The sequence below is a fragment of the Kordiimonas aquimaris genome, from assembly GCF_025574485.1.
In the GTDB taxonomy this organism is placed as follows: domain Bacteria; phylum Pseudomonadota; class Alphaproteobacteria; order Sphingomonadales; family Kordiimonadaceae; genus Kordiimonas; species Kordiimonas aquimaris.
The window spans coordinates 328,224-443,566 of record NZ_JAOBPO010000003.1 but is presented as its reverse complement, the minus strand read 5'-3'; the positions used below and the strand labels follow the sequence as shown (position 1 = coordinate 443,566).

At 46.0% G+C, this 115,343-nt stretch carries 105 protein-coding genes and 1 pseudogene (2 of these 106 cut by a window edge); 58 read left to right on the top strand and 48 right to left on the bottom strand.

What is annotated here, in order from left to right; all coding sequences use genetic code 11:
- Window positions 1-664, bottom strand: partial view of an amidohydrolase gene (locus OEU88_RS11845; protein WP_262695383.1) — the 5' end (the start) only. The gene continues 1,148 nt to the left of window position 1, outside the view; only the first 664 of its 1,812 coding nucleotides appear in the window; the start codon lies at window positions 662-664; its stop codon lies beyond the left edge, outside the window.
- Between the two features lie 313 nt (window positions 665-977).
- Here OEU88_RS11845 and OEU88_RS11840 point away from each other — a divergent pair, with 313 nt between their 5' ends.
- The 4 genes from OEU88_RS11840 (at window position 978) to OEU88_RS11825 (ending at window position 4,568) form a co-directional block, all read left to right on the top strand.
- Window positions 978-2,561, top strand: a complete 1,584-nt coding sequence (locus tag OEU88_RS11840) for a peptide chain release factor 3 (RefSeq protein ID WP_262695382.1) — start codon at window positions 978-980, stop codon at window positions 2,559-2,561.
- Between the two features lie 118 nt (window positions 2,562-2,679).
- Window positions 2,680-3,099: a VOC family protein gene (locus OEU88_RS11835; protein WP_262695381.1), complete on the top strand. Its 420-nt coding sequence runs from the start codon at window positions 2,680-2,682 to the stop codon at window positions 3,097-3,099.
- A gap of 49 nt (window positions 3,100-3,148) precedes the next feature.
- Window positions 3,149-4,225, top strand: coding sequence for an SMP-30/gluconolactonase/LRE family protein (locus tag OEU88_RS11830; RefSeq protein ID WP_262695380.1), 1,077 nt, complete (start codon window positions 3,149-3,151; stop codon window positions 4,223-4,225).
- Window positions 4,218-4,568, top strand: a complete 351-nt coding sequence (locus OEU88_RS11825; RefSeq protein ID WP_262695379.1) for a hypothetical protein — start codon at window positions 4,218-4,220, stop codon at window positions 4,566-4,568. The genes OEU88_RS11830 and OEU88_RS11825 overlap by 8 nt, the downstream gene beginning before the upstream one ends.
- A 5-nt stretch (window positions 4,569-4,573) precedes the next feature.
- Here OEU88_RS11825 and fliP read toward each other — a convergent pair whose 3' ends face one another.
- Genes fliP through OEU88_RS11810 form a run of 3 tightly spaced genes read right to left on the bottom strand, consistent with a single transcriptional unit; the run spans window position 4,574 to window position 6,130 of the window.
- Window positions 4,574-5,353, bottom strand: a complete 780-nt coding sequence (gene fliP / locus OEU88_RS11820; RefSeq protein WP_394805263.1) for a flagellar type III secretion system pore protein FliP — start codon at window positions 5,351-5,353, stop codon at window positions 4,574-4,576.
- 49 nt (window positions 5,354-5,402) lie between these two features.
- Window positions 5,403-5,714: a flagellar biosynthetic protein FliO gene (locus tag OEU88_RS11815; RefSeq protein WP_262695377.1), complete on the bottom strand. Its 312-nt coding sequence runs from the start codon at window positions 5,712-5,714 to the stop codon at window positions 5,403-5,405.
- Window positions 5,711-6,130, bottom strand: a complete 420-nt coding sequence (locus OEU88_RS11810; RefSeq protein ID WP_262695376.1) for an EscU/YscU/HrcU family type III secretion system export apparatus switch protein — start codon at window positions 6,128-6,130, stop codon at window positions 5,711-5,713. Before OEU88_RS11810 ends, OEU88_RS11815 begins: the two co-directional genes overlap by 4 nt.
- A gap of 141 nt (window positions 6,131-6,271) precedes the next feature.
- Between OEU88_RS11810 and flgB the strand changes: the two genes are divergently transcribed.
- The 10 genes from flgB (at window position 6,272) to OEU88_RS11760 (ending at window position 17,577) form a co-directional block, all read left to right on the top strand.
- Window positions 6,272-6,703, top strand: a complete 432-nt coding sequence (flgB, locus tag OEU88_RS11805) for a flagellar basal body rod protein FlgB (protein WP_262695375.1) — start codon at window positions 6,272-6,274, stop codon at window positions 6,701-6,703.
- Window positions 6,704-6,753: 50 nt separating this feature from the next.
- Entirely contained in the window at window positions 6,754-7,161 is a 408-nt protein-coding gene (gene flgC / locus OEU88_RS11800) for a flagellar basal body rod protein FlgC (RefSeq protein WP_262695374.1), read from the top strand.
- 11 nt (window positions 7,162-7,172) lie between these two features.
- A complete protein-coding gene (locus OEU88_RS11795; RefSeq protein WP_262695373.1) occupies window positions 7,173-7,496 on the top strand; it encodes a flagellar hook-basal body complex protein FliE in 324 nt (107 codons plus the stop codon).
- 53 nt (window positions 7,497-7,549) lie between these two features.
- Window positions 7,550-7,816: a flagellar biosynthesis protein FliQ gene (fliQ, locus tag OEU88_RS11790; RefSeq protein ID WP_262695372.1), complete on the top strand. Its 267-nt coding sequence runs from the start codon at window positions 7,550-7,552 to the stop codon at window positions 7,814-7,816.
- 4 nt (window positions 7,817-7,820) lie between these two features.
- Window positions 7,821-8,579, top strand: a complete 759-nt coding sequence (gene fliR / locus OEU88_RS11785) for a flagellar biosynthetic protein FliR (protein WP_262695371.1) — start codon at window positions 7,821-7,823, stop codon at window positions 8,577-8,579.
- A gap of 3 nt (window positions 8,580-8,582) precedes the next feature.
- Complete coding sequence (gene flhB / locus OEU88_RS11780) at window positions 8,583-9,680, top strand: flagellar biosynthesis protein FlhB (RefSeq protein ID WP_262695370.1); 1,098 nt, start codon at window positions 8,583-8,585, stop codon at window positions 9,678-9,680.
- A gap of 105 nt (window positions 9,681-9,785) precedes the next feature.
- Window positions 9,786-12,176, top strand: coding sequence for a response regulator (locus tag OEU88_RS11775; protein WP_262695369.1), 2,391 nt, complete (start codon window positions 9,786-9,788; stop codon window positions 12,174-12,176).
- Window positions 12,177-12,364: 188 nt separating this feature from the next.
- Window positions 12,365-13,438 (top strand): recombinase RecA, encoded by a 1,074-nt coding sequence (gene recA, locus OEU88_RS11770; RefSeq protein ID WP_262695368.1) that lies wholly within the window; start codon window positions 12,365-12,367, stop codon window positions 13,436-13,438.
- Window positions 13,439-13,658: 220 nt separating this feature from the next.
- Complete coding sequence (gene alaS, locus OEU88_RS11765; RefSeq protein WP_394805262.1) at window positions 13,659-16,304, top strand: alanine--tRNA ligase; 2,646 nt, start codon at window positions 13,659-13,661, stop codon at window positions 16,302-16,304.
- Window positions 16,305-16,359: 55 nt separating this feature from the next.
- Complete coding sequence (locus OEU88_RS11760) at window positions 16,360-17,577, top strand: ion transporter (RefSeq protein ID WP_262695366.1); 1,218 nt, start codon at window positions 16,360-16,362, stop codon at window positions 17,575-17,577.
- A 113-nt stretch (window positions 17,578-17,690) separates the two neighbouring features.
- Here OEU88_RS11760 and OEU88_RS11755 read toward each other — a convergent pair whose 3' ends face one another.
- Together OEU88_RS11755 and OEU88_RS11750 are read right to left on the bottom strand one after the other, a co-directional pair.
- Window positions 17,691-18,905 (bottom strand): NADP-dependent isocitrate dehydrogenase, encoded by a 1,215-nt coding sequence (locus OEU88_RS11755; RefSeq protein WP_262695365.1) that lies wholly within the window; start codon window positions 18,903-18,905, stop codon window positions 17,691-17,693.
- 156 nt (window positions 18,906-19,061) lie between these two features.
- A complete protein-coding gene (locus OEU88_RS11750) occupies window positions 19,062-19,637 on the bottom strand; it encodes an LOG family protein (protein WP_262695364.1) in 576 nt (191 codons plus the stop codon).
- Between the two features lie 204 nt (window positions 19,638-19,841).
- Here OEU88_RS11750 and OEU88_RS11745 point away from each other — a divergent pair, with 204 nt between their 5' ends.
- A complete protein-coding gene (locus OEU88_RS11745) occupies window positions 19,842-20,819 on the top strand; it encodes a LysM peptidoglycan-binding domain-containing protein (protein WP_262695363.1) in 978 nt (325 codons plus the stop codon).
- Between the two features lie 43 nt (window positions 20,820-20,862).
- Here the strand turns inward: OEU88_RS11745 and OEU88_RS11740 are convergent, their stop codons facing one another.
- A complete protein-coding gene (locus tag OEU88_RS11740; protein ID WP_262695362.1) occupies window positions 20,863-21,267 on the bottom strand; it encodes a hypothetical protein in 405 nt (134 codons plus the stop codon).
- 227 nt (window positions 21,268-21,494) lie between these two features.
- On the opposite strand from OEU88_RS11740, the gene OEU88_RS11735 reads away from it, so the two are divergent.
- From OEU88_RS11735 to OEU88_RS11725, 3 genes are all read left to right on the top strand, one after another.
- Window positions 21,495-22,157, top strand: a complete 663-nt coding sequence (locus tag OEU88_RS11735) for a phosphatidylserine decarboxylase (RefSeq protein ID WP_262695361.1) — start codon at window positions 21,495-21,497, stop codon at window positions 22,155-22,157.
- 9 nt (window positions 22,158-22,166) lie between these two features.
- A complete protein-coding gene (locus OEU88_RS11730; RefSeq protein WP_262695360.1) occupies window positions 22,167-22,940 on the top strand; it encodes a CDP-alcohol phosphatidyltransferase family protein in 774 nt (257 codons plus the stop codon).
- 193 nt (window positions 22,941-23,133) lie between these two features.
- Window positions 23,134-23,955 (top strand): SPOR domain-containing protein, encoded by an 822-nt coding sequence (locus OEU88_RS11725; RefSeq protein WP_262695359.1) that lies wholly within the window; start codon window positions 23,134-23,136, stop codon window positions 23,953-23,955.
- Window positions 23,956-24,352: 397 nt separating this feature from the next.
- Here the strand turns inward: OEU88_RS11725 and OEU88_RS11720 are convergent, their stop codons facing one another.
- Complete coding sequence (locus tag OEU88_RS11720; protein ID WP_262695358.1) at window positions 24,353-24,529, bottom strand: hypothetical protein; 177 nt, start codon at window positions 24,527-24,529, stop codon at window positions 24,353-24,355.
- Window positions 24,530-24,742: 213 nt separating this feature from the next.
- On the opposite strand from OEU88_RS11720, the gene OEU88_RS11715 reads away from it, so the two are divergent.
- From OEU88_RS11715 to OEU88_RS11690, 6 genes are all read left to right on the top strand, one after another.
- Window positions 24,743-26,170 carry a Ppx/GppA phosphatase family protein gene (locus tag OEU88_RS11715; RefSeq protein WP_262695357.1) on the top strand — a complete coding sequence of 476 codons (1,428 nt, stop codon included), beginning with the start codon at window positions 24,743-24,745 and terminating at the stop codon, window positions 26,168-26,170.
- Window positions 26,163-26,858, top strand: a complete 696-nt coding sequence (locus OEU88_RS11710; protein WP_262695356.1) for an RlmE family RNA methyltransferase — start codon at window positions 26,163-26,165, stop codon at window positions 26,856-26,858. The genes OEU88_RS11715 and OEU88_RS11710 overlap by 8 nt, the downstream gene beginning before the upstream one ends.
- A 216-nt stretch (window positions 26,859-27,074) precedes the next feature.
- Window positions 27,075-28,544 (top strand): IMP dehydrogenase, encoded by a 1,470-nt coding sequence (gene guaB, locus OEU88_RS11705; protein WP_262695355.1) that lies wholly within the window; start codon window positions 27,075-27,077, stop codon window positions 28,542-28,544.
- An 11-nt stretch (window positions 28,545-28,555) separates the two neighbouring features.
- Window positions 28,556-29,878: an RsmB/NOP family class I SAM-dependent RNA methyltransferase gene (locus OEU88_RS11700; RefSeq protein ID WP_262695354.1), complete on the top strand. Its 1,323-nt coding sequence runs from the start codon at window positions 28,556-28,558 to the stop codon at window positions 29,876-29,878.
- Between the two features lie 40 nt (window positions 29,879-29,918).
- Entirely contained in the window at window positions 29,919-30,356 is a 438-nt protein-coding gene (locus OEU88_RS11695) for a DoxX family protein (protein ID WP_262695353.1), read from the top strand.
- Between the two features lie 49 nt (window positions 30,357-30,405).
- The gene (locus OEU88_RS11690; RefSeq protein WP_262695352.1) at window positions 30,406-30,900 is read left to right on the top strand and encodes a tetratricopeptide repeat protein; all 495 of its coding nucleotides are present in this window, start codon (window positions 30,406-30,408) and stop codon (window positions 30,898-30,900) included.
- Between the two features lie 75 nt (window positions 30,901-30,975).
- Here the strand turns inward: OEU88_RS11690 and OEU88_RS11685 are convergent, their stop codons facing one another.
- The gene (locus OEU88_RS11685) at window positions 30,976-32,376 is read right to left on the bottom strand and encodes a M20/M25/M40 family metallo-hydrolase (protein ID WP_262695351.1); all 1,401 of its coding nucleotides are present in this window, start codon (window positions 32,374-32,376) and stop codon (window positions 30,976-30,978) included.
- A 47-nt stretch (window positions 32,377-32,423) separates the two neighbouring features.
- Window positions 32,424-33,755, bottom strand: coding sequence for a methylenetetrahydrofolate--tRNA-(uracil(54)-C(5))-methyltransferase (FADH(2)-oxidizing) TrmFO (gene trmFO, locus OEU88_RS11680; RefSeq protein ID WP_262695350.1), 1,332 nt, complete (start codon window positions 33,753-33,755; stop codon window positions 32,424-32,426).
- A 200-nt stretch (window positions 33,756-33,955) separates the two neighbouring features.
- Between trmFO and OEU88_RS11675 the strand changes: the two genes are divergently transcribed.
- Both OEU88_RS11675 and OEU88_RS11670 read left to right on the top strand, forming a co-directional pair.
- Window positions 33,956-35,104 (top strand): M28 family metallopeptidase, encoded by a 1,149-nt coding sequence (locus OEU88_RS11675; protein ID WP_262695349.1) that lies wholly within the window; start codon window positions 33,956-33,958, stop codon window positions 35,102-35,104.
- A gap of 15 nt (window positions 35,105-35,119) precedes the next feature.
- Window positions 35,120-35,659 carry a DUF924 family protein gene (locus OEU88_RS11670; protein ID WP_262695348.1) on the top strand — a complete coding sequence of 180 codons (540 nt, stop codon included), beginning with the start codon at window positions 35,120-35,122 and terminating at the stop codon, window positions 35,657-35,659.
- Window positions 35,660-35,664: 5 nt separating this feature from the next.
- On the opposite strand, the gene OEU88_RS11665 is transcribed toward OEU88_RS11670, so the two are convergent.
- Both OEU88_RS11665 and uvrA read right to left on the bottom strand, forming a co-directional pair.
- On the bottom strand, window positions 35,665-37,323 hold the full coding sequence (locus tag OEU88_RS11665) for a DUF4139 domain-containing protein (RefSeq protein WP_262695347.1): 1,659 nt from the start codon (window positions 37,321-37,323) through the stop codon (window positions 35,665-35,667).
- Window positions 37,324-37,505: 182 nt separating this feature from the next.
- Window positions 37,506-40,364 carry an excinuclease ABC subunit UvrA gene (gene uvrA / locus OEU88_RS11660; protein WP_262695346.1) on the bottom strand — a complete coding sequence of 953 codons (2,859 nt, stop codon included), beginning with the start codon at window positions 40,362-40,364 and terminating at the stop codon, window positions 37,506-37,508.
- A 139-nt stretch (window positions 40,365-40,503) separates the two neighbouring features.
- Between uvrA and OEU88_RS11655 the strand changes: the two genes are divergently transcribed.
- Entirely contained in the window at window positions 40,504-40,914 is a 411-nt protein-coding gene (locus tag OEU88_RS11655; RefSeq protein WP_262695345.1) for a GFA family protein, read from the top strand.
- Between the two features lie 11 nt (window positions 40,915-40,925).
- Here the strand turns inward: OEU88_RS11655 and OEU88_RS11650 are convergent, their stop codons facing one another.
- Window positions 40,926-41,474: a hypothetical protein gene (locus OEU88_RS11650; RefSeq protein WP_262695344.1), complete on the bottom strand. Its 549-nt coding sequence runs from the start codon at window positions 41,472-41,474 to the stop codon at window positions 40,926-40,928.
- 257 nt (window positions 41,475-41,731) lie between these two features.
- On the opposite strand from OEU88_RS11650, the gene ssb reads away from it, so the two are divergent.
- The 3 genes from ssb (at window position 41,732) to OEU88_RS11635 (ending at window position 44,295) form a co-directional block, all read left to right on the top strand.
- Window positions 41,732-42,247: a single-stranded DNA-binding protein gene (gene ssb / locus OEU88_RS11645; protein ID WP_262695343.1), complete on the top strand. Its 516-nt coding sequence runs from the start codon at window positions 41,732-41,734 to the stop codon at window positions 42,245-42,247.
- Between the two features lie 192 nt (window positions 42,248-42,439).
- Complete coding sequence (locus OEU88_RS11640; RefSeq protein ID WP_317279136.1) at window positions 42,440-43,171, top strand: substrate-binding periplasmic protein; 732 nt, start codon at window positions 42,440-42,442, stop codon at window positions 43,169-43,171.
- Between the two features lie 149 nt (window positions 43,172-43,320).
- Window positions 43,321-44,295, top strand: a complete 975-nt coding sequence (locus tag OEU88_RS11635) for a TolB family protein (RefSeq protein WP_262695342.1) — start codon at window positions 43,321-43,323, stop codon at window positions 44,293-44,295.
- 23 nt (window positions 44,296-44,318) lie between these two features.
- Here the strand turns inward: OEU88_RS11635 and OEU88_RS11630 are convergent, their stop codons facing one another.
- Together OEU88_RS11630 and OEU88_RS11625 are read right to left on the bottom strand one after the other, a co-directional pair.
- A complete protein-coding gene (locus tag OEU88_RS11630; protein WP_262695341.1) occupies window positions 44,319-44,876 on the bottom strand; it encodes a DUF1579 family protein in 558 nt (185 codons plus the stop codon).
- 90 nt (window positions 44,877-44,966) lie between these two features.
- Complete coding sequence (locus tag OEU88_RS11625; protein WP_262695340.1) at window positions 44,967-47,171, bottom strand: FdhF/YdeP family oxidoreductase; 2,205 nt, start codon at window positions 47,169-47,171, stop codon at window positions 44,967-44,969.
- An 88-nt stretch (window positions 47,172-47,259) separates the two neighbouring features.
- On the opposite strand from OEU88_RS11625, the gene mobA reads away from it, so the two are divergent.
- Both mobA and OEU88_RS11615 read left to right on the top strand, forming a co-directional pair.
- Window positions 47,260-47,862, top strand: a complete 603-nt coding sequence (mobA, locus tag OEU88_RS11620) for a molybdenum cofactor guanylyltransferase (protein WP_262695339.1) — start codon at window positions 47,260-47,262, stop codon at window positions 47,860-47,862.
- Window positions 47,863-47,919: 57 nt separating this feature from the next.
- The gene (locus OEU88_RS11615) at window positions 47,920-48,714 is read left to right on the top strand and encodes a patatin-like phospholipase family protein (protein ID WP_262695338.1); all 795 of its coding nucleotides are present in this window, start codon (window positions 47,920-47,922) and stop codon (window positions 48,712-48,714) included.
- A 20-nt stretch (window positions 48,715-48,734) separates the two neighbouring features.
- Here the strand turns inward: OEU88_RS11615 and OEU88_RS11610 are convergent, their stop codons facing one another.
- Entirely contained in the window at window positions 48,735-49,868 is a 1,134-nt protein-coding gene (locus OEU88_RS11610; RefSeq protein ID WP_262695337.1) for an acyl-CoA dehydrogenase family protein, read from the bottom strand.
- A gap of 50 nt (window positions 49,869-49,918) precedes the next feature.
- The gene (locus tag OEU88_RS11605; RefSeq protein ID WP_262695336.1) at window positions 49,919-51,100 is read right to left on the bottom strand and encodes a thiolase family protein; all 1,182 of its coding nucleotides are present in this window, start codon (window positions 51,098-51,100) and stop codon (window positions 49,919-49,921) included.
- Between the two features lie 160 nt (window positions 51,101-51,260).
- Between OEU88_RS11605 and OEU88_RS11600 the strand changes: the two genes are divergently transcribed.
- Complete coding sequence (locus OEU88_RS11600; protein ID WP_262695335.1) at window positions 51,261-51,461, top strand: SoxR reducing system RseC family protein; 201 nt, start codon at window positions 51,261-51,263, stop codon at window positions 51,459-51,461.
- Window positions 51,462-51,477: 16 nt separating this feature from the next.
- On the opposite strand, the gene OEU88_RS11595 is transcribed toward OEU88_RS11600, so the two are convergent.
- Both OEU88_RS11595 and OEU88_RS11590 read right to left on the bottom strand, forming a co-directional pair.
- Window positions 51,478-52,389: a sterol desaturase family protein gene (locus OEU88_RS11595; protein ID WP_262695334.1), complete on the bottom strand. Its 912-nt coding sequence runs from the start codon at window positions 52,387-52,389 to the stop codon at window positions 51,478-51,480.
- Entirely contained in the window at window positions 52,382-52,810 is a 429-nt protein-coding gene (locus OEU88_RS11590) for a hypothetical protein (RefSeq protein ID WP_262695333.1), read from the bottom strand. The genes OEU88_RS11595 and OEU88_RS11590 overlap by 8 nt, the downstream gene beginning before the upstream one ends.
- A gap of 132 nt (window positions 52,811-52,942) precedes the next feature.
- Between OEU88_RS11590 and OEU88_RS11585 the strand changes: the two genes are divergently transcribed.
- On the top strand, window positions 52,943-53,965 hold the full coding sequence (locus tag OEU88_RS11585; RefSeq protein ID WP_262695332.1) for a glycerophosphodiester phosphodiesterase family protein: 1,023 nt from the start codon (window positions 52,943-52,945) through the stop codon (window positions 53,963-53,965).
- Window positions 53,966-54,082: 117 nt separating this feature from the next.
- On the opposite strand, the gene OEU88_RS11580 is transcribed toward OEU88_RS11585, so the two are convergent.
- The 3 genes from OEU88_RS11580 to OEU88_RS11570 all read right to left on the bottom strand — a co-directional run bounded on the left by OEU88_RS11580 (window position 54,083) and on the right by OEU88_RS11570 (window position 60,522).
- Window positions 54,083-54,727, bottom strand: a complete 645-nt coding sequence (locus tag OEU88_RS11580; RefSeq protein ID WP_262695331.1) for a DUF4389 domain-containing protein — start codon at window positions 54,725-54,727, stop codon at window positions 54,083-54,085.
- A gap of 112 nt (window positions 54,728-54,839) precedes the next feature.
- Entirely contained in the window at window positions 54,840-56,618 is a 1,779-nt protein-coding gene (locus tag OEU88_RS11575) for an EAL domain-containing protein (protein WP_262695330.1), read from the bottom strand.
- 220 nt (window positions 56,619-56,838) lie between these two features.
- A complete protein-coding gene (locus OEU88_RS11570; protein ID WP_262695329.1) occupies window positions 56,839-60,522 on the bottom strand; it encodes a vitamin B12-dependent ribonucleotide reductase in 3,684 nt (1,227 codons plus the stop codon).
- 503 nt (window positions 60,523-61,025) lie between these two features.
- Between OEU88_RS11570 and OEU88_RS11565 the strand changes: the two genes are divergently transcribed.
- The 3 genes from OEU88_RS11565 (at window position 61,026) to OEU88_RS11555 (ending at window position 62,398) form a co-directional block, all read left to right on the top strand.
- Window positions 61,026-61,418 carry an NADH:ubiquinone oxidoreductase subunit NDUFA12 gene (locus tag OEU88_RS11565; protein ID WP_262695328.1) on the top strand — a complete coding sequence of 131 codons (393 nt, stop codon included), beginning with the start codon at window positions 61,026-61,028 and terminating at the stop codon, window positions 61,416-61,418.
- A 94-nt stretch (window positions 61,419-61,512) separates the two neighbouring features.
- Window positions 61,513-61,968 (top strand): outer membrane lipid asymmetry maintenance protein MlaD, encoded by a 456-nt coding sequence (mlaD, locus tag OEU88_RS11560; RefSeq protein WP_262695327.1) that lies wholly within the window; start codon window positions 61,513-61,515, stop codon window positions 61,966-61,968.
- Window positions 61,952-62,398, top strand: coding sequence for a DUF2155 domain-containing protein (locus OEU88_RS11555; protein WP_262695326.1), 447 nt, complete (start codon window positions 61,952-61,954; stop codon window positions 62,396-62,398). The genes mlaD and OEU88_RS11555 overlap by 17 nt, the downstream gene beginning before the upstream one ends.
- Here the strand turns inward: OEU88_RS11555 and aat are convergent.
- From aat to aroQ, 4 genes are read right to left on the bottom strand one after another with little or no spacing between them, the layout of a single operon-like run.
- Window positions 62,344-63,003 carry a leucyl/phenylalanyl-tRNA--protein transferase gene (gene aat, locus OEU88_RS11550; RefSeq protein WP_262695325.1) on the bottom strand — a complete coding sequence of 220 codons (660 nt, stop codon included), beginning with the start codon at window positions 63,001-63,003 and terminating at the stop codon, window positions 62,344-62,346. The genes OEU88_RS11555 and aat overlap by 55 nt on opposite strands.
- A gap of 27 nt (window positions 63,004-63,030) precedes the next feature.
- Complete coding sequence (gene accC / locus OEU88_RS11545) at window positions 63,031-64,377, bottom strand: acetyl-CoA carboxylase biotin carboxylase subunit (RefSeq protein ID WP_262695324.1); 1,347 nt, start codon at window positions 64,375-64,377, stop codon at window positions 63,031-63,033.
- A gap of 11 nt (window positions 64,378-64,388) precedes the next feature.
- A complete protein-coding gene (gene accB, locus OEU88_RS11540) occupies window positions 64,389-64,868 on the bottom strand; it encodes an acetyl-CoA carboxylase biotin carboxyl carrier protein (protein ID WP_262695323.1) in 480 nt (159 codons plus the stop codon).
- 27 nt (window positions 64,869-64,895) lie between these two features.
- Entirely contained in the window at window positions 64,896-65,396 is a 501-nt protein-coding gene (gene aroQ, locus OEU88_RS11535; RefSeq protein ID WP_394805256.1) for a type II 3-dehydroquinate dehydratase, read from the bottom strand.
- An 80-nt stretch (window positions 65,397-65,476) separates the two neighbouring features.
- On the opposite strand from aroQ, the pseudogene thiS reads away from it, so the two are divergent.
- Window positions 65,477-66,484, top strand: a pseudogene (thiS, locus tag OEU88_RS11525) (sulfur carrier protein ThiS).
- A 50-nt stretch (window positions 66,485-66,534) separates the two neighbouring features.
- On the opposite strand, the gene OEU88_RS11520 reads toward thiS, so the two are convergent.
- From OEU88_RS11520 to OEU88_RS11510, 3 genes are all read right to left on the bottom strand, one after another.
- Complete coding sequence (locus tag OEU88_RS11520) at window positions 66,535-67,302, bottom strand: DsbA family protein (protein WP_262695320.1); 768 nt, start codon at window positions 67,300-67,302, stop codon at window positions 66,535-66,537.
- A gap of 5 nt (window positions 67,303-67,307) precedes the next feature.
- Window positions 67,308-68,723, bottom strand: coding sequence for a M48 family metalloprotease (locus tag OEU88_RS11515; protein ID WP_262695319.1), 1,416 nt, complete (start codon window positions 68,721-68,723; stop codon window positions 67,308-67,310).
- 175 nt (window positions 68,724-68,898) lie between these two features.
- Window positions 68,899-71,703 carry an Rne/Rng family ribonuclease gene (locus tag OEU88_RS11510; protein WP_262695318.1) on the bottom strand — a complete coding sequence of 935 codons (2,805 nt, stop codon included), beginning with the start codon at window positions 71,701-71,703 and terminating at the stop codon, window positions 68,899-68,901.
- 565 nt (window positions 71,704-72,268) lie between these two features.
- Here OEU88_RS11510 and OEU88_RS17625 point away from each other — a divergent pair.
- The 4 genes from OEU88_RS17625 to OEU88_RS11485 all read left to right on the top strand — a co-directional run bounded on the left by OEU88_RS17625 (window position 72,269) and on the right by OEU88_RS11485 (window position 77,870).
- Window positions 72,269-73,486: an N-acetylmuramoyl-L-alanine amidase gene (locus OEU88_RS17625; RefSeq protein ID WP_317279134.1), complete on the top strand. Its 1,218-nt coding sequence runs from the start codon at window positions 72,269-72,271 to the stop codon at window positions 73,484-73,486.
- Window positions 73,487-73,620: 134 nt separating this feature from the next.
- Complete coding sequence (locus OEU88_RS11495) at window positions 73,621-76,095, top strand: penicillin-binding protein 1A (RefSeq protein ID WP_262695317.1); 2,475 nt, start codon at window positions 73,621-73,623, stop codon at window positions 76,093-76,095.
- Between the two features lie 28 nt (window positions 76,096-76,123).
- Window positions 76,124-77,252, top strand: a protein-coding gene (gene prfB, locus OEU88_RS11490; RefSeq protein WP_262695316.1) for a peptide chain release factor 2 whose coding sequence is annotated in 2 segments (ribosomal slippage) — window positions 76,124-76,192 and window positions 76,194-77,252 — 1,128 coding nt in all. Because the reading frame shifts where the segments join, the coding sequence is not laid out codon by codon here.
- 45 nt (window positions 77,253-77,297) lie between these two features.
- A complete protein-coding gene (locus tag OEU88_RS11485) occupies window positions 77,298-77,870 on the top strand; it encodes an ATP-dependent Clp protease proteolytic subunit (RefSeq protein WP_262695315.1) in 573 nt (190 codons plus the stop codon).
- A gap of 50 nt (window positions 77,871-77,920) precedes the next feature.
- Here the strand turns inward: OEU88_RS11485 and OEU88_RS11480 are convergent, their stop codons facing one another.
- The 6 genes from OEU88_RS11480 to OEU88_RS11455 form a co-directional block, all read right to left on the bottom strand.
- Window positions 77,921-79,270, bottom strand: a complete 1,350-nt coding sequence (locus tag OEU88_RS11480; RefSeq protein WP_262695314.1) for an aminopeptidase P family protein — start codon at window positions 79,268-79,270, stop codon at window positions 77,921-77,923.
- Between the two features lie 151 nt (window positions 79,271-79,421).
- Entirely contained in the window at window positions 79,422-79,871 is a 450-nt protein-coding gene (locus OEU88_RS11475; protein WP_262695313.1) for a bactofilin family protein, read from the bottom strand.
- The gene (locus OEU88_RS11470) at window positions 79,843-81,141 is read right to left on the bottom strand and encodes a M23 family metallopeptidase (protein ID WP_262695312.1); all 1,299 of its coding nucleotides are present in this window, start codon (window positions 81,139-81,141) and stop codon (window positions 79,843-79,845) included. Before OEU88_RS11470 ends, OEU88_RS11475 begins: the two co-directional genes overlap by 29 nt.
- Window positions 81,142-81,312: 171 nt before the next feature.
- Window positions 81,313-82,104, bottom strand: coding sequence for a ferritin-like domain-containing protein (locus OEU88_RS11465; RefSeq protein WP_262695311.1), 792 nt, complete (start codon window positions 82,102-82,104; stop codon window positions 81,313-81,315).
- Window positions 82,105-82,122: 18 nt separating this feature from the next.
- Window positions 82,123-82,587, bottom strand: a complete 465-nt coding sequence (gene bcp / locus OEU88_RS11460) for a thioredoxin-dependent thiol peroxidase (RefSeq protein WP_262695310.1) — start codon at window positions 82,585-82,587, stop codon at window positions 82,123-82,125.
- Window positions 82,588-82,699: 112 nt separating this feature from the next.
- A complete protein-coding gene (locus OEU88_RS11455; RefSeq protein WP_262695309.1) occupies window positions 82,700-85,597 on the bottom strand; it encodes a bifunctional [glutamine synthetase] adenylyltransferase/[glutamine synthetase]-adenylyl-L-tyrosine phosphorylase in 2,898 nt (965 codons plus the stop codon).
- Between the two features lie 242 nt (window positions 85,598-85,839).
- On the opposite strand from OEU88_RS11455, the gene OEU88_RS11450 reads away from it, so the two are divergent.
- On the top strand, window positions 85,840-89,085 hold the full coding sequence (locus tag OEU88_RS11450) for a DUF3971 domain-containing protein (RefSeq protein WP_262695308.1): 3,246 nt from the start codon (window positions 85,840-85,842) through the stop codon (window positions 89,083-89,085).
- 5 nt (window positions 89,086-89,090) lie between these two features.
- Here OEU88_RS11450 and OEU88_RS11445 read toward each other — a convergent pair whose 3' ends face one another.
- A complete protein-coding gene (locus tag OEU88_RS11445; protein WP_262695307.1) occupies window positions 89,091-89,876 on the bottom strand; it encodes a cyclase family protein in 786 nt (261 codons plus the stop codon).
- Between the two features lie 135 nt (window positions 89,877-90,011).
- Window positions 90,012-91,274: a tyrosine--tRNA ligase gene (gene tyrS, locus OEU88_RS11440; RefSeq protein WP_262695306.1), complete on the bottom strand. Its 1,263-nt coding sequence runs from the start codon at window positions 91,272-91,274 to the stop codon at window positions 90,012-90,014.
- Between the two features lie 82 nt (window positions 91,275-91,356).
- Between tyrS and OEU88_RS11435 the strand changes: the two genes are divergently transcribed.
- The gene (locus OEU88_RS11435) at window positions 91,357-92,571 is read left to right on the top strand and encodes an anhydro-N-acetylmuramic acid kinase (protein ID WP_262695305.1); all 1,215 of its coding nucleotides are present in this window, start codon (window positions 91,357-91,359) and stop codon (window positions 92,569-92,571) included.
- On the opposite strand, the gene OEU88_RS11430 is transcribed toward OEU88_RS11435, so the two are convergent.
- Window positions 92,568-93,215, bottom strand: a complete 648-nt coding sequence (locus OEU88_RS11430; protein WP_262695304.1) for an alpha/beta hydrolase — start codon at window positions 93,213-93,215, stop codon at window positions 92,568-92,570. The two genes, OEU88_RS11435 and OEU88_RS11430, sit on opposite strands and share 4 nt — an antisense overlap.
- Window positions 93,216-93,376: 161 nt before the next feature.
- Here OEU88_RS11430 and OEU88_RS11425 point away from each other — a divergent pair, with 161 nt between their 5' ends.
- From OEU88_RS11425 to OEU88_RS11410, 4 genes are all read left to right on the top strand, one after another.
- A complete protein-coding gene (locus OEU88_RS11425) occupies window positions 93,377-94,513 on the top strand; it encodes a cysteine desulfurase family protein (protein WP_262695303.1) in 1,137 nt (378 codons plus the stop codon).
- On the top strand, window positions 94,513-95,697 hold the full coding sequence (locus OEU88_RS11420; RefSeq protein ID WP_262695302.1) for a cysteine desulfurase family protein: 1,185 nt from the start codon (window positions 94,513-94,515) through the stop codon (window positions 95,695-95,697). Before OEU88_RS11425 ends, OEU88_RS11420 begins: the two co-directional genes overlap by 1 nt.
- On the top strand, window positions 95,694-96,032 hold the full coding sequence (locus tag OEU88_RS11415; RefSeq protein WP_262695301.1) for a ferredoxin family 2Fe-2S iron-sulfur cluster binding protein: 339 nt from the start codon (window positions 95,694-95,696) through the stop codon (window positions 96,030-96,032). Before OEU88_RS11420 ends, OEU88_RS11415 begins: the two co-directional genes overlap by 4 nt.
- A gap of 79 nt (window positions 96,033-96,111) precedes the next feature.
- Window positions 96,112-96,387 carry a hypothetical protein gene (locus OEU88_RS11410; protein WP_262695300.1) on the top strand — a complete coding sequence of 92 codons (276 nt, stop codon included), beginning with the start codon at window positions 96,112-96,114 and terminating at the stop codon, window positions 96,385-96,387.
- A 50-nt stretch (window positions 96,388-96,437) separates the two neighbouring features.
- Here the strand turns inward: OEU88_RS11410 and OEU88_RS11405 are convergent, their stop codons facing one another.
- From OEU88_RS11405 to OEU88_RS11385, 5 genes are all read right to left on the bottom strand, one after another.
- Complete coding sequence (locus tag OEU88_RS11405; protein WP_262695299.1) at window positions 96,438-97,964, bottom strand: replicative DNA helicase; 1,527 nt, start codon at window positions 97,962-97,964, stop codon at window positions 96,438-96,440.
- Between the two features lie 178 nt (window positions 97,965-98,142).
- The gene (rplI, locus tag OEU88_RS11400; protein ID WP_262695298.1) at window positions 98,143-98,760 is read right to left on the bottom strand and encodes a 50S ribosomal protein L9; all 618 of its coding nucleotides are present in this window, start codon (window positions 98,758-98,760) and stop codon (window positions 98,143-98,145) included.
- Between the two features lie 24 nt (window positions 98,761-98,784).
- Window positions 98,785-99,015, bottom strand: coding sequence for a 30S ribosomal protein S18 (rpsR, locus tag OEU88_RS11395; RefSeq protein ID WP_262695297.1), 231 nt, complete (start codon window positions 99,013-99,015; stop codon window positions 98,785-98,787).
- Window positions 99,016-99,020: 5 nt separating this feature from the next.
- On the bottom strand, window positions 99,021-99,440 hold the full coding sequence (gene rpsF / locus OEU88_RS11390; protein ID WP_262695296.1) for a 30S ribosomal protein S6: 420 nt from the start codon (window positions 99,438-99,440) through the stop codon (window positions 99,021-99,023).
- Window positions 99,441-99,673: 233 nt separating this feature from the next.
- Window positions 99,674-101,608 (bottom strand): beta-propeller fold lactonase family protein, encoded by a 1,935-nt coding sequence (locus OEU88_RS11385; protein ID WP_262695295.1) that lies wholly within the window; start codon window positions 101,606-101,608, stop codon window positions 99,674-99,676.
- Between the two features lie 173 nt (window positions 101,609-101,781).
- On the opposite strand from OEU88_RS11385, the gene OEU88_RS11380 reads away from it, so the two are divergent.
- Genes OEU88_RS11380 through leuD form a run of 3 tightly spaced genes read left to right on the top strand, consistent with a single transcriptional unit; the run spans window position 101,782 to window position 104,687 of the window.
- Window positions 101,782-102,684 carry an alpha/beta fold hydrolase gene (locus OEU88_RS11380; RefSeq protein WP_262695294.1) on the top strand — a complete coding sequence of 301 codons (903 nt, stop codon included), beginning with the start codon at window positions 101,782-101,784 and terminating at the stop codon, window positions 102,682-102,684.
- The gene (gene leuC, locus OEU88_RS11375) at window positions 102,684-104,078 is read left to right on the top strand and encodes a 3-isopropylmalate dehydratase large subunit (protein ID WP_262695293.1); all 1,395 of its coding nucleotides are present in this window, start codon (window positions 102,684-102,686) and stop codon (window positions 104,076-104,078) included. The genes OEU88_RS11380 and leuC overlap by 1 nt, the downstream gene beginning before the upstream one ends.
- A 3-nt stretch (window positions 104,079-104,081) precedes the next feature.
- Entirely contained in the window at window positions 104,082-104,687 is a 606-nt protein-coding gene (gene leuD, locus OEU88_RS11370; RefSeq protein ID WP_262695292.1) for a 3-isopropylmalate dehydratase small subunit, read from the top strand.
- Between the two features lie 28 nt (window positions 104,688-104,715).
- Here the strand turns inward: leuD and OEU88_RS11365 are convergent, their stop codons facing one another.
- On the bottom strand, window positions 104,716-105,147 hold the full coding sequence (locus OEU88_RS11365) for a DUF1489 domain-containing protein (RefSeq protein WP_262695291.1): 432 nt from the start codon (window positions 105,145-105,147) through the stop codon (window positions 104,716-104,718).
- Between the two features lie 190 nt (window positions 105,148-105,337).
- Between OEU88_RS11365 and fabD the strand changes: the two genes are divergently transcribed.
- The 7 genes from fabD to gmk all read left to right on the top strand — a co-directional run bounded on the left by fabD (window position 105,338) and on the right by gmk (window position 111,645).
- Window positions 105,338-106,276 (top strand): ACP S-malonyltransferase, encoded by a 939-nt coding sequence (gene fabD / locus OEU88_RS11360; protein WP_262695290.1) that lies wholly within the window; start codon window positions 105,338-105,340, stop codon window positions 106,274-106,276.
- A 14-nt stretch (window positions 106,277-106,290) separates the two neighbouring features.
- Window positions 106,291-107,028: a 3-oxoacyl-[acyl-carrier-protein] reductase gene (gene fabG / locus OEU88_RS11355; protein WP_262695289.1), complete on the top strand. Its 738-nt coding sequence runs from the start codon at window positions 106,291-106,293 to the stop codon at window positions 107,026-107,028.
- Window positions 107,029-107,241: 213 nt separating this feature from the next.
- Window positions 107,242-107,475, top strand: a complete 234-nt coding sequence (locus OEU88_RS11350) for an acyl carrier protein (RefSeq protein WP_262695643.1) — start codon at window positions 107,242-107,244, stop codon at window positions 107,473-107,475.
- 206 nt (window positions 107,476-107,681) lie between these two features.
- Window positions 107,682-108,950, top strand: coding sequence for a beta-ketoacyl-ACP synthase II (fabF, locus tag OEU88_RS11345; RefSeq protein WP_262695288.1), 1,269 nt, complete (start codon window positions 107,682-107,684; stop codon window positions 108,948-108,950).
- Window positions 108,951-109,021: 71 nt separating this feature from the next.
- Entirely contained in the window at window positions 109,022-110,005 is a 984-nt protein-coding gene (gene mltG, locus OEU88_RS11340; RefSeq protein ID WP_262695287.1) for an endolytic transglycosylase MltG, read from the top strand.
- 88 nt (window positions 110,006-110,093) lie between these two features.
- Window positions 110,094-110,981 (top strand): YicC/YloC family endoribonuclease, encoded by an 888-nt coding sequence (locus OEU88_RS11335; RefSeq protein WP_262695286.1) that lies wholly within the window; start codon window positions 110,094-110,096, stop codon window positions 110,979-110,981.
- A gap of 13 nt (window positions 110,982-110,994) precedes the next feature.
- A complete protein-coding gene (gene gmk / locus OEU88_RS11330; protein WP_262695285.1) occupies window positions 110,995-111,645 on the top strand; it encodes a guanylate kinase in 651 nt (216 codons plus the stop codon).
- 3 nt (window positions 111,646-111,648) lie between these two features.
- On the opposite strand, the gene rsmA is transcribed toward gmk, so the two are convergent.
- The 4 genes from rsmA to OEU88_RS11310 form a co-directional block, all read right to left on the bottom strand.
- On the bottom strand, window positions 111,649-112,503 hold the full coding sequence (rsmA, locus tag OEU88_RS11325; protein WP_262695284.1) for a 16S rRNA (adenine(1518)-N(6)/adenine(1519)-N(6))-dimethyltransferase RsmA: 855 nt from the start codon (window positions 112,501-112,503) through the stop codon (window positions 111,649-111,651).
- Window positions 112,500-113,525, bottom strand: a complete 1,026-nt coding sequence (gene pdxA, locus OEU88_RS11320; RefSeq protein WP_262695283.1) for a 4-hydroxythreonine-4-phosphate dehydrogenase PdxA — start codon at window positions 113,523-113,525, stop codon at window positions 112,500-112,502. The genes rsmA and pdxA overlap by 4 nt, the downstream gene beginning before the upstream one ends.
- A gap of 8 nt (window positions 113,526-113,533) precedes the next feature.
- Complete coding sequence (locus OEU88_RS11315; RefSeq protein ID WP_262695282.1) at window positions 113,534-114,841, bottom strand: peptidylprolyl isomerase; 1,308 nt, start codon at window positions 114,839-114,841, stop codon at window positions 113,534-113,536.
- Window positions 114,842-114,913: 72 nt separating this feature from the next.
- Window positions 114,914-115,343: the 3' end of an LPS-assembly protein LptD gene (locus tag OEU88_RS11310; RefSeq protein WP_262695281.1), read on the bottom strand. Its footprint extends 1,862 nt past the window's final position; 430 of the gene's 2,292 nt are visible here — the last part of the coding sequence; the start codon falls outside the window, past its right edge — the gene reads right to left on this strand; the stop codon is at window positions 114,914-114,916.

Below are 115,343 nucleotides of genomic sequence, written 5' to 3'. Positions count from 1 at the left end.
TACCGTTATAAAACCCTGCAAAGCCATGCAACGATTCCAGATGAACTGGATTGTTTGGGAATGCTTCATCCAGTAATTGTCTGTCAGGATAGCCAGCGCTGCCAAACCACCCTTCGTCCCAACCTTGGCCAATAAGCCACATATCTTTTGCAGGGTTAGGGTAATGCGCAACAAGCCTTTCTACGATGTCTTCAGTACTTCTCACACCAACCAAGTTGGCTTTGCTTGCATCCATGCCAAGCTCACGTACGTGGACATGGCTATCAATAAAGCCGGGCAAAATTGTTTTACCTTCAAGGTTTACCTGCTCGGCACCCGGGGATTGTTGCATCAGAGTTGCTGCATTACCAAAAGCGACAATTCTGCCATCCGTTACCAACATCGCTTCAGCGGTTGGTAACGTGTCGTCGACTGTGCGAATAGTGCCGCCGTATACAATCAGGCTTTTGCTTTGATTATCGACCGTAGAATTGCTTTGCGGGTTTGAACAACCTATCTGCAGTACAGAAACGAGTGCAAAAGCAGCTATATGTATGTATTTTTTAGTTTTCATTTTCTGCCCCCAGCGGGCCAACCACTCTGTGCCCTTAAGTTCAACATGGTCAAACCATAAGTCTATTTCACTGCGGTAAACAAGTTTCTTGTCAGTTGAAATAATATTCACTAATCAGCCTTGAAGTTGCCATACGGCGAACATATATGCCCTCTAGACAATGAATTATCGAATCTGCTTGTTGGTTTGGTGCTGGCTCTCCCCACCTCCCCAAATGCTGGCACACTAAAGCAAGCATGATGACCTAAGGCCGAAGCCGTTTTATCCGTGCTTCGGCCTTTTTTATTAATGACATTTCAGATTTACCAATAAGTTTCTTATACTGCAGATCAGATTCCCCTTTAAAACGGCTTAAAAATCGCTAGTGTTCCGGCAAATTGAGTAGTGCGAACCTAAGCGCATTGCATAAGGGAATAATGTGTCCATGACATTTGATCATGAAATAGAGCGCCGCCGTACGTTTGCGATTATCTCGCACCCGGATGCCGGTAAGACAACACTGACAGAAAAACTGTTGTTATTTGGTGGTGCTATTCAGGCTGCTGGTGAAGTGAAGGCCCGCGGTGAAAGGCGGCGTGCCCGGTCTGACTGGATGAAGGTGGAACAGGAGCGCGGTATCTCGGTTGCATCGTCTGTCATGACCTTTGACTATGAAGGCCATACGTTTAATTTGCTCGATACGCCTGGTCACGAAGATTTCTCTGAGGATACGTACCGTACGCTCTCGGCGGTGGACAGCGCCGTTATGGTGCTTGACGCTGCAAAAGGTATTGAGAACCAGACACGTAAACTTTTTGAGGTGTGTCGCTTGCGCGATATGCCGATCACCACGTTCATCAATAAAATGGACCGTGAAGCGCGTGATCCATTTGAACTTCTGGATGAGGTGGAGCAAAAGCTGGCGCTTGATGTTACGCCGGCCAGTTGGCCCATCGGTATGGGGCGTGACTTTTTAGGCTGTTATGACCTGTTGCTTGATCAGCTTGTGCTTTTTGATCGTGGTAAAGGTGATGCCCTGAGTGAAGGCATTAAGTGTGCTGGTCTTGATGATCCGAAACTCGACGAACTGTTGCCTGACTATGCGCTTGCCAAGCTGCGTGAAGACGTGGAAATGGTGCGCGAACTGTGCCCTGAGTTTGATCTGGAGTTATACTTGGAGGGAACACTCACACCTGTATTTTTCGGCTCCGCTATCAATAACTTTGGTGTGCAGGAACTACTTGAAGGTGTTGGTAAGTTTGCGCCGGCACCGCGCCCCGGCAAAGCGCTTGAGCGTGAGGTTAAACCAGATGAGAACAAGGTTTCGGGCTTTGTGTTCAAAATTCAAGCGAACATGGACCCAAAACACCGGGACCGTATTGCGTTCCTGCGTCTCATTTCTGGCAAGTTTAAAAAAGGTATGAAGCTGAAACATGTGCGCAGCGGCAAAACTATTGCCGTACACAATGCGCAGCTTTTCCTTGCTCAAGACCGGGCTATTGCTGAGGAAGCATTCGCGGGCGATATTATGGGTATCCCTAACCACGGAAACCTACGCATTGGTGACACGCTAACTGAAGGTGAAATTGTTCGCTTCACTGGTGTGCCGTCTTTTGCACCAGAAATCCTGCAAAAAGTGCGGGCCGATGACCCGATGAAAGCCAAACATTTGGGTCGTGCACTGGAACAGCTTGCTGAAGAAGGCGCTGCACGTGTGTTTAAGCCATACCTAGGTAGTGACTGGGTAGTGGGTGTTGTTGGCCCACTGCAGTTTGATGTGCTCGCGGACCGCATTCGCACGGAGTATCAAATTCCATGTAAGTTTGAGCCAACAACCTTGATGACAGCAGAGTGGATTGAAGGTGAAGCGCGCGAGGTTAAGGCCTTTATGGACCAGAACCGGGCGTCTATGGCAACGGACCATGCAGGCGCACCGGTTTATCTAGCGCGCAACAATTGGCATCTGGACAAAGCGAAGGAAGATTACCCCACGCTTAAGTTCCTAAAAACCAAAGAAGAAGTCTACTAAGCCATAGTGCGTCTCATTGCTGTAGCCATTGCTTTTCAAAATTAGCCCTTAAATTAGGCAATGACTTCCCTGTCTCATTCGTTTTATTCTAAACGTGGGCAGATAGGGGAGAGCAATTATGACATCTGAAAAAGGTAAGGTCACAAGCCTTGGCGGCATCTTTATGAAATGTAAGGACCGTGACAGCTTAGTGAAGTGGTATAGGGAGCAGCTTGGCTTTCCCTATGATGGATACGGTGCCAGTTTTCCGTTCCGTGAAGACAAAGAGCCGGACAGCAGAGGCTATAATGTTTGGGGTCCATTCAAGGAAGATACGGAGTATTTTAACCCATCCACAAAAGACTTTATGGTGAACCTGCGCGTGGATGACCTTGATGCATTGCTCGTGAAACTTGAGGCCGCTGGCATCAAGCAAGTGGGCGAAAAAGAAGAGCATGACTACGGCAAATTCGCATGGATCATTGACCCTGAAGGCACCAAGATTGAGCTGTGGGAGCAGCTTGGCCCTGTGCCAGAGCCGGATAGTGACAGCGCATAAATCATGCGAGGCGCGTTTTGATTGCTCGTGAATAAGATCGGGAAAATATATGTTTAAGTGGATTGTTGGGCTGTTGTTTGTTGGTGCAGCATGGTTTTGGTTTGGCACAGTTACAATTGACCCTGTGTCATATGAACCACCAGTTAGTGAAGGCTTCATCGGTCTGTTTGCTGAAAATGACGTACTGCTAAGCGCTGAAACTTTGCCGATAACCGACGGTGCAGGCCCTGAAGATGTGGCTGTTGATGCGCAGGGGCGCATATACGGCGGCCTGCATGATGGCCGGATTGTCCGCATGGATAACGATGGTAGCGGGCAAGAAACGTTTGCTAATATTGAAGGCGGACGCCCACTTGGGTTGCATTTTGATGCTGAGGGAAACCTGATTGTCGCTGACGCATGGAAAGGCTTATTGTCCATAGATTCAAGCGGTGCCGTCACAGTGTTGGCGACAGAGCATGGTGGCAGACCATTTGTGTTTGCTGATGATTTGGACATTGCCTCTGATGGCAAAATTTACTTCTCTGACGCCAGTGACACATACAACCAACCACAGTACCGCCTTGATCTTATCGAAGGCAGACCACATGGTCGCTTACTGGTGCATGACCCTGCAACTGGCGTAACTGACATGTTGTTGGATAATCTGTATTTCGCGAACGGCATTGCGTTGTCGCAGAAGGAAGATTTTGTGCTGGTGAATGAGACCGCGCGGTACCGTGTGACACGCTATTGGCTAAAAGGTGAGAAGGCTGGTGCTAGCGATATATTCATTGATAATCTGCCGGGGTTTCCGGACGGTATTTCGTCCAACCGAAAAGGCACGTTCTGGCTGGCGCTGCCATCACCGCGCAACCCGGATATTGATAACCTGCATACCAAGCCATTCGTGAAGAAACTGATCGCTAAACTGCCAGTGTGGATGCAGCCATCGGCTATTCATCGCGGTATGATCGTGGGCCTGAATGAACAAGGCGACGTGACCCATGCATATCACGACCCGAACGGCGAGAATGTTTATATGATCACGTCAGTGGAGCAGGTGGGTGATACGCTGTATCTTGGCAGCTTAGAGGCACCGCAAATCGGGCGACTGAAAACTTTAGTGTTGAAGGTGTATGAATAAAGAAATTGAGGTTCTAGTTGGTTTAATCGAATTCTCTAAACCTCGTGTTCAAATAGAGGCTAACTTAAGAGTAATAAGTTGGGACTCTGATGATGAATTGCTCATGCTGACAGTCAGTGTGACTAACAATGTTTTGCAAAGGTACCAAAACGGCAAGATCAAGGCCAAGGACATTGAATGGTGGAGTAATGCAATTGAATGTCGCGATCAGATTGGTTTTGAAGATGAACATAAAGATACAATTTCTGAGATCATAACTATGTTAGCTAATCCAACACTTTATCATTATAAGTCATATTCAGATTTAGCTGATGAGGCTTGCCGCATACTATTGAATATTTAATTAACTTAGCCCGCTCCCGGCGGTGGGGTGCCGAAGCTTTGCACAAGTGAGCCAACAACCAAATTCCAGCCATCAACCAGCACGAAGAATATCAGCTTAAACGGCATGGCGATCATTACCGGTGGTAGCATCATCATACCCATCGACATCAGGATGGATGCCACAACCATATCAATCACAATAAACGGTACGTAAAGCAGGAAGCCAATCTCGAACGCGCGCCTGATCTCGCTTATCATGAAGGCTGGTACTACGGTTAGCAGCGGAATGTCATCTACGACTGTATTCTGCGAATCTCCGCCGCCCATATCAACAAACAAAGCAAGGTCTTCCGAGCGCACATGTGCGAGCATAAAGTTTTTCATCGGAACAGAGGCACGGTTGAAGGCTTCAACTTCGTCAATTTCCTGATTCATCAATGGTTCAATGCCGGCTTCCCAAGCGGACGTGAGCGTAGGGGCCATCACATAAGCTGTCAGGAACAATGACAGGGAAACCAACACAATGTTTGGCGGGCTTTGCTGCGTTCCCATTGCACTTCGTAGCAGTGAAAACACAATGATCATGCGCGTGAAGCTGGTCATCATCACCAATATGCTAGGTGCGAGGCTCAACACAGTCAGCAGCAGGATCATCTGCACGACACGACCTGACAGTGTGCCTTCTTCGCCCAAATCCAGATTAAGGGACTGTGCGACAGCCTCGCCAGCACCAAACATGGTAAGGGCAACAGCAAGCGGCGCCATGAACAAGGCAACCTTCAGCAAAGTTCGTTTCGAAAACATAGCCTTCGCAGAACACACCATCTGCTCAAAAGGTGTTTTAGGTGCCATATTAGCGTTCATTATCAATAGTCCTGCTCACAGTGTCAGCAATTGGTTGCTTTTGTGCCTTTTGTTCGTCGATGCGCTTAATACCATCCGGACCGGAAGCCAGCAGATAGTCTGTACCGCGCCAGCGCGCGACCAGCAGCTTGTTGCGGGCATCTACCATCTTGGTTTCAATAATCTCAAGCTCTTTGGTTTTGCGGTTGAGTGCGGGCTGGCCCGGTATGAAACCAAACCGCCGGACACCCCATGCAAATAGGCCGAGCAGGCCAAGCACAAAAACAAGTGCAGCGAAGGCATTGAAAATTTCAGCAGTCATTTGCCTGCCCCATCAGGTGAGATGTTGCGGGAGACGCCGTCAATGGTTGTTTCTTTTTGGGCGCCAACGGGTGTGTCATCGTCTTGATCACCAGCCATGGTTTGGTTTTCTTTGTACACACGCTCAAGGATTAGTGAAACAGCATGCAATGCCTCAAGCGGCACGGGGCTTTCCACGTCAAACGCATCCAGAAGTTCGGTCAGGTCTTTGTCCTTCCTGACCTTCACGCCTTCAGCAAAAGCAATGTCCAGCAGCCGTTCCGCCAACAGGCCTTCGCCTTTGGCTATAATCTTTGGTGGTGCGCCTGTATCACCGCTGCTGCCTTTAACTGCGATGGCCTTGGTTACTTCAGGCGCTGTATCTTTCTCGTTTTCCATGCGGGCATTCAGCGTCAAAATTCCTACAAATGCAAGCATTTGGCGTAATTTTTCGTGAATAAAAGTTATCTGCGTTAGGAATTTGTTAACCCTAATTGTTGCATGGTAAATTTGAGTAATAATACCGGAATTGTGGTGATAGACACCATTGACAATAAACTCGCATTAAACGAGAGATTTATGGACCTGACGTCAATTCCATTAATGGCTGCAATGAAAAAGCGGATGCAATGGTTGCACAGCAACCAAAGCGTGCTCAGCCAGAATGTGGCCAATGCAGACACACCGGGATACAAAGGCCAAAAGCTGGAGCGCCAAGATTTTTCTGGTCTTGTTGATGACTTGTCTGGCTCTTCTAAATCTGTAAAGCCTTCTATGAACATGCGGGCGTCGCAAGCTGGCCATATGACGGCTGGTGGCGGCATGGCTGACAAGGCTGATATTGTTGAAGATAAAGATGCTGAAGAATCACCAACGGGTAACACAGTGGTTCTTGAGGAAGAGATGATCCGCGTAGCCGATAACCAAATGGAATATGGCATGATGGTTAATCTTTACAAAAAGAATATGGGGCTGTTGAAAATAGCCTTGGGTCGTGGTGGTGGTCGCTAGAAAGCGGCTATGCTGAGAGAACGCAGTTTAGCTGTGTAAGGGAACAGGTTATGGACCTTCAAAAAGCAATGATGGCGTCTGCATCAGGCTTGCGCGCACAATCAGTGCGTATGCGTGTGATCTCGGAAAATATTGCAAACCAGAATTCTGTTGCAACAGAACCGGGTGCTGATCCGTATCGCCGCAAGATCATTACATTCCAAACCGAGATGGACCGTGCAAACGGTGTAGAGCTTGTGAAGGTTGGTGGTATCGAGTTTGACCAAAAAGATTTTACCAAGAAGTATGACCCCGGTAATCCGGCCGCTGATGCCTCAGGTTACATCAAGGAATCGAACGTAAACGGTTTGATTGAAATGATGGACATGCAACAAGCGCAGCGTACTTATCAATCAAATTTGAATGCAATGGAAGCTAGCCGCCGTATGGCAACCATGACACTCGATTTACTACGTTAAGGGGATAGCAGGTGAACATAAAACAACTTGATGCTGTAAACGCATATTCACAAGCATCCAAGCAATTGCAAAATGGTTTAGCGGGTCCGCGTGACGGCGCGGACGGTGCAAGCGGTGAGTCCGCATTTGCATCACTTGTGAGCGATTCTATCGGTGATGTTAAGGCAACAACTACTAACCTTGAGGTAACAAGTGCTCAGGCTTTGACAGGGCAATCTGATATTGTTGATGTTGCCACTGCAGTGTCTAATGCTGAAATGGTAGTTGAAACTGTGGTCACTGTGCGCGATAAGGTTTTATCGGCGTATAACGATATTCTGAAAATGCCAATCTAGGGCATTAGTGCCATTACGCTGACAGCGTATGCAAGATTGGAGAAGATGCAACAATGACTGGGCCTGAGGTACTTGATGTTGCACGTGACGCTCTTGTCACTCTAATCTCTACATCTGGACCTATACTTGCAGTTGGTCTTATTGTGGGCCTTGCGATTGCACTTTTTCAAACCGTTACGCAGTTGCAGGAAATGACCCTGACGTTTGTTCCCAAGATTATAGCGGTTTTCATTGCATTGCTTGTGACCTTCCCATTTATGGGCCGTAATATGGCTGATCTAATGCAGCGGATTTCCGAGCGCATTATCACAGGCGGATAAAGAAGTGTTAGGGCAGGTTTTACCAGCAGAAGCCTTTGGTTTCCTCCTTGTTTTAATGCGCCTGACGCCGCTAGTTATGTTGATGCCGGTCCTCGGGGATCAATCTATCCCGCAGCGTGTGCGTGTTAGCCTGGCTTTTATTCTGTCACTCATTATATACGCGGTGCATTCAGGAACATTACCTTCCATGCCGGAAACCATGTTTGGGTTGGTAACCTTGTTTGTACAAGAGCTGCTCATTGGCTCGATGCTTGCCCTTACAGCGCGCATATTGCTTTCAGCGACGCACACAGCGGGAACGGTTATTGCATTCCAAACCGGTTTAGCGGCGGCACAGTCATTTGATCCGGCACAAGGTTCACAAAGTGTAATTGTTGCTTCTTTCGTGTCACTTACTGCCATTACAATGATCGTTGTCACGGATTTACATCATTTGATGATACAAGGCTTTGCATACAGTTACATAAAGTTTCCTGTAGGCCTTGCTATCCCGTATGAGGATTTCGCCGCACTTATTGTGCGCTATGTTGCAGATAGTTTTGCCCTTGGTTTTCAGTTGGCTGCGCCGTTTATTGTCTATTCGTTGATTTTCAACTTAAGCCTAGGTTTGGTGGCGCGGATGATACAGGGCTTTCAGGTGTTTTTCATTGGTTTGCCGATGAACCTCTTTATTGGCTTCGTAATGATGATGCTATTGATTGGCCCCATGATGAGTTTGTTTTTGGAGCGTTTTCAGCAGCATCTCCTGTCGTATTTAGGGTGATGTATGGCTGACGAAGATGAAGCTCAAAAAACCGAAGAACCCACCCCGAAAAAACTTCAGGAGGCAACTGAAAAAGGTGAAGTGGCTCAAAGTCAGGAAGTAAAAACCTGGTTTATGTTAGCTGCTGGAACAGGTGTTGTTGCTGGTGCTGGTGCAATTATTGTCACGCGTGTACGGGATCCGCTTGTTGGTTATTTAAGTCGCATACATGAAATTGATACCCAGCAGGTTAATGCGCTCAAGGTATTGAATACATTGATGTTTGATGTATTTTTTGTGTTGCTTATTCCGTTTGGTGTTTTTGTCTTTGCCGCTCTGGCTGGAAACAGAATTCAGCACTCTGGCGTCTTTACATTTGAAAAATTAAAACCGGACCTGTCAAAAATTAACCCGCTCCAGGGTATGAAGAAATTTGGCTCGTCAAGAATGCCAGTGGAATTTGGTAAGGCGGTTGCCAAGCTTTTGGCCCTTTCACTAGTTCTGTTTTTGGTTGCCTATCCAGAACGGTCTCGTCTGGATACGGTAATGTTGCTGCCAATCATTGATGTTGTTGGTTTGGCTCATATCATGGCAGTGAAAGTAATGCTTGGTGTCATGATCCTGATGACAATCATTGCTGCTCTTGATTTCTCTTATCAAAAATATCAGCACATCAAAAAGCTGCGCATGACCAAGCAAGAAGTGAAAGATGAACGTAAACAAACCGATGGTGACCCAAAGGTAAAATCGCGTTTGCGCCAAATACGTTTTGAACGGCATTCACAGCGTATGATGGCTGCTGTGCCGCGCGCAGACGTAGTTATTACAAACCCAACGCACTATGCGATTGCTCTGGAGTATAAACATGGTCATATGGATGTGCCTGTATTAATTGCCAAAGGCGTTGATAATGTTGCCCTTCGCATCAGGGGGTTGGCGGAAGAACACGACATTCCTATTATTGAAAACCCGCCATTGGCACGTGCGCTATATGCCAGCGTTGAACTGGATGAAGAGATTCCGCCTGATCATTATAAGGCAGTAGCTGGCGTGATTACCTATATTATGAAGCTGCAGAAAGCTGGCCTTGGTAGAAAGTCAAACACGCTGGAGCTGAGATAAGTTAATGTCGCCAAACTTAATACGAGGCTTGCCCATTTAGCTTAAAGCCGCGTAGAATTTATCAACATGTGATGAAGCAATATCGATAGTGATTAAAGAGAGTTTATGGAAAGCCAATTACCACAGCCTATAAGGGATGCGCTGGTTAACAATGAAGTAAAGTCAGGGCTGCGCTTGCTCGCGATGGCTTTGTCTGGGCTGATCGGTGCAGGTGGTGTTTCGGTTTTCACTTATTTGTTTTGGGGACAGATTGCTGCCATCACAGTTGGTGGTGCCACACTTATTATTACCGCATTGACGCTTATTCGTGCGTTGAAACAGCTCGGGCAACCTGCCCAATCCGGTGATGGTGTTGACCGCGAGCTTTTACAGGCTTTGGTTGCGATGGACAGGCGCGCGGTTCTGGTAACGCAGCTTGATGGTATTACCCTTGCTGCAAACCTTGGCTTTGAACGGCTTAATGATCAACCAATTCAGCGTATTCATGACATGGTTTCAAGTGAGGATAGCAGGCAAGCTATAAGCGGATTGCTGAATAACGTACGGCATTCTGGCCATGCTGCTGCGCAAATAAATGTTACCCCTAATGAGGACGATGAGCTAACGCTGATAGGCAAGCGTGTTGGCAATCACCTTGTCTGGCAAGTTTCGCGGCAGAATGATAGCGCGCGCTTGCGTCATGAAAAAAATATGGTTTCGGGATGGGCATCGACTGTTTTTGAAAAACTGGAATGCGGCATCATTCTGGAAGATGTGAAGGGCACTATTCATTATGCCAACAAGGTAATCCTTGATTGGCTGGATATAGAAGAAGGTAAAGATCTGTCGCGGGTGCAACTGAAAGGGCAGGATACTAAGCTGATTGTTGGTGACCGACAGCGTATTGATGTTGACGTAACCACCATTCCACTGCAAGCGCGAGAGCAGGGCCGGCAAGTCGGGCAATTCAGGTTTATTCGCAGGCTTGACCAAATGCATGGTAAACTTGTGCCTATTGAGCGTGAGTTTTTGATTGATCCAATATTTGATGCCGCTCCAATCGCTATTGCTGTTGTTGATGAGCAGGCAAACGTCAAGGAATATAATCAACCACTGAAGTTACATCCGTCCGCCAGTCAGTTGAATGCGGGTGACAGTATTCTTGACATTGTTGTGGAAGAAGATCGTGAAGCGCTGTTCGAGCTAATTAAGTTTGCCAACGATGGCCGGCCAGCCGCTATTCCGCTTGATGTTGTATACAGCGGGCAACCTGAACGTGTTGGGCAAGTTTTCTCTGCTTCAATCGCCAAAGAAAATACGCGGTATGCCATTCTTTACCTTGTTGATACAACACAGGAAAAAAGCCTTGAACGTCAGTTCGTACAGGCGCAGAAAATGCAGGCAGTCGGCCAACTTGCAGGTGGTGTTGCTCACGATTTCAATAACCTGCTAACAGCGATTATCGGCTTTTGTGACTTGTTGCTGGTGCGACATGATGCTGGTGATCAGTCGTTTTCTGATATTATTCAAATCAAACAAAATGCAAACCGGGCGGCGAATTTGGTGCGTCAATTATTAGCGTTTTCGCGTCAACAGACGTTACGCCCACGTGTGCTTATGTTAACGGATGTTCTTGCTGATTTGTCAAACCTCATTCGACGATTAATCGGCGAAACAATCGAATTGAAAGTTGTTCATGGGCGTGACTTGCCCTCGGTGAAGGTGGATCAGGGACAGCTTGAGCAAGTGATAATTAACCTTGCGGTTAATGCGCGTGATGCGATGCCGCAAGGAGGCAAGCTGGAAATTAGAACGCGTCTTGTGGAGGCAGATGATCCGCTTATTGATCGTTATGATGTTGTTGTGCCTACGGACTATGTTCTTATTGAGGTAGAAGATAACGGTAGTGGTATTGCCAAGAGTAACTTGAACAAGATTTTTGAGCCATTCTTTACCACAAAAGAAGTGGGGCAGGGTACGGGTCTTGGTCTGGCTACGGTGTATGGTATTGTTAAACAAACTGGCGGGTTTGTTTTTGTGGAATCTGAAGTTGGTACGGGAACAACATTCCTTCTACTTCTCAAAGCACATGATCGTTCTGAGGTTGAAAATGAAGACCAAACTGTCATTGATGTGCCCGAGCGCGACCTTACAGGCAAAGGCACGATACTGATTGTTGAAGATGAAGACCCTGTGCGTATGTTTGCGCGCCGTGCACTCGAAAACAAAGGTTACATTGTTCTTGACGCTGATTCTGGTGAGCAGGGTCTTGAGATACTCAATGAATCTGAAGCAAAAATTGATTTGTTAATCACAGATGTTGTGATGCCGAACATGGACGGGCCAACATTGGTGAAAACAGCGCGCAAAACGCGGCCAGAGCTGCCAGTTATTTTTGTTTCAGGATATGCAGAAGACATGTTCCGCAAAAACCTTGAAGCGGAAGAATTTCAATTTTTACCCAAACCTTTCACCCTGAAAGATCTGGCTGAAAAGGTGAAAACTATTCTGGACTAGTGCTTGTTTAGCTTGTCGCTGCATAGCATATAAATTTCACTATATTACTGTTGATGTTTTTACTGTGTAAGACTGTTTGGTAGCACATGAGAACAAAAGGTGAAAATAAGCTCTTGCATAAAAGAACAAAAAGTGTACAAACATTACATTGCAACCAAACACATGCTATGGAATAAGGGAGCTTCACAATGTCAGCATCAGGCCTTCAGTTGGTAAAAGGAACATCCATGGATAAGAGCAAAGCGCTAGAAGCAGCGCTTGGTCAAATTGATAGAGCATTCGGTAAAGGCTCTGTTATGAAGCTGGGTCAGCGCGACTCCAGTATCGAAATAGAAGCAATTTCTACTGGTTCTTTAAATCTGGATATTGCTCTTGGCATTGGCGGATTTCCAAAGGGGCGCGTTATTGAAATTTATGGCCCTGAAAGTTCTGGTAAGACGACGTTGGCGCTGCATGCAGTTGCTGAAGCACAAAAAGCAGGCGGTATTGCTGCTTTTGTTGATGCCGAACACGCACTTGACCCAGTTTACGCGCGTAAACTGGGTGTTGATGTGAACGAATTGTTGGTCAGTCAGCCAGATACTGGTGAGCAAGCACTTGAAATTACAGATACACTTGTACGCTCAGGCGCGGTAGACATCTTGGTTGTGGATTCTGTTGCTGCACTGACACCGCGCGCTGAGATTGAAGGTGAAATGGGTGACAGCCATGTAGGTTTGCAGGCTCGCCTTATGAGTCAGGCACTACGTAAGCTAACGGCATCAATTGCTCGCTCGAACACTATTGTTATTTTCATTAACCAGATTCGCATGAAAATTGGCGTGATGTACGGTAGCCCTGAAACAACAACGGGTGGTAATGCGCTTAAGTTTTATGCATCTGTTCGCCTTGATATTCGCCGTATCGGTCAAATTAAAGAAAAAGATGATATTGTTGGTAATGCCACGCGGGTGAAGGTTGTTAAAAACAAGGTTGCACCACCATTCAAGCAAGTCGAGTTTGATATCATGTACGGTCAGGGCATTTCTAAAATGGGCGAGATTGTAGACCTCGGCGTGAAGGCTGGTGTAGTTGAGAAATCTGGCTCATGGTATAGTTATTCTAGCCAGCGCATTGGGCAAGGTCGCGAGAATGCAAAGCGTTTCCTTGCTGAAAACACTGATATTTCAAACGAAATTGAAATGGCAATTCGTCAAAATGCAGGGCTTGTCGAAGAAGCTATGCTCTCTGATGAACCCAAGTTGGATGATGATGAAGTTTAGAGCTTTTTCTGACAATTGAATTGATATCTGAAAAGAGCGGTTTTTCCGCTCTTTTTCTTTGGAATATGAACGTACTGTGTATTTGATCAACCTCTTTGCTGGACACATCGGGAAGCCCTAGGTAAAAAGCCCTCTGTTTTGTTTCCGGCATGTATGCTTTTGTAGCTGGAAGACGGGTTGAAGAAGGCGTGATGATATGACGGGCTCTATGAAATCAGGTATTAGCGGTACAAATGAAATTCGGAAGACATTTCTGGATTTCTTTGCAAAAAATGGCCATGAGGTCGTGCCGTCTGCACCATTGGTGCCGCTTAATGATCCTACGCTTATGTTCGTTAATGCTGGTATGGTGCCTTTTAAAAACGTATTTACCGGTGCTGAAACACGTGGTTACACGCAGGCGACTTCTTCCCAAAAATGTGTCAGAGCTGGCGGTAAACACAATGACCTCGATAATGTGGGTTACACAGCACGTCATCATACATTCTTTGAGATGCTTGGTAATTTTTCCTTCGGCGACTATTTTAAAGACCAAGCAATCTCTCACGCTTGGGAATTGATAACCAAAGATTATGGCATCGATGCTAGTCGATTGACGGTTACGGTGTATCATGACGATGACGTTGCATATGATTTATGGCGAAAAATAGCGGGCTTACCGGAAGAACGCATCATCCGCATTGCGACAAATGATAACTTTTGGTCCATGGGGGACGTGGGACCGTGTGGCCCATGCTCGGAAATATTTTACGATCACGGTGATCACATATGGGGTGGCCCTCCGGGCTCTCCGGAAGAAGATGGTGACCGATTTGTTGAGATATGGAATCTGGTTTTCATGCAGTACGAACAACGTGCTGCGGATAATCGGGTAGAGCTGCCACGCCCAAGTATCGACACTGGCATGGGTCTTGAGCGTATCTCTGCAGTTATGCAGGGTACACACGATAACTATGAAATCGACACTTTTCGCCGTTTGATTGAAGCGTCAGTTGCAGCTACCGGCGCTATAGAAAATGAAGATACGGGTGCTTCACACCGGGTCATTGCTGATCACCTTCGGGCATGTAGTTTCTTGATTGCTGACGGCGTTCTGCCTTCTAATGAAGGGCGTGGTTATGTTCTGCGCCGCATTATGCGCCGCGCTATGCGCCATGCACACCTTCTGGGTGCCAAAGATTTGGTGATGCACCAGATGGCACCGACGCTTATGACTGAGATGGGGCAGGCTTTCCCTGAGCTTGTCCGTGCCGAAAAGTTGATTCAAGAAACATTGAAACTTGAAGAAGATAAATTCAGGCAAATGCTGGATAAGGGTCTGCGATTATTAGACGATGAAGTGGCAAAACTCTCTGGTGATACACTCGCAGGTGATGTCGCGTTTAAGCTATATGATACTTTTGGGTTCCCGTTGGATTTAACGCAGGATGCTCTACGTGCCCAAAAGCTGAAGGTAGATGTTGCTGGTTTTAATACGTCAATGGATGAACAGCGTGCAAAAGCTCGTGCAGCCTGGTCTGGTTCAGGTGATGCAGCCACCGAAGCAATATGGTTCGATATCCATGATCAGTGCGGTGCTACCGAGTTTGTTGGTTACACAGCCGAGCAGGCTGATGGTCAGGTTGTTGCGATTGTTAAAGACGGCGAGATAGTTGACGGAGTGTCAGCAGGTGAAGAAGCTGTTATCTTAACAAATCAAACGCCGTTTTATGCTGAATCTGGCGGGCAAATGGGCGATACGGGTATATTGCAGGAAGGTGAAAACCGTTTTGCCGTGAAAGACACGGCCAAAAAAATGGGTACCCTTCATGCTCACGTAGGCAAAGTTGAAACTGGCTCTTTCAGTAACGACAAATCTGTTGTGATGACAGTTGATGGTGATCGTCGCCGCCGCCTTCGTGCAAACCATTCAGCTACTCATGTTCTTCATGAAGCAATGCGTCAGCGTTTAGGTGAGCATATTACGCAAAAAGGGTCTTTGGTTGCACCCGATAAACTACGGTTTGATGTTTCTCACCCCAAAGCCATCACTGAAGATGAAATCGCCGATATAGAGCGTCTTGTAAACGCAGTTATCCGTGAAAACGAAGCTGTTGAGACGCGGTTACTTAGTTACGACGCAGCTATTGAAGCTGGTGCAATGGCTTTGTTTGGCGAAAAATACGGTGATGAAGTACGTGTCGTTTCAATGGGGCAGGGTGATAATGCGAAGCCCAATTTCTCCGTTGAGCTTTGTGGGGGCACTCACGTAAAGCGTCTTGGTGATATTGGACTTTTTACTATTACTTCTGAAAGCGCGGTTTCATCAGGTGTTCGCCGTGTTGAGGCCCTTACCGGTGAAGCTGCTTTTGAATACCTTATGCATCAGCAGCGTTTACTGAAACAGACTGCGGCATCCATAAAAGCGAGCCCGGAAGAATTATTAGACCGTGTAAATGCTTTACTATCAGACCGCAAAGCACTGGAAAAAGAGCTTACTGATGCACGGAAAAAGGCTGCGATGGGTGGTGGGTCATCCGGACCGGCCGCTAAAGATGTTAATGGAGTTTCCTATCTTGGGCAGGTTTTGGATGGTGTTAGTCCTAAAGATCTTCGCGGTATTGCTGATGATGCAAAGAAAACTCTCGGTAGCGGCGTTGTGGCGCTTATTGCGGTAAATGATGGCAAGGCGGCGGTCCTTATTGGCGTAACTGATGATTTGCTCGCGACACATAATGCGGTTGATTTAGTGCGTATTGGCGCTGCAGCTGTCGGTGGTAAAGGTGGTGGCGGCCGCCCTGATATGGCGCAGGCGGGTGGACCTGACGGCAGCAATGCTGCAGCTGCACTCGTTGCGATAGAGCAAGCGATTGCCGGCGACAAATAATTAACTTTATAAAGTTATTGCGTCACAAGGCTTTGCTTATGCATACTCAGATATTATGGCTCTAAGACGAAAAGCATTTGATTTTCTTGAGCTTGGCAGTTTTGGCAGCCGAGCCGGGGCTGTTTTTGAATATATGATGATCGTGCTCATTGTCGCTAACGTCTTTGCTGTGGCGTTAGAGACTGTCGATCATATCTGGCAAACATATGGGTTTTGGCTTCATATCTTTAATGTTTTTTCGGTTGCTGTGTTTACCATTGAGTATGCTGCGCGCGTTTGGGTAAGTGCCGAAGGTTACGGCGATGTGGGCGATAGTGCTGCATCAAGGCGTTTACGGTATATCTTATCGCCAATGGCGATTATTGACGCAGCTGCAATCGCGCCGTTTTTCCTTGGCGCTTTTGTCACGGCAGATCTTAGAACACTGCGTATATTTAGATTATTACGGTTGTTGAAGTTGGTTCGTTATTCGCCAGCTTTGTCATCGTTAACCAGAGTTATTTATCAGGAACGCCGCGCACTGGTTGCGACGTTTATTATCATGATGGGCCTTCTTTTCTTTTCGGCAACTATCGCTTACCTTCTTGAGCATGAAGCGCAGCCTGTTGCATTTGGCAGCATTCCAGCGGCATTGTGGTGGGCGCTTTCTACGCTGACCACCGTTGGTTACGGCGATGTTGTGCCTGTTACTGATGGTGGTCGTGTACTTGGCAGTGCCGTAATGATCATTGGCTTTGTGTTTTATGCATTACCTATCGGCATTATAGCGTCTGGTTTCTCCGACGAAGTGCATCGCCGTGAATTTGTTGTGCCGCTAAGGGTTATTGAAGACTTTCCTATTTTCCAGCATTTACCGAACGAGGCTGCAAAAGATTTAGCTACGCGTGTGAGGACTTTGTCAGCATCCCCAGGGACTGTATTGTCGCATAAGATGGATATGAATAACGGCTTGTACTGTATCCTTTCAGGTGAAGTTAGTGCCTTTTACCAACACAAGGCCATTCCTTTAGAGAGCGGCGACTTCTTTGGTGAGTGCAACATAATCAGCGATAAAAACTACCAACCTGCAACGCTCACGAATGAACGCACCAAAGTGATATGGCTTGAGAGTGTTGATCTGCATATGCTGCTCTCGATCTATCCCGAGTTTGCACAGGGAATGCTGGATCATGCAGGTCGTCGCCTTAAGACATTAGTGAGTGATAACCATATTGAAGAACCTGACAAGCAGGTTATGTACGCGGCTTTAAACCAGCAAGTTTCTAGGCAGTAAAGTTTTGCTGCTGGGCTATTGGGTCATTTTAAAAATGCTTTAAGGAATAAATAAAAAAGCCGCCCAAACAATTTGGGCGGCTTTTATCATATCAGTTTCGCTTTAAACCTGTATTAAGCCATACGTTGCTTCAGGTTAGAGTCGATTTTGTCGAAGAATTGACCCGTTGTCATCCAGCTTTGGTTTGGACCAATCAAAAGCGCAAGATCTTTGGTCATACAGCCGCTCTCTACTGTTTCAATGCAGGTCTTTTCGATCAATTCTGCAAATGCGGTCACTTCCGGTGTTCCGTCCATCTTGCCGCGGTACTTCAAGCCACGTGTCCATGCAAAAATTGATGCGATTGGGTTTGTAGATGTTTCTTTACCTTCTTGGTGCTGACGGAAGTGGCGTGTAACTGTGCCGTGCGCAGCTTCTGCTTCAACTGTTTTTCCGTCAGGTGTCATTAGAACTGATGTCATCAAACCAAGTGACCCAAAACCTTGAGCAACAGTATCTGACTGCACATCACCGTCGTAATTTTTACATGCCCAAACAAAGCCACCTGCCCATTTCAGAGCACAGGCAACCATATCGTCGATAAGGCGGTGTTCGTATGTAACACCTGCGTCTTTAAAACGCTCTTCAAACTCAGTCTCAAACACTTCCTGGAATAGATCCTTAAAGCGACCGTCATAGGCTTTTAGAATTGTGTTCTTTGTAGACAAGTAAACAGGCCATTTACGCTCCAGGCCGTATGTAAGTGATGAACGAGCGAAGTCACGTATAGACTCGTCAAGGTTATACATACCCATGGCAATGCCAGAGTCTGCAAACTCATATACTTCTTTCTCAATTGCTTCACCGCCGTCTGCCGGGTCAAATCGCATTGTTAGCTTTCCTGCGCCAGGTACAAGGAAGTCTGTTGCGCGGTATTGGTCACCGAAAGCATGACGGCCAATTACAATTGGTTTGGTCCAGCCCGGAACAAGCCGCGGTACGTTTTTGATGATGATTGGTTCACGGAAAACGGTACCACCAAGAATGTTGCGAATAGTGCCATTGGGGCTTCGCCACATTTTCTTCAGGTCGAATTCTTCAACACGCTGTTCGTCAGGTGTAATGGTCGCACATTTAACACCAACACCATGTTCAAGAATGGCTTTTGCTGCGTCAACTGTGATTTGGTCATCTGTTTCGTCGCGTTTTTCAACCGAAAGGTCGTAGTAAAGCAAATCAACATCCATGTATGGCTGCACCAAGCGCTCGCGTATCCATTGCCAGATAATGCGGGTCATCTCATCGCCATCAATTTCAACAATTGGATTTGCTACTCTAATTTTGCTCATCGGTCCCTCGATTTCTTGCTAGTTATTTATCACTATAAATTTATGTTGAAGACATTATGCCTCTATCTGAATTTGCGCGCACCCTATCACTTCACTGATGTAAGTTGAAGTGCAAACTGAACGGTTTTGATTGGTGTTCAGGTAATTCTTTGGTGATCAGATAGCTTTATCATCATTATAGGCTTGAATAAACTCGATCGCGGCCTCAGGTGTGTCCACGACTGTTAATAGTTCGGCGTTTTCGGGCGAAGCAAACCCATCATCAACAACATGTTTTACAAGCTGAATTAATGGTGACCAATATCCATCTGTATTAACAAGTATGATGGGTTTGCGGTGCAGGCTAAGTTGCGCCCATGTCATCATCTCTAGTGTTTCATCCAATGTGCCGAGACCGCCTGGCAACACAATGAAAGCGTCTGAGCGTTCGAACATCATTTTTTTGCGTTGATGCATGTCATCCGTGATGTGAAGCTCAGAAAGGCCATTTTGTGTAATTTCAATATCGTCAAGGTGATCAGGGATGATACCTATCACATTACTGCCGTTGTCGCGGGCACTGCGTGCAACTACGCCCATCAGGCCAATACTGCCTGCGCCGTATACTAAAGACAGTTTCGCTTGAGCGATTAAGGCGCCTAATTTATGCGCTTGATTTTGATAGTGTGACTTGTTGCCCATGCGTGAGCCGCAATAAACGCAAACAGTTGAAATTTTGGGAATATTGTTCACAGGAAAGCTTTCATTGAATGGCAATATCGAATCAGTGACAAATTTTTGACATGATTATGATAAATTTAACTATAATAATAGTTGCCGGATTGATAAAACATAAATAGTGACCGGTTAACAGAGCCGACGACAGCGTGCTCGTTTTGAGTTATGGAAATTATGGGCCTACAGGCAAATACTTCTTCATATAAGGAAAAGCTAGGTTTGGCAGCCGTTATGGCTGTTTTGGCCTTGGCAGTTTATTTGTTCTTTTTTTACGATTCAAGTGAGGCTCCGGCTCCGACACCAGTAATTGGAGAGCAAGTCGAGGAATCTGGTTCAGTTGTTGATGAGCTTGCGCCAGAATTTGATCTGGTTCGTATATCACGTGGTGGCACCGGCGTGATTGCTGGTCGAATGGCTCCGGGCGCGCAAGTTGAATTATATGCTAACGGCAAAAAAGTTTCTGAAGTTATAGCTAATGAGGACGGTGAGTGGGTCATTATTCTCGATGAACCTCTTGAGGCTGGCTCGGTTGAGTTAAATTTAAAAGCTACTAACGGTGATTCAACAACACAAACTGAAGCTGACCAGGTTGTTGTTGTTTCTGTTCCAGAGCGCGATACAGAACGTTTTGTGGAGCAGGCACAGAATGGTGTTGTAGCTGTTTTGACACCGAAAGACGGCAAGGGTGCCAGTACGGTTCTGCAAAAGCCCGGCGTTGCAGCATTTGCTGAAGTAGGGGACAGTTTAAGCGTTGATACTGTTGATTTTGGCGCTGGTAACGGTGTGGTCTTTGCTGGACGATCACTGCCGCGTGTGAATGTAAGACTGTACCTTGACGGAGAATTTGTTAACAGCGTGCGGGCTAGCGATAGCGGTTCTTGGACGATATCTCAACCTGACGGTATATTGTCACCCGGCACCCATACCGTACGTGTTGATCAGACGGTTGCTGACGGAACAGTTCAGTTGCGCGTTGAGCAACCGTTTGTTGCTGGTGAGCCTATTGATCAATCATTAGCGGAAAATGGTGTTTTCATAAGGCCGGGCAATACGTTATGGCAAATTGCTCGCCAGTTGTATGGCTCAGGAGTGCGGTATACTCTTATTTTCGGTGAAAATAGCGAACAGATCACGGATCCTGACCTGATATACCCCGGTCAGATATTTAAGCTGCCTACTAAAAGTGTTGAGCAATAAATTCGGACTTTTTGTTGCACCGTGACGCAGTAAATGAAGAACATTAGCTTTTCAGTTGTGAGTTAAGAAGTTGGAGCTGTGACCCTGATTGTAGCAGTATCACTGTGATCGCTTCCATAAGGTTCTTACCAGCCAGTGTTTTCGATGTTTTTGTAAGGCTATGAAAGAAAACTTCACCATTTTTAGCAATTTTATATGAAGCATCTGTTTTACGATTAGTGGAATACAAGCATTTAACCGCCGCAGTTCTTAATTCTGCATTCTCGATAGTATAAAATAAACGGCCAAGCTTGGCATCCAGCTTTATGTGACTTAAGCCCTCTGAAGCTTTCTCTACTACCGCGTTGAATGGTATATTTTCCCAGCGAAAAGATATCCGATCGAAACTTTGATTATCTAATTTTGATAGGTGTTGTTCAACTTTATCAAGGGACTCTTGCAGCTTCATTTTACCGATTGCCTATATTCAGTGAGGTATATGCGTATTTTGGTTTGCCAGCATCGCTTGTTCAGCTTAAACAAGCGTTAACAACACGCATTAATTATAAAGGTTGAGAGTTCATACGCTGATAAGCGTTGCTTGACGGATGTATATAAAATCGCCAGTGTTACGGTGCGTTTCCTGCGTATAAAACGGAACGCCGGCAGGTGATATAAGGATAAGAAAGAAGACTTATGAAAGCTTCAGATGCAGTTTTAACACCAATACATAAAGAAGGGCATACTCATATTGCCGTATTCTTCATTGTCTCTATTGGGTTGTTTTATTTGATTTCAGAGCCTCTTGGCTGGATTGGCTTAGTGCTTACTGCATGGTGTGTATATTTTTTCCGTGATCCAGAACGAGTGGTGCCTCAAGCATCTGGTGTTCTTGTAAGTCCCGCTGACGGAACTGTGAGTGCAGTCACAGAGATAGCGCCGCCTGCAGAGCTTGGTATGGGCGACAAACCAAGAAAACGCATCTCTATTTTCTTGTCTGTATTTAATGTGCATGTGAACCGCGTGCCTTCGGCAGGAACTATAACGGGTTTGGCGTATGTAAACGGCAAGTACCTGAGTGCGGCTGCTGATGAAGCAGGTGAAGAAAACGAACGTCAACTTGTCCGGATGACAACAGAAGACGGCAATGATATTGCGTTTGCTCAAGTTGCTGGCTTGGTTGCACGGCGTATTTTATGCAACTTGAAGGAAGGCGATGTTGTTGAGCGTGGTTCTCGTTTTGGGTTGATCAGGTTTGGTAGTCGTACTGATATATACCTGGATGAAGGCATGGAATGTACAATAGAGCCTGGGCAAACAATGATTGGCGGTGAAACTATCATTGCAAGAAAGCTTTAGAGTTACGTCATGGGTGACAAAAAGAAAACAACGAGTATTCGTGCAATTTCTATTCGCACAATCTTACCAAATGTTGTGACTTTATGCGCCTTTATGGCAGGTGTAACTTCGATGCGGTTTGCCTTTGCCGAGAAGTGGGAATTAGCAGCAACAGCCATCGCCGTTGCTGGAATATTAGACGGATTAGATGGTACCGTTGCACGTTTGCTGAAAAGCACGAGCAAGTTTGGCGCAGAGCTTGATAGCTTGTCCGACGTGGTTTCATTTGGCGTTGCGCCTGCGGTTGTTGTTTATCTATGGTCTTTACAAAGCTTGGACCGTTTTGGCTGGGCTGTGGCGCTTATATATGCGACGGCAATGGCGTTAAGGCTGGCGCGGTTTAATGCGCGGCTAGAAGACCAGGATGAGCCAAGAAAACGCCTCGGATTTTTGACCGGCGTGCCCGCCCCGATGGGTGCTGCATTGTTGCTAACTCCTATGATGATTGATTTGGCGTTAAACGATGGGTTAATGCGTTCTCATAGCCTTTGGGTAAGTATATATACCATTGTTATTGCGTTATTGATTGTTTCAACAATTCCTACCATTTCGTTAAAGGCGCTACGTGTGCCGCGCACTGCATTTGTACCTGTAATGCTGGTTATCGGTATTGTACTGGCCGGCCTTTTTGTTCGTACCTGGGCTGTTCTTGCTCTTATTTCAGCGTTGTATATTGCATTTTTGCCAGTGAATATGTGGGCATTCCGTAAAAGACTTGCGGTAAAAGGCGTGAAAAACAAATAAAACTGTATCTCGCTGTTCTCGAGGAACTCCTATTTATTACAAGGTCTGTCGTTGCTTCAGTTACTGTTCAGGTGGCCAATTTTTATAACTGGCATCCAAATTGCTTTTAAAATCACTAGAAAAATAATGCTCATTTGAGAGCTGCTGCAAACGTTTGTTTATCAGTAGCTTAGTGTTTTGAAAGGTGTTCGATATGAAGCAGCCGGTAAAAGTAACCTACTTAAAACAGCAATCAGTGTTGAAAAGTGCCGTTCTAGGCGCATTGCTATTAGCCCTACCTGCATGTGCCAGTCAGGATCTATGGCAAGGTCAAGAGGTTCTTGTTGAGGCACGCCAGGAAGCATTAGAACAAAACGTCGGGTACGTATCGGAAGATCACCGCGAATTAAAAGATCGCTTTAATGCTCTGGAACGGCTTTATGTTGAGCTGGTTCAACATATAAGAACTCAAGAAACTGAAATTAAAACACTCAACGCAAAACTTGGGACTATCGAGAAAGACCCTCAGGTTGAAGCGTCAGTTAACCGTGTTCGTAGCGACGTAACTGTACTGCGCGATCAGCTTAAAAAATTGGAAAATAGAGTGTTCTCTGTTGAAATGGTTGATGCTGCTTCGCCGCAGTCTAGTTTTGAAAAAGGTATAACCGCACCGACAGGCGTTGCTGAAACGGCAGCAGATGCAAATGAAGGTGAAAACGGAACACCTGTGAGCAATACGGTAGATGTGCAGCGCAACGAACAATCTTTTTACGGTGTACATTTAGCGTCTTATAGAAGCAAGGATCAGGTTAGCTCAGGCTGGACGGGTCTTGCGCGTAATTTCACAAATGATCTGCAAGGGCTTACGCCGTTGATCTATGTACAAAGCCAGGAAGGTATCGGTTCTTTTATGCGCTTGGTTGCCGGGCCGTTGATCAATGAACAGGAAGCGGATGCATTATGTACACGTATCAAGCGTACAAATGCTGATCAATATTGCCGCGTAGCAGAGTATCAGGGCGAACCTATTGAGTAAGAGTGGTAGTTAAATGCATCACAACTTGTGGTTCGCCGCAGCAAAAAAGTCACAGTTTGCAGCTTGCAAATGGGCAATTGTGAAAATTTTATGAACGAAGCTTGACAGCGCCCCTTGAATCCAGTTCGATGTGCTTTCTCAACTTGAAAGGGTTGCGCTGGTTAACTTGGGGAGGTGACACCGGTTTTGAGCGCAGTATATGCGCTCCCCACAAGTTGTACCGAGCTGTGCCTTGGGGGTTTCGCTCGGATTAGGCGCGGTGTTAATCTTTATTGATCGTACACCGCGCCTTTATTTTATTTAAATTCATTATAGAAGCGAATGTCCTGTTGGCTCTTTTGTCATTGACCTAGATTCAATGATCGGAAAACCACAAACCGTCAAACGAGCAATTAAATTAAATGCCTTTTAATGTTGCAGCGTTGGTTGCACCTAAGGTTGGAGCAGGGGCGGTTGGGTTCAGCAGGCCACGGGTAGACGCCCAGCATTTGCTAATAGCTTCCTGTATGGCAATCATGCCCATCACGCCAAAACCAAAAAATACGGCAAGAATCATAATGTGTGATAGCGTCATTGTTTATGCTTTCGTCTAGTTTGTTCCTGTAATGTTCTTATATTGTTTCATCGAGTGTAGTCAAGAACAAAAATAGAACATCTGGCTATATGCTTGTGTTTTTCTTTGTTTGTTCTAGTGCGAGCGCGCTTGTTATTGCCTTCATGTAATGATGAGTGATAAGGTCATGACAAGTGAGCAGGCTAGGTGCCTGTGAATAGAAAAGAGAATAATATGCCAACGAACGTGAGTGCTGAAAAAAGCGCTGAAGTTCGGCAGCGCCAACCCAATGAGGTTAGCTTGTCTCAAGACACGGAAGCTAAAAAGCATTCTGTGACCGGGAATGACAATGCAAAAGATGGCCGGGCCGACAACAAAAAGAGTAATGGCAAACGCCGAACTCGCCGAGGTGGTAGGAAACGGTTTAAGAAGAACCGTGATATTACCGGCGATATTCAAGCTAATTCAAAAGATGAACACGCTGGGCTTTCAGCGAGTGATAATGCACGTAATGACAACGCGGGCAAAAGAAAACCGCATGCCAGCAGTGCTGAGGTGGCGCATAGTAAGCCGTATCCTAAATCACGCAGAAAACATGAAGCGGCCTTAGGCGGCATATATAGTGCAATAGACCTTGGCACCAATAATTGCAGGTTGCTTATAGCTAAACCCACCAAGCACGGCTTTCGTGTTATCGATGCATTCTCAAGAATTGTACGACTAGGTGAGGGGGTTGGCAAAGATAACCGTTTGTCTGATGAGGCAATGGACCGGACCATTGAAGCGTTGAAGGTTTGTTCTGAAAAGCTGGCACGGCGCGGTGTTACATGCATGCGACATGTTGCGACCGAGGCCTGCCGGATTGCGGATAACTCTGAGGAATTTGTCGCGCGCGTTAAGCGAGAAACGGGTATTAATCTTGATGTCATATCTGCAGGTGAAGAAGCGCGTTTAGCTGTGCTGGGCTGTCAGTCACTCATTGCTGGTGATAAGCGTAATGCACTTGTCTTTGATATAGGTGGTGGTAGCACAGAGCTGATATGGGTAAAGGTGCGACCGGGAAAACAGGTTGAAATAAAGGGATGGGTTTCTGTTCCATGGGGTGTGGTAAACTTAACTGAAGCATTCACAACACCTGGTAAGCAGCTGAAAAATAAAGAATATAAAGAAATGGTTGAAAGTGTTGAGGTCCATCTCCGTGCTTTTAATGCTGCACATAGTTTGGATACAGTACTTAAGGGGCGGCATACACAATTTTTAGGGACGTCTGGAACGGTAACGACATTGGCCAGTCTGCATTTGGAATTGCCGCGTTATATCCGTGACAAAGTTGACGGGGCATGGATGAAAGCCAAAGATATTAAGGCTTTGTCGCGGCGCGTTGCTGAAATGACCCCTGAAGAACGGGCAGCGGAACCGTGTATTGGTGCTGAACGAGCAGATTTGGTTGTGGCTGGTTGTGCGATTCTAGAGGCTATCCTGGGTATGTGGCAAGTGCCAAGCCTGAGAGTGGCTGACCGGGGTATTCGGGAAGGAATTCTTCGCGGCCTGATGCAGCTTGATCAGCCTGTCGAGCATGTTCGGACTAAAAAGAAAATGCATAAGTCTGGCATGGAGAATGCTAAGGCTGCCAATAAAGTAAACAGGGAATATCATGGCTAAAGGTTGGAATAGGCAGTCTCAGACCAAGAGTCGCGCACGCGGCGCAAAGGTGCGTGTCAAAACGGCTAGAGGTCGCAAGCCATCATCAACACGTTGGTTACAGCGTCAATTGAATGATCCTTACGTTGCTGAAGCTAACCGGCTTGGTTACCGTTCGCGTGCTGCATTTAAGCTGGTTGAGTTAAACGATCGCTATCAGTTTTTGAAAGGCGTTAAACGGGCTGTTGATCTTGGCTGCGCGCCTGGTGGCTGGTTGCAAGTGCTGGCACGTGTAATGCCGGAAGAATCGCAGATTATTGGTATTGACCTGCAAGAAGTTGAGCATGTTGATGGTGTTGATTTGTGGGTAATGGATTTCCTTGATGAAAATGCTGAAGAACGCCTGATGGCGGCGCTTGATGGGCCAGCGGATATTGTGCTGTCTGATATGGCAAATTCGGCGACAGGACACCGTCAGACAGACCAAATTCGCACAATGGCACTATGTGAGGCCGCGTTGGACTTCGCCATCAAGGTTCTTGCTCCTGGTGGAACTTTTGTTGCGAAAGTACTTCAAGGTGGCAGTGACGGTGTTTTGATGGAGCGCATGCAAAAGCACTTTAAAACAGTAAAGCACGCTAAACCGCCGGCTAGTAGAGCAGATTCAAAAGAGTGGTTTGTTCTGGCACAAGGCTTTAAAGGTACGTAGCGCTGCACTGCCTGTTTTTACGAACATACATCACATTTGTTTTAGAATTTAAGAATTCGGCAAGAATCACATTGTTTTTGTCAGCACTTCGCGTTATTGAACGGCGAACATCCAAAACCTGGATCCAAACGTGGATTTTGCTTCTCCCACATAAGATTGAGAGGCTGGGTTAAAACCACACCGGTGGTTGAAGCCCCTAACTATGCAGGAATTAACATGGATATTCGCCTCGGCCTTACTTTTGACGACGTTCTCCTTCAACCCGCTGCCAGTGATGTTATGCCTGGGCAGGTTGATGTCAGCACTAATGTTACTAAAACAATTCGTTTGAATATGCCGTTGCTGTCAGCAGCAATGGACACCGTCACTGAAGCACCAATGGCAATTGCTATGGCGCAAGCCGGTGGTATGGGTGTGTTGCACCGCAATGTAAGCGAAGAAGAACAGGCTGATATGGTTCGTCAGGTTAAGAAGTTCGAGTCTGGCATGGTGGTTAACCCGGTAACTATGTTTCCTGACGAAACACTGGCTGATGCACTTGAGTTAATGCACCGCCATAAAATATCAGGTATTCCCGTTGTTGAGCGAAGCGATAATGTAGGCCCCAAAAAGCTGGTCGGTATTCTCACACACCGCGACGTGCGTTTTGCGACACAGATGGCGCAGCCTGCCAGCGAATTGATGACCAAGGATGTCATCACTGTTCAGGAAGGCGTTTCATCAAACGAAGCGAAAAGGCTATTCCATCACCATCGTATCGAGAAGCTTATCGTTGTTAACGACGATTATTGCTGTGTTGGTTTGATTACTGTGAAGGATATGGAAAAGGCCGTCGCTAATCCTAATGCATGTAAGGATGGACAGGGTCGCCTGCGTGTTGCAGCAGCAACAACTGTTGGTGACAAAGGCTATGAGCGCGCGGGTATGTTGATTGATGCTGAATGCGACCTGATTGTGCTGGACACGGCGCATGGTCACTCTTTACGCGTTATAGAGCAGGTTGAGCGTATTAAGAAGACATGGAGCCATGCACAGCTTGTTGCAGGCAACGTGGCTACACGTGCCGCTGCTGAAGCGTTGATTGGTGCAGGTGCCGATGCAATTAAGGTTGGTATTGGGCCAGGTTCCATCTGTACGACACGTATTGTTGCTGGTGTTGGTGTACCACAGCTTACAGCTGTTAACGATGTTGCAGAGATTGCATCCAAGGCCGGCATTCCTGTTATTGCTGATGGTGGCTTGCGTACATCTGGTGATGTGGCGAAAGCAGTCGCTGCAGGCGCTAGCCTTTGTATGGTGGGCTCATTGCTCGCAGGCACGGAAGAAGCGCCAGGCGAAGTTTTCCTTTATCAGGGACGTTCATACAAAGCTTACCGCGGTATGGGCTCTGTTGGCGCAATGGCGCGTGGCTCGGCTGATCGCTACTTTCAGGATGATGTTAAAGACACGCTCAAGCTTGTACCTGAAGGCGTTGAAGGGCAGGTGCCTTATAAAGGTTTTGCTTCAAATGTTCTGCATCAGCTTGTTGGTGGCTTGCGCGCAAGCATGGGCTATACGGGTAGTCGAACTATTGAAGATATGCGAACCAAAGCAGAGTTTGTGAGAATCACAAATTCTGGCTTGAAAGAAAGCCATGTTCACGATGTGACTATCACACGCGAATCCCCTAATTATCCAACTAAATAAGAAGAAAACACATGCGGCCAGCAGCGCGCATTGAAGCCGCAATTGAAATTATCGACGCCATTGAAGAAGGTATTGCTAAGCAGGGACTTCCTGCTGATGCGGTTTTCTCCGGTTATTGTCGCAAACGCCGCTATATCGGCTCTAAAGACAGGCGCGCAATCTCTGGCATGGTTTACGGGGTTGTGCGTAGCCGTGCCAAGCAGCTGTGGCGGCTGGATGTAGTTGGCTTGCCGGTTAGTGGGCGCTCACTCGTAATAAGTTACCTTGCTGAAACGGAACCTGAAAGTATCAGTGCGTTTGGCGCTGAAGGTGACCATGTTCCAGATGAGTTATCACCCGCGGAAGAAGCTGCGGTTAATGGTGAGCTCTCCACGTTATCAAATGATGCCATGCCGGAATTGGTAAGGCTTGAACTTCCGGAATGGCTGGAAGAAAGCTTTAATGCACGCTTTGCTGATAGTTTTGCTGAGGCTGTTTCAGCATTAAATATTAATGCGCCATTTGATGTTCGCAGTAATCCAATTACTATTTCTCATGATGTCATTGATGACATTAAAGAAATAGTAGAAGATATTGTAAAACATAAATATTCTCCAATTGGATTTCGTTCATATATAAAGAATAATATTCAAGATTCTCCACTATATCGTAACGGCTTAATCGAAGTGCAGGATGAAGCGGCGCAGCTAGCTTGTTACCTCGTTGATGCACAACCCGGCATGAGTGTTGCGGATTTGTGCGCTGGCGCTGGCGGCAAAAGTTTGCTTATGGCTGCTCTGATGGAGAATAAAGGTAAAATTCAGGCATTTGATATCTCGGGCAAACGTTTACGTGAGCTTGAAAAACGTGCAGCACGTTCACTCTGTAAAATTGTTAATGCTCAAGCTTTGCCGGTTAACGGGCAGGTACGAGATGATGCTTTGTCAAAGTTAGGCGGCAATATGGACCGCGTTGTTGTAGACGCGCCGTGTTCCGGAACTGGTACGTGGCGAAGGAACCCAGATCAACGTTGGCGCTTATCGTCGGAAAAAATTGCTGAGTTTGCCGCTGTTCAACATGACCTGCTGGTTGAAGGTGCCAGAATGGTGAAAAAGCATGGTCGTATAGTGTATATGACGTGTTCCATTCTTGAAGCTGAAAATGAGGCTGTGGTTAATGCTTTCATGGATACTCAAAACGGTAAATGGCAAGTAAAACCATATGCTGATATATGGACAGATACATTAGAGGCACCTGTGCCTGAAACGCTGTCATCAGACCCCCGTTTTCTTCAACTCGCCCCGCATATGCACCAAACGGACGGTTTCTTTGTTGCAATCCTTGAAAAAATTTAGCGTATTTGTATTTCAGGTTTTGAAATATTAAAGGCTTAAAGTGGATTTTCTCAACATCGGTATTGCTCAAGGCAAACCCTCTAACAGTATCATTGCGTTCCGCTGTTTGTTGGGTGCTTTTCTCATGGCCCATGGATGGGCGCGCCTTCTCGCTGGAGGAGTAGCACCTTTTGGCGTGTTTCTTGATGCTCAGGGTTTTCCTTTTGGGCAGCTGATTGCTTGGGCTATTACGCTGTTTGAGATTGTCGGCGCTACTGTATTTTTACTAGGCCGTTTTGTACCTTATCTCTCCGGTTTGTTCGCCGTGATTTATACCATGGGTATTATTCTGGTTCATGCACGTGAAGGGTGGTTTGTTGTCGGTCTTGGGCGCAATGGTATGGAATATAGCATTTTGTTGATTTCGAGCTTGGTGCTTGTTGGGTTACACCATCTTCCTGAGCAAAAATTTGATGCAGGAAAAGATACAGACAATTAAATATTTGCTGATTATGATGGCGACAATAGTGAGAAAAGAGGTTTCGGGTATGATTTCAAAGTTAATAATGACCGCGGCAGTTGTGGGTATCTTGTCAAGTACTGCGCTTGCGCAGGTTAATGACAAGTACAAAGATGCGTCGCGTCAACTTGTTGGTGAAGCAACAGTGGCACTAAGGGCCGAGAAACCTGAAGAAGCGCAAGTCTTGTACGAACGTGCGCTAGTTGCTAACCCGGCAAACCTGCATGCGCTGGTAGGGCTAGGCAAAACGCACGAAGCGCAAGGACGTATTGGTCGTGGGTTAAAGTATTATCGTCAAGCGCTGGCCGTAGACCCAAACGCGATGGTAGCTCTTGAGGCTCAGGCGGTTGCATTTTTGAAACGCGATATGGTTGGCCGCGCAGAAGCAAATAGGTCAAAGTTGGCAAGCTTGTGCGAAACAGGGTGTCAGTCACTTGATATGGTGAAAACAGCGATTGAAGCATACCGTGCGGAAAAAGCTGAAGCGGATAGTGCTGCTAAAGTTGCTGAAAACGTAAGTTAGAACTTATCTATTAATACTATGCAAAAAAGGCGCTCACCAGAGCGCCTTTTGTTGTTTCAGTTCAAATCATCTATTTTATTTGAAACTGCCGGGCCAGTCAGCCGCGACGTATGTAAACACGGCCCATGCAGCCATGTTCTGTCTCATGTTCTCTGGAATGATTTTGTCAAATGTGTCGTCAGCTGTGTGATGCAGATCGAAATAATCATCTCCATTTTGCAACAAATCCATAACAGGCATGCCAACGCGAGCAAGTTGTCCAACATCAGGGCCGCCGCCAGCAATGCGATCAGCACGGACAACGCCGATAGCACCCATTAACTGGGCCATTTTATCAACAACGAACGTCGCATCAGGGTTAACTCTTGATGCGAGTGCCCATATGGGGCCTGCGCCAAAGTCTGATTCTGCACCGATAGCAAATTCTTCAATGTTAGCTGCATGGCGTTCGGCATATTGGCGTGCACCGACTAGACCAATTTCTTCGGCTGAGAAAAGAACAACACGGATAGTACGTTTTGGACGTGGTGCTATACGTTTAATCAAGTCAGCTGTTGCCATGGTTATTGCAACGCCGGCGCCGTCGTCAACGGCACCTGTGCCAAGGTCCCAGCTATCGAGGTGACTACCCAGCACAACATATTCGTTCGGTAGCGTCGTGCCTGTAATTTCTCCAATGACATTGGCCATTTCAACTGTGCCAAGGTCTTTGGTTTGAATATCAAGGTGTAATGTAATTGGCAGGCCGCGTTTCATCATACGCTCCAGCTGGTCTGCATCAGGGTTTGAGAGCGCGGCAGCCGCAATGCGGGGCGCATCTTCCTCGTAGTTAACACCGCCTGTGTGGGGCAGACGATGACTATCTGTACCGATAGATCGAATGACAATAGCTACCGCGCCTTTCCGTGCTGCTTCTGAAGCACCGCGTCCACGTGCCTGAACGGCTGGGCCATAGCCTGCACCATCAATTTTGCGCTCCATGCGATTGGATATAAAGACGATTTTGCCGTTTACATCATCTGGATTAGCAGATTGCAGGTCTTCAAATGTGGCATAATGCACAATCTCTGCCGTTACGCCTCCTTCTGGTGTGGCGGCAGATTTGCCGAGTGCTGTTATTGTAAGTGGTTGCGCAAATGGCGCTACAACAGATGCAGCTTCAGAAATGCGTTCCCATTTTGGAACCTGTACTGGTTCAGTATAAACTTTGTCGAAACCCAGAGACTTGAATTTTGCGACTGCCCAATCGATTGCTTCTTGCTCTTTAACACTGCCAGCAAGCCTTGGCCCAACTTCCGTCGTGAGCGATTCGAGTAAATCATATGCTACATCGCTTTTAAGCGCAGCATCACGCAGCATCTTGGCTGTTTCTATAGTGCTGTCTTCCAGTGCTGGCTGATCAGCGGCAAATGCAAGTGGTGTGCTTGCAATTAACGCAGCGCCAAAAACTGCTTTTGTTAGTCTTGAAATTGTCATGACGGTTCCCCTCGTGAATGTACGTGCGCACATTGAGGGAGGGGCGATTAGGCGTCAAGCGTTTCCATCCATAGATTTAAATCTTCCAATGCCCGCCTTGCTTTGGCAGGTTTGCGTTCCGCTCGTTTCAGGCGGCCTTCCATTGGTGGGAACAGACCAAAATTCACATTCATAGGCTGGAAGGTTTTTGCGTCTGCGCCGCCGGTGATGTGATTAATGAGTGCACCAAACGCGGTTGTCGGAGGGGGCGGTGTTACTGTACCGCCTTTGTATTCAATTGCTGTAAATACCCCTGTCATCAAGCCCATTGCTGCGCTTTCAACGTAACCTTCAACTCCTGTAATTTGCCCGGCAAATCTCAGGCGCGGGTCAGCCTTCATACGCATGAGGTCATCAAGTACGAGTGGGCTATTGATGAAAGTGTTGCGGTGCAATCCGCCAAGGCGTGCAAATTGGGCGTTCTCAAGCCCCGGGATTGATTTGAAGATGCGTGTTTGTTCGCCGTACTTCAGTTTGGTTTGAAAACCAACCATATTGTACAGGGTGCCAAGTTTGTTGTCTTGGCGTAGTTGAACAACGGCATGACACCTATCCTCTTGATGTGGGCTCTGCAGACCAACCGGTTTCATAGGCCCAAAACGCAGTGTTTCCGGTCCGCGTTCCGCCATAACTTCGATGGGCATACAGCCTTCAAAATAAGGCGTGTTGGTTTCCCACTCTTTGAAGTCGGTTTTCTCACCAGTGTTGAGAGCCTCAATGAAAGCATCATATTGCTCTTTGTTCATCGGTAAGTTTATATAATCAGCTCCTTCGCCTTTATCGTAACGGCTCTGGAACCAGGCAATGTCAAAATCGATACTGTCTTTATGGATGATAGGTGCAATGGCGTCAAAAAAGGCGAGGCTGTCTTCACCGCACAACTCCAGCACGGCTTCAGACAGCGCAGGTGATGTTAATGGCCCGGTTGCGACAATAACTTTTTCCCATTCTTTGGGTGGCAGGCCAGCTACTTCTTCGCGCGAAACCTGAATCTGGGGATGCGCTTCTATCTGCGCAGTGACGTCTTGTGAAAACTCGTCACGGTCAACCGCCAATGCGGACCCAGCTGGCACTTTATGCTTATCGGCTGTGCGTATGATTATCGAATTCATGCGCCGCATTTCTTCATGCAACAAACCTACGGCATTGTTTTCCGCATCGTCGGAGCGAAAGGAATTTGAACATACCAGTTCAGCCAGGCCGTCAGTATGGTGTGCATCTGTTTTACGAACAGGGCGCATCTCATGCAATATCACTGGCACGCCGCGTTCTGCCAGTTGCCATGCAGCTTCTGACCCGGCGAGGCCGCCGCCAATAATATGTACTGGGGTGTTTGTCACGTGGTTGGCTCCTGTATGCATTTCTTTGCATAGTGTTGGTAATCAATAGCGCGCATATTTAGCGGAAGCAGTTCAAGATTGCCAGAATACTTTCCTGAATACTTTCCAGTATATTTAAATGGCGTTTGCCGCGTTAGTTTTAATAGACTCTCTGAGTGTAGAGGCTAGTCTTTTGACTCATATTACAGGAAGAATGATCATTGCCTCTTAGCGCACCAGATATATTTGCACGTTTGTCGGAATGGCCACACCGCGGTGTGGGTACAGAAGAGGAGCTTGAGGCGCGTGAAGCTTTAATTACCGAACTGACGGGTGAATTTGATGTCGAGGTAAAAGAAGAAGGTTTTAACGCGCCGACTAGTTATCTGCCGTTTCTATGGTTGATTGGCATTATGGCTATCATTGCGATTTTAGGCGCTAACTACATGCCAGATATTATGATGATGTTAGGCGCTTTAGCATTTGTGAGCTGGTTTCTGTTTTTTGACTGGCGTAGAAGCCCTATAATTTGGTGGGGTGCAAACCGGACAACAGCAAATCTAGTTGCCAGTAAAGGACAAGGCAAAAATCTATTTATTTTGATGGCGCATATTGACAGCGCGCCAGCGTCATTTGCCTATCGAGCAAATCAAGTGCCTCATTTTCGTTTTGCCTTGTTTGCTTCTACCTGCGTCATTGCGCTTGGTGTTGTTTTCCCATTATTCGCCAGTTTTGGCCTTAATGTTAACGGTGCCTTTATCAGTTTCGGTGCTGCTTTGATTGCTTTGCAGCTTCTATTGGCGTCCATGGATTTTTGGCGATTTGGATACACACCTGGCGCAAATGATAACCTAAGCGGTGTTGCTGCAGCAACGGCTGCCGCTAGCAGGTTGTGGCGCCGAATGCCCGAAGATAGTGAAGTTCGCCTTGTGATAACAACAGCTGAAGAGGCTGGTATGCTCGGCTCGCAGCATTATTTGAATGTTCATAAGAACGAATTGAAAGCGCGAAAAACGTATCTTGTTAACATTGATACGGTCGGTTGCGAAAACTTGCGTTTTGTTACGAAAAGCGGTGGTTTTACACCTGTTAACTATCAGAATGCATTGACGCATGTTGCTGATAGAGTGTGTCGTATCAATCAGGATTTTGAGCGTGTCACACCAGCGCATCATCATGTGGGTGATTTTGACAGCGTGTGGTTTGCGCGTGCCGGTATACCTTCAGTGACCCTTGCATCATATGATGATTATGGCCATATGACAGGCATACACACACCAGAGGACACTATAGAGAAAGTTGATACCAATACCATGATACTTGCTGCAAGGTTTGCTGAAGCAATTGTGCGAACATGCCCAAACAGTTAATTCTAGGGAGTGATTATGACGCCTGAAGATATTCTACATTTCTGGTTTGAAGAAGCAGGGCCTAAAGCTTGGTGGCAGAAGTCGGACACTTTTGATGCATTGGTTAAACAGCGTTTTCTGGGAATATACGAGGCAGCACGTGTTGGAGAGCTGGCTTCTTGGCGCACACGCGCAAATGGCCGATTGGCCGAAATAATTATTCTGGATCAGTTTCCGCGTAATATGTTTCGTGGATCTGGTCGATCGTTTGAGAGTGATGCTATTGCGTTGGTTTTGGCGCAGGAAGCTGTGTCATTGGGCATAGGTGAGAGCTGGAATGCAGACAAGTTACAGTTTCTCTATATGCCGTACATGCATAGTGAAAGTGCTCGCGTTCACGACGATGCTGTTAAAGTATTTTCGAGAGCTGGCTTAGAGAGTAATCTGGACTTTGAGTTTAAGCATAAACGTATCATTGACAGGTTTGGGCGATATCCGCACAGGAATGCTCTTCTTGGGCGAAAGTCTACTGCTGACGAGCTTGCTTTTTTGCAAGAGCCCGGCAGCAGTTTTTAGCTATTTTACTTACCTGTTAGGCGCATGTTTGTCGGGTAACTTGTGCGCAGCCAATGATTGACGGTCCATACCTCACCAGCATCCAGTGTTTTGCGCCACATAACGACACCGGGCCGGTCCTCAATATTAATCTCTGTTGGTGTTGAAGACCCGCGTATAGTTTCTATCTCAATATCCTCGTTTAATGCTTGTGGCATTACACCAAAAACTTCGACCGTAAGCGGCGCATTGTGGTTGTTAGTGACGATATATTGCTTTTTTTCTTCATCAACGCGGCGTTTATTAAAGATACCGCTTTTGCCGTCCTCGCTTGGCAGGATAACTGTTTTCACGTCTACACGTTCATAATGGCCAAAGGGCAGGTCAAGTGTTTTGCCAGATGTAAGGTCAGGCCACGAACCACGCCCAACATAATTGCCATCGCGAATGATGGAAACGTTCGGATTTGAAATTGTGGGAATGCCCGCGAATTTAGCTTGAGCATAGAGAAAAGCATCATTTCCGTATGCGGGGGTGGTACGAATGCTCAGGGTTGTATCGGAAGTGTTTCTGGCGACTTCTATGCGTTGCTGTGTACCACCTGAGGTGATGGATACAGGTGTGTTAAGTATAAACTCTGCATCAAAAGAGCTTTGGGCAAAGCGTGGAGAAGCAGCGCTGCCAGCCCGTTTGACTTCCGCTTCCTGTAGCATTTCATCAGAAACTGCTACTGGGCTTGAACGCATATATTCAAGTTTTCTCGTTCTCGCGTCAGTCAGGTTATAATAAACGGGGTAAGGCGTAGATGCCTGAATGTTGCTTGATATCTGCGTTGTTGACAATGAAAGTGGCACATTGAGCCAGTCTTCACCTGAATTTTGCTCAATGACAGCAAACATGGTGATAGTACTTTTAAGGGCTGCGCTATCTAATTCAGCGTCGGCTTCAAGCGTCCAGTTTGCGTTATTTATAAGATAAGATAATTCTAGCGTTGCGCTTTGCGGAATGGCTTTCGAAAGACTTAACGTTGCTTCGGTATAGCTTTTTCTTACATTACCTGTTTGAGCAAGCTCACGGCGCAATGCCTGTATTTTATTCGCACGCTTTTTAATAGCATTATTAAGAGTGCTGCGTTCGGCAATGATTTTGCTGCTGTTTTCAGCGACAAACGCTAATGTTTTTTCCAAAGCGACGAATGCGCTATCCACATCGTTATTTGTTAAAGCAGCATTACTCGTGCGTTGGCTCATGCCTTCAACAAAACGAAGCTGTATATTCAATGCTTCAATCTTCGATTGGTCGTCGCGTGTGGCTAGTTCCAGTTCTTCAATTTGTGCAAGGATGCTACGCTGCGCAGTGGCATTGCTGCCTTCAATGAATTGTTCGTCCAGCTTCACTTGAGTAATGCTACCATCATTACCTACGAAACGTGCACGGATACCGTAAGTGGTGTCAATGTCAGCGGGTAGGCCGCTAATGGTTACGGTATGATCACCTGAATTGGCTTCCAGAATGCCGGCGCGCGTAACAATTGCGCCCCTGTTACGGTATACTTTGATATTCTTGATGTCAGTTGAAAGCTCAACTTCTGCGGCTAACAATGCAGGAGCAGCTACTGTTGAAAGCAGGCCGGATACAAGGCTGGTAATAAGTGCCGTTTGCAGCGTTGACATGTGTCTTCTCATAATATGATTCCTTACGCAGGTAACGTGGTCATCTATAAAATTACGTAAACATCTATTAGTGGCAGTAATATGAAGCGTGGCTGAACAACGGCTTCATCTATGATATCTGAATTTTTGATGTTAAACTAAACAAAGGTATTGCGATGTTACATTACCTTATGGATGTCTAGCTAATTCACCGTTTATTCGGCAGCTTGTCGTGAAAGCACCGGCGCAAGATATTGCCCTGTATAGCTGCGTTTGTTCTTTGCAACATCTTCAGGTGTGCCAACAGCAATGATTTCGCCGCCGCCGTCACCGCCTTCAGGGCCGAGGTCGAGTATCCAGTCTGCAGTTTTAATGACTTCCAGATTATGCTCAATCACTACAACGGTATTGCCTTGTTCAACAAGTGCCTGCAGAACTTCCATCAATTTACGAATATCTTCAAAGTGCAGACCGGTTGTTGGCTCATCAAGAATGTATAGAGTTTTGCCTGTAGAGCGCTTTGATAACTCTTTCGCCAGCTTAACACGCTGTGCCTCACCACCAGACAGAGTGGTGGCTTGCTGCCCAACACGTATATAACCAAGCCCAACTTTCTCAAGCATTTCAAGCTTGTTCCGAATGGCTGGAACAGCTTTGAAAAACTTAACTCCTTCTTCAACTGTCATATCAAGAACATCTGATATTGACTTGTCTTTAAAGCGAATTTCTAAAGTTTCACGATTGTATCTCTTGCCTTTACATTGATCACATTCAACATAAACATCTGGCAGGAAATGCATTTCAATTTTGATCATGCCGTCGCCACTACAAGCTTCGCAGCGACCGCCTTTAACGTTGAATGAAAACCGTCCGGGTTTATAGCCGCGTGCCTGCGCTTCTGGCAGGCCAGAGAACCAGTCCCGGATAGGCGTAAAGGCATCGGTATATGTGGCTGGGTTCGAGCGTGGTGTGCGACCAATTGGGCTTTGGTCAATATCAACAATCTTGTCCAGATGTTCCAATCCAGTAACCGCTTCATGTTTGCCCGGAATAACACGGCTTTTATTCAAATGTTTTGCTGCCGCCTTATAGAGCGTCTCAATAGTAAATGTGGATTTACCTGATCCGGACACACCTGTAATGCATGTCAATGTGCCAAGCGGGATTGTTCCGGTAACATCTTTAAGGTTATTTGCCGTTGCTCCTTTGACAGTAAGGTTTTTACCCTTTTTACCGGGGCGACGTTCAACCGGCAAAGGCACTGAGCGTTTGCCTGTCATATATTGGCCGGTTAGGCTTTTTGCGCTCTTCATAACTTTGGCAGGCGTACCTTCAGCAACAATAGTGCCGCCATGTTCACCTGCGCCCGGACCCATATCAATCACATAATCTGCGGTGCGAATAGCGTCCTCGTCATGCTCCACGACCAAAACAGTGTTACCGATATCACGCAGGTTTTTCAGGGTTTCGAGCAAGCGGTCATTATCCCGCTGATGCAAACCAATAGAAGGTTCATCCAGCACATATAATACACCGGTTAGCCCCGAGCCAATTTGCGAAGCAAGGCGAATACGCTGGCTTTCACCACCAGATAAAGTTCCTGATGACCGACTGAGGGTTAAATACTGCAAACCAACATTGTTGAGAAAACCGAGACGATCCTGAATTTCTTTTAATACCTTTTCTGCGATTTGCGTTTGCTTTTTAGTGAGGCGGTCGGGCAGACCCTCAAACCATGCGTACGCGGCAGCCACCGATAAGCTTGTAACTTGACTAATGTCGGTACTATCAATTTTTACAGCGCGCGCTTCTGCCTTTAGCCGTGCGCCGCCGCATGCTGTACATGCTGTTGCTGATTGATACTTCGACAGTTCATCGCGCATCCAGTTACTGTCTGTTTCGCGCCAACGGCGTTCAATGTTGTTCAAAACGCCTTCAAAGGGTTTGTTCACTTCAAAACGGCGTTTGCCGTCCGCGTAAACGATCGTAACTGGTGTTTTTCCTGTGCCAAAAAGGAAAGCATCTTGTGCTGTTTTTGGTAGTTCAGCCCATGCAATATCCAAAGATACTTTATGATGTGCGGCAACCGCATCTAATGCTTGAAAGTAAAACGGCGATGGATTGTTGGCTTTGTTTGCCCAAGGTGCAATCGCACCTTCGCGAATGGATTTGTTTTTGTCAGGTACAGCAAGCTCAGGGTCAAAATACAGTTTTTTACCCAGGCCGTCACATTCCGGGCATGCACCGAACGGGTTGTTAAAGGAAAACAATCGTGGCTCAATTTCTTCAATTGTGAAGCCTGATACGGGGCATGCAAACTTCGCAGACATCAAATGCCGGGCATCATCATCTTCAGCGCCAACAATTTCATACGCCACTAACCCGTCAGATAGATCAAGTGCTGTTTCGACACTGTCAGCCAGGCGCTGTTCCAGCCCGGTTTTTAATACAAGACGATCCACAACCACGTCTATGTCGTGTTTGTATTTTTTATCGAGTGTTGGCGCATCTTCAATAAGATAAAATTCACCATCAACTTTTACGCGCTGGAAGCCGCGTTTTTGCAGCTCGGCAAACTCTTTTTTATACTCACCCTTCCGGCCACGTACGATGGGAGCCAGCAGATATAGGCGCGTGCCTTCCTCGTGGGTCATTATACGATCAACCATCTGGCTGACTGTCTGGCTCTCAATGGGTAAGCCTGTCGCCGGAGAATAGGGGACACCAACACGCGCCCACAAAAGCCGCATGTAATCATATATTTCGGTCACAGTACCAACCGTGGAACGCGGGTTTTTGCTTGTTGTTTTCTGTTCGATAGAGATTGCGGGCGATAATCCTTCGATGTGGTCGACATCAGGTTTTTGCATCATCTCCAAAAACTGGCGAGCATAAGCGCTTAGGCTTTCCACATAACGCCGTTGACCTTCGGCATAGATGGTATCAAACGCCAATGATGATTTGCCAGAACCAGACAGGCCAGTGATCACCACAAGTTTGTCGCGCGGGATATCAACGTCAACAGATTTCAGGTTGTGTTCTCTTGCGCCGCGAATTGAAATCTTAGTCAACATCAGCCAGTTTGCCCTTTGTTATTTATCGCTATTGAAGTGGTCTGAAATGTGCTGTGTGTCAAGCAGCTTGACATTACATAGTGCGTCAGAACAAATAAAGAACATATTTTATTTCTCCTGACATGCTAAGGACAATGAGATGAGAGGTATACGCGAAGGTGGCTGTTCCTGCGGAGCAGCAAGATATCAGATGGATTTAACGGATGCGGAAACGGGTAATTGTCATTGCCGAGATTGCCAGAAGCAGTCCGGTGCACCGTTTGCAACTGTTATCACAGTAAAGGCAGATCAGTTTAAATGGCTTAAGCAACCTGAGGGGGAAACGTCTGTTAGCGATGCGGCGATTCGGCGCTTTTGCAATAAATGCGGTACGCCGCTGCAGTGGTGCGGTGTTGATTATACTGACATAGCTAATATCAATATGACGACATTAGATGACACAAGCGGGATTGATATTGTTTATGAGATATACACGCGGTCCCGTGTTGCTGGTATATTACCAGTGAAAGGGGCCGCGCAGTCTATGGCTGGCTATGCAGACTTGAAATAACTTTTGTTGGACTAATCAGCGGCTTTTTTGACGTAACGTCCATCAAACCAAGTAGCCCATTCTTTTGTCTCGGCATTATATTGATGAAAATGTTGCCTTACACTGCCGTCACTTTGCGGAGTCCATGTTCCTCTGAACGGAACTGAATTTTTCTGACGGTAATAGTATATTGTGCCTTCAAGTGCCATGGCGCCGTCTTTCAGGCCGCCTTCGATATCAATCGAGTATCCACCAGCAACCCATATTTGCCGCCATTTAGCAGTGTTTGGATTATAGTAGTTCATGCTACGGCCTGTGCCGCCACCGATATTAGTCCAACTTTCTGCGAGCGCGCACCCACCTTCAACAGCTTCAATTTTGTTATGCCCAGCAACGTCACCGCCAGCCCACGGTGTTACTTCCCATTCGCCAATCCAGAAATCAAAAGCGCGAAAGTTTTCGTCGACAGTGCATGGAGGCGGAGGCGTTGATTGTTGCTGCGCCTGAACTGTTGTGCTGGATGCACTAAAAGCGAGCATGGATAACGTTGCCGCAGTTGCCAGTGATGCATAGTTTTTCATAATGTCCCCGCCTGATATTATTCCCGATGATGAAACTTATGAAGTGGATTGTAAACTGACGAGCATTGTTCGACGAAATGCCCGTTTATACGGTTGAATTGAAACTTGCTGGGAAAAGAAAGAGTTTTGAGGAAAACAAAAAAATATCTAATGAGCCTTTGCATGCAGCCTGCCAACTGGTTTAGTATCCTGCGCACATCAGCAATGAAGTAATCGTAAGCTGAAAAGAATTTAGTAGTCTATTTAAGGGGGCCGTCATGGCAGGTAGCGTAAATAAAGTAATTCTAGTTGGTAACCTGGGCCGTGACCCAGAAGTGCGCTCTATGCAGGACGGTTCACCTGTGGTGAATTTGTCTGTGGCTACAAGTGAGAATTGGCGTGACAAGGCAACAGGTGAGCGCCGGGATAAAACCGAATGGCACCGTGTTGTTATCTTCAACGAAAACCTTGCCAAGGTTGCGCAGAATTATCTCAAGAAAGGCTCCAAGGTTTATCTTGAAGGACAGTTGCAGACACGTAAATGGACTGACCAGAGTGGTGTTGAAAAATACTCAACAGAGGTTGTCCTGCAACGGTACCGCGGTGAGCTTACAATGCTTGATGGTCGCGGTGACAATGCAGGCGGCGGTTTCAGTGATAATCAATCTAGTTATGATAGCGTCGCTCGTGGCGGACAAGGACAAGGCGGTGGCTTTGGCGGTGGTCAAGCCGCAGCACCAGCCGCTGGTGGCATGGGTGGTGGCTCTGATCTGGATGATGAAATTCCGTTCTGATCAGTGATAATCACTTCTGATCAATTTTATGGCCGCATTCCGCTGAATGTGGCCATTTTTTATACATAATTAGTCTATTTTTGTGAAAGCCTCTGTGGTGTAGCGCCTGACATGATGAAGGTAGCAAGAGTTTATTCATTATGAATTCACGTTATGGTAGTATAAATTTTACTTAAGTAAGAATAAAATGGCGTGAATGTGTTAAACAGGCTCTCAAAAGTTTTTTTACTATGTTTTTTGTTAAGTGTGTCTGCTGTTGTAGCGGCCACTGACCTTAAGCTTGTGACAGACGATGGTCCCCCGCATATGATTCAGTCAAATGATGGTGGCTTGGATATTGACATTGTGCGCGCAGTTCTTGCTGAGGCCGGATATACTTTTCAAGTTGAATATATGAGCCTGGCACGAGCGAAGAGGGCGGTGAAGAGTGGTGTCGCGGATATTGTTGTGCCAACCTTTTTCGAACATGACAGCAACGGATATTATATATCGCAGCCAGTTGTTGATTACCTGCCCACAGTATTCAGTTTAGAAAATAGTGCTCATAGGTTTCATTCATTTCGGGACATTGTTGGTTTGCGGGTAATGACTTTTCAAGGTGCGGTTGGTTATTTTGGTGAGAGTTTCAAAGAAGTTACTGAGCGAAATAAGTACATAGAAATCAAGGATATGACGGCTTTACCGAAGTTATTGGCTAGAAACCGTACTGATGTTGTCATTCTTGACCGCTATATATTTTTACACCATTGGAAGCAAATACTAGACCGTGATAAGACGAGTACATACCGCACACACAACTTTATACCCAGCGTTCCTGCGTTTGTCGGTTTTAAAGATGCCGACATTCGCGATAAGTTTAATGCGGCGCTTAAGTCTCTTGATGCAGAAGGTGTTTTGAATCGTATCAAAGAGAAATACAAATAGTAGATAAGTAATCCTGTAGAATTTTCCTTCTTAACCAATTCGTTAGGCCATTCCACGGTTGATACAGTATTTTTACTGCTTTGTTATGTTCGTTTTTGGTGCTGATCCTCTTTCTGATATGAGTTCATGAAGTAGCTGAGGAAAGAGTTGTGAATATTAACATACATAGAATAAGTGCTGCATTTAGCTTTGTGGTAGTGCTTGGTGCCACTGTAGTTTCAGCTGAATCCACTGTTGATGAAAATGTGCGCATTCTTTTTTCTTCAGAGAAAAGCAGCGGTACACTTGCTCTGCATAGTATGCTTGCTGATGGTAGCCTTCTGCAGCTTCATGTACCTGCTGCCGTGAGAGGGCGGGGTGAATATGAAGCATCCGTTTCACCTGATGGTAAACATATTGCATTTACAACATATCGCTATGGCGGCTGGAAAATAGCCATATCCGATTTGGACGGTCGAAATATTCGCCGTTTAACGATGGACCCACAATATGTCTATGACCCCGCTTGGTCCCCTGATGGAATAACAATTGTTTACCGCCGTATAGTCAATGGAAGTGGCCCATATTTTCGCGGTAATGCCGCCGCTTTTATAATTAATGCTGATGGCAGCAACAACAGAGCCTTAACTTCGAATAACAAAGAACATATTCGCAACCTGTCGTTTTCACCTGATGGGCACTACCTTCTTTATGATGCCTTTGTTGATAATGGCCTTGGGGTCATGCGGATGAAGAAAAGCGGTTCAGAGCATATGCGTTTAACCAATTTAAATACTCCGTCTTTTGCACCAAGTTGGTTCCCCGATGGTAACTGGATTGCATATATGCACCAGGACCAAGAAGGATACGTAGACGTATGGAAAATGCGCGTTGATGGCACAGAGGCTCAAAACATAACACAGAGCAAAAACAAAGGTCTGCATAGTATTGGGGATACATTCTCACATTGGCAGTACGAAACCAATGTGTCGCCAGACGGAAAATGGATAGCGTTTACTGCCGATTACCAAGACAAAGGAAATGCAGATATATACACCGTATCGTTGGAAACTAGTGAGATAGTTAGACTTACAAGTCACAAAGGCGCTGACTTGCACCCGTTTTGGTACAAAGTCAGCGATTAGATTTACTATTAGTTTCTAGCTAATTACTTTGCATATGTAATGCGAAAGTTGGGCTGCCAGCTTTTCCCCATATCGTCTGTTTTATCAACAGTCATCACGCGGTTGTTGGCTTTAAGTTCAATCGTGATTTTGAACCCACGCCACAAGTCGTCGCCCATTTTAAAGAGTGAGCCCGATTTTAGGTTCGTAACAATAAGTTTGTTATCTTCAATGGTGCCTTCATAAACATCAGGTAAACCCCAAACATCATCGAATGCGATTAAACGATAAACATTTCGGTATTGATCATAGCCAATATATGTTTCGGTATGAAAACCTGGCTTGTCGGTTTCTAACGGTAATTCACGCAGCACCATGCCCTTTTGGCGGAATGCAACGCTCACTTTTTCCGGCGAGCCTTCTTGCCACGTCTTGCCATCGTCAGCTGAATATTCTGCGGTCATCTGCCATTCACCCATAATAGGTGATAATTTAGCCATGGCAGCCAATGGTGCTTTTGAAACTTCTGGTACAGAATCTTGCGCTGTTGAAGGCAAGCAAAATCCGATAATGATCGTCAGTAGTGTATATATTTTTTTCATTTATCTACCCTCTCTTTCAAGAAGCGAATAGATAAAATAGTTTGGGCTTAAATGGTGTGCCCAAGGCCCAAATTGGGATTAAGCGTAAGTCTAGTGGGCTATATCAATGCGTACCGCGGTATTTTTAAAAGACGGTGTTTTACTACGAGCATCTACAGCTGTTCCTGTTAAAGCATTTGCTTCCGGATAATAGGCGAGGATGTTGCCGGAAGGTACGTCGTATGAATAGACGTGCACAGCATGCATTACCCCGTGCTCTGACAAGACAGTAACTTTCTGACCTTTACCAATACCTAATGCATCAATATCCGTGGCGTTCATCAAGACACACCAGCGATTATCGGTTTGTCGGTATGTATCGTGGTTTTCGTATATAATAGAGTTAAATTGGCCTTCGCTGCGTATGCTGGATAGTTTAAACGGATAGTCTTGTAATACTGTCATGTTTGCCGCCGGTATAGGGCAACATATGAACTGGGCTTTGCCTGATGGTGTTTTAAATTTCGGTGTGTGAAAAATACGCCCAGTTATATGAAATTCTTTCTTCGCCACATCAATATCAGCAAGTGCTTCCATGCCTGGAACTGTTGCTGCAATTGCCTCTCTGGTTTTGCTGTGGTTTTTAAAAGGTGCAAATTTGAAAGAGCTGTTGGGTAGAACACCATCAGCAATATCGCACAAGATAACACTTTCAGGCCTTACACAATCATGGCGTAAAATCCCGCCGCTGCTTAGGCGTACAAAGTTAAACATGCTTTCCTGCGTTGTTGGGGACCATTCTTCATCGCGTGCTGTAACTGGTAATATGAGGTTTTCACCGTCTTCTACACCGTTCACGTGCCCTTGATTTAATGTTGTTGTAAGAAAGAGCTTGAAGCCCACTTTGTTGAGCGCGCGTTGGCTCCATTTCGAGTTGGGGTTTGCTGCAAATAAGTTACCAGCCATAATTATTGCGGCGTCTATTTCGCCGCGCTCTGCAGCTTGCATACAGGCCATGGTGTCCATGCCTTCTTCGGTTGGTAACTGCACTGACAGATTTTGTTCGATACTGCTGAAAACGTCGTCAGCAAGTACTGGTTTAACACCAATTGTACCAATGCCCTGCACATTTGAGTGGCCTCTTAGTGGTAGTAAACCGGCATTGGGCCTGCCAACCATTCCGCGTAAAATGGCTAAATTTGCCAAGCATTCGATATTTTCAACACCATTAAGATGATGAGTTAAACCCATGCCCCATGCAAACACTGCGTTGTTGGATCGGGCATAGCGGTCTGCGATATCTTCAAATGCTGCTTTTTTTAAGCCAGTAATAGAAAGGATATCATCCCAACTTGTCTGAGTGACATGTGTGCGGAATGCATCAAATCCATTGGTATGGTTTTCGATAAAGTCATGGTTTTCTTTGCCCTTTTCAAGAATTGTCTTGGCAATACCGGTAAATACAGCAACGTCAGAGCCGATATTTGGCTGCATATATGCTGACGCTATATCACTCCCGCCGGTTAGCAATGATTTGGGGCTCTTGGGAACCGCAAATTTTATCAATCCAGGCTCTTTTGCCGGATTGATAATAATAACCTCTCCGCCACGTTCGCGGCATGCTTTTAATTTATGAATGAACCGTGGATGATTAGAGGAAGGATTTGCGCCAACAACAAAAATTAGATCGCAACCATTAAGGTCTTCGAGTTCAATTGTTGCCGTACCAGTGCCGATGGTACTACCAAGAGCAACACTGGTTGCTTGGTGGCAATAATAAGAGCAGTTATTCACGTTGTTGGTGCCAAAAAGACGCGCAAATAACTGAAAGATAAAAGCAGCTTCATTTGAAGAACGCCCCGATGAATAAAAGAAGCTGCGGTGTGGGTCCGTGTTTTTCAAGCGCGTGATCGCAATATTCATGGCTTCATCCCATGACAGCGGTTGATAATGATCCTCTCCGGCTTTTTTATATAATGGTGTGTTGAGGCGGCCCAAATGTTCCATCTCTCGGCCATCAAGCTCTTTAAGTTCGTTAATCGAGTGTTGAAATATCTCAGCAGGAATGGCGGGTTGCGTATCGCTTGATTGAGCCTGAACGCTTTTGTTGCAGACCGATGGGAATTCGCCCAGTTCGTTGGTCATGCCGCCCATTTGCCCACCCATGCCAAGTGCACAAGCCTTGCAAGTGTTGTTTGAATTAAGCGCCTTGGCGGCTTTTTTCACACCCATTTTTCTTACAGTATTGAGTGTGTATATCACCTTCTTTACGCCGCCACCAACAATGGGTGAATTGGCTTTGGCGTTGGTGGTCATATAATCGCTCCCCATAGGTATTAATCTTGCGAAAACCTGCAAATTAGCTGACTGTCCTTTTATACACACAAACAACACGGCACTAGAAATGAAAATAGCAGGACTGATTTTAGCGGGAGGAAGGTCGAACAGGCTTGGGGAGCATAAATTCCAGCGAAATTTGGGTGGAACACCGCTAATTGATCATGCCGTATATCGCTTTTCATCACAAGTTGACTGTCTGGCAGTGAATTTGCCCCGTAATTGTGTTGTCAGTGATTACAAAATTTTACATGAGCCTGAAGAATCCGCGGGTAAAGTCGGGCCACTTGGTGGTGTTTTACTGGGTTTGGACTGGGCAAAGGCGGTGAGTGCAAATGCTTTAATTACCATGCCGGTTGATGTGCCATTTTTTCCGCATGATCTAACGAGTAAATTATTGGCCAGCTTCTCCGGTGAAGCTCCTGCTTGTGTTTCAGAAAACGGACAGCGGCATGGCTTATGTACTCTATGGCCAGTTGATTGTTTGCCCGTATTTCTCAACGCATTCAACAACGATGGTGTCAGAACCGTTAACCACATGCTGGATATATTAAAAGTTAAAGAAGTTAATTTCCGCCTAGAAAAACATTCGCGATTTTTCAATATAAATACGATACAAGATATTGAAATAGCAGAGAAAATCATCAAAGAAAATCATGATATTTTTTAGCAAAACCTTGCAACCCGAGTATGTTGTGCCCACTTCTAAAAGAAAAAGGAATTGCGCGTGAAAACTGGTATTGCACTTGGCGGCGGCGCCGGGCTTGGGTGGGCACACATTGGTGTATTTCGTGCGTTTGAAGCCGAAGGCGTCAAAGTAGACATGATTTCCGGCACGAGCATTGGAGCTATCGTTGGGGCTTGTATTGCTGCAGGTATCGTTGATGAGCTTGAAGAAGTTGCGCGTGAGATAACGCTACGCGAAATGCTGACAATGGGCGAGTTTGGTTTCAAGAAGGGCGGCCTGATAGGCGCGGGAAAAATCGAACAGAAATTACGTAAACATTTAAACTACAAGACTTTTGAGGAACTGAAACTGCCTTTTGTTGCAGTAGCAGCCGATGTTTATTCGGGTGACAGGGTCGCTATGCAAGACGGTGATGTGGTGACGGCTGTGCGTGCATCGTCAGCTATTCCGGGTATGTTGCCGCCTGTCGCTACTGAGAGTTTATTGTTGGTTGACGGCGGCGTTGTAGACCCTGTTCCTGTTCAACCACTGCGTGATTTAGGGGCAGACTTTATCATAGCCGTTGATTTGCAAGGTGATTACGAAGGCAAGTCACAACGTTTAGGGTTTGATCCTGCCATGAAACTGCCTTCGCTTGCAGCAATGAAAACAGCGAGAGCAGGGTGGTCAATGGCCTTGCACTCACTGACGCAAGCGAACCTTAAAGTAGATAAGCCTGATGTTGTGATTACACCGCGTATTGGTCACATTGATATGGCTGACTTCACGCGTGCAGATGAGTTAATCGCATTAGGTAAGGCTGCTGCATACGATGTGATGGACAGTATAACTTAATTAATTACAAATATTTACGGTTATTTCTTAATCTCACGCGTAATGACAATGCGCTGGATATCTGACGTGCCTTCGTAGATTTGACAGACTTTAACGTCACGGTAGATACGCTCCACTGGATACTCAGACAGATAACCATAACCACCCAGCACCTGAATAGCTGCTGAACATATTTTCTCGGCAGTTTCACTGGCAAAAAGTTTAGCCATGCAGGCTTCTTTCAAGCAAGGTTCACCGGCATCGCGTTTGCTGGCAGCGTTTAGCACCATCAGTTCTGCCGCTTGTAGTTCTGTTGCCATATCCGAAAGACGAAAACCAACCGCCTGATGGTCTATGATTGGCTTGCCAAAGGTTTCACGTTCCTTGGCGTAAGCGAGAGCATAGTCATAAGCGGCCCGTGCCATGCCAACAGCTTGAGCAGCAATACCAATGCGCCCCGTCTCTAGGTTTGATAGTGCAATTTTGTAACCATCGCCTTCGTTACCCATCAGGCAATCAGTTGGTATTTCCATATCATCAAAATTGATCTGACAAGTGTCGGAAGATTTTTGGCCAAGCTTTTGTTCAGTGCTGGCAACATTGTAGCCTGGCGTATCGGTAGGCACTAGAAAAGCAGACAAACCACGTTTACCCGCAGATGGATCAGTAACCGCAAAGACAATGGCAACACCACCAATTTTACCGGATGTAATAAATTGTTTCGTACCGTTAATTTTCCATCCGCTATTCGTGCGTTCTGCCTTGGTTTTTAGTTGAGAAGCATCTGAGCCTGCTTGGGGTTCAGTCAGACAAAAAGCGCCAATCATTTCACCACGTGCAAGTGGTTTGAGGAAGCGTTCTTTCTGTTCATCTGTACCGTTGGCCAGAATAGCTGCGCCAACAGGTGCATTTGTTACACTCATCAGTGTTGAAAGGCCACCGTCACCAGCAGCAACCTCCATAAGAGCGAGTGCATATGATGTGTAATCTGTGGCCGCGCCGTCCCATTTTTCAGGAATTGTCATGCCCATCAGGCCTAAAGCACCCATTTCGCGCAGAAAGTCTTCTGGAATGATGCCTGCTTTTTCCCATTCACTGGCACGTGGTGCAATTTGATCCTGCGCAAAAGCTCGCGCCATATCACGCACCATACGTTGGTCTTCAGTTAACATCATTTGCCGTCTCGCTTTAACAGTAGTTTTAGAGATATGAGTGCGAACGCGTGTTAGTTCAATTCAATTGCCATTGCTGTTGCTTCGCCGCCACCTATACACAAGCTGGCAATGCCTTTTTTCAAGCCACGTTTTTTAAGAGCATTGATAAGGGTTACGCAGATGCGGGCACCTGATGCACCGATAGGGTGGCCAAGTGCACAGGCACCGCCATTTACATTGACTTTGGCATGGTCCAGGCCAAGTTCTTGCATCGCTGCCATAGGCACAACAGCAAAAGCTTCGTTAATCTCGAACAGATCAACATCATCGGCAGTCCAACCGGCTTTTTCCATTGCAGCTTCAACGGCTTTAACAGGGGCTGTTGTGAACCATTCTGGTGCGTGCGCATGTGTTGTGTGTGCGCGAACAGTTGCAAGTGGTGTCAAGCCACGTCGTGTGGCTTCTGATTCTGTCATCATAATAACGGCGGCAGCGCCGTCAGAAATGGAGCTGGCATTGGCAGCTGTTACTGTCCCGTCTTTCTTGAAGGCAGGACGTAGTGTTGGAATTTTATCTAAGCGTGCTTTGCCCGGCTGTTCGTCGATAACAATTTCACTGTCACCGCGACGAGATTTGATTGTTACAGGCACAACCTCATCTTCAAAATCACCGTTTTCGATGGCATTTTGTGCACGCTTTAGCGACTCAATTGAATATGCATCTTGTGCTTCACGTGTGAATTGATAATGCTCGGCGCATAGTTCAGCGAAAACGCCCATAGGTTCACCTTCATAAGCGTCAGTGAGGCCATCAAGTGCCATATGGTCGATGATTTGGCTGTTACCGTATTTAATGCCTGTGCGCGCGTTTGGCATCATATGCGGGGCGAGCGACATGCTCTCCATACCACCGGCAACAACGATATCGTTTGAGCCAGCAATCAAACTGTCATGCGCCTGCATCATTGCTTTCATGCCTGAACCGCACATTTTATTAACTGTTACAGCCCCGACTGCATCTGGAATGCCTGCTTTTTTACTGGCTTGGCGGGCAGGCGCCTGACCTTGTCCTGCAGGTAATACACATCCCATAATTGTTTCTGTAACATCAGCACCATCGATGCCTGCGTTTTTCAATGCGCCGTCGATAGCGGCTGCACCTAATTCAGATGCAGGCACTGAAGACAAGTCGCCGAGTAAGCCACCCATTGGGGTACGAGCCATGCCGACAATTACGATATTTTCTTTAGACATAATGGTTACTCCATTTCCTGTGCGCTATGGGGAATGCGCAGGTTTGCCAAACGGCCATATATTTGGGCGGACAATGGCTAAAATAGTGGCTTTTCGCAAGCCTTAATTCATTGACGATTTGGTGTGCATGTTTATAACCAGCGAAGAAAGGACGTTCTTTATGTATAGAAGACCGACAGTTACAGGATTTTTTGTTTTTGCTGGGTTGATTGCTGGCGCAGTTTTAGGCCAGTGGTTGCCGTTCCTGGCAAGCATAGAAGCTATTGCTGGCGGCGTTATTGGTGGGTTGCTTGGTTTTGTGATTGATAAAGCCGCAGCTAATAAAGAGGGCGATACAAGCCGAAAGCCTGAAGATAACTAGGAAGTATTCAGGCAGTTTATTCTGCTGGTGCTTTGCTTGCCTCTTTTCGTTCCCGCCATGCTGTCTTGATCATATCGCTTGTCATGCGGCTGCCGTCAGGTGTCCAGCCTGGTGGAGCTAACAAGAATAAAACACGATCTTTCCATTTGTTTGCGCCCCAAATATCTTTAAAGATGCCAACCCATTCATGAAATGCCACACGCAATGGGTTAAACGTACCAAGGTCAGTCACAAGACCATAACGGCATGGCTCCGACCTCTCTTCAGGTATGTATGTACCAAATATTTTGTCCCATATCATAAACACGCCAGCATAATTAGCATCCAGATACCGAGGGTTATTCGCATGATGCACACGGTGATGGCTGGGCGTATTCATGACAGCTTCGAACCAGCGAGGCATACGGTCAATTGCTTCCGTATGGATCCAGAATTGATATACAAGATTTATTCCCGCACAGAAAAAAACAATTGCAGGGTCAATACCGAGAAGGAAGATTGGCGCGCGAAACAGAATGCCCGGCGTTAGCTGGCCAGTCCAGGTTTGTCGCAAAGCTGTAGATAAATTGTAGTGTTGGCTGGAATGGTGAATAACATGCGCAGCCCACATCCATCGCATGCGGTGCCCCATACGGTGCACCCAATAATAAGCCAGATCATCAAGGATGAAAGCCAATACAAACACCCACAATGCTGTGCCGAAGTCGAAAAGGGCAAAGTTTGTCCATACCCAGTATGCAAAACCAACGGCAAGTGTAGCCGTTAGTGCGCCAGCAACGGTGCTTCCCAGCCCCATAATCAATGATGTTAAAGTGTCTCTACCTTCATATTTAATGCGGCCGGAACGCCAACCGTGAATCATTTCTACCAATATGAAAGCAACGAATAGCGGTACGGCAACTTGAGTTGGCTGCGGAAGATCAAGCATGGACAGTTTCCTTGGTATCATTCGTTACCGACAGTATGGAGGCTATTTGCTCTGCGGTTAATTTAAGTTTCACTGATGCCAGTGTAAAATCATCCATAACGACGCGAACAGAATCACTTGTTTTTTCTACCGAAAGTTCAGATATGTTATCAAAATGCCTGACAGTTATCCGGTCACCCATTTGCTTGAGTACGGCAATGCCAAAGTCATCTGGTATCAACGCGATCGCAGAATCGTCTGTCTCTGAAATAAAGTAATGTGCGTTTTCAATATGCAGGTCAGGGATTTCTGGGCAATATCTTTTAAGGTTACGTATGGCGCGTTCTGTCGTTAACGGCGTTGCATTTGGGAAAAGGTACTTTGCCAAATACGCCACTAAGAGAATTGCGATTAAAGAACCGGCTAATTGCATTACATCCATGATTTTTCCTTGTACTTAAAAAGATAATACAAATTTTCAAAAATCAAAGCTGCAATAAGAATGATGTAACGATAGAGTATTATTTATGGAAGCCAAACCATAGCGACAGCAATATAATGAAAGATATAAATCATGCGATTTGTTTTACCTTTTAGTTTCAAGACAAGCTATGCGGCACGGTATGTTGTTGGGGTTATTGCGTTAGCTTTTGTTATAACAACGACGCCGCAAGCTAGTGTTTTACATGCTGATGAAGCCATCATTATTGCACACCGCGGCGCAAGTGGTTACCGGCCCGAACATACAATAGCTTCATATACATTAGGCATCGAGCAGGGTGCAGATTATATCGAACCTGATTTGGTTATGACAAAAGACGGTGTTTTTGTTGCCCGTCATGATGTTTATCTTTCAACAACAACAGATGTGGCTAATCGGCCTGAGTTTGCTGATAGAAAGCGTATTATTGATGGGCATGATGACTGGTTTATTTTTGATTTTACATTAGCAGAATTGAAAACCTTGAAGGCTGTTCAAGCGTTTAAAGGTCGTAGCAAAGACTATGATGGTTTGTTTGATATACCAACGCTTGATGAAATTGTTTCACTGGTGCAATCGTCTGACCGTCAGGTAGGTCTGCACATTGAAATGAAGCGACCTCAAGTTTTTAAAGGTGAAATTGATGCAAAGCTTGCACTCAAGTTAGCTGCAAGGCTTGACGCTTTGATTGATGCCGGCATTCCTGTTTTCTTTCAGTGTTTTGATGGTAATTTCTTACGCGAATTAGCGCCGCTTACTAAAGCGCCGCTTGTTTATTTGGTGTCGGGAAAACCAAACGCATCCAATGATGCGTACATATTGGATGGCCCGCTTGATCCATATTTCAGTTTTGTTGATGGCTTTGGGCTATACAAAGCGCTTTTGTTTGATGCAGAAATGCGCCCAAATGGGCTAACTGAAAAAATTCATGCTGCGGGCAAACTTATACATGTATGGACTGTGAGAGATGACTCGCTACCGAAAGGTGTGCATAATGTATCGCAGGAAATTAAAACGCTTCTGACACTGCCTGTCGATGGTATTTTTACCGACTTCCCGGACACAGCTGTGGCTGTGCGTAACAGTGTTAATTTACTGTCAAAGGAAATTGATTAAATGCTTGATTTTTCTAAAGGTTTAATCACAGCTTTAGTTTTTATGATTGTTCTTCGGATCGCTGTTGAGGCATTGTTTGCTGCGGGCAACATGTAAATTGCCCAGCAGCATTTTTCTCTATTGATCCGCGTCCGGCAAATCTCTGCCAAATGGGAACGGACATTCATCTGAAGCGAAGCTGAGATAATCGAGAACATCACGAATATAAAGGGCACATTGACGCATTACGCGTGTAAGCGCTTCGTTTGGTTGGCCCAAAAATATTGAGAAGCCAACTTGAGCCACAGCCAAAACAAACGACAGGTAAAGTGCAAATGAACCCAACACACCAAAGAAAAACATTAATAGTGCGCGCTTGATAATTTGCGGCCAATCACGACCTTTGAGGTCGTCTATAATTTGAGCTGTATCCGGTTTGTTGTCAGTTTGGTTGCTATTTTTTGTGTCAAAATGAGCTTCTTCTTTAGCAGAGGCATTTTCTGTCGTGTCTGTTGTTTTCTGCGTAGAATTTTCTTTAGCCTTATCTTCATCAGCCTTGGTTTTTTCAGGTGTTGTCGTCGCTGCTTTTGCTCGCGGTTTTGTGGTTTTGGCTGTAGTTGGCTTTGTTGTTGTTGATTTTTTCGCAGGTGTTTTCCTAGCGGCTGTTTTTTTTGCGGCCGGCTTGGCCTTTGTTGCTTTTGACGTCGTCGCTGTTGAGCGTGTTCCTGCTTTTTTAGCCGGTGTTTTTTTTGTGTCAGCTTCTTTTGAATTTTCTTCGCTCATGATGTCCTCACAGTTTAGCGATGTTACCCAACATATGTGGGAGTTTTCATCTCAACTTCAAGGGAGTGGGGTTGTTCAGTTGTGATCATTAAAACCGCCCTGATACATTTAGTCACCAAGTAAGATTGCCCTTTACGAGCTCAATGGCGTCTAGTGCACTTACCGGTTTGGAGTAATAGTATCCTTGGGCGAAGTGGAAGCCCATTTCTGCAACCATGTCAATGTGGTCTGTGCCTTCCAGCCCTTCGGCAACAACTTCGTGACCAAGATTACTTGCCAGCATGGCAATCATTTCCAGAATCATGAACTGTGTATTGCCGCGTTTAAGCTGATTAATAAAACTGCGATCAATTTTGATTATGTCTATCGGGAACTGGTGCAGGTAATTAAGTGAAGAATAACCTGTACCAAAATCATCGAGAGCAACTTTAACGCCCAATGCGCGAATGCGAGCAAGCGATTGAGATATAAGCTCTGGGTTAGCCATGATCGAGCTTTCTGTTAGCTCGATACGTAGCAGATCACCGGGTAAATCATATTTTTTAAGCGTATCTTCAACGACTTGCGCTACGTCATCTCGTGCAAATTGAACACCTGAGACATTGACATTTACTGGCACAGCTCGTGAGTGACCAAGTGTTACGGACCACTTTTTGATACATTGACATGCAGCATCAATGGCCCATCGACCAAGAGGCACGATAATGCCTGTTTCTTCAGCTAGCTCGATAAATTCAACAGGGGAAACAAAGCCGCGCTCTTTGTGTTTCCAACGTGTTAGCGCCTCGAAACCATGTAACTCTGCTGTTCGAAGGTCAATGATGGGTTGGTAATATAATTCTAATTCCTCGCGCTCTACAGCTCGGCGTAATTCAGTTTCCAAGTGAAACTGGCTACGTACACGCAGGTGTGCGTCGCGCTTATATATCTCTGTTCTAGCTTTTCCTGCCAATTTAGCACGATGCATTGCAAAGTCAGCATCCCGGATTAGATCTTCAGGATGTGTCTCGCTTGAGATAGTGGTGGCAACGCCAATGGAAACCGAGGTGAATATCTCGTTACCGTCAAGGTCGTATGGCTGGCGCATGGCATCATGAATACGTTCGCTCACTTCTTCAACAGCTCTAACGCGCTGCATACCAGGCATCAATACCGCAAATTCATCGCCTGAAAGCCGGGCCAGCATGTCTGTACTTCCAATACAACGCCGCAATGTAGACGCCATGGAGATGAGAAAACGATCACCTGCGCTATGGCCAAAACTTTCGTTAATTTGTTGAAAACGGTCTATATTAATAATCAATACTGCGCATCCGGCTTGTTCACCGCCACGTTCACTATCAATTACGGCTTCTTCCAGTTTGTTGCGAAACAGGACGCGATTTGGTTGGCCGGTTAATGCATCATGAAATGCGTGATGCATTATATTTTGTTCAGATAATTTTTCCGCTGTTTGATCTTCAATCGTGCAAATTATGTACGAATTATCCTGATTTTCGGTGACAACCACTTGCAGGCGACTAACAAGGTGGTGCTCTATCTGGGCACTACGCTTGGTCCACTCCAGCGTCATGTCCCGTTGCTTCAACCCTGTTTCTCGCAAGCTTTTATGAAACGTCTTGTTGTCGTCAGAGGCCCACAATGAATTGAGAGACATAGGGAGAGTATTATTGGTTTCGATAGAAAATAACTGACGGGCCAGGCGATTAGCCGACAAAGCAATAACATCGCCGGATGGGTCGATGTTGAAACTCATAACCCCAAACGGCAAATTTTCGAGAATAGCTTCGTTTTTTGAAAATTGCTGAATCAAATTGTCACTGACATGTGGTTTCGCACTTGGTGAAACCATTCCCTCTATTTGCTTCGCAACATTTTGCTCTACTAGCAACCCAGAACCCTTTGCAGAACACGCTTTATCAGCGGAAACTTACTGATGTTCACTACACTATCATTCAAGTGGGTAAATATTTGGTAAATGAAGCCGTGATTTCGTTAATTATTTTCGCTTAAGTTGTAAAAAAGGGGAAGGCGAACCTTCCCCAAGATGACCACCCACAGGGACGGGTTAGTGGGTGGTAGAATCATAATCTATAAACGGTTGGTGAGCGCTAGCTGCACCCACTCGTACCACCGCATGTATCACATTTCATGCACGTTCCATTACGAACGAGGGTGAAATTGCCGCATTCTCCGCAGGCGTCCCCTTCGTACCCTTTCATGCGTGCTTCGGTGCGCGCATGTGTTGTTGCGTCTGTCGCTCCGTTTTTCATTGCGGATGCAATCTCAATTGATGCAGCTCCAGACGTGCCTGTTGCAGCCATAACTGTCTCAAGCTCATTTTCTTTGGTTTTCTTGGGTGATTTTGTTTTGGTCTTGTTTTTCAAAACAACCAGGTTACTGCCACGTACATATCCCGTGGAAGCGAGTTTTTGAACACGCTCCAGGGCCTCGGAAACATCTTCATCTAGTGTAGGCAAGCCGTCATTTTTGTCCCCACGGCCAGTTGTGTCATGCTGCAGGTCCGCTGGTGTTGCGTGTGAAAGGTCATCACGGCCCAGGTAGGAGATTGCAAGTTCGCGGAAGATATAATCAAGCAATGATGTAGACATTTTGATCGAATCATTTCCTTCAACACGACCGAATGGCTCGAAACGCGTGAATGTGAATGCATCGACAAACTCTTCAAGTGGTACGCCGTATTGAAGGCCAATTGAAATAGCAATTGCGAAGTTATTCATAAGTGAACGGAACGCGGCGCCTTCTTTGTGCATATCAATGAAGATTTCACCAACAGAGCCGTCATCATATTCTCCGGTTCGCAAGTAGACTTTATGACCGCCAACAATCGCTTTTTGTGTGTAACCCTTCCGGCGTTCAGGCAAACGATTGCGCTTAACACTAGCTGCTCTCTCTACTTCAACAATTCGTTCAACAATTCTTTCAGTCACAATCTCTGCGCGCTCGGCAAGAGATTTGTCTTCAATAGTTTCAGTCAGGTCCTCGTCGTCAAGCAACGCGGCACTAAGCGGTTGACTAAGTTTAGAACCGTCCCGGTATAATGCGTTGGCCTTAAGGGCAAGTGACCAACTGAGTTCATATGCCGCCATGCATTCATCAACATTGGCACTATTTGGCATGTTGATGGTTTTTGAGATAGCACCAGAAATAAATGGTTGAGCTGCGGCCATCATGCGAATGTGACTTTCCCATGAAAGCGAGCGTTTACCAATTTTGCCGCAAGGGTTCGCGCAATCAAATACGCTGTAATGTTCTTCTTTTAGATGCGGTGCTTTTTCAAGTGTCATTGCTCCGCAGCAATAAATGTTTGCAGCTTCGATGTCGGCTTTGCTGAAGCCAATAGCTGCCAGCAAATCGAATGTGTAATCGCCCAGTTGCTCGTCAGTTAAACCAAGAACATTCTTGCAGAACTCTTCACCCAGCGTCCAATGATTGAATACAAACTTAATGTCATACGCGTTCTTTAGTTGCGCCTCAATCAGGTCTATTTCCCGGTTTGTAAAACCTTTTGACAAGAGTGATTTATGATTTACCGCAGGCGCATTCTTCAGCGTTGAATGACCAACCGCATACCCTTCGATTTCTTTCGCCTGTTCTTCGGTATAACCAAGAACCTTCAATGCTTGTGGCACCACGCGGTTAATAATTTTAAAGTAACCGCCACCGGCGAGCTTTTTGAATTTTACCAGAGCAAAGTCTGGTTCAATTCCAGTGGTATCGCAGTCCATCACCAGGCCAATTGTGCCTGTTGGTGCAATCACAGATGACTGCGCATTGCGATATCCGTGCTGCTCACCAATCTCAAGCGCACGGTCCCATGCATCGGCAGCGGCAACAGTGATCAATTGATCAGGGCAATTGGCAATGTCTAATGGAACAGGGTTAGTATTTAAGTTTTCATAACCATCACTCTGACCATACGCAGCGCGGCGGTGGTTGCGAATAACACGCAGCATATGATCTTTATTTTTTTCATAGCCCGGGAAAGAACCAAGCTCAGATGCCATTTCAGCGCTTGTTGCATAGCTTTCACCGGTCATTAATGCCGTGATAGCGCCACATAGTGCACGACCATCTTCGCTGTCATATGACAAGCCAATGCTCATTAGCAGGCCGCCGATGTTCGCGTACCCTATACCGAGTGTGCGGTATTCATATGATAGTTGAGCGATCTCTTTGGACGGGAACTGTGCCATGAGAACTGAAATTTCAAGAACCATAGTCCACAAACGCACGCCGTGTTTGAAGTTCTCTACCGCAAATGTACCGTCCACGTTACGGAAGGTCATGAGGTTCAATGACGCAAGATTACAGGCTGTGTCGTCCAGAAACATATATTCGGAGCAGGGATTGGATGCTCTTATTGCACCAGATTCAGGGCACGTATGCCAGTCATTGATTGTTGTATGAAATTGAATGCCCGGGTCTGCGCAAGCCCAGGCAGCGTGACCAACATCACGCCACAAGTCTTTTGCTTTAACCGTACGCTGTATAGACCCATCATTTCTGCGTATAAAAGACCAATCACCATCTGTGTTGATGGCACGCATAAAGTCGTCGGTAACGCGAATGGAGTTATTTGAGTTTTGACCAGATACGGTTAGATAAGCATCAGAGTCCCAATCAGTGTCATATGTTTTGAAATCAATTGAGTCGTAGCCTTGTTTGGCAAACTGAATAACGCGTTGCACGTAGTTTTCAGGAATCATCACTTTACGTGCCGCAATGATCTCTTGTTTTAGAGAGGAATTATTCTTTGGTTCAAATGCAGCATCACCAAGGTCAGGTTTCGCTTCGTGACATGCTTTCATAATGCGATTGAGATGTAGTTCATTGAGCTTGGAGCCTGAAACCAGAGCAGAAACTTTTTGCTCTTCAATCACTTTCCAGTTGATGAACTCTTCAACATCGGGATGGTCAATATCCACAACGACCATTTTGGCGGCACGGCGTGTTGTTCCACCAGACTTGATAGCGCCAGCTGCCCTGTCTCCAATTTTTAGAAAGCTCATAAGCCCAGAAGAATGACCACCACCAGACAAGCTTTCATCCGAACCTCGAATATGAGAGAAGTTTGACCCTGTACCGGAGCCATATTTAAAAAGGCGGGCTTCCCGTGTCCACAGGTCCATAATGCCGCCTTCATTTACCAGATCGTCAGCAACAGACTGGATAAAGCATGCGTGCGGTTGTGGATGTTCGTAAGAGCTTTTTGATCGCGTTAGTTTGCCGGTTTTAAAATCAACATAGTGATGCCCTTGTGCCGGACCATCAATGCCGTATGCCCAATGCAGGCCTGTGTTAAACCATTGTGGGCTATTAGGTGCAGCCATTTGTGAGGCGAGCATAAAGCGCATTTCATCAAAGAAAGTACGCGCATCTTCTTCTGCATCAAAATAGCCACCTTTCCAGCCCCAATATGTCCAGGTGCCAGCTAGGCGGTCAAAAACTTGCTTGCTGCTTTTTTCGCTGCCGTACCGTTTATCTTCGGGCATTGATGCCAAGGCTTTCTTGTCGGCTTCCATGCGCCAAAGCCAGCTAGGGACATCTTTCTCTTTTACCGGTTTTAGTGCTTGAGGTACGCCAGCTTTGCGAAAGTATTTTTGCGCAATAATATCTGTCGCCACCTGACTCCAGTTGTCAGGCACTTCAACGCCGTCCATATGAAATACTGTTGTACCGTCTGGATTTCGGATTTCGCTAACAGCGCTGCGCCATTCCATTGCCGCATATGGGCAAGGCTGATTTTTTGTGAAACGGCGCTCTATACGCATAGTATTTCCCCATACAAATTATTGTAGTTTGGGGCACAACACTATTGGTCAAATCTGTCATATATGACGGGTTTGAGTGAGCTTTCCTAAATTGAAATCGCCACAATAAATGCCCCGCAACACTTCTATATATAGTAGTGTTGCATCTTCTTGGCACAAGTTTATGTGTTAAAAAGGCTGTTGCACAAGGTATATTTTCAATATGTTGTGGTTGACACTAGGCAAGGTACAACTGGTTACTTCACGAATCGTTGATCGCTCTTGAGTCGTTGAAATTTGCCTTAATCTGTGCACATTACGACGATAAACATGTGGAATTACGATTTAGCTATTATGGTTAGAAAATTAACCATTTTACGAGAGAATCGTAATTAGTAAGGGCCCTTGGCTTTCCCTTGCCAAACAAACATGATAAACGCCTGTTTCAAGTTTGTGGTTAACCAGTGAATGACATGGTGTATGGTCACGAATGAATATAATTTTGTTGATAGCGGATATTTGTTATGAGCGGCTTGATTTCTAAATTTTTTTCTTCCCCCATATTTACTTGGTGGAATAGTGCTACATTTGGCACCCTTATCTTTACCAGCCGCAAAGGCGTAAAGGTAGGCGAAGATGATCAAGGTAATACTTATTACCGCGAGAAAAATGGTCGTAAGCGTTGGGTTATATATAAAAATGGCCCTGTAGAAGCATCCCGTGTTCCTGCTGATTGGCATGGCTGGTTACATTACACGGTTGACGAAACGCCAGTTGAAAGACCGCTGACAGTGAAGCCCTGGGAAAAAGAACACATTCCTAACTTAACAGGCACTCAACAAGCATACGCACCGCTCAAGGGCCAAGGGCAACGCCAGGCTACAGCTTCAGACTATGAAGCATGGCGTCCAGAATAAGTTATGAACCAGTTACGCAGTAAATAGATATTTCTGCAAACAACGTATCGCGCTGTAATTCAGCAAACTGTAAATAAAAGTACATGGAAATTTTATGTCTAGCAATTTAGTCGAATCGCTTATTGGTGCGCTCGTGTTGCTTGTTGCAGGCTGGTTTCTTGTCTTTGCGTATGAACGCACAGATATGGCATCGTCTGACGGATACATACTTTCCGCACGTTTTGATCGTATCGATGGATTAGGCGTTGGCAGCGATGTGCGCATGGCTGGTATCAAGGTTGGTACCATTGTAGAGAGTAAGCTCGACCCCAAAACTTATCAGGCTGTGGTAAAGTTTTCGGTAGACGCAGGGGTCATTTTGCCTGCGGATACTGCAGCTGCCGTTACTGCTGAAGGATTGCTGGGCGGAACTTACATGAATTTATCACCGGGTGGCATGGAAGAAACATTGCTGGATGGTGACGAGATTAGTGAAACGCAAGATGCTGTTGATTTGCTTGGGCTAATTGGAAAATTCATCTACGGAGGCGGAGATGACAAGCCTCAATAAAGCATATGTAATACTCATTGCATGGCTTGGTAGCTTGATAATTGTATCATACCCCGCGTTAACCCTTCAATCTAACCGTAATATTATCCAGCCATCAGAATTGGAAAGTCAATCTGGTGAAATTGTACTACTGCGTGCCCTGGATAAGATAACGGCGCGTATTACTGAAATTGAACTGGCTGTTGGAGCCGAAACAACATTTGGTACGTTAACTATCCGCGCAAAATACTGCCGAACAAGACCACCGATTCAACCACCAGAAACGTTCGCATATCTTGAGATTGATGATCTTAAGCGCACAGGTAATTATGAACGTGTTTTTGAAGGGTGGATGGTAGCTTCCAGCCCATCATTGAATGCGCTTGAACATGCCGTTTATGATATTTGGGTGATCAATTGCAAGGCTCTTTCACCAGCAACATCAGGTTGAAGTGTTGAAAAGCTTGCATCGCTATTTGCAAGTGCCTTGTCCAGTCGTGTGCGGTATTCTTTTCTAGGAATTTCAATAACACCAAACTGAGCTAAATGTTCGGTACCAAATTGCGTGTCAAGCAATTCAAACCCACCAAATTTAAGACGAGCGACCAGATGTACCAAAGCAACTTTGCTGGCGTTAGGCTCGATATGAAACATGCTTTCACCAAAGAATGCGCCTTGTAGGGACACACCGTAGAGCCCGCCTACAAGCTTACCGTTAAGCCAGCATTCAATTGAATGTGCGAATCCATATCTGTGTAACTCGCAGTATAGCTCTTCTATCGTTTTGCTAATCCACGTTTGCTCACGATCTTTGTATGATTGTGCGCAGCTTTCTACAACTTGTTGGAAAGCCTTGTTCGCTGTTACATCAAAAATATCATGACGAACGGCTTTTTTCAGAGAGCGGGAAACATGAAAGCTATCTAATGGTAAAATACCTCGCTCGGGAGGGTCCACCCAGAACATATCATTGTCCGTACGGCTATCTGCCATAGGAAATATGCCGGAGGCATAAGCGTTTAAAATTAATTCAGGCGTAATCTCTTGCGTAGTCATACGCCTGAACTTTCGCTTGGTAGGTGGTTATTCCACTTTGTTTTCAAGAAATTTTTCCAGCCAGTGAATATCATAATCGCCACTCTGGAAGTCTTCATTTTCCATTAAAGCCATATGTAATGGAATTGTTGTGGTAACGCCGTCAATTACATATTCGCCAAGTGAACGTTTCAAACGTAGAAGGCAGCCTTCACGTGTGTAACCTGATACGATAAGTTTTGCGATCATGCTGTCATAATAAGGCGGTATTTTATAACCAGCATATACTGCGCTGTCGCACCGGACGTTCAAACCTCCAGGTGGATGATACTGTGTCACCGTTCCTGGATTTGGTACAAATGTAAAAGGATGCTCTGCATTAATGCGGCATTCAATCGCATGGCCAAAGAAACGCACCATATCTTGCGTATATGATAGCTTCTCGCCCGATGCTACGCGAATTTGTTCGCGTACAATATCAATACCCGTAATCATTTCTGTTACAGGATGCTCAACCTGAACACGTGTGTTCATTTCAATGAAGTAGAACTCACCATCTTCATACAAGAACTCGATTGTCCCAGCACCTGCATATCCCAGATTGGCCATTGCCTTGGAGATGATGCCGCCCATACGTTCGCGTGTTTCATCATCGATAACAGGTGAGGGGGCTTCTTCCAGCACTTTTTGGTGCCGACGCTGTAATGAACAATCGCGTTCACCGAGATGGATACAGTTTCCGTGTTTATCACCAATCAATTGAAACTCGATATGACGCGGTTTAAGCAGGAATTTTTCAATGTAAACGGCATCGTCACCAAATGCGGCTTTTGATTCTTTCCGGCAGGCTGTTAATGCGCTGGACAGTTCGCTTTCTTCGCGAACAATCTTCATACCGCGACCGCCGCCGCCTGATGACGCTTTAATAATAACCGGCAATCCAATTTCTTTAACAACGCGGAATGCTTCCTCGTCGTCTGTGATACCACCATCTGAGCCAGGTACCACGGGGATACCAAGCGCTTTAACTGTGTCTTTTGCTGTGATCTTGTCGCCCATGGTGCGGATATGATCAGCTGATGGACCAATGAATGCGATGCCATGTTCTTCAACAATTTCAGCAAATCGAGCATTTTCTGACAAAAAGCCATATCCTGGGTGGATACCGTCAGCGCCAGTTATTTCTGCTGCAGTAAGAATAGCTGGCATGTTCAAGTAACTGTCCACTGAAGCGGGCGGACCCACACAGACGCTTTCATCTGCTAAGCGAACATGCATTGCATCTTCATCAGCAGTTGAGTGAATGGCGACAGTCTTGATGCCCATTTCGTGACAAGCACGATGAATGCGCAGCGCAATCTCGCCGCGGTTGGCAATGAGAACCTTTTTAAGCATGACTGCGGTCCTTACTCAATAATACAAAGGGGTTGACCAAATTCGACGGGCTGTGCGTCCGCGAAAAGGATCTCTTTAATTGTTCCTGACGCAGGTGCTGCGATTTGGTTCATTACTTTCATCGCTTCGATAATCAGAATGGTGTCGCCTTTTTTGACGCTATCGCCCACCTTAATGAATGCGGCGGCATCTGGGCTCGGAGATGCGTACGCAGTGCCAACCATTGGTGATGGCACCATACCTGGATGGTCTGATGCTGTAGCGGCTGCTTCTGCTGCTGGTGCCGCAGTCGCAGGTGCGGCAGGGGCTGCATGCGCTACGTGTGCAGGGGCAGGGGCTGCGGGTGCGCTATAGCTCACGGCACTAGGCACTTCACGAGCAACGCGGATTCGGAAATCATCTTCTTCAACTTCGATTTCTGATAGTGTTGACTTGTCAAGTAGCTCAGCAAGCTCGCGGATAAGCTCTTTATAATCTTGAATTTTTGACATGAGTTGGCCCCCTTTAGCCTAAAACTATTATTTGCGTTGCAGCATAGCCGCCAATGCGTCTACTGCAAGGATATATCCTGTTGCACCAAAACCGCAGATTACGCCAGCAGCAACATCTGAAACAAATGAATGATGGCGGTATTCTTCGCGTGCGAAAATATTAGATAGATGTACCTCAACTACCGGCGTTTTGATTGCGCTTATCGCATCATGAACAGCAATGGAAGTGTGTGTGTAAGCTGCGGCGTTGAGAATTACGCCATCAGCTGTTTCTCCGGCATCTTGAATCCAGTCAACAAGTGTGCCTTCGATATTTGTCTGACGAAAGTCGATCTCTATTTCGAGAGATTGTGCATGTGCTTTTGTCATGGCTTCAATCTCTGCAAGAGTAGTGCTGCCATACGTTTCAGGTTCTCTTGACCCAAGCAAATTTAGATTAGGGCCGTTCAGAACAATAATTTTTTTTCGCATCAGCGGTTCACTCTCTCGATAGATCGCTTGAAGACCCCTATATAATGCCATATTCATGGCGTGGAAAGCATGAAGACTATTTTTTATTATCGCGTGATTTTATTTGTTAGTAAGATCGCTGATCAAGGGTTTGAGGTTTGTCTCTTTTAATCAAAGTAAATGGTGATGAGCGTACTATAGAGCGTAGCTTGTCGGTTTGGGATTTTCTGGAAACATTGAAGCTTAATCCTAGGAAAGTGGCTGTGGAGCGCAATTTGGAAATCGTTTCCAAGTCAACATTCCATGAAACCTTGATTGAAGATGGTGATCAGCTTGAAATTGTACATTTTATTGGTGGAGGGTAACCCACTGTGACCGAGCAAGACATTAAACATAAACAGGATACATGGCAGTTGGCGGGGAATGAGTATAGCTCGCGGTTAATTGTTGGTACCGGCAAGTATAAAGATTTTGAAGAAACAGCAGCGGCTGTGGCTGCATCTGGTGCTGAAATTGTAACGGTTGCTGTGCGTAGGGTGAATGTTTCTGATCCCAATCAACCAATGTTAGTCGATTATCTTGATCCCAAAGACATAACATACCTGCCTAATACGGCAGGCTGCTTTACAGCAAATGATGCGGTGAGAACCTTACGGCTTGCACGCGAAGCGGGTGGATGGGATTTGGTGAAGCTTGAAGTATTGGGTGACCAAAAAACATTGTACCCCAATATGTTGGAAACATTCTCTGCTACGGAAACGCTAATTGCTGAGGGCTTCAAGGTTATGGTTTATTGCAGCGATGATCCTATCGCTGCTCAAAAACTGGAAGACATGGGATGTGTCGCTATTATGCCGCTTGGTGCGCCGATAGGTTCTGGCCTTGGTATTCAAAACCCGGTGCAAATTAGGTTAATGATCGAGCAGGCACATGTGCCGGTTCTGGTAGATGCTGGTGTTGGTACTGCATCAGATGCTGCTGTTGCAATGGAGTTGGGCTGTGACGGTGTACTGATGAATACAGCTATTGCCGATGCTAAAAAGCCAGTAATGATGGCTGAAGCAATGAAGCTTGCTGTTGAAAGTGGGCGTTTGGCGTATCTGGCAGGGCGCATGCCGAAGAAAAAGTATGCGGACCCAAGTTCGCCGCTTTCGGGCCTTATCTAATAAAAAAAAGCCGCAACTTGCGGCTTTTTTCTTAAAGTGAATCTTTAATTTTATCGAGAATTGGCTGTTGACGCGCGTGCACGGTTTACGGCTTCTCTTAACCGGCCTAAACCTTCAGCACCTAATATCACATCGTCACCAATGATATATCCCGGCGTACCCGTGAAGCCGATGTCTTGTCCGATTGCTAGCGTGTTTTGCACACTCTTTTCGACTAAACGATCTTCCATATCTGCTTTTAGCTGAGGGACGTTAAGCCCAATTCTTCCTGCGATATCATATAACCCTTCTTCAGTTAGTGAACCGGGAGAAGTCATTGTTGCAATATGGAATTCTTCAAACTTACCTTGTTTTTGGGCAGCAAGAGCTGCTTTTGAGGCAAGTAAAGACACAGGTGTTTGACCTTCCCGGTCTAGAATAGGGTATTGGCGTGGTATGTAGCGAATGTTGCCATCTTCACGCACTAGTTTCATAACCTCAGGGAAATGACGACGACAAAAACCACAGCGGTAGTCAAAAAACTCAACAACGGTTACGTCCCCGTTAGGATTGCCAATAACGGCTGCTCCAGGGTCGTTTTCCAGGTAGTCGCGATACATTTCAATGCCAGGAGCCATTCTTGCCAATGTTTGGCGGCGTTGTAGCTCACGAATGGCAACCGCAATAATTTCAGGGTTCTCAAGAATATATTCTTGCACAACTTGTTCAATTTTTTCGCGCTCTTCCGGGTCTACGGGCGTCTGACGTGCAGAAACGGGGTTTACTGCGAAAGTAAGCATTACCGCTAATATGCAGCATAATTTATTAAAGAAATTCATTCCATTTACTCTTGTTTTAGTGAGTTCGATAATCGATCAAAACTAGTTTTCTGTTGCAGACGACGGCGTCTTGAACGTTGCCTTTCCTGTCGTGCTGCGGCTTCTTCTGTTGCAATGAGAATATCCTGGGCCCTTAACCAGTCAGGTGTGCCGCGGTCAAACCCATCCAAGGCTCTTCGCGCGTGGATAACAGCTTGTGTAGCTGAGCCAAGTGAATAAAAGCGCTCTGCTGTGGCTAGGCTCGCCTGTGGCTGTAGCTCCAGCCAGCTATAAGCTTTAGCCAAGTTGAACCAGGCAAAACTGTTACCGCGGTCAATTCGTGTCGCATTTTCAAGGATGGGCAATGCTTGCCTCATACGTTCCGGGTCTTCGAATGATACAAGTGCTTGCCCAAGTGCTGTAGCAATAAGTGGCTCATTTGGCGCAAGGTCAACGGCATATTGCAATACGGGGACAGCTTCTTCGATACGGCCATTTTCAAACAGAATTTGACCTTTAATTTCATGAAAATAAGGGTTTAAAGGCTCTGCAGTAATGAGTGCGTCAGCTTCCTCCAGCGCCAGATCCCACTCCAGAGAACGGTGGTACGCATAAACGCGTGCATATCTTGCACGAATACTGGTATCTGATGGCGGATATTTGCGTAATGTCTGAACGGGGCGTGCCAAATAGCCTTCCAGCTTTGCTTGCAGTCGGTAGAATAAATCATTCAGAGCAGGGTCTGGTGGAGTATTGAAGTGAACACGATTTTGGCCGTCTTCGCGAAGGTTGGTAATTCGGGCACTGTTCAACGGGTGACTGCGCACATATGGGTCTTGTCTAACCTGTGCCAATATCTCTTGATCACGTAACTTGTCAAAGAAACGAATCATGCCGGATGATGATCGTCCTACTTCATCCAAGTATTTTGCACCGGTTATATCAGCTTCTGCTTCCTCACCGCGTGTGTGTGCTAAAAACTGTCCACGCGCTACAGATTGACCAGCGCCTAAAATGGCTAGGCCTGCATCTGCGCCGCCAGCAGCTATTGCTGCGGCGCCGAGTACCAAAGAAAGGATGCTGAAAGTACCTGCGTTTGCTGCAGCGTCACCACGGCGTAATCTATGCCCACAGGCAATATGGCATGTCTCGTGGGCAATCACGCCGATAAATTCATCTACGTCATCGGCTGCAAGTATTAATCCGGAATGGATGAAGATATTTTGACCACCAGTAACAAATGCATTGATTGAATTTTCATTCAAAAGATACATATGAACTGATTGAGGATTAAGACCTGCCGCTTTAAAGATCGGGTAAGAGGAACGCCGGAGGAATGCCTCTGTTTCCGCATCGCGCAGCAGTGATTGCGACGAGGCTTGCACTGTTAGTACAAACGTTGCCAAAGCTGCGACTAAAAGCTGTTGTATAGCCTTAAACAAGATACACTCCATTTTGATTGTGAAGCTATGCCGCGCGGCATTAACCGTCAATGAATATCATCTAACAAGGGTGTGAACCAAATAAGGTAATTCTGCGGCATACAAGGTCTTGCACAATAACAAAACGCGGCAGAATTACCTGCCGCGTTTTGTATTTATACTATGATTTTCTTTTCTAGCCGAACGTTCTTTGCCACCAACCTTTACGTTTTGGTTGGCCATCAGTGTCACTTGAAGCGCCAGCGCCTGCTGATGTTGGGCTATCGCTTTTAGTGTTGGCAGCTGTTTTACGTGTCGCTGTTTTCTTCGGTTCGGTTTTCACTTCAGCGTCCGTTGTTTTTGAAGAAGTTTTTACCGGGCTACTTCTGCGACGCCGTGTTTTTGGTTTGTCGTCGCTGTTGGTTGCCTCGCCTTCAGCTGGTTCTCCAACGCTTTTCTTGCGTGTACGTGGCTTCTTCTCGGATGATTCAGTTTTTTCAACTTTAACTTCATCCACAGCTGGCTTGTCGGCAGTTGCCTTTCGTGTCCGCCGGCGTGGCTTTTTGTCCTCAGCGTCAGGCTGTGGAGAAACACTTTCTTTTGCTGAAGGTTCGCTAACGCTTTCAGAGGCTACTTTGCGTGGACGACCGCGTCTTGGTTTGCTTGTTTTTTCATCGGTTTCAGCGTCACTTGCTTCTGTAGGCGTCGGTATCTCAGTATTTTCACTATCTGGTTTACGTACCCGACGACGACGGCGGCGTGGTTTTTCATTCGTATCATCAGCAACAGAGGCATTATCACCAGTAGGTTGACTAACCTGCGTTGCATCGCTTTGCTCTATATCAGCAGAAACTGTTGTCTCAGCTGAATTCGAAGCATCTTTCGAGGCATTGCGTCGGCGACCACCACGGCTACCACGGCGGCGCCTTGAACGTTCGCGGTTTTCATCGCTTTTTTCGTCGTTGCTAGGAACATCTGGCGCAGAATCGTCTTTGGTTTCTGCATTATCATCTGTTTCCCTGCCTTCTGAAGGCATAGAATTTTGTTCATTCTGATTATCGTCTGAGCTACCGCGACGACGACGACGACGACGACGGCGTTTGCGTTTAGGCCGATCGTCTTCGTCTTCATCTTTGTGTGTTGGTAGTGAGGGCTCTTTTTCAGCAGTATTGGTGTCTTCTGTATCTGTGTCAGGTTTCAATGCTGAAATAGCAGTGCTCGGCGCTTTAGCTTCGCTTCCGGCTTCTCGTGTTATTTCAATGTCTGATGGCCCCATGCTGGTGCGCGACAATACTTCAATTTCGAAGTCATATTGTGTCTCGAGGTCAGACAGTATTTTGCGTTTTTTATTCAGAAGATAAACCGCAACTTCGGGGCATAGAGCAACGCGGACAACGGCACTACGTGTCCTGATGCCTTCTTCTTCAAGCTGACGTAAAGCCATCAAGGCAGCAGATTCAATAGACCGAACGATGCCTGTCCCGGCACAGACAGAGCATGTTTCCATGGAAATTTCTAAAAGGTTGGAGCGCAAGCGTTGCCGTGACATCTCCATCAAACCAAATCCGGAAATTCGACCAACTTGAATGCGGGCGCGGTCCGACTTCAACACTTCTTTCATACGCCGTTCAACTGAACGATTGTTTGAGCGTTGCTCCATGTCGATAAAGTCAATAACAACAAGTCCAGCCATGTCGCGCAAACGCAGTTGACGCGCCACTTCTTCAGCGGCTTCCATGTTTGTTTTCAGAGCTGTTTCTTCAATATTGTGTTCTTTGGTCGCGCGTCCAGAGTTCACATCAATCGAAATCAAGGCTTCAGTAGGATTAATTACAATATATCCACCTGATCGTAATTGAACGATAGGCTGGAACATTGCTTCCAGATGGTTTTCCACTTGATAGCGATGGAATAGTGGGATGGGGTCTTTGTAGTTTTGAACTTTCTTGGCGTGACTTGGCATCAAAAGCTTCATGAAGTCTTTTGCTGCTTTATAGCCATCTTCGCCTTCAACGAGAATTTCATCAATATCACGTGTGTACAGGTCTCGAATTGTACGTTTAATCAAGTTACCTTCTTCGTAAACAAGTGTCGGTGCAACTGACTTAAGTGTTAAGTCGCGAATACCGTTCCATAAACGAAGCAGGTAATCATAATCGCGCTTGATCTCGGATTTTGTACGCGCCATTCCTGCTGTACGCACAATCAGTCCCATTTCTTCCGGCACTTCCAGAGATGAAATGATCTTTTTAAGATTGCGCCGGTCGGAAGCGTTGGAAATTTTCCGGCTAATGCCACCAGCATGTGTACTGTTGGGCATTAACACGCAGTAACGCCCTGCGAGCGAGAGGTATGTCGTTAACGCAGCGCCTTTATTACCACGTTCCTCTTTGACAACCTGAATAAGAAGTACCTGACGGCGTTTTATTACTTCCTGAATATTGTACTTACGCTTTAAAGCTCTCATTGCTTGACGGCGTGCGGCTGCTTCAGCTATCTCGGCGTCGCGATCAGCTTCGTCACTTTCATCAATTGCGGATGTTGCTTTTTTCTCTTCGGATTCATCGTCTGGGATGTCAGCATCCAGATTTTCTGGATCAACAATCTCCGGTGCATCTGCTAGGTCGTCATCATCATCGCTTACAGGTTTAACTGTTTCGGTTTCAATTTCGCTTTCGACAGCGGCGTCAAACTCTTTTGAGCGCTCAAGAGCAGCCTTTGTTTCTGCCTCAAGCAACTCTTCCCGATCTTCAACCGGAATTTGGTAGTAATCAGGGTGGATTTCACTGAAAGCAAGAAAACCATGCCGATTGCCGCCGTATTCAACGAAAGCTGCCTGTAGAGAAGGTTCTACGCGCGTAACGCGAGCGAGGTATATATTGCCTTTTAAGGGGCGTTTTGTGGCAGATTCGTAGTCAAATTCCTCTACGCGGCTACCCTTAACCACTGTAACGCGCGTCTCTTCCTTGTGACGTGCATCAATAAGCATACGTGTTGACATAAAAATGTACTCCAAACGGCGTGTTGCTTCGTCTCGTGCCCAATGATTTGGGGGACGCTGGCAGTAGCCGAAATTCTAATAATTTGAGGGGTGGAGAGGATAAAAATAAAATTATTAACGCACGAAACCATACGTCGCAAAACATCAGTTATGCGGGTTATAAGCGTAATAACAAGTAAGCATAGCCATTTGGCCATCGCTGTTTTTATCCTTTTTTGCTTTGGTACAAACGGCGCGACCGCGTATTGCGTCGCTATATTCTGTCGTTTCGCCAAAGCAGTGACCCGCCGCTTTACGCGGCAAGTCAGTAAACTCACAAAATCACGATAGGTTACAAATCCGGCTATTACAATCGAATTGTTTGCAACCATTGCCATTATACGTGACAAAAAAGATGCACTGCTGACCGGCTATTGTAAAAAAAATACAAGGAATTAGCGTTGTAAACGCTTTTCCTTGAGATCGGTTCATCGCATATTTAGTATTAGGGTGTATTAATAACCCAATAAAGTGGGTTATATACGAAAGAAAGCCGCTAAAAGTACGTGCATAAGGACGGCAATACATGACACGCGCTGAGAAAAACTTTACCGCTATGATCCGACACATAGTTGTTTTGCTAACTGTAATATTTGTGCAAGCATCTATAAGCGCCGCCAGCAGCGTAGATGTTGAGGGCGTGCGTTTCGGTGAAAACGCTTCGGCAACACGCTTTGTTATCGACTTGTCTGGTACAACCAGCCCTTCAGTGTTCATGCTGGCAGACCCATATCGTATTGTTATTGATCTGCCCAATGCATCATGGAAAGGTAAAGCGGACGTCAAGCCTATAGGTGTCGTTGATGGCTATAGGCATGGCCTTTTCTCAGATGATACATATCGCATCGTGCTGGATTTAAAGCAGCCTGCCGTTGTTGCAAATGCCTTTTCTTTGCCAGCAGGCCGTGGGTCTGGGCCGCGTTATGTAATTGATATTAAGAAAGAAAGTAGAAGTAAATTTCTGCAAGCGGTTGCTTCAAGTAAGCCAGAACGCCCTGCAGTAGTTACGCGCGCAACACCTGAAATTGCCAGCCCGCGTCGCCGTGCTGCTGGAAAGCGCGTTATTGTGCTTGATCCTGGGCATGGCGGGCCAGACCCTGGAAATTTAGGTGTTATTGGTGTTCATGAAAAAGTTATAACGCTCAAGATTGCCCGCGCTATTCGGGATGAGCTCAATAAAACAGGTCGCTATGAGGTTCACTTGACGCGAGACCGGGATATTTTTCACAAAGTACGAGAACGTTTCCGGATCGCGCGCCGCCATAAGGCTGATCTATTTATTAGTATTCATGCTGACTCTATACAAAACCCTAAAGTTAACGGCGGTAGTGTTTATAATTTGTCTGAGAACGCATCGGACAAAGAAGCAGAACGTTTGGCAGCGCGAGAAAATAAATCGGACCTTATTGCAGGCCTCGACCTTGATGCGACAGATGATACACTCACTGGTATTTTGATCGATTTAGCACAGCGCGAAACACTTAACTATTCGGCCCAGTTTGCTGAAATATTGGTTTCCGAAATGCGAACAGATGTACCAATGCTTAGGCGTGCCCATAGGTTTGCTAATCTAGGTATGCTGAAAGCGCCTGATGTACCTTCTGTGCTGCTCGAAGCTGGATATTTGACTAATAAAACAAATGCCCGCTTTCTTAACAGTAAAAATGGGCAACGGCGTATTGCGCAAGCTGTACGTCGAGCTATTGATCGTTACTTTGCTGAACTCAATACAAATGCACGATAGCTGCCATATATAGGTCACAATTACTTGCCATGAGGTATAGTGATAGATTTGCGCCTGTTGGCGAATGGAATGACGAATAAACGCCTATGCCAGATAGTGAAAATAAAGCTGACATAAGTCAGAAAGAAACAAAGATGCGTAAGCCTTTATGGAAGCGACTTGTCAAGTTTGCTTTCATTGCTGGTAGCGTTGGCGTTCTCGCTGTTGTCGGTGTTGTGTTTTGGGCAATTGTTCATTATGGCCGCGATTTACCGGATTACCGGCAGTTAGCGAATTATGAACCTTCTGTTGTTACGCGTATTCACGCCGGGGACGGCAGTTTGTTAACCGAGTTCGCCAAAGAACAACGGCTATTTGTGCCAATCGAAGCTGTGCCGGAACAACTGATAAATGCTTTTTTGTCTGCAGAAGATAAAAATTTCTATCAGCATGATGGCCTTGATTATATGGGGATGGTTCGCGGTAATATTCGGAATGTCATGAATGTTATTCAAGGGCGCCCATTACAAGGTGGTTCAACCATTACCCAACAGACAGCGCGGACATTTTTGCTGACACTTGATCAAAAGCTAGACCGTAAAATTAAAGAAATGATCCTTACGCTTAGGATTGAACGCGCTTTTTCTAAAGACCGTATTCTTGAGCTCTATCTCAATGAAATTTATTTTGGCAATCGATCATACGGTGTTGCCGCTGCGGCACTTAATTATTTTAATAAATCTCTTAACGAATTAACCACTGCGGAAATGGCTTTTCTGGCAGCGTTGCCAAAAGCCCCTAATAATTACCATCCGGTTCGCCGTAAAGCACGAGCAGTTGGCAGGCGTGACTGGGTACTGTCACGCATGCGCATATTGGGGCATATCGATGAAGAGGCGTATCAAGCAGCACTGAGTGAAGATCTGGTTATGCGTCGCCGCGAAGGGGATGCCCGGTTTGAAGCAGGGTATTTCGCAGAAGAAGTGCGGCGACAAGTTTCCCGCATGTACGGTAATAAGTCACTTTATGAAGGTGGTCTATCTGTACGGACATCCTTGGAGCCCCGATTGCAGGCAATTGCTGAACGAACCCTCCGAGAAGGTCTTATAGCGTATGATCGTCGCCATGGCTGGCGTGGTCCCATCGGCCGCTTGGCTGTTGATAGTGACTGGCAAGAGCGGTTAACGGCTGAAAAAGTATCTTTAGGTATACCAACATGGCAATTGGCTGTTGTACACGAAGTGCGAGCAGAAGGTGCAGTTGTAGGGTTTAAAACAGGTGCATATGGCTTCATTCCATTTGAAGAGGTGACATGGGCACGTGCATGGCGTGAAGGCGAGCGCCTTGGCCCTAAAGTGGCTGACATAGGTGAAGTACTGGGCATGGGGGACCTGATTGCTGTTGAAGCATTGCCCGATGTTCCATCTTTGGCGATTCGCGATTTTTACGATGTGCGTGGTCGCGAAATTACAATTTTGCCCATATTTGGGCTAAGGCAAATTCCTGAGATCCAAGGGGCGCTTGTTGCAATGGACCCTCACACAGGCCGCACGCTCGCGATGGCTGGTGGTTTTGATTACAATACAAGCGAATATAACCGCGCTACGCAGGCGGAGCGGCAGCCCGGCTCTGCATTCAAGCCTTTTGTTTATGCTGCAGGCCTGGACCGAGGTTTTACGCCTTCTAGCTTGGTTCTTGATGCGCCGTTCGTAATTGATCAAGGGCAGGGGCTTGGTAAATGGAAACCTAAAAACAGCTCTGATAAATTTTATGGCCCGAGCACGTTGCGCTTAGGTATCGAAAAGTCGCGAAACCTGATGACAGTTCGATTAGCACAGCATTTAGGCGTGAATGCTGTGATGGACTATGCGCGTAAGTTTGAGCTTCATGGAAATGTAGAGCCAACCTTGGCGGCAAGCCTAGGCGCTGGTGAAGTATCCTTGATGAAACTTACTGCTGCATACGGAATGCTGGTTAACGGCGGTAAGAAGATAACGCCAGCGCTTATTGACCGGATTCAGGACCGCCGCGGTCGTACAATATTCAGCCATGATGAACGCGTATGTAATGCGTGTGCACTGGATTGGGGACAAACATTAAATGAACCACCAATCCCTGATGATCGCGGGCAGGTGATTGATCCTCTGACGGCATATCAACTTGTTTCGATGATGCAAGGTGTTGTTCAAAATGGCACAGGGCGTAAAATTCGAGTTATTGGTAAACCTCTTGCTGGCAAGACCGGAACAACCAATGATTCGTTAGATGCATGGTTTGTTGGTTTTTCTCCAGACCTTGTCGTTGGCGTGTTTACAGGATTTGATCGTCCACGATCTCTTGGTCCCAACGAAGAAGGGTCAAGCGTTGCTGTGCCGGTATTCAGGGACTTTATGGCAGAGGCACTGGAAGGCCAACCAGGTGTGCCTTTTCGGACACCATCAGGTATTCGTCTTGTGCGTGTAAACGCGGAAACTGGGGAGCCAGCAACGGCTGCAGACAAACGTGTTATCCTGGAAGCGTTTAAACCCGGAACAGAACCTCGTGTTGGGCAACTCGCAGTGCTTGACGGTTCGCTCCCAATCGGTAAAACAAAAAGCTCAATTCGAAAAGGTACAGGTGGTATCTACTGATACGCTGTATAAGAAGAGGGATTTGTTTATGCGTGCGGAAGCTGAGGCAACCGTTGACCAACTCAAGCAGTCGATGGCGCTGCTGAGGAGGCATCTTTGACTGGGATCAGGCAAACTTACGGCTTGAGGAGCTAAACGCCCTTGCTGAAGACCCGGATCTCTGGAACGATCCACAAAACGCGCAGAAACTCATGCGTGAGCGTACACGCCTTGACGACTCGATCACAGCGGTTGTTGAGATTGAGCAGGATTTAGCTGACACAGTTGAAATCATTGAGTTGTCTGAAATGGACGGCGATGAAGATATGGAAGCTGAAGCGCTTGAGCAGCTGACTATGCTAGCTGAAAAGGCCAAAAAGTCAGAGCTTAAAGCGTTATTGTCTGGTGAAGCTGACGCCAACGATGCCTATATCGAAATCCATTCAGGTGCAGGTGGAACCGAAAGTCAAGACTGGGCCAATATGTTACTGCGGATGTACGCGCGGTGGGCCGAAAAGCGCGGCTATAAAGTAGATACTGTTCAATATATGCCCGGAGAAGAAGCGGGCATCAAAACGGCAACGCTGCAAATTAAGGGCGAAGATGTCTATGGATGGCTGAAAACAGAATCAGGCGTGCATCGCTTGGTTCGTATTTCGCCGTATGACAGTAACGCCCGAAGGCATACCAGTTTTGCTTCTGTTTGGGTGTATCCGGTTATTGACGATTCAATCGATATCGAAATTGCAGAAAGCGACTTGAAGGTTGATACATACCGCGCCTCAGGCGCAGGTGGTCAGCATGTGAACACAACGGATAGTGCAGTGAGGATAACCCACCAACCATCTGGTATTGTGGTTCAGTGTCAAAACCAGCGTTCACAGCATAAAAACCGTGCAGAAGCCATGAGCATGTTGAAAGCGCGCTTATACGAAGAAGAGTTGCGCCGCCGAGAAGAAGAAGCAAATTCTGTCAATGCACAAAAAACCGAAATTGGCTGGGGACACCAGATCAGGTCTTATGTGTTGCAACCATATCAAATGGTAAAAGACTTACGTACGGCAGAGGAATCAAGTCAGCCTGACAAAGTATTAGACGGTGACCTTGATCCATTTATGGCTGCAGCACTCGCTGCGCGTGTGCACGGCGAGAGTGGTGAAGTTTCGGATATTGAGTAACTAACTAAACAGATCAATTTATGTATGGAAGAAGTGGATTGCAGGATGGACAGCGACAATAAACAAACCAAATCTGAAAGTCAGGTAACCAAAGCGTTGTTTGAAGCGCGTACGGTTTTTGTTACAGGCGAAGTAAATCAGGAAATGGCTCGGGAAGTATGTGAGCGCCTTATGGCAATGGCACATGTTTCTGATGACCCAATCACAGTGATTGTTTCTTCCCCAGGCGGGCATGTTGAATCAGGCGATATGATCCATGACACAATCAAATTTATTAAACCTACGGTCAAAATGTTAGGAACAGGTTGGGTGGCTAGTGCTGGTGCGCTTATTTATGTTGCGGCGGATAAGGAAAACCGTTTTGCATTGCCAAATACACGGTTTTTGTTGCACCAACCAAGTGGCGGTGTGCGTGGTGATGCGACAAATATTAATATTCAAGCTGAACAAATTGTTCAAATGCGTACACGGTTGAATAAAATCTTTGCAGAAGCAACGGGCCTTCCTTTGAAGAAAGTTGAAGCTGACGTTGATCGTGATTTCTGGCTCACATGTGATGCAGCGCTAGAGTATGGTATTGTTGGCAAGATTATCAATGATCACTCAGAGTTGAAATAACCTACAAGATTAAAGAGAGCAGTTTTCTGCTCTCTTTAAGTATGAATAGCCTATTTGCTGGTTATTAAGTGAAAGTATGTTTGCCGACCATCAATGTAACTCACTTTTTCACCATCAAAAAAAGCATCTTCTTCAAGCATTATACGTACTTTTTGCCCGCCCCACTCAGGCACAGGTGTTATTGCGGAAAGTTCAATTGACCACGCAGTGTTGTCAACGAGCGGGTAATACCCACGGCCTTTGACACCACCTTGTTGATCCCACATACCGATAGTCGCACCGGCGCCATGACCATGGTAGCCTATTGGATGTGTATAAACGCTTGGCTCAATGCCTTCGCTGATTGCTTGAGCACGTGTTGCTGCCAGAATGTTATCCCCACTAGCGCCTGTTTCGAAGTGTGATGTAAGAATATCCTGAAGGCGGTTACCGTTTTTCAATGCCATTTTTAGGCCAGCAGGTGCATCAATCTCGCCCGGTTTTAGAATATAAGCGTGATGTTGTGTATCTGTATTGAGGCCAATGTAGGTTATACCAAAGTCAAGATGGATCAGGTCTCCATGTCGGATAACGTCATCTTTTTCAGGGTCGAATAGCTCGGTCATTTTTTGACCGTTTTTATCAATTGTTTGTCTCTGGATAGATACCGTTGGGTGGAACCATGCGGTTACACCTTTTTGGCGGATCGTGTCGCGAAACCACCACATTAGGTCAGCTGTTGTGGTTGTATTGGGTGTAATGACTTTTGATGACATGCCTTCATGAATGATCGCATGAGCAAGTCCAACAATATCGGGATATATATTCATTTCTGACTGGGTGCGGCGTTCAAGCCAGCCTATCGCCATTGCGGGATCTGTAACTACACGGCTTTGGAGAGTGGGGCCAAGCGCATTCATCAAACCAGTGTGCTGGCTATGCGTTATGCCATCAGCCAAAGCAAATGTGTCGGATGCGTTGATAACGATTTTCTTCGGATCGCGTTTGTTAATTAAGTCTGACAGGCGTTTCCATTGATCCGGCTCTTCCTCTGGATTCCAGGCAGCTTTGAAGAAACGACCAACGCTATACCGGCTTACCGCAAGGCGCTCGATCTCAGAACCTGTATCGTAAAACATAAGGATTGTACGCCGCCTTGCCGACAACCATGTGGCGGGTAGCATTGTTTTGGCAACTGGGTCTTCATTGTATTCGCGGGCAATCAGCACCCACATATCAACGCCGTTTTCGCGCATCAATTGAGGCATCACAGTGTTGAGGCGTTCTTCAAGCCACATGTCCTTGAGGGCTGCGCGGCTTTGCATGTTTAGTACATCAGGGTATTTGCTTGTTTCTTGGTCAGCATAAGTAACCATACTAAACCAGAGCAGTGTAAGTATTGTTAGAGCCGTCTTCAACATGCCGCATTCCCCCGTTTGAATAACCGGAAGCTTATCGACTTAATCCTTGATATTCAAACGAACAATCTTGAGTGAAGTTGGAAATAGGCATACAAAAATAGCCGCTAAACACATTGTTCGGCGGCCATTTATTCGATTTTGGTTGAGCTTGTTACTCTGCAGCAGCTTTTTTTGCTTCTACGAATGAAGGCGTTTCTGCGGTTTCATTTTTGATAGGCGTTGCGGTAGCCTGTTGATTTGAGCCGGAGGTGTGAGCAAAACGCCCTGTTAAGCGAGCTCCCGCCTCAACTGATAGGCTCTCGTGATAGACATCACCCTCAACCACAGCGGATTTTTCGAGGCGAACTGACTTGGCTTTGATTTGTCCGGAAACATTACCACGAATGGTTACTGTTTCTGCGGCAATTGTCCCATTAACGGAACCACTTTCGCCCATAACTAGCCCACCACAAACGAGGTCGCCAGTAATGGCACCGTCAAGCTGTAGTTCGCCAATAGTTTTAATATTGCCTTCAATTTGCACGTCTGCTCCAATGATTGATGGAGTGGCTGCAACGCCTGGGCGGGGTGAATTAGTCTGATTGTTCGCTGGTTTTTTCATATCGACCTTGGATTTCGAGAACATGTTCTGCTGCCTTCATAAAGGGCATAGGGTCAATGACTTTACCATTGAACCAAACTTCATAATGAACGTGGGTTCCTGTAACACGACCGGTGCTCCCCATCTCACCAAGCTGCTGCCCTAATTTTACTTCTTCGTCTTTTTTTACATTCAGTTTACGCATATGCCCGTAACGGGTACGAAAGCCATTGCCGTGGTCAATTTCTACCATATTACCGTATGGCCAAACTGAGCCTGACTTGACTACCTTACCGGGAGCTGTTGCCATTATTGGTTCACCGGGCCAACCTGAAAGGTCAAGAGCATAGTGTCGTGAACGAACCTTTTTTATAGGGTCAATTCTGCTTCCGAACCTGCTTGACACATAATACTTTTTTGCCGGTTTACCGTGTGGATAACTATCTAGCGCATTTGTGACCATCTTAAGGCGATCAAAGTTTTCTCTTAAGTTTTCAAATGAGACGCCGTCCGTTGTAGTGAAGATGCCTTCAAATGATGGTTCTGGAACAAAAGGGCCACCAATTGCCGTATTTTGACCTTCGGCCTGCGCGAGCAGCTTGTCGACAGTAACACCAGAAGGCTGAACAACCTCGTCAATGTTCTGAAGTTTTTGAGCGACTGCTTTTTCCAAAAGAGATGCGACAGAGCGCTGTGCTTTTTCAAGCTGTTGCAAACGAGAGAGTAAAGTCTTCCGTCTCTCAGGGTTGGTTGGTGTTTGTAGCTCGTCTGGCGAGGTGTCAAAGAACTCTTCAAAGAAAGATAACTTCTCAGTACTTATTTCTTCGTCAGAATCATCAAGCGCTTCTGTTTCTGGCTGAGAAACTTGCTCGCTTGCTGCTTCCTCAATTGGCAGTGGTAATAAACTTGGGGTATCCTTGGGAGCAGAGCTTATAAGTTCTTGCAGAAACTGCTGTCTTTCCTCAAGTAAATTGGCACGGCGCTCAACTTCGGCTTCCAGTGCTGAAAAGTCGCTTGATAGTTCCTGATAGTCTGCGGACATTGCAGAAATGGTTTTGTTTTTATCTTCAATTAAAAAATCACGCGATAAATATGCATAACTTGTTAACGCACCCCAGCCTGTGGCCACCAAAAGAGCAGTAGCCGCTGCTACTTGCGTATAGCTATGAATGGTAAGAAAGCGTACGCGGCCTTCGCTGCGCAGAAAAAGTTGCCGCTCAGGAAAATACAAAAGCCGCCATTCTTGCAGGCGCGCATAAAATCTGGATGCGGATGTAAATAACTTCTGCAAAATAATCTCTAAGCTCGCGTCGCTTTGGTTTGTGCTTTAGTTTCCCTAAGGTATTTATAGGATGCACATCCAAACAAATCATTAAAATTGGCTGCATTCCACTCATTTTTTGAGGAAACGTCAAGCGGCTATTTTTAGTTATTGAATTGATGGTAGTATTTAGTGCGCTGTCTATGGTGAATAATAGCTTTCAGGCATGCCTGCTTTACTACGTGCGGGTACATTAAATGGCGGTTTTAATTGGCCGTGAAAGTAGGATGCTATTAATTCTTTAAACCATGTTTCAGGTTCTTTTTCTTGCAAGCTGGCAACATAGTTAAACCATTTGCAGCCCGTTGCAACGTGGCCAACCTCTTCGTTGTAAATGACTTGTAAAACATCTGCAGAAGTTTGATCGCCCACGCGTTCAAATTGTTTGATCATGCTCGGCGTCACATCCAAGCCGCGTGCTTCAAGAACCATTGGTACAACAGCAAGTCGTGCTGCTATGTTGTCGGCAGTATCGATTGCTGACTGCCATAAACCATCGTGTGCGGGTAGGTCGCCGTAAAAGCTGTCGATGCTTGTTAAACGGTTACTTAGCATTGAAAAATGTCTTGCTTCATCATCGCCTACACTAAGCCAATCATCGGTGAAGTTTCGTGGCATATCTGCACCAAAACGAACAACAAGATCAAATGCTAGATCAATAGCATTTAACTCAATGTGGGCAATCGCATGCAACAATGCACGGCGATTACTTGCATTGCCGGCTTTCCTGCGGCGTGGCATTTCATTGGGGGGTAAAAGTTCAGGCTTTTCTGGTCGGGCAGGTCGTGTAGGCGGTTTTTGTGGGAAGGTGAAACTCAATTCTCCCGCCTTCCAGGCAGCAACGGCTTTTCGCGCTATTTGCGATTTTTCAAGTGCCGACCCGGTAGTAAGGACGGCACAGGCTGCGTCACCAATGGTGGCCCATGTGTTCATAGTTTGTCTTTGCCTAACTTACAGTTCTTTGGCTTTTGATAAAACATCTTCTGCATGGCCCTTTACTTTTACCTTCGGCCAAATGCCTTGAACTATGCCGTCCTTGTCAATCAGAAAGGTAGCGCGCTGGATACCCATGTAAGTACGGCCGTACATTTTTTTCTCTACCCATACGCCGTATTGCTCCAATACTGAGCCATCTTCATCAGATGCGAGTAAAACTGAAAGATCATGTTTAGCGATAAATTTGTCATGCTTGGCTGCTGTATCTTTAGACATGCCAATAACGACAGTATTAGCGGCTGTAAAATCAGCATTCAGAGATGTGAAATCTTTTGCTTCAGTTGTGCATCCGGGCGTGTCATCTTTTGGGTAAAAATAAAGAACAATGTTTTTGCCTTTAAATTTGGAAAGCTGAATGTTGTCACCGCCGTTTCCAAGCAGTTCAAAGTCAGGTGCTTTATCACCAATTGATAATGTCATGAGTTTCTGCTCCTTGATAACAAACGCGGCGACCCTATCGTCGCATGCATGTTTTGCAAGTGTTTATTGAATGATGGTAATACGGTTAATGTATACCTTGTGGATCATGTCATTAAGTTTCGACAATGGATACATATAGTTTTTGGCATAAGGACTGCGATTTCAATAAGGTTTCATGCATGTCCTTTTTGTTCTGGTACCCTGTAGCAATTGACAATGTATTGGCTAACTCATCTGGAATTTTATTAAGAGTATCAGGCACTGTTTCCAAGCATAAACGCAACATGGCCTGCACCTGTTGCTGGAGTATGTATCCGTCTGTTAGTTGCTTTGCATCGTCCTTGTTTAAGACATTGCAAGCCGCAAGTTTTTGGATACAACCTAGTATGTTGGGGTCAATAATATCTGTATGCTTGTTAATGTTAACTAGCATCAAATATTGACATATGAACTCAATATCAACGAGACCGCCTGCAGAATGCTTCACTTCAAATGGATTATTTGTGTCAAATTCGGTACGCAGTTTTTGGCGCATGTTTACTGTGTCTGCCTTTAGTGACTTGGCATTTTTTCGGTATGTTAGTGCTGTGGTAATCACCTTGTTAATGATGCGCTTCATTGATTTGGGTGCATAGATGACACGCGCCCTTGTTAATGCCAAAAATTCCCAAGTCCATGCATTACTTTTATAGTATTCTGCTAGGGTCGTTACTGTAACCGCTAATGGCCCTTGTGAGCCAGATGGGCGTAATCTTGTATCTACTTCAAACAAGCGTCCTTCAGGAGTTAGTGCCGTAATAGCAGTTAAAATATGCTGAGCGAGTCTGGCGTAATATACATTAGGCATCAAAGGTTTGGGGCCATCTGAAAAGCTGTCTGTTGCTTTTGTGTCATAAAGAAAAATGACATCAATATCTGATGTATGGGTTAGTTCTTCACCGCCGTATTTACCGAGGGCGACCATTGAAATGCCACTGTGCTCATCGCCGAATGTGCCGTGTTTTTCCGCAAACTCTGCTTCAACGATTGGGATCAATATTTGGAGTGCATAATCCGCAACACCTGAGAGTGCTTTCCCCACTTCTTGCGCATCTGCAATCCCTTCCAAAAGTTGCACACCTGTACGAAATTTTTGCTCAGCCACAAACCGGCGGACTAAGTCGAGCACGTCCTGGAAGTCACGCGCCGTGGAAATTTGTGCAGAAAGTTCATTCTGCATTTCATCTCCACTTGTGATTGGCTCAAAAAAAGCACCATCCAGCACGGCGTCCCATAAGTTTGGCGACTTTGCAAGTATGCTGGCAAGCGCTGGAGCAAGACTCATTACACGACCTAATAAACGGAAAAGTGCTGGATTAGATTTTAATAGAGAAAATAGCTGAACCCCAGCGGGTAACTGCGACAGAAAAGAGTCAAAACGCACAAGTGCGCTGTCAGGTGAGCTACCACCAGACAAAGCCGTTAAAAGTGTGGATAAGCATTCGGTTAACAGGTCTCTTGCTCTTGCCGTTTTCAGGCTTTTGTATCTTCCACGTTGCCAGCCGTTGATGATGTTTTTTGCGGCTTCAATATCTTCAAAGCCGCCATCTTTCATTGTGGAAGCAAGAGTTTTTAGTGTGGGGTTTGTTTTTTCAAGTACGGACTCAGGCAATAAAGTGTCATAACAAGCACTGACAATTTGTGTATGTTTTTTTAATTCCTCATTAAAATCGCTTGCGTCTTTATAACCCATAAATGTTGTTAAACGCTCACGTTGAACAGGGTCTGTAGGAATTATATGTGTCTGTTCATCGTTTAACATTTGGATGCGATGTTCGACATCCCTAAGATATCTGTATGCCGCGCTTAAAGTGGTTGCGGTATCTGAGTTTATGAGGTCAGCAGCTGCCAAGGCATCGAGTGTTTCGAGCGTACCTCTTAATCGCAGGGCAGGGTGGCGCCCTGCATGCAACAATTGATTTACTTGGGCATAAAACTCGATTTCGCGAATACCTCCTATGCCCAGTTTAACGTCATACCCCTCGAAACTGGTTTCCTTAGTGTCGTAGTGCCTATTAATTTGGTTTTTAATCGCAGCAATGTCCTTGAGCGCCTCATAATCCATATTGCGCCGCCAAACCCAACCAGACATTTCTTTGAGATACAGATTTGCGGCAACCGCGTCGCCAGCGATATAGCGGGCTTTTATCATTGCTGCCCGTTCCCAGTTAACGGCAACGCTGTGATAATAGTTAATGGCAGCCGAAACGTTGATAGCAACCGGCGTTGCACTTGGGTCAGGCCTCAAACGAAGATCCACACGAAAAACATACCCATTCATGGTGCGCTCATCAATGTAGCGAACAATCTCCTGCGTCATGCGAATGAAGCAATCCGCAGGTGTTTTCCGTCCTATATATTTTACCTGCAGCGGATCATAGAGAGCTATCAAGTCAATATCTGAGGAATAGTTAAGTTCGTGAGCACCAAGCTTGCCCATTCCAAGGATGAAATATCCTGAATGTTTAGAGATGCTTGTTGGAACAAATTCGATTTCTTTACCAGCCTCGAAAGATACGCCTTGTGGCCATTCAAAGTTTCCACGCACAAGAGTGTTGAAAAATGCTTTGTCAGTGGCACTGGATAAGCATTTTTCAGCAAGAATGCTTAGGGAGTTTGTTGTTTTGTTGAGGTCCCAGCGATGAGTGATGTCCGCGCATGCAATCAACAATGCAGCCTGGTTTTTTTGCTCACGCAAGAAAGCCATGAAGCTGCTGTCGGTTTCTTTTGCCGGACGTGGCTCTGAAAATAGACTGATTAAGTCATTAAAGTTTTCTTCTGGGTCTGTGGTCAAATAAGTGACTGTTTGATGAGGATAACGCAAGGCAAGTGACGCCAGAAATCGGCTATTGCCAAAAATAGCGTCAATCACATTGCGATCAGGAGAAGGTAAGGACGCTTCCTGTGTATACATATACAAGGAATCGTATACCTCGGTGGCCTTATCTGGATCGAACGCCTTTGGCAGCATTAACAAGCCTTATGGTAAATTGGATGCGTTAATCGTTTGTACTTTTAGATAGTGTTCCGCGCAATGGTGTCGCAAATCAAGTTTTTGCCGTAATTTAGGCGGCTTTTTTAGATATAAACTGCTTGTGTATGGACGTGCTTGTTCGAAAATGTTCTAACAAAAAGGCTAGTTTGATTGAAGGCTATGTGACTTTTGGTGAATGAACTAATAAGTTCAACCCAATTTGGCAGTGGATATTGTTGTTGAAAAAAATTGGCAGTGCACTTGTTTCTATATGCTTGTCTCTTCTGACAGTTGTTGCCTTGTTGGTTTGCATTTTAATGGGGCGGCTACTATTCGGACCTATTGATATTGGATTTGCCCGCGAAGAGGTTCTTGCCCGTACTTCGGCATTGCTTCCGGGTTGGGACGTCCAATTTGGTGAAGCAAGTATTGGTTGGGATTGGGCGTCTGTAAGACCGTGGATTATTCTTGAAAATACACGACTAGTTGATCGCAGGGCGCGCCTTACCGCTGACTTGCCTCATGTTGAACTTGGTATTGGTTTTCGCGGTATATTAGCAGGTGTTGGTGTCTCAACAGTATCAGTAGATCGTGCGGCTATTCGCGTAACCGATATTGGCGGCTTTAGTGACAGCACTGATGACAGTCTTTTTGATGACCTTTTTGATGCTAATGGTATTCCCAAGCTAGAGGTGTTCGTGCCTCTAACTGAAGGGTTTAACCGATTTTCTCTGCGTCTTCTTTCTACTGTGCCTGAGCTGGAGCGCATTAATTTTGATGGCATGTCAGTGCGAATCTTCCGTGGTGCAACTTTGAGTGATGCCTCGATTAATCTTTCAAACCTGGCACTTTCTCATGTAGCAAATGACCTTAATTTGACAGCGCAGATGGATATCGCAATTGGCGGCAATCCAATCTCAACGCGATTACGTGGCCGGGCGCGGCCGATTGACGGTGATTTATCTCTTGTGCTGGGGGTTTCCGATTTTTATCCGTCATCATTTTCTGCAGACGTCGGTTTGCCTGAATTTCTCAAATACATACAATTACCGATTGATTTAAGTTTGGAGCTGGACCTCGATGCAACTGTTGGCCTGCAATCTGCTGATATTGGTGCAGTGCTGGGTGACGGGCAACTAAGTGATCAGTTAGTTTTCCCGGAAAACCCTCAGATTCGATATGGCGTGATAGGTGGTCACTATGATGTGCGAGAGCGGACGTTTGCTATAAATGAAATTGATTTCTCGACAGATAGTGGTGAGGTTAAAGGTTCAGGCCTGTTGTATTGGCAGGGAGAAGAAGCATCTCAGCCAGGTTTGCAGCTTTCGCTCAGCAGTGAAACACTTCAAATTACTGATATACTGAAGTATTGGCCACGCAAATTTCACCCCGATGGTAGAGAACGCGGCGCTCGTGCATGGGTCGCTCAGCATATAATTGAGGGTTTGACTCAAAATGTGTCTTTTACGGTTGATATGACACCGGATGGTGTCGGCACATTCCAGGATGCAAGCCCATATCAATTGACGTTTGACTTTACTGACCTTGATACGCTGTTTCTCAAAACTATGCCGCCGATCACAGACGGTGCAGGGTCTGCACGACTGACTAAACAACAGATGACGATTGATTTGAATGAAGGGATACTAACTGGGTTGCCGGTAGGCGGAAGTTCCGTTCTTTTGGATAATATCCACATTCCATATGGGGGTGTTGGCGAATTTAATATTTTCACCCGCGGCGACCTGCAAACACTCATGCGTCTAATTGATAACCCTCCATTATTGGTGGCTCAAAAGGCGAATTTAGATATATCACGACTTGGTGGTAACGCTGCTGTGCGCGCCATTGTTAAAACTCCATTATTAAAAGAAGTACTACCGGGTAGCACAACATATGATGTTACTGCGCAGGCAACAGATGTTTATGTCCAAAACTTATTGGATGGTGAAGGGCTCAAAAATGCCCAGTTATCTTTGAGGGTAAATCAGGACAATTTAGTTGCTGCGGGGCAGGGTTTGTTGAACGAAGTGCCTGTTAATCTGCGCTGGAACGAAGACTTTGCTTTGGCGCGCAATGATAATGAGGCCAACACAACATTGATTGTATTAAGTGCTTCCGTTGATGAAAACGATATGCGTAAGCTTGGTGTAGATGTTGCTGATTACCTTACAGGCAAAGTGCAAGCGGAAGCTTCATTTGAAGGACGAAACCTTAAATTCTCTGAAGGGACGTTTGCTGCTGATGCCTCAACGGCACAATTGAAAATTGGCCCAGTAGCTTGGTCAAAACCAGTTGGTGAGCCGGCGAATGTAGCCGGTAGCATAATATTTGATGATGCAGGTACACATGTTGCGCCTTTGAGTGTTCAAGGTGAAGATATAGACCTTGATGCAATGCTTCAGTTTGGCCGTAAAGGTGAGGGTACTTTTGCTGCAGATATTACAGCGCGTAAAGTTGGGCGCAGTAGTTTAACTGCTAAACTTGTACAAGATAAAGATCAGGCGTTGAATGTTTCCGTTGATGCGGATGTATTTGATATTGCACCTTTTCTGGCAAGTAATGAAAACACGCTTGATACTAATCCTGACTTGCCGCCAAAATCGACTGATGACACGAGTTTTGACCTGTCGATGCGCGCAAACTCTTTACTGCTTGAAAACGGTGAAGAATGGCGAGATGGCTCTGTTGATCTAACGTTCAGTGGTGGTGCTCCTCTTAGCTTGAAGCTGAATGCACATACAGGCATCAACAAGACGCCAATACTTGTTGAATTGAATGATACACCGGATGCGGATACCGGTGCTCGCCCTCTTAACGTAACAGCAGGTAATGGCGGACAAGTTCTCCGGGCGCTTGGGTTATTTGCACACGTTGATGGTGGTGAGTTGCAGCTCACTGGAAGTACGATTGGGTGGGGTAAAAGCTGGCATCTTTCTGGTTTGATGGAAATAAAAGACTCTCAACTGTTCCCTAGTACAGATTTGGGCGAAGCGGTAACTGAAGGCACAATTTCTGCAATTGATAGCTATTTGTCTGATGGGCCTCTCACGCTCGATGTGCTTGATGTTCCATTTGATCTTAAAGATGAAATACTAACGATTGATGGTTTGAAAACCAATGGTCCGTCAATGGGATTGACGATGGAAGGGCAGATAGCTGCTGCTGACCGTATTATAAATATCAACGGTGTAGTTGTTCCTGCGTATGGTATTAATTCCCTTCTTGGAAATATCCCGCTCGTAGGTGGTTTATTCACTGGCGGCGAGGGTAAGGGACTATTCGGCGTAACGTACCGTGTGAAAGGAAGTATAAGTAACCCTGATGTTACCGTTAGCGCATTGTCAGGGCTTGCTCCCGGCTTTTTGCGGTTGCTGTTTGAAGGTCAGAAAGGCCGTGTGGCAGATGTTGATGCTGTTACACCAACAAAGCCGGAAGAGCCAGATGACTTAATCGATGACGAAGGCAGTGACTACGAAAGCTAGAGTAGTTATTTTTTTATCATGCCAACTACGCGAACAGGGGCGCCAGAACCATCACCAATTTTCATAGGTAATGCCATAATATAAGCACCTTGTTGGGGCAATGCTTCAAGATTATTCATATTCTCAATAGCTGGGATGTTTGCGCTGCTGATTACTACATGGACGTCAAACGTCGTAGATTTTCCGCCGTCGGTTGAAGCAGTGTCTATGCCTAAAAGCTTGATGCCGCGTGCAACTAGCAGTTTCGCAGCTTCAACACCGAAGCTTGGGAAGCTTAGCTTGCTTGTGTCGCCAGGTGTATCATCCCCCATGTATGCTTTTGCATCTGGCCAATGTTTTGACCAGCCGGTACGCAGCAGAACAGCTGTTCCTTTCTCAATTTTACCGTATTCTTTTTCAAATGCTTCGATATCCGAGACTTGAAGTAGATAATCACGGTTAGCTGTGGTTTTGTCTGTCACGTCAATAACATTTACCGGTAACATCAAATCATTAAGGTCCAATGCATCAACGGTCTGACCACTTTCAAAAAAATGAATTGGAGCATCGAGATGGGTGCCGCCATGTTCTGCGGTTGCAAATGTATAAGCCGAATAGAAGTAACCGTTCCCTGAAGGGCCATATGAGAGTTCTGGATGTTCAAATTTTATTGGGGATGTCGGCCAAAAAAGCGTTTTATCATCATATGTATGACTGAGGTCGATGAGTTTTACCTCATTTAACCGAGGCGGTTCATCTGCATTTATACTAAAGGTAAGAAGTACTGATGCAATAGCGATGATAATGCGCATGTTAAAGTCCCCATTTTAAGGCGCTAATATAAGATTCTAAGGTGCAATAGGTCGGCGTATTAAGCAATTCAAACTTTCGGCAACAAAAAAGCAGAGCAAAGTGCTCTGCTTTTACCAAGTTGTCCTTAAAATAGATTACGCCGTTTTAATCAGGACATGTTTCTTCTTACCAGAAGAAAGTTTGATTTGTCCGTCTATGATGTCGTTATTACCAATCACTTGTTCAGCGTCAGTGATTTTTACATCGTTCACCTTTGCGCCGCCTTGTTTGATCAAACGCCTAACTTCTCCTTTGGACGTTCCAAGGCCAGCCTCAACAAACAAATCAATAGCCACAATGCCATTGGTTAGAATTTTAGCATCCATGTTTATGGTTGGTAGGTCTGCGCCAGCGCCGCCTTTTTCAAATGTTTCCGTCGCGGTTTTGTGTGCTGTTGAGGCTGCATTTTCACCACGGCACATAGCAGTTGCAGCATTGGCCAGAATAATCTTGGCTTCGTTTATTTCTGAGCCTTCAAGAGCTTCTAGCCGCTTGATTTCATCTACCGGAATTTCAGTAAATAACCTTAAAAAACGCCCAACGTCAGCATCCTGTGTGTTGCGCCAAAACTGCCAATAATCATATGCGGGCAGCGCCTCTTCATTTAGCCAAAGTGCACCATCAGCGGTTTTGCCCATCTTCTTGCCGTCTGCAGTTGTGATGAGAGGTGTGGTTAAGCCAAACAATTGCAAGCCTGCTGCTCTGCGACCTAATTCCATACCATTAACAATATTGCCCCATTGGTCTGATCCGCCCATTTGCAACGCACAATCATAACGTTTGCCAAGTTCCATAAAGTCATAGGCTTGCAAGATCATATAGTTGAACTCAAGGAACGTGAGCGGCTGTTCACGATCAAGGCGCAATTTTACACTGTCAAAAGTCATCATTCGATTGATCGTGAAATGCGTGCCAATTTCGCGTAAAAACGGCACATATTCAAGTTTGTCCAGCCATTCGGCGTTGTTAACCAGCATGGCATCACTTTTACCTTCGCCGAAGGTAAGGAATTGATCAAAGATAGAGCGAATACCGGCTAAGTTGTTATTGATGTCTGCGTCAGTCAAAAGGCGTCGGCTTTCATCTTTACCAGATGGGTCGCCAATTTTGGTTGTGCCACCGCCTAGTAAAACAATTGGCTTGTGACCACATTTTTGCAGCCAGCGCAGCATCATAATCTGCACTAAACTACCAACATGTAATGATGAACCCGTGCAATCAAAACCTATATACGCTGACAATCCATTGCTTTTCTCAGCAGCTGTAAACTTGGCGTCCAGACCTTCAAGATCGGTTACCTGATGGATAAAGTCTCGCTCTTGCAAGATATTGAGAAAGTCGGATTTAACAGTTGTCATGGTCGCATTCACACGGTTTAACATTGATACAAAGCATTTGGTTAGCGGCGTGATGTAGCATAGGGTGCCTAAAAGGCAAAGCTTGATCCGCAGTTTGCCTTCCTTTGACGTTATTCTTGCCGGAGAAACCCTTCATATGGTCAAACTTGGTTATGCAGACTCTGTAAAATGTACCATTGGTCTTATGAGCGGCACGTCAATGGATGGTGTCGATGCCGCAATGATCTATACAGACGGTGTTAGTATTGAGCGTTTTGGACCATCGTTAACGTTGCCGTATTCTGCTGATATGCGAAGCGACCTCAAAGAGGGAATGCGTATTGCATCTGCTTGCGAAAGTCCTGAATCAGCGTCTGCTGAAATAAAAACACTGGAACAAAACGTAACAGATTGGCATGCCGATGCTGTGACAGAATTATTATCGATAACTGGGCAAGTTGCGAGCGACGTTGATTTGATTGGTTTTCATGGCCAAACCCTTATTCACCGGCCTGATTTAGGATGGACGTGGCAAATTGGCGATGGAGGCCGCTTGGCAGGTCAAACAGGTATTAAGGTTTTAAATGACTTCCGTTCCGCTGATATGGAAGCTGGCGGTGAAGGCGCGCCGTTAGTGCCGATCTATCATGCGGCACTTGCTGCTCAAAGTGGGCGACACAAAACTGTTGCGGTATTGAATTTGGGCGGTGTTGCCAACGTAACGTGGCTCCGTATCGAAGATGATGAAATTGAAATGATCGCATTTGATACTGGGCCAGGTAACGCGGTCGTTGATGACTGGGCGCAACTCCACACTAATCAGACTTATGATGTTGATGGTAATTTAGCGGCTCGCGGCATGGCTCATCAGGAGGTTGTCATGGGCATGATGGCAACATCATACTTCGATGATGTGCCCCCAAAAACACTTGATCGTGACGATTTTAATATGCAAGCCGTTCGTGGGCTTAGTGCGGAAGACGGCGCGGCAACGCTAACAGATTTCATTGTCGAATCAATTGTTGCAGCGCAAAGCCATTTTCCTGAGCCACCGGAAGCTTGGTATATTTGTGGTGGTGGGCGACACAATCAAACATTGATGCGAAGACTGCGACGCCGCATGCCTGTGCTTGTTGATCCTGTTGAAGTGCTGGGTTGGCGCGGAGATGCTTTGGAAGCTGAAGCATTTGCTTTTCTCGCAACGCGAAGTGAGCGCGGACTACCCTGTAGTTTTCCGGAAACTACAGGGTGTAGTAGCCCAACTGTTGGCGGGGTTGCCAATTTACCAAAGAAGCGACCTTATAGGGCCAAGCGTTAATCGCCGTTCGATAACCGCATATTGAGATAGCTGTTGATGGAAGTCATCAAAGCATTCAATTCTGTTTCAAAGAAGTGATTAGCTCCTCTGATAACATCGTGCTGAATTGTAATCGCTTTTTGCGTTTTAAGCTTTTCAACCAATTTAACGATTGAGATAGGTGTCACGAGATCATCCTGGTCAGCTTGAACAATGAGACCTGAAGACGGGCATGGTGCCAAGAATGAGAAATCATACAGGTTTGCTGGCGGTGCAACCGAGATAAACCCTTTAATCTCAGGCCTGCGCATCAACAGTTGCATACCAATCCAGGCACCGAAAGAAAACCCGGCGATCCATGTACCTGTCGCATTTGGGTTCATTGACTGAAGCCAATCAAGCGCTGAAGCAGCATCAGATAGTTCACCAACACCGCTATCAAATTCGCCTTGGCTCCGACCAACACCGCGGAAGTTAAATCGCAATGTTGCAAAACCGCGGTGCGCGAAGGTGTGGTAAAGATAGTAGGCAACTTTGTTGTCCATCGTGCCGCCGTGTTGCGGATGTGGATGAAGAATAAGTGCAAGTGGTGATGTTTCTGTTTTGCCGGGTTGATACCGGCCCTCTAGTCGACCAGCTGGTCCACTGAAAATAATTTCGGGCATAGGTTGTTCTTTTTCTTCGCAATTTAATGGTGCGCGCCAAATGACGGCAACTCCCTGTATCTCACGATATATCGAACTTTTTAGTCGAATCGCAAGCTATCTTCTTGATTTATGGTAAAATACAATTGAATGCAGCATTCTTTTCGTTAATTTGGCGGACTATGAACACACCAATATACATAGATTATAACGCGACGGCACCGATTCGCGAAAATGTCATCACTGTGGTTGCTGACACAATGCGGATTTATGGCAACCCTTCTTCCGTACATGCGGCAGGCCGTAAAGCGCGGGGCATAGTCGAAGAAGCAAGGGCAAAGGTTGCTGCTTTGGTGGCGGCAAGAACACGCGACGTTACATTTTGTTCTGGTGGAACCGAGGCTAATAACGCGGTTATAAAAGGCTCAGGTAGTGCTTCTGTTATTGTCTCTGCAATTGAACATGACAGCGGCCTTGCTGCTGCTAAGCAAGCCAATATTCCTTGTTTTGTTGCGCCGGTTGATGAAAACGGTGTTATTGACCTTGAAAAACTGCAGTTGATTCTAGCTGATGCTCCAAAACCGGCGCTTGTTTCCGTTATGCTTGTGAATAATGAAACCGGTGTTATTCAGCCGGTTGCTGAGACTGCGGCACTAACACATGAGTACGGTGGCCGTATGCACACTGACGCAGTGCAAGCTGCCGGTAAGCTAACAATTAACTTCGGCGAACTCGGTGTGGATTATCTGACTTTGTCCAGTCATAAAATTGGTGGTCCGCAAGGTGTTGGTGCCATAGTAACAAGCTCAACTGCGCCTTTGCGCCCGATGATAGTTGGGGGTGGTCAGGAGCTTGGCCGCAGGTCAGGTACAGAAAATGTTGCTGGTATTGCTGGATTTGGCGTCGCGGCTATTGAAACCCTTGAGGAGACTGGCAACGCTGAGTTTTTGTCAGGGTTGCGTGATCGCTTTGAAGAAGCAGTTGCTGCGCTTAACAGTGACGCAATAATTGTGGGAGCAAATGCTGCCCGTGTTGCAAACACAAGCTGTGTTGCCATGCCTGGTGTTCGCGGCGAAACACAAACAATGCATTTTGACTTGAAGGGAATTTGCCTTTCGTCAGGTTCAGCCTGTTCTTCAGGCAAGGTCAAAGTTTCGCACGTTTTATCTGCTATGGGGTTTGATGATGGTGTTGCAGAGGCATCTATCCGTGTTTCCCTCGGTCGATTAACGAAAGAGAGTGATATTGACGCACTGATTGATGCGTGGACGGAACTTTATAAACGCACCGCTAAACGACAAGATAACCGGTCTAGCTAATGGATGATGGTTCTTTGATACAATCTGCTTATATGGATTATCAGTCTACAACACCGTTAGATGAACGTGTGCTAGCTGCCATGATGCCATATCTTACAACCAAGTTTGGTAACCCACATTCCGCAGAGCATCGTTTTGGTTGGGAGGCCGAAGTTGCTTTGGATGTTGCAAGAGAACAGGTTGCTAAAGTTGTTGGTGCTCAAGCAGAAACCATAACATTTCTATCAGGAGCAACCGAAGCCAACAATCTGGCCTTAAAGGGTGTACTTGATGTATGGGGCGAGAAACAACCTCATTTGATTACAGTAGCCACTGAACACAAGTGTGTTTTGGAAGCTGCTGTGTCATGGGAAAGGCGTGGTTTTAATGTAACTTTTTTACCGGTTGGACGTAACGGGTTGATAGACCTGAAACAACTAAAAGCATCTATCACATCAGAAACGGCGCTTGTGTCTGTAATGGCTGTAAATAACGAGATTGGTGTTATTCATCCGTTGCATGAAATTGGCGCGCTTTGCCGAGAAAAAGAGGTTCTGTTTCACACTGATGCCGCTCAAGCTTACGGTAAAATTCCCATAGCTGTGGATAAAATGAATATCGATTTTATGAGTATTTCTGCTCATAAAATATATGGCCCCAAGGGAATTGGAGCATTGTATCGCCGCCGTTCACATAAAACGGCACTAGAGCCTCAGATGCTAGGTGGGGGACAGGAAGGTGGATTAAGAGCAGGCACGCAAGCTCCTGCACTTGTTGCAGGGTTTGGTAAGGCTGCTCAAATTTGTGGGCAGGAAATGGCCCAGGAAGAAGGGCGCCTGCGAACGATGATGATACGTTTGATTGCTGGCCTGAAAAAAGCGGCACCTGGTATGATTATCAATGGTGATACAGGCAGCCGTTGGATAGGAAATTTGAATGTATGCTTTCCTGGGCTAGATGGGGACAGATTGTTTGCAGATGTTCGTGGGTTGGCTGTATCAAGCGGCGCAGCATGCGCCTCTGCAACGACGGGCCCATCATACGTTCTAGAGGCCATTGGCCTTTCTGATTCTGAGGCGAAATCATCACTCAGGCTTGGAATAGGGCGCCAAACAACAGACGGCGAAATTGATTATGCTATATCAAAAATTAGCGAGGCTGTTGCCAAGCAAGGCGGGTGTTCAAAAGAAGGGTTTACTAAGTGAGTGACGTGACGGTGGTGTTTGTGACCCATGATGGCAATGAGACAATGGTAAAAGGCCCTGCAGGCAGTAATGTACTGACACTTGCGCACATGGGCGGCATTGATATTGAAGGTGCGTGTGAAGGCAACATGGCATGTTCGACATGTCATGTAATTGTTGAAGATGCGTTCTTCGAAAAGTTGTCGGAAGCAAGTGAAGACGAAGAAGAAATGCTTGATTTGGCGACAGGCCTTAGACGTACATCTCGCCTTGGATGTCAAATCATTGTTGAAAATGAATTGGATGGTTTGAGGCTACACATACCGCGTGAAAGTCGCAATATGATGGGGTTGTAGGCCCATAGTCTTTTAAATGCAGCAAGATTGACTATATTAAAATACATAAGTGTTAAAATAAACACGCGGGGAGAATGATATGACACGTAATATGATTTTTGGTGCGGCCATTGGTGGGATTGCCGTCATGATGGTTATCGGCAGCCTGATGTCTGATAATAATGGCCGTAATTATGATCGTGACGGCATGCGTATTGCCGTTGATATAGATATTGATGACGAATCTGTTGTTATTTCATCAGACGATGGTCGCACAGTTGTTCATACAAAAGATGGCACAATCAAGTGTGGCCGCGGTGATGATGACATTACGATAACACGCGAAGATGGCTCACAAACACGAATTCAGTGTTGATTTCAGCGATTATCAGTTCGGTTTTAATAAACCCATTTATGGGTAGCTGATTAGAAATGTTGATCTGGCAAATGGTCTTCATCAATCAGATCAGTGAAACGTGTTACTTCTTTCTTGAAGCCTAGTCTCACGGTACCTACGGGGCCGTGACGCTGTTTGCCAATGATAACCTCGGCTTTGCCGTATAGCTCTGCCATCTCCGCTTGCCAAAGGGCATGCTTGTCTGCCTCTGACATGGATGGCTCGTCTTTTTCCTTGTAATATTCTTCACGGAATACAAACATAACCATATCTGCGTCTTGCTCAATAGAGCCGGACTCTCGAAGATCAGACAGCATAGGCCGCTTGTTTTCACGCTGTTCCACTTGCCGACTCAACTGTGACAGAGCTAGAACTGGAACATGAAGTTCTTTAGCTAAGCCTTTGAGTCCCCGTGTAATTTCCGAAATTTCTTGGACACGATTTTCGTTTCCGCCTTTTGCACTGCCGCGCAGCAATTGAAGATAATCTACGACAACTAAACCAAGCTTGTGTTGTCGCTTCAAACGTCTTGCTCGCGTGCGAAGGCCTGCAATCGATAGAGCAGGTGTATCATCAATAAAGAGGGGAACATCTTCCATTTCAATAGCAGCGCGTGCGATGGCTTGAAACTGATCTTCTGATAACTTTCCCTGACGCATAGCGTGCGACTGAATAGGGTCTGCACCCTGATAATGCAGGTTAGCCCGGTCGGAAAGTATCCGTGCTGCTAACTGATCGGCGGACATCTCTAGACTGAAGAAGCAAACTACCGAACCTTTTGAACGTTCCATGTCCACGCCAGCGACAATGTCATCTGCCCAACGCTTGGCGGCATTGAATGCGATATTGGTTGCAAGCGCTGTTTTACCCATCGCAGGGCGCCCAGCCAGGATCATGAGGTCAGACTTATGAAGACCGCCTATCTGTTCGTTCAGTTTTGTAAGGCCAGTGGTAACACCGGATAAACTGTCAGGGTCTTTATATGCGCTCTCAATACTTTCAACAGCGGTTTTCAGGGCACGTGAAAACGTTTGTGCACCAGAATCTGCCTGACCAAGTTCTGCCAGATCAAACAATTGTTTCTCAGCATCCGCAATCTGTTCACTGGCTTCAATGTCTATTGGCGCATCGTAGGCGTCGTTTACCATTTCTTCGCCGATTTGAATCAGTGAACGCCGCGTGGCCAAATCATAGATCGTACGACCATAATCTTCAGTATTGATAATTGTTGCCGCACTGGCAGCAAGCCTGACTAGATACTGAGCACCACCAACATCTACAAGCGCTTCATCGCTCTCGAAATATGGCTTCAGTTTAACAGGGTCAGCAATCTGATTCTTGTCCATTAGTTTTAGAACAGACTCGTAAATGCGCCCATGAACTGGTTCGTAGAAATGTTCAGGTAACAGGAACCCCTGTACCTTTTGAGCTGCTTCATTGTTGACGAGAATGGCACCTAAAATAGCTTGCTCAGCTTCAAGGTTATGAGGGGGCTGCCGGTAATTAAGCTGATCACCTGAATCGTTGGCTGCATCTGAGACTTGTATATTTTCCACGCTATAACCTCGAATCTGAATATCCGGGGCATGATGCGCTTGATCATATTATGCTACAAGCAATAAGAGTCTATTATGCACAGTATTTTATCCACAGGTGGATAACTACGGGGATAAAATAATTTGGCAATAAAAAAGGCGGCTTGAAAGCCGCCTTTTTCGAAAGGTCAAAAGAAGCTTAAGCCTCTTCAGTTTTTTCTTCTTCTGTAGAAGCTTCGTCCTGATCTTCCGTTATTTCTTCAAGAACGTCTTCAGGAACTTCTTCAACGAATTCGTTCTCAGCAGCAATTTGTTCCTCATCAAATGAGGACATGACGGCAGAGCCAGTCTCAAACTGTGTTGCAGCTTCATCAGCACTGCGTGCGATGTTTACAACAACTGTTTCAGAAACTTCCGGATGCAATTGAACGACAACGCCGTGCAAACCCAGAGTTTTGATCGCACGATCAAGTACAACTTGACTGCGTGCAATTTTAACACCTGCTTCAGATACTGCTTCAGCAATATCGCGGCTTGTTACTGAACCATAAAGCTGACCACTTTCACCCGCAGCACGGATCATGGCAACTTTAACGGCAACAAGTTCAGCGGCTACTTTTTCAGCTTCTGACTTGCGTTTCAGGTTTTCTGCTTCAAGAACAGCACGGTCTGCTTCAAAAGCAGCCTTGTTACTTTCTGTTGCGCGAAGAGCTTTCTTCATTGGCAGCAAGAAGTTACGAGCGAAACCGTCTTTAACGGTAACAACATCGCCCATCTGACCGAGTCTAGCTACTCGTTCCAAGAGGATGACTTGCATAATATGTCTCCTTCCTTTGAGCGGTTATTGTACGATGAATGGCAGAAGCGCAATGTTACGAGCACGCTTGATAGCTTTTGCAAGCTCACGCTGTTTCTTACCAGAAACGGCAGTGATACGGCTCGGAACGATTTTACCACGCTCTGAAATATATTTAGTTAGCAACTTCACATCTTTATAATCGATGGTCTGTGCATTTTCGCCGGAAAACGGGCATGTTTTACGACGACGGAAAAATGGACGACGTGCAGCCATTGCTCTTAATCCCTTCTGTCGCCGCGATCACCCCGATCGCCGCGGTTATTGTCACGATCACCACGATTGTCGCCTCTTGGGCCACGACGGTGATCTTTGTCGCCTTTAGAGCGAAGAACAACCGATTGGCCTTCCTCAAGCTCATCAACGCGTATAGTCATGTAACGAAGAATGTCTTCGTTAAGGCGCGCCTGGCGTTCCATTTCCGCAACAGCCGCATGCGGAGCATCTAGGTTCAAAAGAACATAATGACCTTTGCGGTTTTTCTTGATGCGGTATGCGAGGCTTTTTAGGCCCCAGTATTCATTTTTGGCAACTTTGCCACCATTTTCCTCGATAACTTTCGAGAAATCGGCTGTAATGCTTTCCACTTGCGTCGCGCTAATATCCTGGCGCGCAATGAAAACATGCTCATATAAAGCCATGCTTTACTCCTATGTGCTGATCGCTCCCCAGTCACCATGAGCAGGGGCCTCCAGCTCGCTTCAAAATCCTTTGCAAGGTTCATCTTCGAATCACCATTGCTAAAGAAGCCGCTTTCATAGCTGCGAGATATAGGAAATGCAAGGGAAACTATTGGTTAGAGTATAGAATACTCCGAACAATTTCAGTGTGGTTACTAAGGAAGCTGGCTAATATGAATTTCGAGGTTAAAATCTCAATGAGGAATAATTGCCCATGCCATTCCATCGCCTTCCATAACTTGGTCTGTGCGAGCCATTTCTTTTCGTGTTCTCCGATTGAAAGCACGGACTTCATTTAGCCTTGGAAAAGTTACATATATAGTCTCACCGTCCGATGATGAATGAATGCCTAGAGGCGGCGAGTTAAAGCTGATCTTATCTTTCAAGTCGCCGCTACCAAGGTCAAGGATTGAAATCCCTCTTGAGAATGTATTTACCACCCAGACTTCTGAGGCACCTTCGGTAACTGTCATTTTGACAGGGAAGCGTCCATGGCTAGGAAATTCATTGATAATCGTGCCATTATCGACTCTCACGACAGAAATGGTGTTTTCCTGTGTGTTGCCAACCCAAACATTCTCACTGTTTGGTTCTAGTGCCAGACCTTCTGCGCCAGCACCAGTTTGCACGGTTTTGACGGTACCTGATAGGCGATTCAAAATCGAAATAGATCCAGCACTGACATTGCTTGTTATTATATAGTTGTTGTCAGGTGTCGCGACCAAAATATGACTTCCTGGCACACCGAGCGGCCAATTTTTAATAAGTGCGCCCGTTTTCTCGTTTAGTTCCATGACACGGGATTCGTTCTGACATGTCACCCACAGATGTTCGTCTGGGCTGAGGACTATGCCGTGACTACGCTGACAAATTGGAAATTCGCTATTTTGAGGGTTGTCAGATGCCAAAGATATCCGGTTCAGTGTTTCAGATGCTTCTGAAGTAAACTGCATCTGTGATGGTAGTATCGGTTCTATGTGTGGTTTTGGATACACGCCGTAAGCCGGCGTATATATTATCTTGCCATTACTACTAGTGGCAACTTCATGCGGACCCTTACCCGTTGGGTATCTTGCGACAACCTCTAGTGTGTATGGATCAAGGGCCACAATTTCATGATTTGATCGGCTCACTACGACAAGGACGCGCTTCAAGGCTTCAGTAGTTTGGAAGAGAAAATCCGAGGCGCTTTTGTAGTATATTTCTGTGTCCCTTGATGATGAAGACCCTGAACTAGTATAAAAGAAACCTTGTTCATCGTTAGTGATGCGCGGCATCAGGTCACTGCCTGTCGTATTTATGTGGGATAGGGGTGTCGCATCACCCCAATTGCCAGCATTCTTCTTATATAAATACAGGTCACCGCTTGCCGATTTCGCACCTTTACGCCCGGAGGCTTCAACAATAAGGTATTGCTCGTCCTTATCGACAAACAGATTCCATTCACTAGTTGTCATATTAACGGGTGCGCCAAGGTTTTGAGGTGGCTGATATGTTCCATTTGCGAAGCGAGATATCCAGATGTCTCCTGCGCCCATGCCGCCTGAACGTCTGCTGGAAAAATAAATGTTACCATTGGCCGTGACAACCGGACTTGATTCAACGGTATCAGAATTGATTCCTCTTAAGGGTTTAGGATCGATGAATGATCCGTTTTGATAACTAACCTGCCAGATATCGTCATCTGTTTTCGCGGTGCCGCTCAGACCTTGGTTAGACGTAAAAAATAATGTTCGGCCGTCTGGTGAAAAAAATGCGTCAGAGGTTTGGAACACTTTGCCGAATAATGGTTCTGGTGTAGTCCATTCACTCAGAACTTTGTGCGTCACATACAAGGTTGATTGATTGTTTTTACTTCCCCATGCCCCTGACATTCTGGTGAAAACAGCGGTATTGCCATTTGGGGAAATGACAAGCCCGTATTCAGGAAGAGGTGATGAAATTAAAGAAAGTAAGGATGTGTAATTAACATCCTTTGCCGCATTAACGTGCACAGCGTTTATCAATGTTATGACTAAAGCAAAAGCCAAAGGTATTACGTGAAGCCAAAGGAGGGCGCAGCGTAATCTGGTTTTCAAGTATCTAGTGTAATGTTGCATAGACACCCGCTCGTCATTTTTATCCACCATCGTAACCATCCCCACATAGGTTTTCGATATAAGTAATATAATATAACATAATTATTTCTCGACGATAAGCATCAGCTAAACAACCAAGAAGTTTGAAGCTTTTGGCAGTGAAGTGCATAAAAAGTTCGCGCAAACAAAATTTTGAGATAAAAGTACTGCGAGGAGTAGGGCTTGTGTTTGCCGGATTTGATGAACAAATAGTTGATGTTGACGGCGTGCAGATTTTTGTACGCAGTGCTGGACCTAAAGGTGCATTACCGCTTTTACTTTTACACGGATACCCTCAAACATCTGCGATGTGGCACTTAGTGGCCCCAGCTCTTGCCGAAGAATACCAGGTTATTTGTCCAGACCTTCGGGGTTGTGGACGCTCTGATAAGCCCGTTTCAACAAGTGATCATTCACCTTATTCCAAGCGGACTATGGCCAATGATATGGTCAAGTTGATGGGTGCTTTTGGGCATCAGCGTTTTTTTGTTGGCGCGCATGATCGGGGCGCGCGTGTGGCGCATCGTATGGGTATGGACCATCCAGATAATGTTGCTGCGATGGTATTACTGGATATTGCACCAACACGGGAGATGTACGTAGGCACAACAGCAGAATTTGCGAAAGCTTATTGGCATTGGTTCATGCTTATTCAGGACGTACCTTTGCCTGAAACGTTAATTGGTGCTGACCCTGATAATTATTGGAAAACAAAGTGTTTTAATCAAGCGGGTTACAATCCGTTTCAACCTGAAGCTTTGGAAGAATATCTAGCAGCATTTAGGGACCCAGCGGTTATTCATGCAACATGTGAAGATTATCGTGCGGCCAAAACAATAGATATTGTTCATGACGATGCGGACGGTGACAACAAACTGGATATGCCAATTCAAGTGCTATGGGGAAAGACAGGCGTGATAGAAAAATGTTTTGACGCAATGACTTTGTGGCAAGCCAGGGCAGATAACGTTGTTGGCGAAGCCATTAACTCAGGCCATTATATGGCTGAAGAAATACCTGATGTGATCATTAAGCGATTTGGTCAGTTTTTCCGTTTACATGAAAATAGAATGAATGAGGCGTCATAATGTCGGCTAAAACCCTTTATGATAAATTGGTAGATACACATAAAGTTTGTGACTTGCCCGGCGGGGATATTCTCGTTTACGTCGACTTTCACATCATGAATGAGTATACTAGTCCTCAGGCTTTTTCAGGATTGAGTACAAAAGGTGTGCCTGTTTGGCGCCCTGAGGCACATTTGGCAGTCGTTGATCATGTGAACGGTACGCGTCGCCGCGAAGGGCCTGATGAAGCGTCAAAGCTTTTAATCAGCAATCTTGAGAAAAACTGCAGTGAGCATGAAATTGCTCTTTATACTCTTGGTGACCCGAGACAGGGTATTGAGCATGTTGTTGTACCTGAACAGGGGTTAGTCGTGCCAGGTATGCTTATTGCTTGCGGCGATAGCCACACAACTACATACGGTGCATACGGCGCGTTAGGTTTCGGTATTGGCACTTCTGAGGTTGAGCATTTACTTGCTTCGCAAACATTGCGCTATAAGCGATTGCAATCAATGTTGGTTCAAATTGATGGCCCAACAGCGCCGGGGGTAACGGCTAAAGATATTATTATGCATGTTATTCGAACTGTTGGTGCGGGAGCTGCCAACGGGTTTGCAGTTGAATTTGCAGGCTCGTCCATACGTTCTCAAGATATGGCGGGCCGCATGACTATATGCAACATGGCGGTAGAGTTGGGTGCCCGTGCAGCTTTAATCGCAGCGGACGAGGTGACAGCACAAGCATGCTTGAACAAACCGCATAGTGGCCAATTTGAGTTTGACGTGAATGGATGGCAATCTGATGAAGGTGCTGTGTTTGCACGTGAAGTTATCATTGACGGTGCGGATATTGAGCCGTTGGTTAGTTGGGGAACCAGTCCTGATCAATCACTGCCGGTAAGTGCTGCCATACCAACTGAGCGCGATATGGCGACACCAGCTGCAAAAACGGCCTTAAAGCGAGCACTCAATTACATGGGCCTGCAAGAAGGACAAAGCCTTTCTGAGGTTAAGATAGACTGTGCCTTTATTGGATCATGTACAAATAGTCGTATCGAGGACTTGCGCAGTGCTGCCAAGCTTTTACGCGGGCGTAATGTTGCAAAAAATGTGTTGGCGATCATTGTGCCAGGCTCTAGCGCTACGCGTGTTCAGGCTGAAGCGGAAGGGCTGGACCAAATTTTTATTGAAGCAGGTTTTGAATGGCGACCGGAAAGCGGATGTTCCATGTGCCTTGCGATGAACGATGATGTGGCATTGGACGGCGAGCGTGTCGCATCTTCCACCAACCGTAACTTCGAAGGACGACAAGGTAGGGGCGCACGCACGCATCTCATGAGCCCGGCCATGGTTGCAGCATCTGCAATAGCTGGAAAACTGGCTGATGTGCGTCATTATAGTGAAATGGAAGAATAGAGCGTGGTGAATAAAGTATCAGGAATTGCCGCAGCGTTAACTCAACCAAATGTCGACACCGATGTTATTATGCCCAAGCGTTTTTTGAAAACCATTACGCGTAAAGGCCTTGCGGATGGTGCCTTTGCTGATTTGCGGTTTGATGAAGATGGTAAAACCAGACCTGAATTCATTTTGAATCAGTTGCAGTGGCAAGACGCATCAATTTTGGTTGTGGGGAACAATTTTGGTTGTGGCTCAAGCCGTGAACATGCAGTTTGGGGCCTAATGCAGTTGGGCATAAAGGCGATAATAGGTACCGACTTTGGCGGTATTTTTTATGACAATGCACGTAAAAATGGCCTTGTTCTTCCGATTGTTGATGAAAGTGTTCGAAATAGCTTATTCGTGGTAGCTGCCGAAGCAGAAAAGGCAGTGTTTGAAATTGATGTAGAACATCAGATTATTCGCGCTGATGCTCAGGACTTCGTGTTTGAAATGGATCCCGCAACACGACAAGCCTTGTTGTTAGGACAGGATGAAACGCTGGATACACTTAAACTCTCTGACCAGATTCAGGCTTTTGAACAAGTGCACCATGGGAAAATAAAGGTTAATGTTAATAAGTAACCATGTCGCCAAGTCGACAGAGCAATGCTTACAACAAGCCTAACGTTTGTAATTCAGCCGCTAACTCAGGCGATCCGGTACCCGCCTCGCTATCGCCTGTGATAAGATCAGCTGGCGCATTTTCCGGTTGAAAGTACCGCCAACCCTGGAAACCATTTTTAGCCTGTGGAACAGTTCGTATAACCTTGGGTATGATGCACATCTGGCAACCTTTACGCCCATCAAGCCGTTCTTCGCTCCGAATATCTACGAGAGATGCCCTTGCGACAACTTGGCGCTTGATGATCCAGAATACCGAGCCGCCGTCCAGTAGCTCATCACGGCGCTGAGGTGTATTGCGTGAGGACATCGCCATTACATGGCCAAGCTCGGGGTCTTCAAAGCTATAACGCGCAACAACACGCTCTAGTTCTTCGACGGACGATGTGCCAGCAGCTACTTTTAGTATGTGAAGGGTCATAGAGAAGGGTGAAGCTCATTTGTTTAGATGTAATGTAATCACTATACGCGTAAGCATTTAAGTAGATCAATTGATTGAAGTATATTCCTAACATCATATGGATTAAAAATGCTTTTACCAAATCTCTTGCTTTTCAGGCGTACTGTATGTCATTCCGGCTAAAGGAAACTCTAAACTTATGGAGACATAGATGACCCGCGCACTCGTATTTCCTGGCCAAGGTAGTCAATTTGTTGGCATGGGAAAGTCCCTTGCTGATGCTGAACCCGCAGCAAAGCTGGTTTTTGAGGAAGTAGATGATGCGCTTTCTCAGAATTTATCCAAAATTATGTGGGAAGGCTCGGAGGATGATTTGCGTCTGACAGAAAATGCACAACCCGCATTGATGGCGACTTCTTTGGCTGTTATTCGAACGCTTGAAGCTGGCGGACTGATGGTAGAATCGCTTACCAGTCATGTAGCGGGGCATTCTTTGGGCGAATATTCTGCTCTGGCAGCTGCTGGTGCCTTTAGTCTTGCAGATACTGCGAAGCTACTAAAGCTTCGCGGGCAAGCGATGCAGCGCGCTGTTCCCGTAGGTGAGGGGGCTATGGCCGCTATACTTGGCTTGTCGCTGGAAGATGTGGGTACCGTATGCACTGAAGCTGCTGACGGCGAGGTAGTTGTTGCGGCAAATGATAATGCTGATGGGCAGGTGGTTATTTCAGGGCACAAAGGTGCGGTGGAGCGCGCAATAGAGCTTGCTAAAGAAAAGGGTGCCAAGCGCGGTATGTTATTGCCCGTGTCTGCACCTTTTCATTGTCCATTGATGAAGCCAGCTGCTGATGAAATGAAAGCTGCGCTTGCAGGTGTAGACATCAAACGGCCTGTCGTGCCTGTAATAGCAAATGTTCTAGCTGCTCCCATCAGTGAACCAGAAGGCATTGCTAATCTTCTCGTGGAACAAGTGACTGGTTCTGTGCGCTGGCGCGAGAGTGTAGGTTCAATGAGCTCTCTCGGAATTGACACATTAGTCGAGGTGGGCGCTGGTAAAGTTCTGTCTGGACTTGCTCGGCGTATTGACCGGAGTTTGACGGCTGTTAATTTACAAGAACCAGCTGACATTGAAGCATTTGTTTCTTCACTTTAAGAAAGTACTTTAAGATGTTTGATTTAAATGAAAAAAATGCACTGATAACAGGCGCAACTGGTGGCATTGGTGCTACAATTGCTCGCACTCTTCATGCTGCGGGCGCCACTGTTGCTATATCAGGTACGCGTGCAGAAAAGCTGAATGAGCTGGCGGCTGAACTGGGTGAGCGTGTACATGTAGTGCCTGCTAATCTTTCGGATAGAGAAAGCGTTGATGCACTTGCAAAAGCAGCTGCTGAAGCAATGGGTAGCATAGACGTGCTCGTTAACAATGCAGGTGTAACCAAGGATAACTTGGCTATGCGCATGAAAGACGACGAATGGGACACTGTATTGCAAGTGAATCTGGAAAGTGCTTTTCGTCTTATGAAAGGCTGCGTTCGCGGTATGATGAAGGCGCGTAGTGGGCGGATCATTAACATAACATCAGTTGTGGGTGTGACAGGAAACCCGGGACAAGCTAACTATGCTGCTTCCAAAGCAGGTATGATAGGGATGTCAAAGTCATTTGCTCAAGAGGTTGCGAGCCGCGGTATTACTGTGAACTGTATTGCGCCCGGGTTTATATCTACGCCGATGACAGATGCTTTGAATGATGATCAAAAGGCAGCAATAACAAGCGGTATCCCTTCCGGGGAATTAGGTACACCTGAAGATATAGCGGCTGCCGCCTTGTATTTAGCAAGCAATGAAGCCAAATATATGACAGGTCAAACCTTGCATGTTAATGGCGGTATGTTAATGGTATAAGCCCTGTTCAAGGTTTGAGGTAAAACTCGGTATTTTGAACATGTGATTGGAAATGTTAAAAAAGCAAAGCGGGCTTCTCAAAGCGATTAAACTGTGTTACGAGCACGGTCGATGCGGCGAGATCAGAGCGTTAGAACTGGTTGTCCCGTACTGCTAGAGATTTTTCAAACCGAAGAATTTCTGTTTATCGGTGTTAAAAACGAGGAAAAAGCAATGAGCGATATCGCCGAAAAGGTGAAGAAAATCGTAGTCGAGCATTTAGGTGTGGACGAAGACAAAGTAACCGACACTGCGAGCTTTATTGATGATCTTGGCGCTGACAGCCTTGATACAGTTGAGCTGGTCATGGCGTTTGAAGAAGAATTCGGAATTGAAATTCCAGATGACGCCGCCGAGAAAATCCAGACCGTCAAAGACGCGATCGATTTTATCAGCGCGAATTCTTAAGCTGGAACTATACTTCTATTAGGGCAATAACCGAGCAGTAATGTTTGGTTGTTGCCCTTTTTTGTTTCAGGTAAGCTTTACTTGAAATATTTTGATAATTTGGCTTCCTGTATGTGTTTTTTTCACGATACTATAGTGTAGTCTGATGTTATCAAGCTGACGTGCTTTTTGGACTAATGCTTCGATAAAAGAATGAGGAAAAATTGATGAGAAGAGTCGTTGTAACCGGATTGGGTATGGTTTCTCCACTTGGAGATACGGTTGATACAACATGGAACCGCCTGATTGAGGGGCAATCTGGGGCTGGGGCTATAACACTCTTCGATACGGATACATTCCCTTGTACAATCGCATGTGAAGTGCCACTCGGCGATGGCAGTGACGGTACATTTAATCCTGACGCATATATGAGCCCTAAAGATCAACGCCGTGTTGATAACTTTATTCTATTTGGAATGGCCGCGGCTCAGCAAGCTGTAGAGGACGCAGGCTGGGTTGATCCAGGTGATGAGGAATGTTTGCGAACAGGTGTTATGATTGGCTCAGGTATTGGTGGTTTGCGCTGGATTGCGGAAACATCAATCACATTACATGAACGCGGTATTCGCCGTGTTAGCCCACACTTTATTGCAGGTTCAATCATTAATCTGGCGTCTGGAAATGTTTCTATCAAATATGGTTTTAAAGGGCCGAATCACGCACCTGTGACGGCTTGTTCGACAGGTGCGCACGCCATCGGTGATGCAGCACGCCTTATTGCACTTGATGATGCTGATGTAATGGTTGCCGGTGGAACCGAAGCGTCTATTTGCGCGATTGGTTTTTCAGGCTTCTGTCAGTCGAAGGCACTTTCTACAAGTTACAACGATGCGCCTACAACGGCTTCACGCCCTTGGGACAAAGGCCATGATGGCTTTGTTATGGGTGAAGGTGCTGGTGTTGTGGTACTTGAGGAGCTTGAGCATGCTAAAGCACGTGGTGCTAAAATATACGCTGAAGTTACAGGCTACGGTATGTCCGGCGATGCTTACCACACAGTTGCGCCAGCACCAGACGGCAACGGCGGCTTCCGTTCAATGCAGGCTGCAGTTAAACGGGCTGGCATAAATGTAGATGCAATTGATTATATTAATGCGCACGGTACATCCACGCCTATGGGTGATCCAATCGAGTTTGGCGCAGTGAAGCGCCTAGTTGGTGACCATGCAGGCAACGTTGCGATGTCTTCAACGAAATCATCTATTGGGCATTTGTTGGGTGCAGCTGGTGCTGTCGAGGCAATATTCTGTATTAAAGCAATACAGAATAATGTCGTGCCACCGACGCTCAACTTGCATGACAGAGCCGAAGGTTGCGAGGGCATTGATCTGGTTGCGCTTGAAGCACAGGAACGCAAAGTATCTGCCGCACTATCAAACTCATTTGGTTTCGGCGGTACGAATGCTTCGTTAGTGATGCAAGAATTTTCTAAATAATGGCACGCTAAATAATAAATTACCTGCAAATGATAGTTTCTCTTCATGGCCGTTTTCGTTAGAATATGGCCATGAATAAAGCTCGGCTAACACATACTGCTGCTATTCTAATTGTTTCAGGCCTGATCTCATTGATAACCGCGTATGGATACGTAAATCGAATAGCCAACGAGCCAGGCGACCATTCCAGTACATTTCTCATTTATCTTGAAGCAGGGGACACGCTTTCAACTGTTGCAGATTACGCAAGCCTCGCTGGCGTGGTGGATAGCCCTTGGCAATTAAAACTTATTGCTTATGTAAGCGGGCTCCAGAATAAAATTTACGCTGGCGAATACGAAGTACTTAAAGGGCTAAGCCCTAGAGAATTAATGCAAAAAATTGCTGATCAGCAAACCTATAAGCGCAGACTAGTGATTCCGGAGGGTAGTTCCGTTAAGCAAGTGGCAGCTATTCTTTCTTCAAGTTTTGGTGTTGATATGACCGGATTCGAATTGCCTGTTGAAGGTAGCTTGTTACCTGAAACCTATTTTTACGAGCGCGGTGTTTCGGCCAATGAACTGACCAGGCGGATGCAAGATGCGATGAAGCAAGCCTTTAATTCATTGTGGAAAAATAGAGCGATGAATTTACCTTTTATGGATCAAGGCGAAGCAATTACATTGGCTTCAATCGTTGAAAAGGAAACAGCTCAATCAACCGAGAGAGATAAGGTTGCAGCCGTATTTGTAAATCGCCTGAGGCTAGGTATGCGCCTGCAATCAGACCCAACAATAATATACGGTATTACGGCGGGCATGCCTCTAGGCAGACCAATAAGTAGGTCAGACTTGAGAGGTGAAACACCGTACAATACATATAGGCGTGATGGCTTGCCGCCTACAGCTATATCAAACCCGGGGTTGGCGTCACTGACTGCGGTTTTAAATCCGGCTGATGTACCTTATTTGTATTTTGTTGCGGACGGTACAGGTGGGCATGCTTTCGCCGAGACCCTTGAAGAGCATAATCGCAACGTTGCTCGCTGGCGGCAAATTGAAAAAAACAATAATTGAATTGTTGTTAAAATCAGATGCTTTTCTATTTCAGCATCATTATAAGACCACAATAATATACCTTACATTTGATTTCCTTGGGTGAAAAATGACACTAAAAAGTATGACAGGTTTTGCACGGCGCGGTGGACTACTTGATAGTTTTCGCTGGAATCTGGAAATCAAAAGCGTCAATAATAAAGGGCTTGAGGTACGCGTTAAATATCCGGTTTTTTTAGATGGGTTTGATATTGATATCAAAAAAAGTGCGTCAAAAGCTCTTGCAAGAGGGTCTGTTTTCATCAACTTGCAAGTTGATCAAGCTGATCAAGAAGAAAACTTTGTTGTCAATGAGAAGCGTTTGAATGCGTTAGTGACACTAGCAAAAAAATATAAAGATACGGAAGGTGTTGCGCCTGCACAGATGGACGGTTTGCTAGCCATTAAAGGTGTAGTGGAATTGGCAAACGATGAGCCGAATGAAGATCAAGTTACAACACTTAAGTCAGCATTGAGCAAAGAGCTTACAGAGTTGCTTAAAGATCTTGATGGTGCGCGTGAAGCTGAAGGTGAGCGTATGTATGCTTTTCTTGAAAGCCAGTTAGCAGAAATGCGTGCGCTTGTAGAAGCTGCGAAAGATATTGCAGGCGATCGGGCGAAAGCAATGCAGGAGCGTTTTGTCTCGCAGCTAAGAAAGCTGGAAAACACAGAGAAGCCTGTTTCTGATGACCGTTTAGCGCAGGAAATTGCTGTTATGGTTGTCAAAGCAGATATTCAAGAAGAACTAGACCGCTTAGATAGCCACTTTGAGGAAGCTGATAATCTTTTGCGAGACACTAAACCTGTTGGTCGCCGTCTTGATTTTCTTTGTCAGGAATTTAATCGTGAAGCAAATACACTGTGTTCAAAGGCAAGTGACACGCGCTTGACAAAGGTTGGTGTTGACTTGAAAGTGCTGATCGATCAGTTCAGAGAACAAATTCAGAATATTGAGTAGTAAAGGCGAAGTTATGTCTTCAGATGCTGTAAGTAACAGGCGCGGTCTTATGTTGGTAATGTCTTCTCCTTCTGGGGCTGGCAAAACTACGTTAACGCGCCGTCTATTGTCTGAAGATGATGACGTAGTGATGTCTGTTTCAGCCACAACGCGCGAGCCGCGTCCTGGCGAAGTTGATGGCAAGGATTATTTCTTTGTCTCGCATGAACGCTTCAGGGAAATGATCGACGAAGGTGAATTGTTAGAGCATGCTGTAGTTTTTGAAAACAGGTACGGCACACCGCGTGGTCCAGTTATTCAAGCGCTTAATGCTGGTAAGGACGTAATCTTCGATATTGACTGGCAGGGTACACAGCAGCTTATGTCAAGTGCGAGTGCTATTGACTTAGTACGCATATTTATATTGCCGCCCAGCATCAAGGCTCTTGAAGAGCGACTGCACAAACGTGCACAGGACAGTAATGAAACAGTCCAGAAGCGCATGGCGCAAGCTGAAAGTGAGATTAGTCATTGGGCCGAGTATGATTATGTGCTGATTAATGATGATCTTGAGAGAACATATGAAGACCTAAAGGCGATCGTGCGTGCAGAGCGTTTCCGGCGGGAACGCCGCCCGGGCATGTCTGATTTTGTTCGGCAACTTATAGAAGAACGCCAATCGTAACCATTAGGCTCTCATTTTCTGATAATGAAGAGCTAACTCAACAAATTGTTTCACAGTTAAGTCTTCTGCCCGAGATGTCGGGTCAATATTTGCGTTTTCAAGAAGCGTGTGGGCGTTTACACCCAAACCCTTAAGGCTTGCTCTTAACATTTTACGTCGTTGCCCAAAGGCTCGCTCTACAACCTTTTCCAGCTCATTTAATTGAACGTTAGCATCCAATGGTTCAGTTGGCTCAAAATGAATAATTGCACTGGACACTTTTGGAGGCGGCGTAAAGGCGGCAGCCGGCACGCGCATTGCTATACGGACATTGCCGCGCCACTGTGCCAAAACTGACAGCCTGCCATAGGCTTTTGTATTAGGTTTGGCTACTATGCGTTCAGCAACTTCCTGCTGAAACATCAATGTAAGAGACGCATACCACGGTTGCCATTTTTCTAAGGTTAACCATTTTACAAAAAGCGCTGTACCAACATTATAGGGTAAATTTGATGCAATTCGGGCGGTCTCGTTTGGGGCTAGATTCAATAGCTCAAGCTCATCACTTTTCATTGCATCGCCTTGATGAACTGCAAGGCGGTTTTCAAATGCTTCTGATACTTGATTTAGGGCAGGGATGCAGCGTTGATCCATTTCTACGGCGACAACACGCTTTGCACCGTTTGAGAGCAAACCACGTGTAAGACCACCTGGACCAGGTCCAACTTCATAGATAACACTGTCAGATATATCGCCAGCAACTCTGGCTATTTTGCCAGTTAAGTTTAGGTCGAGTAAAAAGTTTTGGCCAAACGCTTTTTTGGCTTGAAGCTCGTGGCTTTTTATTACCTCACGGAGTGGTGGTAAATGTTCGCTCACTTTTCAACTCGTTGATTAGACTTGGCAATCATATCAGCAGTCATTCTTATTGCAGCCAACATGCTGTCTAACCTGGCAATACCTTTGCCAGCTAGTTCTAATGCCGTACCGTGATCGGGCGATGTGCGGATGATTGGTAGTCCAAGTGTAATGTTCACGCCGCCCCAGAAATCGAGCGTTTTAACAGGAATAAGTGCTTGATCGTGATACATGCACAATACTGCGTCATAATTTTCTCTGGCGTCAGCATGAAACAAGGTATCTGCCGGTAATGGGTCTGTAACATTAACACCGTTATCTCGGAGCGCCCATATTGCAGGGGCAATGTGTGTCGCTTCCTCCATGCCGATCATACCGCTTTCCCCAGCGTGCGGATTAAGCCCCGCAACGGCTATTCGTGGTTTTGCAATATTAAACCGGTTGCGTAAATCATGGTTGATAACCGTACCAGCGTGAATGATACGTTCAGTTGTTAGGTGCTTATGAACATCTTTAAGCGGCACATGCACTGTAACAGGCACTACACGCAAGTTTTGTGCAGCCAGCATCATTATTGAGTGATTGTCTTCCAAACCGCAAAGCCGCGCCAGGTATTCAGTGTGTCCAGGAGCATCAAATCCCACCTTATAAAGGGCAGCTTTATGAATGGGGGCTGTAACAACACCTGATATATGTCCGTTTAATGCCAGAGATGTGGCACTATCAATTGCATCAATAACAGCTTGAGCGTTCTCGGGGCTAATGGTGCCAGGTACAACTGTGGTTATGGGTGTTTTGGTTTCGATGACTGTGAGGCGATTGCCAGCTAGATCAAGGTTGCCATCCACAGCGTCTGTTTCGCTGATAACATTTAGTGGCAAATCTGCGTCGACAGCCTTTAGAGCAATAGCAGACCCTGCGTAGACAAAAGGAGGCAAAGCCAGTTGTTCTCTAGCGCGCCAAAGTCTTGAAATTAGTTCCGGGCCAATGCCAGCTGGCTCACCCATTGTTATTGCGAGCGGCTTTTTAGCGGAGATTGACACTGGAAAATCTAGCGATAGTCTACGATTGCATCGCGGCGAATATCGCGTAGGTAACGGCGCGCCATCATAGACAAACGTTGTTGCTCAATCTGATCGTAAATAGTGTCGAAATCAGGTTCCTGAACGGTTGGTTCGACCTTGTCACACAAGACAAGAACACGTAGCCCGTCTTCCAGTTCAAGTACTTCAGTCGATTGACCTATCTCAAGTGTTTCGACACGGTTACGAATTTCACCTTGCAGGTCACGAAGGCGCAGCGGTGCGATTTCAGTTTGAGTGGTGATGCCAGCTTCACTAGCCAGCCCGGGAATTTCACCGCATGTTGTTGTTCGATCTTTAAGACCGCCAACTACGGTTTCATATTGCGTACGTTTCTCATCGAAATCAGCTGTTCCCAAGTGTAATTGGCGCAGTACGACTTGTGCATCCAGAGGGTCAACAGTCAAAACCCGACGACGATCTCGAACAGCAAGAATAACATAACCACCTGGTGTACGAATTGGATCAAGTACAGCGCCAACCTCGCTATTTTCCACTTGCTCGCGGTGAAGAGGGTCTAATTCGTTAGCTGTTGCCCAACCTAAGTCGCCACCAACAGCGGCGCTAGATGACGCAGATAATTGCTGAGCAATTTCACCGAACGTTGCGCCGCCGCGAATCTGCTCAACGAGTTGCCTCGCATTCGCTTCCACAGTAGCTGCTTGCTCAGGCGAATCTGCTAGCAGTACAATTTCGCCTAATCGATACTCAAACTTGCCGCGGTCATCATAGATGCGCTGAATGAAGGCTTCTACTTCTTCATCGGAAACACTAACAAAAGCGCCAAGGCGACCCTGAACAAGCTGAGACCATGAAATTTCGGCTTCCATTTGAGCTTGCATACTCTCTTTACTGGAGCCGATGGATTGCAACGCTTGTGCAAACTGTTCAGGCTCTTGTCCTACGCTTTCGGCGCGTCTGTCAAAAAACTGATCCAGTTGTGCTTTTTCAATGGTGAGTTCAACTTCTGCTGCTTCTTGCATCTGCAGGCGTTCATCAACCATTGAACGAATGACTTGTTCTCTTACTTGAAGAAATTCTTGCTGCGTGCTTACGCCGCCTGAGATTGCGATAACAAGGCGCAGGCGTTGATTTATATCGAATGATGAAATTGGTTCGTCGTTAACTAAAACTTCAATAGCATTAAGTGGCTGCACCTCAGGCGCCTGCTGCGCCTGCTGTTGGCTGGCAGCAGACAGCGAGGCTACTACGCCAATCAAACCACTTAAAACTCCCTTGCGGGCTATTGTTTTCATACTGTTACTCAACTTCGTCATACTCAAAATATCTTCTAATCTGGTTTCAAACCAATATTAGCTAAGCCTTTTAGCCTTTTTCAATAGGTTTCACTACCCTAAATTCGTCAACTTCACCCTAAACATAATAGATGTGCCAGGCTCAACGTCACGGTCTCTTGTAAAGGTCTCGCGAAGTCTTAGTCCAAGTTGGATACATTCATTTTCATATTCGATACCAACGCTATATTCTACGGGGCCTTTAGGCTGAACCAAACCAAGTATTGGATTAGGGATGTTGAGGAATGCAGTGTCTTCAAGCCTGCGAACCCAACCACCGGTTAATTTCCAATTTTGATCAAACTTATAGAAACCGTCAACGCGAATTTCAGATCGATCTTCTCTGTTAAGGAATGGCAAATTTCTGTTCAGGTCTATATAGCCTATGCGAAGTCGTTTCGTGTTATCACCAAATGTTACGTCAAATTCATTGCGACGTAAGGTGAAACTTTTGTCGTCCAAACGATACCGGTGTTCAAAATCT

Coding starts and splice junctions, on each gene's coding strand:
- OEU88_RS11840 (WP_262695382.1), top strand. CDS start 978: ATGACATTTGATCATGAAATAGAGCGCCGCCGTACGTTTGCGATTATC.
- OEU88_RS11835 (WP_262695381.1), top strand. CDS start 2,680: ATGACATCTGAAAAAGGTAAGGTCACAAGCCTTGGCGGCATCTTTATG.
- OEU88_RS11830 (WP_262695380.1), top strand. CDS start 3,149: ATGTTTAAGTGGATTGTTGGGCTGTTGTTTGTTGGTGCAGCATGGTTT.
- OEU88_RS11825 (WP_262695379.1), top strand. CDS start 4,218: ATGAATAAAGAAATTGAGGTTCTAGTTGGTTTAATCGAATTCTCTAAA.
- fliP (WP_394805263.1), bottom strand. CDS start 5,353: ATGTTTTCGAAACGAACTTTGCTGAAGGTTGCCTTGTTCATGGCGCCG.
- OEU88_RS11815 (WP_262695377.1), bottom strand. CDS start 5,714: ATGACTGCTGAAATTTTCAATGCCTTCGCTGCACTTGTTTTTGTGCTT.
- OEU88_RS11810 (WP_262695376.1), bottom strand. CDS start 6,130: ATGCTTGCATTTGTAGGAATTTTGACGCTGAATGCCCGCATGGAAAAC.
- flgB (WP_262695375.1), top strand. CDS start 6,272: ATGGACCTGACGTCAATTCCATTAATGGCTGCAATGAAAAAGCGGATG.
- flgC (WP_262695374.1), top strand. CDS start 6,754: ATGGACCTTCAAAAAGCAATGATGGCGTCTGCATCAGGCTTGCGCGCA.
- fliQ (WP_262695372.1), top strand. CDS start 7,550: ATGACTGGGCCTGAGGTACTTGATGTTGCACGTGACGCTCTTGTCACT.
- flhB (WP_262695370.1), top strand. CDS start 8,583: ATGGCTGACGAAGATGAAGCTCAAAAAACCGAAGAACCCACCCCGAAA.
- OEU88_RS11775 (WP_262695369.1), top strand. CDS start 9,786: ATGGAAAGCCAATTACCACAGCCTATAAGGGATGCGCTGGTTAACAAT.
- recA (WP_262695368.1), top strand. CDS start 12,365: ATGTCAGCATCAGGCCTTCAGTTGGTAAAAGGAACATCCATGGATAAG.
- OEU88_RS11760 (WP_262695366.1), top strand. CDS start 16,360: ATGGCTCTAAGACGAAAAGCATTTGATTTTCTTGAGCTTGGCAGTTTT.
- OEU88_RS11755 (WP_262695365.1), bottom strand. CDS start 18,905: ATGAGCAAAATTAGAGTAGCAAATCCAATTGTTGAAATTGATGGCGAT.
- OEU88_RS11740 (WP_262695362.1), bottom strand. CDS start 21,267: ATGAAGCTGCAAGAGTCCCTTGATAAAGTTGAACAACACCTATCAAAA.
- OEU88_RS11735 (WP_262695361.1), top strand. CDS start 21,495: ATGAAAGCTTCAGATGCAGTTTTAACACCAATACATAAAGAAGGGCAT.
- OEU88_RS11730 (WP_262695360.1), top strand. CDS start 22,167: ATGGGTGACAAAAAGAAAACAACGAGTATTCGTGCAATTTCTATTCGC.
- OEU88_RS11725 (WP_262695359.1), top strand. CDS start 23,134: ATGAAGCAGCCGGTAAAAGTAACCTACTTAAAACAGCAATCAGTGTTG.
- OEU88_RS11720 (WP_262695358.1), bottom strand. CDS start 24,529: ATGACGCTATCACACATTATGATTCTTGCCGTATTTTTTGGTTTTGGC.
- OEU88_RS11715 (WP_262695357.1), top strand. CDS start 24,743: ATGCCAACGAACGTGAGTGCTGAAAAAAGCGCTGAAGTTCGGCAGCGC.
- OEU88_RS11710 (WP_262695356.1), top strand. CDS start 26,163: ATGGCTAAAGGTTGGAATAGGCAGTCTCAGACCAAGAGTCGCGCACGC.
- guaB (WP_262695355.1), top strand. CDS start 27,075: ATGGATATTCGCCTCGGCCTTACTTTTGACGACGTTCTCCTTCAACCC.
- OEU88_RS11700 (WP_262695354.1), top strand. CDS start 28,556: ATGCGGCCAGCAGCGCGCATTGAAGCCGCAATTGAAATTATCGACGCC.
- OEU88_RS11690 (WP_262695352.1), top strand. CDS start 30,406: ATGATTTCAAAGTTAATAATGACCGCGGCAGTTGTGGGTATCTTGTCA.
- OEU88_RS11685 (WP_262695351.1), bottom strand. CDS start 32,376: ATGACAATTTCAAGACTAACAAAAGCAGTTTTTGGCGCTGCGTTAATT.
- OEU88_RS11670 (WP_262695348.1), top strand. CDS start 35,120: ATGACGCCTGAAGATATTCTACATTTCTGGTTTGAAGAAGCAGGGCCT.
- OEU88_RS11665 (WP_262695347.1), bottom strand. CDS start 37,323: ATGAGAAGACACATGTCAACGCTGCAAACGGCACTTATTACCAGCCTT.
- uvrA (WP_262695346.1), bottom strand. CDS start 40,364: ATGTTGACTAAGATTTCAATTCGCGGCGCAAGAGAACACAACCTGAAA.
- OEU88_RS11655 (WP_262695345.1), top strand. CDS start 40,504: ATGAGAGGTATACGCGAAGGTGGCTGTTCCTGCGGAGCAGCAAGATAT.
- OEU88_RS11650 (WP_262695344.1), bottom strand. CDS start 41,474: ATGAAAAACTATGCATCACTGGCAACTGCGGCAACGTTATCCATGCTC.
- ssb (WP_262695343.1), top strand. CDS start 41,732: ATGGCAGGTAGCGTAAATAAAGTAATTCTAGTTGGTAACCTGGGCCGT.
- OEU88_RS11630 (WP_262695341.1), bottom strand. CDS start 44,876: ATGAAAAAAATATATACACTACTGACGATCATTATCGGATTTTGCTTG.
- OEU88_RS11625 (WP_262695340.1), bottom strand. CDS start 47,171: ATGACCACCAACGCCAAAGCCAATTCACCCATTGTTGGTGGCGGCGTA.
- mobA (WP_262695339.1), top strand. CDS start 47,260: ATGAAAATAGCAGGACTGATTTTAGCGGGAGGAAGGTCGAACAGGCTT.
- OEU88_RS11610 (WP_262695337.1), bottom strand. CDS start 49,868: ATGATGTTAACTGAAGACCAACGTATGGTGCGTGATATGGCGCGAGCT.
- OEU88_RS11605 (WP_262695336.1), bottom strand. CDS start 51,100: ATGTCTAAAGAAAATATCGTAATTGTCGGCATGGCTCGTACCCCAATG.
- OEU88_RS11600 (WP_262695335.1), top strand. CDS start 51,261: ATGTATAGAAGACCGACAGTTACAGGATTTTTTGTTTTTGCTGGGTTG.
- OEU88_RS11595 (WP_262695334.1), bottom strand. CDS start 52,389: ATGCTTGATCTTCCGCAGCCAACTCAAGTTGCCGTACCGCTATTCGTT.
- OEU88_RS11590 (WP_262695333.1), bottom strand. CDS start 52,810: ATGGATGTAATGCAATTAGCCGGTTCTTTAATCGCAATTCTCTTAGTG.
- OEU88_RS11585 (WP_262695332.1), top strand. CDS start 52,943: ATGCGATTTGTTTTACCTTTTAGTTTCAAGACAAGCTATGCGGCACGG.
- OEU88_RS11580 (WP_262695331.1), bottom strand. CDS start 54,727: ATGAGCGAAGAAAATTCAAAAGAAGCTGACACAAAAAAAACACCGGCT.
- OEU88_RS11570 (WP_262695329.1), bottom strand. CDS start 60,522: ATGCGTATAGAGCGCCGTTTCACAAAAAATCAGCCTTGCCCATATGCG.
- OEU88_RS11565 (WP_262695328.1), top strand. CDS start 61,026: ATGAGCGGCTTGATTTCTAAATTTTTTTCTTCCCCCATATTTACTTGG.
- mlaD (WP_262695327.1), top strand. CDS start 61,513: ATGTCTAGCAATTTAGTCGAATCGCTTATTGGTGCGCTCGTGTTGCTT.
- OEU88_RS11555 (WP_262695326.1), top strand. CDS start 61,952: ATGACAAGCCTCAATAAAGCATATGTAATACTCATTGCATGGCTTGGT.
- aat (WP_262695325.1), bottom strand. CDS start 63,003: ATGACTACGCAAGAGATTACGCCTGAATTAATTTTAAACGCTTATGCC.
- accC (WP_262695324.1), bottom strand. CDS start 64,377: ATGCTTAAAAAGGTTCTCATTGCCAACCGCGGCGAGATTGCGCTGCGC.
- accB (WP_262695323.1), bottom strand. CDS start 64,868: ATGTCAAAAATTCAAGATTATAAAGAGCTTATCCGCGAGCTTGCTGAG.
- aroQ (WP_394805256.1), bottom strand. CDS start 65,396: ATGAATATGGCATTATATAGGGGTCTTCAAGCGATCTATCGAGAGAGT.
- OEU88_RS11520 (WP_262695320.1), bottom strand. CDS start 67,302: ATGAATTTCTTTAATAAATTATGCTGCATATTAGCGGTAATGCTTACT.
- OEU88_RS11510 (WP_262695318.1), bottom strand. CDS start 71,703: ATGTCAACACGTATGCTTATTGATGCACGTCACAAGGAAGAGACGCGC.
- OEU88_RS17625 (WP_317279134.1), top strand. CDS start 72,269: ATGACACGCGCTGAGAAAAACTTTACCGCTATGATCCGACACATAGTT.
- OEU88_RS11495 (WP_262695317.1), top strand. CDS start 73,621: ATGCGTAAGCCTTTATGGAAGCGACTTGTCAAGTTTGCTTTCATTGCT.
- OEU88_RS11485 (WP_262695315.1), top strand. CDS start 77,298: ATGGACAGCGACAATAAACAAACCAAATCTGAAAGTCAGGTAACCAAA.
- OEU88_RS11480 (WP_262695314.1), bottom strand. CDS start 79,270: ATGTTGAAGACGGCTCTAACAATACTTACACTGCTCTGGTTTAGTATG.
- OEU88_RS11475 (WP_262695313.1), bottom strand. CDS start 79,871: ATGAAAAAACCAGCGAACAATCAGACTAATTCACCCCGCCCAGGCGTT.
- OEU88_RS11465 (WP_262695311.1), bottom strand. CDS start 82,104: ATGAACACATGGGCCACCATTGGTGACGCAGCCTGTGCCGTCCTTACT.
- bcp (WP_262695310.1), bottom strand. CDS start 82,587: ATGACATTATCAATTGGTGATAAAGCACCTGACTTTGAACTGCTTGGA.
- OEU88_RS11455 (WP_262695309.1), bottom strand. CDS start 85,597: ATGCTGCCAAAGGCGTTCGATCCAGATAAGGCCACCGAGGTATACGAT.
- OEU88_RS11445 (WP_262695307.1), bottom strand. CDS start 89,876: ATGCGCATTATCATCGCTATTGCATCAGTACTTCTTACCTTTAGTATA.
- tyrS (WP_262695306.1), bottom strand. CDS start 91,274: ATGACAACTGTTAAATCCGACTTTCTCAATATCTTGCAAGAGCGAGAC.
- OEU88_RS11430 (WP_262695304.1), bottom strand. CDS start 93,215: ATGCCCGAAATTATTTTCAGTGGACCAGCTGGTCGACTAGAGGGCCGG.
- OEU88_RS11425 (WP_262695303.1), top strand. CDS start 93,377: ATGAACACACCAATATACATAGATTATAACGCGACGGCACCGATTCGC.
- OEU88_RS11420 (WP_262695302.1), top strand. CDS start 94,513: ATGGATGATGGTTCTTTGATACAATCTGCTTATATGGATTATCAGTCT.
- OEU88_RS11410 (WP_262695300.1), top strand. CDS start 96,112: ATGACACGTAATATGATTTTTGGTGCGGCCATTGGTGGGATTGCCGTC.
- rplI (WP_262695298.1), bottom strand. CDS start 98,760: ATGCAAGTCATCCTCTTGGAACGAGTAGCTAGACTCGGTCAGATGGGC.
- rpsR (WP_262695297.1), bottom strand. CDS start 99,015: ATGGCTGCACGTCGTCCATTTTTCCGTCGTCGTAAAACATGCCCGTTT.
- rpsF (WP_262695296.1), bottom strand. CDS start 99,440: ATGGCTTTATATGAGCATGTTTTCATTGCGCGCCAGGATATTAGCGCG.
- OEU88_RS11385 (WP_262695295.1), bottom strand. CDS start 101,608: ATGGTGGATAAAAATGACGAGCGGGTGTCTATGCAACATTACACTAGA.
- leuC (WP_262695293.1), top strand. CDS start 102,684: ATGTCGGCTAAAACCCTTTATGATAAATTGGTAGATACACATAAAGTT.
- OEU88_RS11365 (WP_262695291.1), bottom strand. CDS start 105,147: ATGACCCTTCACATACTAAAAGTAGCTGCTGGCACATCGTCCGTCGAA.
- fabD (WP_262695290.1), top strand. CDS start 105,338: ATGACCCGCGCACTCGTATTTCCTGGCCAAGGTAGTCAATTTGTTGGC.
- fabG (WP_262695289.1), top strand. CDS start 106,291: ATGTTTGATTTAAATGAAAAAAATGCACTGATAACAGGCGCAACTGGT.
- OEU88_RS11350 (WP_262695643.1), top strand. CDS start 107,242: ATGAGCGATATCGCCGAAAAGGTGAAGAAAATCGTAGTCGAGCATTTA.
- fabF (WP_262695288.1), top strand. CDS start 107,682: ATGAGAAGAGTCGTTGTAACCGGATTGGGTATGGTTTCTCCACTTGGA.
- mltG (WP_262695287.1), top strand. CDS start 109,022: ATGAATAAAGCTCGGCTAACACATACTGCTGCTATTCTAATTGTTTCA.
- OEU88_RS11335 (WP_262695286.1), top strand. CDS start 110,094: ATGACACTAAAAAGTATGACAGGTTTTGCACGGCGCGGTGGACTACTT.
- gmk (WP_262695285.1), top strand. CDS start 110,995: ATGTCTTCAGATGCTGTAAGTAACAGGCGCGGTCTTATGTTGGTAATG.
- OEU88_RS11315 (WP_262695282.1), bottom strand. CDS start 114,841: ATGACGAAGTTGAGTAACAGTATGAAAACAATAGCCCGCAAGGGAGTT.